This window comes from Collinsella sp. CLA-SR-H006 (genome assembly GCF_040097075.1).
GTDB lineage: Bacteria > Actinomycetota > Coriobacteriia > Coriobacteriales > Coriobacteriaceae > Collinsella.
In genome coordinates, this window is sequence record NZ_JBBNPD010000004.1 from 1 (window position 1) to 115343 (window position 115343).

General features: G+C 61.0%; 93 protein-coding genes, 4 tRNA genes, 1 other RNA gene, 1 pseudogene and 1 riboswitch (1 of these 100 running past the window's edge). Of the genes and pseudogenes, 19 read left to right on the forward strand and 80 right to left on the reverse strand.

Annotation, left to right across the window (positions count from 1 at the left end; genetic code table 11):
* Positions 1 to 218: 218 nt before the first annotated feature.
* The 3 genes from AAA069_RS03470 to AAA069_RS03480 all read right to left on the reverse strand — a co-directional run bounded on the left by AAA069_RS03470 (position 219) and on the right by AAA069_RS03480 (position 3558).
* The gene (locus tag AAA069_RS03470; RefSeq protein WP_349127575.1) at positions 219 to 809 is read right to left on the reverse strand and encodes a hypothetical protein; all 591 of its coding nucleotides are present in this window, start codon (positions 807 to 809) and stop codon (positions 219 to 221) included.
* 326 nt (positions 810 to 1135) lie between these two features.
* Positions 1136 to 2899, reverse strand: coding sequence for a threonine--tRNA ligase (gene thrS / locus AAA069_RS03475; protein ID WP_349127576.1), 1764 nt, complete (start codon positions 2897 to 2899; stop codon positions 1136 to 1138).
* A 227-nt stretch (positions 2900 to 3126) separates the two neighbouring features.
* Positions 3127 to 3558: a zinc ribbon domain-containing protein gene (locus AAA069_RS03480; RefSeq protein ID WP_055251579.1), complete on the reverse strand. Its 432-nt coding sequence runs from the start codon at positions 3556 to 3558 to the stop codon at positions 3127 to 3129.
* A 326-nt stretch (positions 3559 to 3884) separates the two neighbouring features.
* Here AAA069_RS03480 and AAA069_RS03485 point away from each other — a divergent pair, with 326 nt between their 5' ends.
* The 4 genes from AAA069_RS03485 (at position 3885) to AAA069_RS03500 (ending at position 8680) form a co-directional block, all read left to right on the forward strand.
* Positions 3885 to 5339 (forward strand): NAD(P)/FAD-dependent oxidoreductase, encoded by a 1455-nt coding sequence (locus AAA069_RS03485; protein ID WP_349127577.1) that lies wholly within the window; start codon positions 3885 to 3887, stop codon positions 5337 to 5339.
* Between the two features lies 1 nt (position 5340).
* Positions 5341 to 6708, forward strand: coding sequence for an FAD-dependent oxidoreductase (locus AAA069_RS03490; RefSeq protein WP_349127578.1), 1368 nt, complete (start codon positions 5341 to 5343; stop codon positions 6706 to 6708).
* Between the two features lie 3 nt (positions 6709 to 6711).
* Complete coding sequence (locus AAA069_RS03495) at positions 6712 to 7110, forward strand: DUF1667 domain-containing protein (protein WP_349127579.1); 399 nt, start codon at positions 6712 to 6714, stop codon at positions 7108 to 7110.
* Between the two features lie 481 nt (positions 7111 to 7591).
* The gene (locus tag AAA069_RS03500) at positions 7592 to 8680 is read left to right on the forward strand and encodes an aminopeptidase P family protein (RefSeq protein WP_349127580.1); all 1089 of its coding nucleotides are present in this window, start codon (positions 7592 to 7594) and stop codon (positions 8678 to 8680) included.
* A gap of 222 nt (positions 8681 to 8902) precedes the next feature.
* Here AAA069_RS03500 and AAA069_RS03505 read toward each other — a convergent pair whose 3' ends face one another.
* The 30 genes from AAA069_RS03505 to AAA069_RS03650 form a co-directional block, all read right to left on the reverse strand.
* The gene (locus AAA069_RS03505; protein ID WP_349127581.1) at positions 8903 to 15355 is read right to left on the reverse strand and encodes an Ig-like domain-containing protein; all 6453 of its coding nucleotides are present in this window, start codon (positions 15353 to 15355) and stop codon (positions 8903 to 8905) included.
* 499 nt (positions 15356 to 15854) lie between these two features.
* A complete protein-coding gene (locus tag AAA069_RS03510) occupies positions 15855 to 17198 on the reverse strand; it encodes a Mur ligase family protein (RefSeq protein WP_349127582.1) in 1344 nt (447 codons plus the stop codon).
* Between the two features lie 273 nt (positions 17199 to 17471).
* Positions 17472 to 20168, reverse strand: a complete 2697-nt coding sequence (locus AAA069_RS03515) for a valine--tRNA ligase (protein ID WP_349127583.1) — start codon at positions 20166 to 20168, stop codon at positions 17472 to 17474.
* 337 nt (positions 20169 to 20505) lie between these two features.
* Entirely contained in the window at positions 20506 to 21912 is a 1407-nt protein-coding gene (gene clpX / locus AAA069_RS03520) for an ATP-dependent Clp protease ATP-binding subunit ClpX (protein ID WP_349127584.1), read from the reverse strand.
* 1 nt (position 21913) lies between these two features.
* Entirely contained in the window at positions 21914 to 22534 is a 621-nt protein-coding gene (locus tag AAA069_RS03525; protein WP_055309566.1) for an ATP-dependent Clp protease proteolytic subunit, read from the reverse strand.
* A 163-nt stretch (positions 22535 to 22697) separates the two neighbouring features.
* Positions 22698 to 23999, reverse strand: a complete 1302-nt coding sequence (gene tig / locus AAA069_RS03530) for a trigger factor (RefSeq protein ID WP_349127585.1) — start codon at positions 23997 to 23999, stop codon at positions 22698 to 22700.
* Positions 24000 to 24086: 87 nt separating this feature from the next.
* Positions 24087 to 24170: transfer RNA gene (locus tag AAA069_RS03535), tRNA-Leu, on the reverse strand.
* Between the two features lie 141 nt (positions 24171 to 24311).
* On the reverse strand, positions 24312 to 27143 hold the full coding sequence (locus AAA069_RS03540) for a molybdopterin cofactor-binding domain-containing protein (protein WP_349127586.1): 2832 nt from the start codon (positions 27141 to 27143) through the stop codon (positions 24312 to 24314).
* Entirely contained in the window at positions 27143 to 28045 is a 903-nt protein-coding gene (locus AAA069_RS03545) for an FAD binding domain-containing protein (RefSeq protein WP_349127587.1), read from the reverse strand. The genes AAA069_RS03540 and AAA069_RS03545 overlap by 1 nt, the downstream gene beginning before the upstream one ends.
* Positions 28046 to 28287: 242 nt before the next feature.
* Positions 28288 to 29643: an NADP-specific glutamate dehydrogenase gene (gdhA, locus tag AAA069_RS03550; RefSeq protein WP_349127588.1), complete on the reverse strand. Its 1356-nt coding sequence runs from the start codon at positions 29641 to 29643 to the stop codon at positions 28288 to 28290.
* 251 nt (positions 29644 to 29894) lie between these two features.
* The gene (locus AAA069_RS03555; RefSeq protein WP_152067696.1) at positions 29895 to 30290 is read right to left on the reverse strand and encodes a DUF3343 domain-containing protein; all 396 of its coding nucleotides are present in this window, start codon (positions 30288 to 30290) and stop codon (positions 29895 to 29897) included.
* A gap of 15 nt (positions 30291 to 30305) precedes the next feature.
* Positions 30306 to 30938, reverse strand: coding sequence for a molybdenum cofactor guanylyltransferase (locus AAA069_RS03560; RefSeq protein ID WP_349127589.1), 633 nt, complete (start codon positions 30936 to 30938; stop codon positions 30306 to 30308).
* Between the two features lie 155 nt (positions 30939 to 31093).
* Positions 31094 to 31190, reverse strand: a tRNA-Sec gene (locus tag AAA069_RS03565).
* Positions 31191 to 31226: 36 nt separating this feature from the next.
* Positions 31227 to 33194, reverse strand: coding sequence for a selenocysteine-specific translation elongation factor (gene selB / locus AAA069_RS03570; protein ID WP_349127590.1), 1968 nt, complete (start codon positions 33192 to 33194; stop codon positions 31227 to 31229).
* Positions 33191 to 34648 carry an L-seryl-tRNA(Sec) selenium transferase gene (gene selA, locus AAA069_RS03575; protein WP_349127591.1) on the reverse strand — a complete coding sequence of 486 codons (1458 nt, stop codon included), beginning with the start codon at positions 34646 to 34648 and terminating at the stop codon, positions 33191 to 33193. The genes selB and selA overlap by 4 nt, the downstream gene beginning before the upstream one ends.
* 76 nt (positions 34649 to 34724) lie before the next feature.
* A complete protein-coding gene (locus AAA069_RS03580; RefSeq protein WP_349127592.1) occupies positions 34725 to 36842 on the reverse strand; it encodes a molybdopterin-dependent oxidoreductase in 2118 nt (705 codons plus the stop codon).
* A gap of 121 nt (positions 36843 to 36963) precedes the next feature.
* Complete coding sequence (locus AAA069_RS03585; protein ID WP_349127593.1) at positions 36964 to 37803, reverse strand: formate/nitrite transporter family protein; 840 nt, start codon at positions 37801 to 37803, stop codon at positions 36964 to 36966.
* A gap of 39 nt (positions 37804 to 37842) precedes the next feature.
* On the reverse strand, positions 37843 to 38346 hold the full coding sequence (hycI, locus tag AAA069_RS03590; protein WP_349127594.1) for a hydrogenase maturation peptidase HycI: 504 nt from the start codon (positions 38344 to 38346) through the stop codon (positions 37843 to 37845).
* A complete protein-coding gene (locus AAA069_RS03595; protein WP_349127595.1) occupies positions 38346 to 38927 on the reverse strand; it encodes a formate hydrogenlyase maturation HycH family protein in 582 nt (193 codons plus the stop codon). The genes hycI and AAA069_RS03595 overlap by 1 nt, the downstream gene beginning before the upstream one ends.
* Complete coding sequence (locus AAA069_RS03600; RefSeq protein ID WP_006234107.1) at positions 38928 to 39710, reverse strand: NADH-quinone oxidoreductase subunit B family protein; 783 nt, start codon at positions 39708 to 39710, stop codon at positions 38928 to 38930.
* Between the two features lie 2 nt (positions 39711 to 39712).
* Positions 39713 to 40429 carry a formate hydrogenlyase complex iron-sulfur subunit gene (locus tag AAA069_RS03605; RefSeq protein WP_124786290.1) on the reverse strand — a complete coding sequence of 239 codons (717 nt, stop codon included), beginning with the start codon at positions 40427 to 40429 and terminating at the stop codon, positions 39713 to 39715.
* Position 40430: 1 nt separating this feature from the next.
* On the reverse strand, positions 40431 to 42203 hold the full coding sequence (locus tag AAA069_RS03610; protein ID WP_349127596.1) for a hydrogenase large subunit: 1773 nt from the start codon (positions 42201 to 42203) through the stop codon (positions 40431 to 40433).
* A gap of 3 nt (positions 42204 to 42206) precedes the next feature.
* Complete coding sequence (locus AAA069_RS03615) at positions 42207 to 43766, reverse strand: hydrogenase 4 subunit F (RefSeq protein WP_349127597.1); 1560 nt, start codon at positions 43764 to 43766, stop codon at positions 42207 to 42209.
* Between the two features lie 3 nt (positions 43767 to 43769).
* On the reverse strand, positions 43770 to 44423 hold the full coding sequence (gene hyfE / locus AAA069_RS03620) for a hydrogenase 4 membrane subunit (protein WP_118237867.1): 654 nt from the start codon (positions 44421 to 44423) through the stop codon (positions 43770 to 43772).
* 13 nt (positions 44424 to 44436) lie between these two features.
* On the reverse strand, positions 44437 to 45894 hold the full coding sequence (locus AAA069_RS03625) for a hydrogenase 4 subunit D (protein ID WP_118259000.1): 1458 nt from the start codon (positions 45892 to 45894) through the stop codon (positions 44437 to 44439).
* Positions 45895 to 45909: 15 nt separating this feature from the next.
* A complete protein-coding gene (locus tag AAA069_RS03630) occupies positions 45910 to 46836 on the reverse strand; it encodes an NADH-quinone oxidoreductase subunit H (protein WP_118237871.1) in 927 nt (308 codons plus the stop codon).
* 12 nt (positions 46837 to 46848) lie between these two features.
* Positions 46849 to 48867: a hydrogenase 4 subunit B gene (gene hyfB / locus AAA069_RS03635; RefSeq protein WP_215673407.1), complete on the reverse strand. Its 2019-nt coding sequence runs from the start codon at positions 48865 to 48867 to the stop codon at positions 46849 to 46851.
* Positions 48860 to 49477 carry a 4Fe-4S dicluster domain-containing protein gene (locus AAA069_RS03640; RefSeq protein WP_349127598.1) on the reverse strand — a complete coding sequence of 206 codons (618 nt, stop codon included), beginning with the start codon at positions 49475 to 49477 and terminating at the stop codon, positions 48860 to 48862. Before AAA069_RS03640 ends, hyfB begins: the two co-directional genes overlap by 8 nt.
* Positions 49478 to 49555: 78 nt before the next feature.
* On the reverse strand, positions 49556 to 51778 hold the full coding sequence (fdhF, locus tag AAA069_RS03645) for a formate dehydrogenase subunit alpha (RefSeq protein WP_349127599.1): 2223 nt from the start codon (positions 51776 to 51778) through the stop codon (positions 49556 to 49558).
* A gap of 74 nt (positions 51779 to 51852) precedes the next feature.
* The gene (locus tag AAA069_RS03650; protein ID WP_252204471.1) at positions 51853 to 52371 is read right to left on the reverse strand and encodes a 4Fe-4S dicluster domain-containing protein; all 519 of its coding nucleotides are present in this window, start codon (positions 52369 to 52371) and stop codon (positions 51853 to 51855) included.
* A gap of 429 nt (positions 52372 to 52800) precedes the next feature.
* Here AAA069_RS03650 and AAA069_RS03655 point away from each other — a divergent pair, with 429 nt between their 5' ends.
* Both AAA069_RS03655 and AAA069_RS03660 read left to right on the forward strand, forming a co-directional pair.
* Entirely contained in the window at positions 52801 to 53124 is a 324-nt protein-coding gene (locus tag AAA069_RS03655; RefSeq protein ID WP_117765829.1) for a type II toxin-antitoxin system RelB/DinJ family antitoxin, read from the forward strand.
* A complete protein-coding gene (locus AAA069_RS03660) occupies positions 53117 to 53599 on the forward strand; it encodes a hypothetical protein (protein WP_349127600.1) in 483 nt (160 codons plus the stop codon). The genes AAA069_RS03655 and AAA069_RS03660 overlap by 8 nt, the downstream gene beginning before the upstream one ends.
* Before the next feature lie 116 nt (positions 53600 to 53715).
* Here AAA069_RS03660 and AAA069_RS03665 read toward each other — a convergent pair whose 3' ends face one another.
* The 22 genes from AAA069_RS03665 to glp form a co-directional block, all read right to left on the reverse strand.
* Positions 53716 to 54714, reverse strand: a complete 999-nt coding sequence (locus tag AAA069_RS03665; protein ID WP_349127601.1) for a hypothetical protein — start codon at positions 54712 to 54714, stop codon at positions 53716 to 53718.
* A 534-nt stretch (positions 54715 to 55248) separates the two neighbouring features.
* Positions 55249 to 55322 (reverse strand) — tRNA-Gly (locus AAA069_RS03670).
* 6 nt (positions 55323 to 55328) lie between these two features.
* Positions 55329 to 55405 (reverse strand) — tRNA-Pro (locus tag AAA069_RS03675).
* 91 nt (positions 55406 to 55496) lie between these two features.
* Positions 55497 to 56855 carry a branched-chain amino acid transport system II carrier protein gene (brnQ, locus tag AAA069_RS03680; RefSeq protein WP_349127602.1) on the reverse strand — a complete coding sequence of 453 codons (1359 nt, stop codon included), beginning with the start codon at positions 56853 to 56855 and terminating at the stop codon, positions 55497 to 55499.
* Between the two features lie 77 nt (positions 56856 to 56932).
* Positions 56933 to 58072, reverse strand: a complete 1140-nt coding sequence (locus tag AAA069_RS03685) for an aminotransferase class V-fold PLP-dependent enzyme (RefSeq protein WP_349127603.1) — start codon at positions 58070 to 58072, stop codon at positions 56933 to 56935.
* Entirely contained in the window at positions 58069 to 58320 is a 252-nt protein-coding gene (locus tag AAA069_RS03690; RefSeq protein ID WP_349127604.1) for a DUF3343 domain-containing protein, read from the reverse strand. Before AAA069_RS03690 ends, AAA069_RS03685 begins: the two co-directional genes overlap by 4 nt.
* 19 nt (positions 58321 to 58339) lie before the next feature.
* Positions 58340 to 58966 (reverse strand): sulfurtransferase-like selenium metabolism protein YedF, encoded by a 627-nt coding sequence (yedF, locus tag AAA069_RS03695; RefSeq protein WP_055286145.1) that lies wholly within the window; start codon positions 58964 to 58966, stop codon positions 58340 to 58342.
* Between the two features lie 61 nt (positions 58967 to 59027).
* Positions 59028 to 60077, reverse strand: a complete 1050-nt coding sequence (gene selD / locus AAA069_RS03700) for a selenide, water dikinase SelD (RefSeq protein WP_349127605.1) — start codon at positions 60075 to 60077, stop codon at positions 59028 to 59030.
* The gene (locus AAA069_RS03705; RefSeq protein ID WP_349127606.1) at positions 60070 to 61287 is read right to left on the reverse strand and encodes a glycosyltransferase family 4 protein; all 1218 of its coding nucleotides are present in this window, start codon (positions 61285 to 61287) and stop codon (positions 60070 to 60072) included. The genes selD and AAA069_RS03705 overlap by 8 nt, the downstream gene beginning before the upstream one ends.
* 14 nt (positions 61288 to 61301) lie before the next feature.
* Positions 61302 to 62066, reverse strand: coding sequence for an acyl-CoA dehydratase activase (locus AAA069_RS03710; protein ID WP_349127607.1), 765 nt, complete (start codon positions 62064 to 62066; stop codon positions 61302 to 61304).
* A 50-nt stretch (positions 62067 to 62116) separates the two neighbouring features.
* Positions 62117 to 63280: a double-cubane-cluster-containing anaerobic reductase gene (locus AAA069_RS03715; RefSeq protein ID WP_349127608.1), complete on the reverse strand. Its 1164-nt coding sequence runs from the start codon at positions 63278 to 63280 to the stop codon at positions 62117 to 62119.
* Positions 63281 to 63356: 76 nt separating this feature from the next.
* Positions 63357 to 64142, reverse strand: coding sequence for an ABC transporter ATP-binding protein (locus AAA069_RS03720; protein WP_349114456.1), 786 nt, complete (start codon positions 64140 to 64142; stop codon positions 63357 to 63359).
* The gene (locus AAA069_RS03725) at positions 64132 to 65127 is read right to left on the reverse strand and encodes an ABC transporter ATP-binding protein (protein WP_349127609.1); all 996 of its coding nucleotides are present in this window, start codon (positions 65125 to 65127) and stop codon (positions 64132 to 64134) included. The genes AAA069_RS03720 and AAA069_RS03725 overlap by 11 nt, the downstream gene beginning before the upstream one ends.
* A 3-nt stretch (positions 65128 to 65130) precedes the next feature.
* A complete protein-coding gene (locus AAA069_RS03730) occupies positions 65131 to 65961 on the reverse strand; it encodes an ABC transporter permease (RefSeq protein ID WP_349127610.1) in 831 nt (276 codons plus the stop codon).
* A complete protein-coding gene (locus AAA069_RS03735; RefSeq protein ID WP_349127611.1) occupies positions 65958 to 66911 on the reverse strand; it encodes an ABC transporter permease in 954 nt (317 codons plus the stop codon). Before AAA069_RS03735 ends, AAA069_RS03730 begins: the two co-directional genes overlap by 4 nt.
* Before the next feature lie 88 nt (positions 66912 to 66999).
* Positions 67000 to 68610, reverse strand: a complete 1611-nt coding sequence (locus AAA069_RS03740; RefSeq protein WP_349127612.1) for an ABC transporter substrate-binding protein — start codon at positions 68608 to 68610, stop codon at positions 67000 to 67002.
* Positions 68611 to 68794: 184 nt separating this feature from the next.
* On the reverse strand, positions 68795 to 70078 hold the full coding sequence (locus tag AAA069_RS03745) for a double-cubane-cluster-containing anaerobic reductase (RefSeq protein WP_349127613.1): 1284 nt from the start codon (positions 70076 to 70078) through the stop codon (positions 68795 to 68797).
* 468 nt (positions 70079 to 70546) lie between these two features.
* Entirely contained in the window at positions 70547 to 71617 is a 1071-nt protein-coding gene (locus tag AAA069_RS03750) for an ATP-binding cassette domain-containing protein (protein ID WP_349127614.1), read from the reverse strand.
* Positions 71618 to 71620: 3 nt separating this feature from the next.
* The gene (gene modB, locus AAA069_RS03755; protein WP_349127615.1) at positions 71621 to 73063 is read right to left on the reverse strand and encodes a molybdate ABC transporter permease subunit; all 1443 of its coding nucleotides are present in this window, start codon (positions 73061 to 73063) and stop codon (positions 71621 to 71623) included.
* Between the two features lie 68 nt (positions 73064 to 73131).
* A complete protein-coding gene (gene modA / locus AAA069_RS03760; RefSeq protein ID WP_349127616.1) occupies positions 73132 to 74007 on the reverse strand; it encodes a molybdate ABC transporter substrate-binding protein in 876 nt (291 codons plus the stop codon).
* 203 nt (positions 74008 to 74210) lie between these two features.
* Entirely contained in the window at positions 74211 to 74690 is a 480-nt protein-coding gene (locus tag AAA069_RS03765) for a MogA/MoaB family molybdenum cofactor biosynthesis protein (protein WP_118080408.1), read from the reverse strand.
* A gap of 10 nt (positions 74691 to 74700) precedes the next feature.
* Positions 74701 to 75963, reverse strand: coding sequence for a gephyrin-like molybdotransferase Glp (gene glp, locus AAA069_RS03770; RefSeq protein ID WP_349127617.1), 1263 nt, complete (start codon positions 75961 to 75963; stop codon positions 74701 to 74703).
* 210 nt (positions 75964 to 76173) lie between these two features.
* Between glp and AAA069_RS03775 the strand changes: the two genes are divergently transcribed.
* A complete protein-coding gene (locus AAA069_RS03775; RefSeq protein ID WP_349127618.1) occupies positions 76174 to 77595 on the forward strand; it encodes a chloride channel protein in 1422 nt (473 codons plus the stop codon).
* A gap of 87 nt (positions 77596 to 77682) precedes the next feature.
* Entirely contained in the window at positions 77683 to 78645 is a 963-nt protein-coding gene (locus tag AAA069_RS03780) for a diacylglycerol kinase family protein (protein WP_349127619.1), read from the forward strand.
* An 86-nt stretch (positions 78646 to 78731) separates the two neighbouring features.
* Here the strand turns inward: AAA069_RS03780 and AAA069_RS03785 are convergent.
* From AAA069_RS03785 to AAA069_RS03800, 4 genes and pseudogenes are all read right to left on the reverse strand, one after another.
* A pseudogene (locus AAA069_RS03785) lies at positions 78732 to 79043 on the reverse strand (peptide chain release factor-like protein); the annotation flags it as partial.
* 152 nt (positions 79044 to 79195) lie between these two features.
* A complete protein-coding gene (locus tag AAA069_RS03790) occupies positions 79196 to 79774 on the reverse strand; it encodes a xanthine phosphoribosyltransferase (protein WP_006234139.1) in 579 nt (192 codons plus the stop codon).
* A 157-nt stretch (positions 79775 to 79931) separates the two neighbouring features.
* A complete protein-coding gene (locus AAA069_RS03795) occupies positions 79932 to 81236 on the reverse strand; it encodes an MFS transporter (RefSeq protein ID WP_349127620.1) in 1305 nt (434 codons plus the stop codon).
* 142 nt (positions 81237 to 81378) lie between these two features.
* Entirely contained in the window at positions 81379 to 82662 is a 1284-nt protein-coding gene (locus AAA069_RS03800; RefSeq protein ID WP_349127621.1) for an O-acetylhomoserine aminocarboxypropyltransferase/cysteine synthase family protein, read from the reverse strand.
* A gap of 231 nt (positions 82663 to 82893) precedes the next feature.
* Between AAA069_RS03800 and AAA069_RS03805 the strand changes: the two genes are divergently transcribed.
* A complete protein-coding gene (locus AAA069_RS03805; protein WP_349127622.1) occupies positions 82894 to 83340 on the forward strand; it encodes a C-GCAxxG-C-C family protein in 447 nt (148 codons plus the stop codon).
* Between the two features lie 68 nt (positions 83341 to 83408).
* Here the strand turns inward: AAA069_RS03805 and AAA069_RS03810 are convergent, their stop codons facing one another.
* The 3 genes from AAA069_RS03810 to rpsA all read right to left on the reverse strand — a co-directional run bounded on the left by AAA069_RS03810 (position 83409) and on the right by rpsA (position 86270).
* The gene (locus tag AAA069_RS03810) at positions 83409 to 84047 is read right to left on the reverse strand and encodes a YigZ family protein (RefSeq protein ID WP_349127623.1); all 639 of its coding nucleotides are present in this window, start codon (positions 84045 to 84047) and stop codon (positions 83409 to 83411) included.
* Between the two features lie 354 nt (positions 84048 to 84401).
* An RNA gene (rnpB, locus tag AAA069_RS03815) (RNase P RNA component class A) lies at positions 84402 to 84763 on the reverse strand.
* A gap of 340 nt (positions 84764 to 85103) precedes the next feature.
* Positions 85104 to 86270 (reverse strand): 30S ribosomal protein S1, encoded by a 1167-nt coding sequence (rpsA, locus tag AAA069_RS03820; RefSeq protein ID WP_022095232.1) that lies wholly within the window; start codon positions 86268 to 86270, stop codon positions 85104 to 85106.
* A 315-nt stretch (positions 86271 to 86585) separates the two neighbouring features.
* On the opposite strand from rpsA, the gene AAA069_RS03825 reads away from it, so the two are divergent.
* Positions 86586 to 87344, forward strand: coding sequence for an HAD family hydrolase (locus AAA069_RS03825; protein WP_349127624.1), 759 nt, complete (start codon positions 86586 to 86588; stop codon positions 87342 to 87344).
* 193 nt (positions 87345 to 87537) lie between these two features.
* Here AAA069_RS03825 and AAA069_RS03830 read toward each other — a convergent pair whose 3' ends face one another.
* Complete coding sequence (locus tag AAA069_RS03830; RefSeq protein WP_215693666.1) at positions 87538 to 88857, reverse strand: L-serine ammonia-lyase, iron-sulfur-dependent, subunit alpha; 1320 nt, start codon at positions 88855 to 88857, stop codon at positions 87538 to 87540.
* A gap of 272 nt (positions 88858 to 89129) precedes the next feature.
* Between AAA069_RS03830 and rpiB the strand changes: the two genes are divergently transcribed.
* Positions 89130 to 89597 carry a ribose 5-phosphate isomerase B gene (rpiB, locus tag AAA069_RS03835; RefSeq protein WP_006234151.1) on the forward strand — a complete coding sequence of 156 codons (468 nt, stop codon included), beginning with the start codon at positions 89130 to 89132 and terminating at the stop codon, positions 89595 to 89597.
* A 151-nt stretch (positions 89598 to 89748) separates the two neighbouring features.
* Here rpiB and ndk read toward each other — a convergent pair whose 3' ends face one another.
* From ndk to AAA069_RS03855, 4 genes are all read right to left on the reverse strand, one after another.
* Positions 89749 to 90153 carry a nucleoside-diphosphate kinase gene (gene ndk / locus AAA069_RS03840; RefSeq protein ID WP_006234152.1) on the reverse strand — a complete coding sequence of 135 codons (405 nt, stop codon included), beginning with the start codon at positions 90151 to 90153 and terminating at the stop codon, positions 89749 to 89751.
* A 385-nt stretch (positions 90154 to 90538) separates the two neighbouring features.
* Positions 90539 to 91969, reverse strand: a complete 1431-nt coding sequence (gene argH / locus AAA069_RS03845) for an argininosuccinate lyase (protein ID WP_349127625.1) — start codon at positions 91967 to 91969, stop codon at positions 90539 to 90541.
* 118 nt (positions 91970 to 92087) lie between these two features.
* Positions 92088 to 92258 (reverse strand): hypothetical protein, encoded by a 171-nt coding sequence (locus tag AAA069_RS03850; protein ID WP_158550218.1) that lies wholly within the window; start codon positions 92256 to 92258, stop codon positions 92088 to 92090.
* Between the two features lie 233 nt (positions 92259 to 92491).
* Entirely contained in the window at positions 92492 to 93718 is a 1227-nt protein-coding gene (locus AAA069_RS03855; protein ID WP_035138001.1) for an argininosuccinate synthase, read from the reverse strand.
* Positions 93719 to 94272: 554 nt separating this feature from the next.
* On the opposite strand from AAA069_RS03855, the gene AAA069_RS03860 reads away from it, so the two are divergent.
* On the forward strand, positions 94273 to 95100 hold the full coding sequence (locus AAA069_RS03860) for an HAD family hydrolase (RefSeq protein WP_055286110.1): 828 nt from the start codon (positions 94273 to 94275) through the stop codon (positions 95098 to 95100).
* A 343-nt stretch (positions 95101 to 95443) separates the two neighbouring features.
* Here AAA069_RS03860 and polA read toward each other — a convergent pair whose 3' ends face one another.
* Positions 95444 to 98194, reverse strand: coding sequence for a DNA polymerase I (polA, locus tag AAA069_RS03865; protein ID WP_349127626.1), 2751 nt, complete (start codon positions 98192 to 98194; stop codon positions 95444 to 95446).
* Between the two features lie 166 nt (positions 98195 to 98360).
* Here polA and AAA069_RS03870 point away from each other — a divergent pair, with 166 nt between their 5' ends.
* Positions 98361 to 99758 (forward strand): aminopeptidase, encoded by a 1398-nt coding sequence (locus AAA069_RS03870; RefSeq protein WP_349127627.1) that lies wholly within the window; start codon positions 98361 to 98363, stop codon positions 99756 to 99758.
* Between the two features lie 126 nt (positions 99759 to 99884).
* Positions 99885 to 100694: a YaaA family protein gene (locus tag AAA069_RS03875; RefSeq protein ID WP_349127628.1), complete on the forward strand. Its 810-nt coding sequence runs from the start codon at positions 99885 to 99887 to the stop codon at positions 100692 to 100694.
* A 23-nt stretch (positions 100695 to 100717) separates the two neighbouring features.
* Here AAA069_RS03875 and AAA069_RS03880 read toward each other — a convergent pair whose 3' ends face one another.
* A complete protein-coding gene (locus AAA069_RS03880; RefSeq protein WP_349127629.1) occupies positions 100718 to 101233 on the reverse strand; it encodes a hypothetical protein in 516 nt (171 codons plus the stop codon).
* A 62-nt stretch (positions 101234 to 101295) separates the two neighbouring features.
* Positions 101296 to 101412: riboswitch (TPP riboswitch) on the forward strand.
* On the opposite strand from AAA069_RS03880, the gene thiC reads away from it, so the two are divergent.
* Both thiC and thiD read left to right on the forward strand, forming a co-directional pair.
* On the forward strand, positions 101404 to 102738 hold the full coding sequence (gene thiC / locus AAA069_RS03885) for a phosphomethylpyrimidine synthase ThiC (RefSeq protein WP_349127630.1): 1335 nt from the start codon (positions 101404 to 101406) through the stop codon (positions 102736 to 102738). Its footprint overlaps the riboswitch before it by 9 nt.
* Positions 102739 to 102930: 192 nt before the next feature.
* Positions 102931 to 103761, forward strand: coding sequence for a bifunctional hydroxymethylpyrimidine kinase/phosphomethylpyrimidine kinase (thiD, locus tag AAA069_RS03890; protein ID WP_349127631.1), 831 nt, complete (start codon positions 102931 to 102933; stop codon positions 103759 to 103761).
* A 334-nt stretch (positions 103762 to 104095) separates the two neighbouring features.
* On the opposite strand, the gene AAA069_RS03895 is transcribed toward thiD, so the two are convergent.
* From AAA069_RS03895 to AAA069_RS03910, 4 genes are all read right to left on the reverse strand, one after another.
* Positions 104096 to 104755: an SGNH/GDSL hydrolase family protein gene (locus AAA069_RS03895; protein WP_055286098.1), complete on the reverse strand. Its 660-nt coding sequence runs from the start codon at positions 104753 to 104755 to the stop codon at positions 104096 to 104098.
* Between the two features lie 78 nt (positions 104756 to 104833).
* Positions 104834 to 105967 (reverse strand): TIGR02452 family protein, encoded by a 1134-nt coding sequence (locus AAA069_RS03900; RefSeq protein WP_349127632.1) that lies wholly within the window; start codon positions 105965 to 105967, stop codon positions 104834 to 104836.
* A gap of 138 nt (positions 105968 to 106105) precedes the next feature.
* Positions 106106 to 106801: a Bax inhibitor-1 family protein gene (locus AAA069_RS03905; protein WP_349127633.1), complete on the reverse strand. Its 696-nt coding sequence runs from the start codon at positions 106799 to 106801 to the stop codon at positions 106106 to 106108.
* Between the two features lie 78 nt (positions 106802 to 106879).
* Positions 106880 to 107218 (reverse strand): hypothetical protein, encoded by a 339-nt coding sequence (locus tag AAA069_RS03910; RefSeq protein ID WP_156327678.1) that lies wholly within the window; start codon positions 107216 to 107218, stop codon positions 106880 to 106882.
* 250 nt (positions 107219 to 107468) lie between these two features.
* On the opposite strand from AAA069_RS03910, the gene AAA069_RS03915 reads away from it, so the two are divergent.
* The 3 genes from AAA069_RS03915 (at position 107469) to AAA069_RS03925 (ending at position 110020) form a co-directional block, all read left to right on the forward strand.
* Positions 107469 to 108518: an inorganic phosphate transporter gene (locus AAA069_RS03915; protein ID WP_117655139.1), complete on the forward strand. Its 1050-nt coding sequence runs from the start codon at positions 107469 to 107471 to the stop codon at positions 108516 to 108518.
* 67 nt (positions 108519 to 108585) lie between these two features.
* Entirely contained in the window at positions 108586 to 109209 is a 624-nt protein-coding gene (locus AAA069_RS03920; RefSeq protein WP_055309822.1) for a DUF47 family protein, read from the forward strand.
* 280 nt (positions 109210 to 109489) lie between these two features.
* Entirely contained in the window at positions 109490 to 110020 is a 531-nt protein-coding gene (locus AAA069_RS03925) for a nitroreductase family protein (RefSeq protein WP_349100513.1), read from the forward strand.
* 167 nt (positions 110021 to 110187) lie between these two features.
* Here the strand turns inward: AAA069_RS03925 and AAA069_RS03930 are convergent, their stop codons facing one another.
* The 7 genes from AAA069_RS03930 to pstA form a co-directional block, all read right to left on the reverse strand.
* On the reverse strand, positions 110188 to 110862 hold the full coding sequence (locus tag AAA069_RS03930) for a DivIVA domain-containing protein (protein ID WP_006234242.1): 675 nt from the start codon (positions 110860 to 110862) through the stop codon (positions 110188 to 110190).
* Positions 110863 to 110923: 61 nt separating this feature from the next.
* A complete protein-coding gene (locus tag AAA069_RS03935; protein WP_040358293.1) occupies positions 110924 to 111211 on the reverse strand; it encodes a YggT family protein in 288 nt (95 codons plus the stop codon).
* 15 nt (positions 111212 to 111226) lie between these two features.
* Positions 111227 to 111949 carry a cell division protein SepF gene (locus AAA069_RS03940; protein WP_055251691.1) on the reverse strand — a complete coding sequence of 241 codons (723 nt, stop codon included), beginning with the start codon at positions 111947 to 111949 and terminating at the stop codon, positions 111227 to 111229.
* 60 nt (positions 111950 to 112009) lie between these two features.
* Entirely contained in the window at positions 112010 to 112747 is a 738-nt protein-coding gene (locus AAA069_RS03945; protein WP_148332193.1) for a YggS family pyridoxal phosphate-dependent enzyme, read from the reverse strand.
* 119 nt (positions 112748 to 112866) lie between these two features.
* A complete protein-coding gene (locus tag AAA069_RS03950) occupies positions 112867 to 113724 on the reverse strand; it encodes a PhoU domain-containing protein (RefSeq protein WP_148332195.1) in 858 nt (285 codons plus the stop codon).
* Positions 113725 to 113816: 92 nt separating this feature from the next.
* Entirely contained in the window at positions 113817 to 114620 is an 804-nt protein-coding gene (pstB, locus tag AAA069_RS03955) for a phosphate ABC transporter ATP-binding protein PstB (RefSeq protein ID WP_055309817.1), read from the reverse strand.
* Between the two features lie 12 nt (positions 114621 to 114632).
* Positions 114633 to 115343: the 3' portion of a phosphate ABC transporter permease PstA gene (gene pstA, locus AAA069_RS03960; RefSeq protein WP_349127634.1), read on the reverse strand. It continues 195 nt past the right edge of the window; 711 of the gene's 906 nt are visible here — the last part of the coding sequence; the start codon falls outside the window, past its right edge; the stop codon is at positions 114633 to 114635.

Consider the following 115343-nt stretch of genomic DNA (forward strand, 5'->3'; position numbering starts at 1 on the left):
AGGCGCGAGCGATCCCAGTCCATGATGGATTGCATGGCCTTGTAGCGACCGGCGTCCTCACGCCGGTCCATGGCCTGGGCAATCAGTGCCGCCCCCGCAGGCGCACAGCTCTTTGTTACTTCTTTAGCAGCCACAGTCAAAAATACATCCCCGTTCCCCAGGGATCCCCCAATCGGTAAATTCAAAAATGCGAACGAATTGCCAGTGCGACGTCTCCCTTACGTTTTGCTGGGAACGTCGAGCGGTAGCAGCTCCCTAAATGCGGAGTTACCTTCGCCCACGTCTACCAGGCACCAGCGTTTATGGCGGTCGATCTTTTTAACGCGGGCCTCTTGCCCCACCAAGGGACCCTGCTCTATGTGCAACACGCCGTCTTCTATGCGCGCTACGCTGTTGCGCACAACACCGTCGTCGTCCAACACGCTGCGGTACCAGTCCTGCGCATCGTCGGGCATGGGCATGTACGCCCGCTCCCTACTTCCGGCGATGCGACAGCCAAAGCTCAACTGGGCCAAGGCCCTATCGAGCGCGGCGGCATCGTGCGTGGCGACGAAAAAATATTCCTTGTACATGGGTTTGGTTTGGAGCGACCAGGCGCCGTCCCGCTTAAACCAGAACTCCTTTTGCATTACAAAAGCGTCCTGCATCAGCTCGTGCGGGATAATGCGGCGAACCTTTTCGCAGATCTCGCGCTCTTTTCCATGGGGGGTATGGACCAGATACCAGCGGACGCGGCCGTGCTGGCTGTTGGTGGTGGCGCCGTTAAATGCGCCCGGCAGCTGCTCTTGGCGCCGTGCCGTCTGTTCCATGTTTTCGCCCCCTCTTTTGGTTTTGCGATGCACGCAAATGCAGGGGCGTTTAGAACAGGCTTCTCGCTCGCAGCTAGGCGCAGTCGCAAAAGTACAGGTTTTTGTATCTTTCGACAGATGACATTATACGAGCAATTAATCAGCGTTTGCCCAGATTGCGCAAAATGTACTGCTAGTAGGTGCATCTCCATACCCCTCTATAAAAACCTGTACCTTTTTGTGCAACAAAAAAAGCCGCTCAACCAGCGGCTTTTCTTATTTCGGCATGAAAAAAGGCGACCGCCCTGTGTGGACGGTCGCCTTTGTTAATTGTTGTGAAGTTTGCCTTAGGCGCGGGTCTTGATCTCCTCGGTCACCTTGGCAACAAACTCATCAACGGTCATCTGAACGGTCTCGTTGGAGCGATCGCGGACGGAGATGTTGCCGGCCTCGACCTCCTTCTCGCCCAGGATGAGCATGTAGGGCACGCGGTCGATGCTGCGGGCCTCGCGAATCTTGTAGCCGATCTTCTCGTCGCGGTCGTCGCAGACCACGCGAATGCCGGCCTCCTCCAGCTTGGCGCACACCTCGTGGGCGTAGTCGCGGCTCTTCTCGGAGACCGGAAGCGCCTTGACCTGCACGGGGGCCAGCCAGGTGGGGAACTTACCCGCAAAGTGCTCAATCAGAATACCGATGAAGCGCTCGATGGAGCCAAAGCACACGCGATGCAGCATGATGGGGCGCTTCTTGGTGCCGTCGGCGTCCACGTACTCCAGATCAAAGTTGAGCGGCATCTGGAAGTCGAGCTGGACTGTGCCGCACTGCCAGGTACGGCCGAGCGAGTCCTCCAGGTGGAAGTCGATCTTGGGGCCGTAGAAGGCACCGTCGCCCTCGTTGACCTCGTAGTCCATGTGCAGCTGCTCCAGAGCGGTGCGCAGGCCCTCCTCGGCGCGCGCCCAGTCCTCGTCCGAACCCATGGAGTCCTCGGGGCGGGTGGAAAGCTCAACGTGGTACTTAAAGCCAAACTTTTGGTACACGGAGTCGATGAGGTTGACCACGCCCACGATCTCGTCGGTCAGCTGGTCGGGACGCACAAACAGGTGGGCGTCGTCCTGGTTAAAGCAGCGCACGCGAAACAGGCCGTGCAGGGCGCCGCGCAGCTCGTGGCGGTGCACCAGGCCAATCTCGCCGGCGCGGATGGGCAGCTCGCGGTAGGAGTGCGGCTTGGAGGCGTACACCAGCACGCCGCCGGGGCAGTTCATGGGCTTAATGCAGTACTCTTCGTCGTCGATGACGGTGGAGTACATGTTGTCCTTGTAGTGATCCCAGTGGCCCGAGGTCTTCCATAGCTGCTTGTTCATGATGAGCGGCGTGGAGATCTCCACGTAGCCGGCCTTGTGGTGGATCTCGCGCCAGTAGTCCAGCAGCGTGTTCTTAAGGATCATGCCGTTGGGCAGGAAGAACGGAAAGCCAGGGGCCTCGTCGCGCATCATAAAGAGGTCCATCTCGCGGCCGATCTTGCGGTGGTCGCGCTTCTTGGCCTCCTCCAGCATGTGCATGTGCTCGTCGAGCTCTTCCTTGGTGGCAAAGGCGACACCGTTGATGCGGGTGAGCATCTTGTTGTCCTTGTCGCCCTTCCAGTAGGCGCCCGAGACGCCGGTGAGCTTAAAGGCCTTGAGGGCCTTGGTGTAGCAGATGTGAGGACCGACACACATGTCGATGTAGTCGCCCTGCTGGTAGAAGGTGATGCGGGCGTCGTCGTCCAGGTCGCCGATGTGCTCGACCTTATACTTCTCGCCGCGCTCCTCCATAAGGGCGATGGCCTCGGCGCGGGGCTTCTCGTACACGGTGAACTTGAGGTTCTCCTTGACGATCTTCTTCATCTCGGCCTCGATCGCGGGGAAGTCGTCCTCGCTGATCTTGACGCCCTCGGGCAGGTCGACGTCGTAGTAGAAGCCGTTGTCGGTCGCGGGGCCGTAGGCAAAGTCGGCCTGGGGGTACAGGCGCTTGATGGCCTGCGCCATGATGTGCGCGGCGGAGTGGCGGATGACGTGCGTGACCTCGTCCTGCGGGAGCTCGGCCACCGAACCGTCATTGTAGAGTGCCTTCATGGGTATGTTTTCTCCTCTCGGATGCCTGATGCAAGTGCGTGCGATGCGCTCGGCGTTTTTGACTTGCATCATTATAGGCAGGTTGCCTTGGTATACAAGCGCCCGCCGCACCTTAATGGCACGGCGGGCGATTTTCTACGCATGCTTCATCGTGTGGGGCGGGTGGCGCGTGTGGCTTGCGCGGGACGCGGTGCCCGTGGCTTGCGGCCGGCCCGGCGATGGATGCGTTACTGGATGCGAGTTCGGCAGTAGGGGCAGACCTTCCAGTGCGCATCGAGCGGGCGATGGCAGCTGGGGCAGACGTTGCGAACCTGGGTATCGCACACCGGGCAGACGACGAAGTCCTTCTCGATGGGCGCGCCGCACTGCGGGCAGGTGCCGTACTGGGCAAGCTGGCGCTCGCGCAGGGCCATGTCCAACTCCTGCTCCTCGCGGTCGGACGCGTAGGAGTGCGGGCGAAGGACCAGGTAGGCAATGAGGCCCACAAACGGGATGAGGGCGATGATGCCCCATGCCACGTAGGCGCTGGCGCCGCGGCGGCGAGCGTCGATGAACACATAGACGACCGACAGCACATACAGGGCGATGATAAAGCCAACGAAGGCATAGACGACGCCCATAAGCTGCGGCGACATGAGCTCGGAGATGTACTTGGACATTGGGGTGTACCTTTCGGAATATTAACAGTCCGGTCAAGTTTACCACGGGGTTTGTTTATATGGGACCACGGCTAGGGGCGGGGCCGGCGCGGACACAAACATCTCAATCTGTAACAGTTAGGAGCGAAATCCGGGTCTAGATGTTACAGATCGAGACATAACTTCAACGTGGTAGCCGGCAGACGAGGTTGTCGACGTTGCCGGGTCTCCCCTCGTCTGCCGTTGGCGGGTGTTGCGGGGCTGTTCGCCGCATTGCCGCCGTAGCGGATGTGCGCACAGCGTAGGATAGTCTTATTGACATCCTGTCAACTTGTCTGGGAGGCACCGTGACAGAAACGTTTGATATCGCGATTGTGGGCGCGGGCATCACCGGATGCGCCATCGCGCGGCAGCTCGCGAGGTTTGACCTGTCCATTTGCGTGGTCGAGGCGGCCAACGATATCACGCTGGGCGCATCGAAGGCCAACGGAGGCCTAGTGCACGCCGGCTACGATCCGGCACCGGGCACAGTAAAGGCGCAGGTCAACGCCCGTGGCTGTGAGTTGTACGGTAGGTGGGCGCAGGAGCTGGGCTTTCTGTTCTGCCGCACCGGGTCGATGGTGTTGGGCTTTAACGACGAGGACTGTGCACAATTGGAAAAGCTGCGCAGCAACGGCCTTGCCAACGGTGTACCCGAGCTGTCGATCGTCGGACCCGACCGCATCCACGAACTTGAGCCGCGCGCCAGTGCCTCTGCAACGTGCGCGTTGTGGTGCCCCTCGACTGGGTTTGTCGACCCGTTTGAGGTTGCCATCGCCGCGCTGGAGAACGCCGTGGCCAATGGGGTGACGTTTATGCGGTCTGCGCCGGTGGAGGCGATTGAAGTCGCGGGCTCGGGCGACGACGTGCTCTTTACGCTGGCGACCCCCGCTGGCAACGTGCGCTGCCGCTACCTGATCAACGCCGCGGGCAACGGCGCCGCTGACATCTCGCATATGGCGGGCGCCGAGGAGTTCCAGATGGTCTGGCGCCAGGGCAACATCGTAGTGCTGGACAAGGAGCCGCGTGCGCTCATGTCGCTCTACCCCGTTCCCACGCCGGTATCCAAGGGAGTTATCGTCACGGGCACCGTACATGGCAACACCGTGATTACCGCGACGGCCGCCGTGCGCGAGCCCGGCGATACACAGACCTACGCGACCGATGTCAACGCGCTCCTGACCGGCGCGCGCAAACTGGTGCCCGATCTAGACACGCGCCGCGTGGTGCGCGCGTTTGCCGGCGGACGCCCGGTCATAAAGGGAACGAACGACTTCTTTATTGGACAGTCGGCCGTGGTACCGGGGCTGTTCCAAGCGGCAGGCATTCAGTCGCCAGGCGTGGCGAGCGCGCCGGCAATTGCCGAGCGCATGGAGCTTGTGATGCGTGAGGCGGGCGTGGAGCTGCACGAGCGGGCGGATTGGGATCCGATTCGCCACGCGCCGGACGACTTTGACCGCGCGCCGCTTGCGCGCAAGAAGGAGCTGATCGAGTCCGATCCCGCGTGGGGCCAGATTGTCTGCCGCTGCGAGACGGTGCCCGAGGCCGAGATCGTGGCCGCGATTCGACGCCGCCCGGGCGCGGTTTCGGTCGAGGGCGTCAAGCGCCGCTGTCGTGCCGGCATGGGTCGGTGCCAAAGCGGCTTTTGCCAGAGCCGCGTGGTTGCGATCCTTGCCAGCGAGCTGGGCTGCGACCCCAGCGAGGTGCTGTTGGAAGATGCCGGATCTTGGCTGGTTGAGGGACCGCTGAAGGGGGTGCGCTAGGATGGCGAAATTCAAATCGAGCGAGATTGATTGCAGCGTCGTCGAAGCCGTACAAACGCAAGCCTTCGACGTGGTCGTTATCGGCGGCGGACCTGCCGGCATGGCGGCCGCGCTGGCCGCGCATAAGGCAGGCGCACGTGTGGCCATCGTGGAGCGCGAGCAGCACCTGGGCGGCATCCTGCGCCAGTGCATCCACCCCGGCTTTGGACTGTCGCACTTTAAACAGGAGCTCACCGGTCCCGAGTATGCACAGCGCTTTATCGACCAGGTGCACGCAACCGGCATTGCGCTATTCCTGAACAGCATGGTGATTGGGATTGATTCAGGCGAGTGCGCGTCGGGTGCAGACGAGAGCGCAGAAGATGGCGTCACCCATACCGTCACGCTCATGAGCCGCGACGGCATGCTACAGCTCACCGGGCGCGCGGTCGTCCTTGCCATGGGTTGCCGTGAGCGCACGCGCAGCGAGATCAAGATCCCCGGCAGCCGTCCCGCTGGCGTGTTTACGGCCGGCCTGGCGCAGCGATACATCAATATCGAAAATCTCAAGCCCGGCTCGCGTGCCGTCATTTTGGGCTCGGGCGATATCGGGCTGATCATGGCACGTCGCTGCACGCTCGAGGGAATTTCGGTCGAGGGCGTGTATGAGCTCATGCCATACGCCAACGGCCTGCGCCGCAATGTGAAGAACTGCCTGAACGACTTTGACATTCCGCTGCATCTGTCCACCACCGTCACACGTGTGATCGGCCACGACCGCGTGGAAGCCGTCGAGGTAAGCCAAGTCGACGAGCGCCTGGCGCCCATTCCGGGGACCGAGTGCATCGTTCCGTGTGACACACTGCTGCTTTCGGTGGGCTTGATTCCTGAGAACGAGCTTTCGGTTGCCGCGGGCGTGGAGCTGGACCCGCGCACGCACGGCGCCGTGGTGGACCAGAGCCTGCAGACGGGCGTGCCGGGCATCTTTGCCTGCGGCAACGTGCTGCACGTGCACGACCTGGCCGACAACGTAACGACCGAGTCCGAGAGGGCTGGCGCAGCTGCAGCGGCGTACGCGATGGGGACCGGCGCGAGCGCCATTCCGGACTGCGAGCTCACCGTCTCCCCTGCCGGCATTGCGGGATACGCGCTGCCGGAACGTATTACGGCTGTGGCGCTCACCAAGCTCAACTTCCGCGTGCGCCGACCCGTCGACGCCGCCTGCGTGAGGATCTTGGCCGACGGCGAGGAACTGTTGGCCGGCAAGGTCCGAGCATTTAAGCCGAGCGTTATGGAAAGCTTCCCACTGCCGGCAAAGGTCATCAAACAAGCGCTCGACCTGGGTGCCAACGAGATTGTCCTATCCGTCGATCCCGTCGAGGAGGCATAGCTCATGAGCACGAAAGTGACCGAGACGTTGCAGTTCAACTGCACCACTTGCCCATCCGAATGCATCCTGACCGTAGAGGTAGAGCGCGACGCCAATGGCGCCGTGGTGGAAGTGCGCTCCGTAACCGGCAACAACTGCCCGCGCGGCGATAAGTTCGCGCATCAGGAGCTCACCTGCCCCATGCGCGTGCTCACGACGACCGTGGCCGTCTCCGGCGGCGACGAAGTCCTGCTCCCCGTGCGCACGGTCGAGGCAATCCCGCTAGAACTCCACGCCCAAGTCATGGCCCTCATCCGCGGCCTAATCGTCAAAGCCCCCATCCGCATGGGCGACGTCGTCCTCCCCGACCTCCTCAACATCAACATCAACCTAATCGCCAGCATGGACATCGACCCAGCCTAAGCAGCTCATTTAGAACGGGGCTTTTAGTTACGCTGCCATCCATCCCACCCCTCCTCAATTGCGGTGAAATAGTTCCTGATTTCCGCCAAAACCCCGGCATCTAGGAACTATTCCACCGCAACTATCCTTGGAATCGGTATTTAGCTTGTGCCTAGTTTAGTGTCAGTTCAAAACTATGCCGGATTACGGGGCTGATTCGGAGATCCCCATCCATACCGACAATTATCGATTTTTGATAAGCCGTCTACCTGCGGTTTTAATTTCGCGATTTTTCCCATGGTCAAGCAATACAGGTCCAGCCCCGTAATCCGCCATACTTTTGAAACCAGCCCATTTGGGACGGGCCTCTTTTAGCTACTTTTGCCCGAACGTTCGCTAGACCGGCCATGCCAAGGAGTGTCCCGAAGTGCCGGCATAAAAGGAACGTCCCTATGTGCCGGGCTTGGGATACCATGGTGGCAGCCTAGCGAAAGGATGTTTCATGGCACATGTCGATGACCGGCGCGTGGCGCGCGTGCTCGATGCGCTCGAGGCTCAGCACCCCGGCGCACAGCTGCTCGTAAACGACCCATGGTCGATCTATTACCTGACCGGCTTTTATGCCGATATGTTCGAGCGTTTTTGCGGTGTGCTGCTCGCGCGCAATGCCGAGCCGGTGATCCTGGTCAACGCGCTGCATCAGCTGCCCGAGTATGACAATGCCCGCGTCGCCTACCACACCGATACCGACGTCGTGGCCGACGCCATCGCGAGTGAGATCGACCCGACCAAACCGCTCGGCATCGACACCGTCATGCGCTCCGGCTTTTTGATGCCCCTCATGGAGCGCCACGCCGCCAGCGAGTTTTTCCTGGGCGACTTTGCCGTCACCGCCGCGCGCACCCACAAGGATGCCGCCGAGCAGGAGCTTATGCGCGTGTCCTCGGCCGCTAACGACGCCGTGATGGCCGAGGCGGTCAAACTCGTCCACGAGGGCGTAACGGAACGCGAAATTGCCGACCAGATGCTCGGCCTGTATCGCAAGCACGGCTGCGAGGGCTTTAGCTTTCCGCCAATCGTGAGCTTTGGCGCCAACGCCGGCGATCCGCACCACGAGCCCGACGACACCGTGCTCAAGCGCGGCGACGTGGTGCTGTTCGACATTGGCGGACGCCGCTGCAACTACTGTTCGGACATGACGCGCACGTTCTTTTGGGGCGAGCCGGACGAGGAGACCGCGCGTATCTACAATATCGTGCGCCGCGCCAACGAGGCTGCCGAGGCGCTCATCGCACCAGGCGTGCGTATGTGCGACCTGGACCGTGCCGCGCGCGATGTGATTGAAGACGAGGGCTATGGGCAGTACTTTACGCATCGCCTGGGTCACTCGATCGGCCTGCAGGACCATGAACCGGGCGACGTCTCGCTCGTTAACGAGCAGGTTGTCGAGCCGGGCATGACCTTCTCCATCGAGCCGGGCATCTACCTCCCCGGCCGCACCGGCGTCCGCATCGAGGACTTGGCCCTGGTCACCGAGTCCGGCGTCGAGATTCTCAACGCCTACCCCCACGATCCGGTCCGCTTAGGCTAACCTCATCCCCAAGTCCCCAAACTAAGTTGCGGTGAAATACGGACTGCTTAAGGCTTCTAGCCCATAAAATAGTCCCTATTTCACCGCAACTGCCAAGGGGACCAGGATAGTCAAAAAGCCCCGTCCCAAATTAGCTGCCCTGATGGCAAAACGAAAGGCCTCCCGATTCCCCAACGAGAACCTGGAGGCCTTCTTGTGACCTAAAGCGCTACGCTCTCGACGCTACTCTGCGCGATGACGCAGCTTTTCGATCGCTGCGGCGATAAGAGCCAGCAGGCCGGTTCCGCCAAGCGCCGCGACGGTCACGGCAGTATTGTCGCCCGTCTCGGCCAGGCTTCCCTTAGCGGCCTTCTTGCCATCCTTCTTGCCCGAAGAATCCTTGGCATCGGGCTTGGCACCGTTATCCTTGCCGCCTGTCGGTTCCTGTACAACAACAGGCTCAACGACTTCAACGGTCACCGAAGCAGTGAGCTGTTGAGGCGCCGGCGTCTCCACAGTGCCATCCTCGGCAAGCGTCGCAATCACCGCGGCGTCGCCGTCAACGGGCATCGTCGCGGTAATGACGACGGTTCCGTTCTTGAGGGCCTTGACCTTACCGTTCTCGACCGTAGCGGTCGTCGGGTCGGACGAGGTCCACGTCACGTTACCACGCAGCAGCGCGCCATCAGCCGCATTGCTCGCCGCGGCAGCAAGGTCAATTGCCTTGCCGCGCTCTACCTTGAGCACGGTTTCGGCAGTCGTGGCCTTGCCGTTTTGGTCAACGATAACGAGGCCCTTGGCCGCCGGGCGCGGCTTAACGCGCACCATGCAGCTGACCGTAAGCTCCGTGCCGCGAACCTTACCGCCCACGGTCACATCATCGGCACCCCAATCCAGTGTGGGGACATTCTCCCAATCGACGTCGTAGTCCTCCTGGCTGCCGTCCTTCATCATCACGGAGACCTTCTTGGGCAGCGCCTTCAGCACATCGGCGGCAGAGCTTGCCTCAAACACCTCAACGGGAGCGAACGTCGCAGGCCTCACGGGAATCTCGCTTGCTGGCGTCTCGACGACCAGCTTGCAGGTCGCCTTGAGCGTCGTGCCCTCAACGGAGCCCTCGAGCGTGTACTCGCCGACAGAGGGAAGCTGCTTGTCCAGGCCATCCGTATTCCATGTGACCACGGCCTCATCCGTGTGGCCATCGGAGTACGTCACGGCAACCTTCTTGGGTAGCTGCCCCGTCACGGTGTCGGCCTTGGCATCGCGCTCAACCGTAATCTGCGGCACATCGGCTACCTTATTGATCGTCGTCGTGGAGGTGACGACAACTTCGACAGGCAGGTTGCCGTTCACCGTCACGCCCTTGGCGACGACGCTGTTGCCGTACGCCGCAGCCGCGGCGGGAACCTCAGACCACGTAACCTCGGACTCCACCTTCGTCTTACCGTCTTTCATAAGGACCGTCGCCTTAACGCCCTTGAGCGCCTCGCGCACGGCGTCGGCAGACGAACCCTCGGGAACGCTAACGCCCGCGACAGGCTCAACGAACGCGGGAATCTCAGCATTGCTCTTCACGACCGTGACCGTGCACTTGGCCTTAACCGAAGTGCCCTCTACCTTGCCCTCAAGCGCAACATCGCCCAGCTTGCCCAAGGCATCTGCCGTAAGCGGGGTCTTATCCCACGTAACGGCGGCAGTCTTCGTCGAGCCGTCGGACATGTTGAGGGTCACCTGGGCAGGCAGCACGATGTCAGCAGCAGCCGTGTTGCGGGCAACCGAAAGCTTGACGCCAGCGATGCTCTCGACGACCGGCACCAGGTTGACCGTAGCGTTTACGTCATAATTGCCGACCTTAGTCTTGCCCGTAACGACAAAGCTTGTACCGTCATTCTTAATGGTGACGGCCTCCTTGGGAGCAGTCCAGTCGATCTTCGAATCGACCTCGGATCCGTCCTTCATGGCGACCTTCACGGTCTTGGGCAGCGCTGCCACAACGGCATCGGGCTTCGCCCCGTCGTCGAGCGTCACAGCGTCAACCGTACCAGCCAGGTGATCAGGAATCTCACGCAGCGGTTTGACGACCTTGATAGTGCACTCAACCTTTTGATCGGTACCGGCAACCGTACCCTTAACCGTAACTTCACCTTCCTTGGCAAAGTCCTTGTCGGAAAGGCCCTTGGTATCCCACGTTACATCGGCTTCGGAGTCGGTATCGTCAGAGTAGATTGCCGTGACCGTGTCGGGCAGCTTGGCCAAGGCATCAGCTGTCTTGGTATCGCGCTCGACCTCAATCTCGTCAACGGTATCAAAGCCCACGATATGCGCCGTCACCTTGACCTGAGCCTTAACGGTCATGCCGTTGTCCGTAAGGCCCGTGACCTCAAACTCAGTGCCGGCACGGCCCAGGCTGTCGACCTGAGACCACTTAACGGGCGTCTCTTTCTTGGTCTTGCCGTCCTTCATGACAACCGTCACCTTGGACGGCAGTTTATCCATAAGGTCGCTGACCTTGGCATTGTCCACAATCTCAATTACATCGATCGGCTCGACGTGGTCGGGCGTCTGGGCATCCTGATCCACCACGGTCACATTGCAGGTCACCTTGGCGCCGTTGAGCTTAACCGTGCCCGTAATCTCCACGGTGCCGGTTCGGTTGAGCAGCTCGGCCGTGACGTTAGAAAGATCCCACACGTCAATGTCGAGCAAATCGGTCGAGCCGTCGGAGTAAGTCGCCACAACCTGCTTGGGCATCTGGGCGTACAGATCCTGCTTGGACGTACCACTGGCAACGCTAAACGACTTGGCCTCGAGCTTGGTGATGGTTCGCGGCGCCTCGGAGACGTTGACGTACACGATAGCGTTGACGTTGTCGACATCCTTGAGCTTGCCGACGAGTTTATACGTACCCTTCTTGGCGAGCGGCTTGGAGAGGTCGATGCCGTCGGTGTCGGTCCACTTTTCGATCTCGATGCCGCCTAAACTGCCCCGAGTATCCCGCGCTGAGCCATCCGAGAAATATACGGACACGGCATCTGGCAGCTCCAGCATCGATCCGACCGTGGTGTTGACCACGACTGCCTCGGGCTGCAGTGCAACCTTCTTTGCCTTCTTATCGGCAACCGTCACCTTGGCAGTCACGTTGCCGTTCTCATCCACGCCGACCTTTTGGCCGTCATCGTCAAGCAGCGCCATAACGGCAGCGGCATCAAAGCCGACCACATGGCCCGTCGCATAGAACGTGCCAGGCCGCTCGTACTTCTCGGGCGCGATCGGATCCCAATCAATAGCCGCCGTCGAAACGGAGCCGTCGCTCATCTCGACCGCCATCTTGGACGGCATAGCAGGCGCAGTGCCCGCCTTGGTGGTCACTGCGGTCTCGCCGTTATCGATTGCCTTCTCAACGCCTTGGATAACGATCTTGGTCTGAACAGTGAGACCGGTGTTAGTGCCGTCACCGTATCCGTCGAGGCCGCTTGCAAACAGCGTGCCAGACACTGTCGTGACCTGACCCGGCTCTCCGGTATAAACCGAGGGACGAACGTAATCCCATTGAACCTGGGCATTATGAGTTTTGCCGTCACTCGTGGCAACCGAGACATTCCACGGCAGCTCGGGGAAAACACCGCTGGCCGTATTAATGCGCTCAGGAACGGCAACGGAGATGACGGAACAGACGTCAACAGTGATTGTCGCCTCGGCACCACCTTGGAGCTTGCCCTTCACCTTAAACGAACCGTCCTTGGCATAAGCGTCTTCGGCGACACGGTCCCATGTGACCTTTTCGCGCTGGGGCTCAGAAGACACATCGTTGTCGTATCGAACCTCAAGGTATTCCGGCAGCATCGGCTTGGTGCCGGGGACGGTCCATATGGTTCCGCCCTGAACCGAGGTTGCCTTACTCGCGATCTTAACGGTGGCAGTAATCGGAACGTCGACAGTCTGCATGCCGTACCCTGCATTAAAGCTAATTGTTGCAGTGCCGCGTACCACGCCGCCCTGGGTCCAATCGAAGCCCTTCGTGTTCCACTTGGTCTCGGCGTATTTGTGCGAATAGTCCGGATGTTCTGCCGCATCGGGGCTGATAAGTTCGACATAGCCGGGAAGCATGGCGGTGCCGTCGCTGCCCTTGAGCACTGTAATGGTTTGTGGCTGAGCCTCCCAATTTTTAGTCACGATGACGTGCACTTTCACGGGGATATTCGTTCCGGCGACCGTTCCGGTAATCGTGCAGTCCTTCTGGGGGCACCTATCGTAGGTATCCCAGTTGACGCCGAGACTGTCAAAAGTCGTTCCATCCTGCAATACGCCGGACACGTAGAAGTAGTCCAGATTGACTTCCTCACCGGGGTAAATAACGCGCCAGTCCTCGTACGACTGCCCAAGCGTCACGCCATTCTCGCTATAGTTATTGACGCCCTTGACCTCACTGCACACCGCGATCGCGTTGACCTTCGCCAGCGAGCCAGTGATAGTACCGGTAATTTCGTACTCGCCAGGCTTGCCGTCCAGCAGTTCTTGAGGAAACTCATCCCAGCTATAAGGCTGCCCCGACGAATACTGGGGATAGAACGAGCTGCCATCCGACAAATACAGCGTGGATGTGTAGCGCGGAGCCAGAAGTCCGGCGCCGGGAACATAAGCAATCTTGCCGATGTTGCTGTCCTCGAGATCGCAGACGTTGACCGTCGCCGTAGCCGGAATGTTAGAGCCGGTAAAATATCCGCTAACCGTAATCTGGCCAAGGTTCTTTAGGGCGTCCTGACTAATCGTCGACCACTGAACGGGGAAATTGCCTCGCGAGCCATTCCACATCGTGGCCTCGATTGAACCCGGCATATTAGGCTGGCAACCGATAAGCGTGCTTGTCGATGTCGAGGAAGGCATCTGCAGGGCGCGGACGGAGATGGTCGCCGTGACTCGGTTGCTGTCACCCAGCTCCACCTGAGTAGACGATGAAGATGAGGTATTGGTCCAATACGACAGCGAACCGGAAAGCTTAAACGACCCCTCACTTGCCACCTGCGTGTCCAAAATAGGGTCCCACGCAATGTTGCACTGCTTCTTTGTACCGTCGGTGAATGCAACCTCAACGCTGTAGGGAAGACCGCCGCCCGTTGTAGGACGTACGCCGACGGGCGTGTTAACGGGAGCAAGAGCGTCGATAGAGGCAACTTCTTTGACCTCGACCTGAGCAGTTACCTTTAGGCCATTAGCGGCTGAAGATTCGTTATATGTCACAAGCGTGCCCGTGACCGTATAGGTGCCTGCCTTTTGGAATTGAGACACGTCGGCGTTGTCCCAATTAACCTGATAACCTTGGGTGTATGTAGTGTTATTTGACTGCGTAAACGGGAAATAGACATACGTGCTAAAAGGAGAAATGTCGCCGACCACGCGCTCGAACCTCAGAGAATTAAGATCGAGTACGTCCTTAGGATCTTTGACGGTAACGGTGCAGGTAACCTCACGGTAATCAAAACCGTTTAGTTTACCTTTAACCGTAAACGAGCCCACCTTAGAGTAAAGCGACGCGTCGAAAGAATCCCAAGACACCGGGATCTGCTCGGTGGCCCCGCTATCAAAGACAACCGAAGCAGAATACGGCAGAGACGGGACCTCACCAGTTAGGGTCGTACACGTCAACTCGGTCTGGACGCTCTTAACAGAGCGGACTACGACCGTGCACTGTGCGAGCATAGAGGGATAGCTCTTCAAATGTCCCTCGACAACAAAGGTTCCTTCCTTTTGGTACTGATCAGCCGAGATCTCATTCCACTCAACAGGGCATGTATAAGATTGACCATTTGAATAATTGACCGAAATGCTGGACGGAAGCGCGGGAGCAATACCAGCTGCAGTCCATACCCATGAGCCATTACTGGTTGAACGGGGAACGTACACCTTAAGTACACCGCTCACTTCGTACGGCTCCGCGAGCGTGATCCAGTTGTTGTTCACGCTAACGCCGGTAATCTGTCCGGTAATGGGGACTTCGGATTCCTCCGTCGCCGTATCAAATGCCGTCTGCGACTTTTCGTCCCAATCAACATACGCCGAGGTCTCGGTGCCATCCGACAGCTTTACCTTAACGCTCGAAGATTGGATCTGGCCGTAGTAATCGGCACCGACATATTTTTCCAGAATCGGGTTGGCGTCGATCGACTCGACCGTAATGCCACTTTCGTTGCTCGTCTCTGTGACATCAGGGGCGTTTACTGCCGCCGGATCTACCACTGCCGGGTCCGCCGTAACAGCTTCGACAACCACGCGCTGCTTGACCGTCTGCGTGGTGCCGTCGACGGTACCCTCAAACTCATACGAGCCGGCAGGCAGCTGCGCCAAGGTTGCCGGAGCATCGGCGCCGTTCAGCTTCCAGATGACGTTTTCCTGCTTGGTGGTACCGCTCTCGTAGGTTGCCGTTACAGTTTGGGGCAGCGTGGCGTCGGATCCCTCGGCAACATGTAGCTCGTTCAGGCTGGCAAAAGAGGCGATCTTGTCTTCACTCTGGTCTTGCGAGGTTGCCTGACCGGTGTCCGCAGACGTGGCAGCCGCACCCGTCGCATCGCTTTGCTCGGCAACGACTTGGGTAGTATCACCCTGCATCATCTCGGCGAACGCCTGCGGCGGCACCGAGCCGACCGTCATCGTCAGAGCCAAACCCGCGGTAATGGCCGCGTTGACATGCCTTCTGTTCATGTTTCCTCCCGACACGCTCAACGGACCAAACAGCACTGGTCCGATTGGCAAGTTAAGTTGAGCGTATCCTTCGCCGATGGAGGTTTGCAATATGCTACAGGTTAAGCGGCATAAATGGCTTCGTAAACGGGAGAAATCAGGTGACGTATCTATGTGACAACGGGGCGGTCCCTTTGTCACATTGCGATTACGCCGCGCCACGAAAACGGCCCATCTACTACGTTTAACCCGCATGGGTCGACCATGCGGGTCTTTTTTGAAAACCAGTAAGCCGTCTACCTGCGGTTTTGATTTCACGATTTTCCGTGTGGTCGAGTGTAACCGGTCAAACGTAGTAAATAGGCCCATTTAGTGGCGAGCGAGTCAACTCGGGGCACAGGACAGCCAAAATAGCCCCATCCCAAATTGGCTGCTTTTGAGCTGCGGTGGAATACGGACTGTTTAAGACTTCTAACCCATAAAACAGTCCCTATTTCACCGCAACTGATGAGGGGATGGGTTAGCGGAGCAGGCCGGCTACTTCGCCGGCTAGGGTGATGGTGCCGGCGGCAACGAAGGACTCGCCCACGGCGTCAAAAGCCGCGAGAGCCTCGGGCACGCTAGGGTACACACCGGCAAGCTTGTTGGCGTCCACCAGGGCAGCAAGTTCCTCTGCCGGCAGGGCGCGATCGGAATCGGTCTGGGTTACGACCACACGCGGGAAGGCCGGAATCAGAACATCGACAATACCGGCCACATCCTTGTCGGCCAGTGCGGCGCACAGCAGCGTGGGGCGATTCTCGACGCACGGATCTATCTCGTCCAGCGCGCTCACAAAGTTCTCGCAGCTCTGAGGGTTATGGCAGGCATCGATCAGCTTGAGCGGATCGGTCCCCAGCACATCAAAACGACCCGGCGTGGGGCAGCCCATAAGCGATGCATCCAGCGCATCGTGGTCGAGCTCGCGGCCCAAATACCCCTCGCAAAGCATAATCGCGCACGCGGCATTCTGCGGCTGATAGGCCGGCTTGACCATGCTCGACGTATAGATTGCACGCGGCGTGGTGCAGCTAAACTCAACCGTGTCGCCCACATTCGCCGGCACCTTAGTCATGGCGTGGCTCACCACGAGCGGCACAATGCCGCACTCGCGACAACGGGCATCCATCACGCGCTGAACACTCGCCTCGTGCGTGCCCTCGCCCAGAACAACCAGGCGTCCGGGCTTAATGACCGCAGCCTTCTCCCCCGCAATGGCCTCGAGCGTATCGCCCAAAATACGTGTGTGATCGAGCCCAATGCCCGTAATGGCAACGGCGACGGGATCGGTCGCGCTTGTGGCATCCCAACGCCCGCCCATACCAACCTCGAGCACGGCAACATCCACGCGAGCCTCGGAAAACACAACAAGTGCAGCGGCCGTCAGCAGGTCAAACGGCGTGATGGAATAGGCACGCTCCCCCGCCGCCACACGGCGCGCATTCACGCGACGCCCCGCCTCGACAGCCGCCGAAACGCCACGGGCAAAGGCCTCGTCGCTCACAACGCGCCCGTCAACCTCCATGCGCTCGGGATAGCGCACCAGCTGCGGCGACGTATACAGCGCGGTCTTGAGCCCCTCGCCGCGAAGAATGGCAGCCGAAAAACGCGTAGTCGAAGTCTTGCCATTGGTGCCGGCAACCTGAATGCAATCAAAGTACTCGTCCGGACGCCCCAGCTCATCGAGCATATCGACAACTGTCTCGAGCAGAGGACCGGCATCCCCAGAAATCCGCCCCGTATCAGCAGCAAGCCCCACAGCCTCATCAAACGAAAGCAACTCAAACGAGAACGGCACCGAATACAACCCAGAACGCTTCGCCATAGCCAAAGTCCCCTCAACATAAAAAGAGGCCCGTAAGCAACAACGAGCCCCTCCCATTCAAAATATCAGCCAAACACCGCTTGCAGCAGAATCAAGGCCACAACCAAGTGGCCCTATCAGGCACCGGACACCCCCGTAATCGCTATGGGAGCGGTTTGGGGCTTTGCTCGATACAAGTTCCGCACGAGCCGAAGGCCACTTAATGTGGCCTTCGTGCGAGCAGGACTGTCCGCAGTAGCGAGCAAAGCCCCAAACCGCGTCCCCCAGTAACGCTTACGAGAAGTCAGCAACCTGAGCAGTCAGCGCCGCCAGGATCTCCTTGAGCTCAGCTGCACGGTCCCTCTTCTTCTGGACCACGGCAGGCGCGGCCTTGGCCACAAAGCCCTCGTTGGCGAGTGTCTTCTCGCAGCCGGCGAGCTCCTTCTGCGCCGCGGCAATCTCCTTCTCCAGGCGTGCCTTCTCGGCCGAAAGATCAACCTTGCCCTCGAGCACCACAAAGGCCTCGACGCCGCTGTCGACCACGGCAATACTCGCAGCCGGCTTCTCAACGTCGGTACCCATGACCAGCGAAGCGGTGTTGGCCAGCGGCTCAATGGTCGAGCGCAGGCTCTCGAGCTTCTCGATATCCTCGGCACCGGCGCGCACGACAACGTCAAGCTCGGCCTTGGGGCTCAAGCGATAACGCGAACGCGTGGCGCGGGCGGCGGAAACGACGGCGCGGCACAGCTCAAACGCGCGCTCGGCGTCCTCGTCAACATACTTGGCGTAGTCGGCGGGCTCGGGCCACTTGGCGATCATGAGCGCCTCGGCGCGGTCAACGTTGCCCTCGGCATCCAGGTCGAGCACGCTCGCCGGCATGTTGTCCCAAATCTCCTCTGTAACAAACGGCATAAGCGGGTGCATCAGGCGAATGGAAGTATCGAGCACAAAGATCAGGTTGCGCTGCGCCTGCAGACGGCCCTCGCCCTTCAGGCGGGCCTTGGTGACCTCGACGTACCAGTCGCAGACCTCGTTCCAGAAGAACTGCTGCACGCCGCGGGCCATGTCGCCAAAGGTGTAGTTCTCAATACCCTCGGTGACCATCTTGACGGCCTTTGCCAGGCGGCTGAACATCCAGGCGTCTGCCGGCGTCTCCACAACGGGCTCGCCGGGCGTGTAGCCCTCCATGTTCATAAGCAGGAAGCGGCTGGCGTTCCAGATCTTGGTCACAAACGACTTGGCCTGCTCGGTGCGCGGGCTGTCGATGAGCTTCTTGGTCTTCTTGTCGATGTTCGCGTCGAACTTGACGTCCTGGTTGTTGGTGCACAGCGTGAGCAGGTTGTAGCGCATGGCGTCGGCGCCGTACATGCCAATGAGATCCATGGGGTCAACGCCGTTGCCCTTGGACTTGGACATGCGGCTGCCGTCCTTGGCAAGAATCGTCGGGTAGATGACGACGTCCTTAAACGGCACCTCGTCCAGGAAGTACAGCGAGCTCATGACCATGCGGGCGACCCACAGCGCGATGATGTCGCGCGCGGTGACCAGCGCCGTCGTGGGGTGATGACCCTCGAGCAGCTCGGGCTTTTGCGGCCAACCCTGCGTGGCGAAGGTCCACAGCTGCGAGCTGAACCAGGTGTCCAGCACGTTCTCGTCCTGATGCACGTGGTGGCCGCCGCACTTGGGGCACACGTCGGTGTCCTCGGTAAGGGCGTCCTCCCAGCCGCAGTCCTCGCAGTAGAACACGGGGATGCGGTGGCCCCACCACAGCTGGCGCGAGATGCACCAGTCCTTAAGGTTCTCCATCCAGGTGGTGTAGGTCTGCGTCCAGCGCGCGGGGTGGAAGGTGACCTTGCCGGAGTTGACGGCGTCGAGCGCCGGCCCCTTGAGCTTGTCGACGGCCACAAACCACTGCTCAGAAAGCCACGGCTCAAGCGCGGCGTCGCAACGGTAGCAGTGCATGACGGAGTGATCGAGGTCCTCGACGTGATCGAGCAGGTCGTGCTCCTCGAACCACTTGATGACGGCCTCGCGGCACTCGTCGCGGTTCATGCCGGTGAACTCGCCGTAGCCCTCGACGACCACCGCGTGCTCGTCGAAGATGTTGATCTGCGGCAGGTCGTGGGCCTGACCCATGGCGTAATCATTGGGGTCGTGAGCAGGCGTGACCTTGACGAAGCCGGAGCCAAAATTGGCGTCGACATGCCAATCCTCAAAGATGGGGATCTCGCGGTCCACGATGGGGAGCTTGACGGTCTTACCCACAAAAGCGGCCTTCTCGGGGTCCTTCGGGGAGACGGCGACGCCCGTGTCGCCGAGCATGGTCTCGGGGCGCGTGGTGGCAACGACGATGTAATCCTGGCCGTTGACCGGCTCGGTCAACGGGTAGCGCAGGTGCCACAGGTGGCCCTTCTCGTCCTTATATTCGGCCTCGTCGTCCGAGATGGCGGTGGTGCAGTTGGGGCACCAGTTGACGATGCGCTTGCCGCGGTAGATCAGACCGTCGTGGTACCAGTCGCAAAAGACCTTGCGTACGGCCTGCGCGTAGTCCTCGTCCATGGTAAAGCGCTCGTTATCAAAGTCGACGGAGCAGCCCATACGCTTGATCTGCTCGACGATGATGCCGCCGTACTCGTGGGTCCAGTCCCAGCAGGCGTCGACAAACTTGTCGCGGCCAATCTCCAGGCGGCTGATGCCCTCGCTCTTGAGCTTCTTGTCGACCTTGGTCTGCGTAGCGATACCGGCATGGTCGGTGCCGAGCACCCAGCGCGTGGACTTACCGCGCATGCGAGCCATACGAATGATGGCGTCCTGGATGGAGTCGTCGGTAGCGTGGCCCATGTGGAGCTTGCCAGTCACGTTGGGAGGCGGAATGGTGACGGTGCAGTCGCCCACGCCCTCACGGCGCTTGTAATAGCCGCCGTCGAGCCACTTCTGCAGGATCGCCGGCTCGTTGGTCGACGGATCGTAGTTCTTGGGCATTTCTTCCATATATCTCTCCCTTGCCCGTCGGCGTGTCCACCTGCTTGGTTTTCGCTCGGTCAGGTCCTGACTCGCACGAAGAGCACATTAAGTGCTCTTCGGCTCGTGCGGAATCTACGAAAACCAAGCAGGCGGACACGCCTTAGGTATCGATTACTTCAGTCTGAAGGTACTAACTTGACAATCTCACAGAATAGCACAGGCATACCTGCCGAAAAGGGACAGGTTTATTTTGGTAGGTTTTATCAGGGGAAACGACATTTGCCCATATAAAACCGACCAAAATAAACCTGTCCCTAAATGGCAGGCCCCGCGGTGGTTGCCGCGGGGCCTGGATTCAAGCTATTTACCCGTAGATGCGCTGGGGCTGTTCTTCGCCCTTTACGGAGGCTTCGGTCACGATGACCTTGACGACACCCTCCTCGCTGGGGAGGTCGAACATCGTCTGCTGCAGCACGTCCTCGCAGATGGAGCGCAGGCCTCGGGCGCCGGTCTTGCGGGCGAGCGCCATGCGGGCGATCTCGTGCAGAGCCGCGTCCTCAAACTCAAGTTCAACGTCCTCGAGTTGGAACATCTTGCGGTACTGGCGCACCACGGCGTTCTTGGGCTCGGTCAGAATCGACACCAGGTCGTCCTCGTCGAGCGCCTGCGTCTGGGTGACGACGGGCGTACGGCCCACGAACTCGGGGATCATGCCAAAGGCGTTGAGGTCCTGCGGGAGCACCTGACGCAGCAGGTCGTTCTCGTCGACCGAGGTGGGGCCGGCGATCTCGGAGTTAAAGCCCACGCCCTTGTTGCCCACGCGATCGGCGATGATCTTGTCCAGACCCACAAAGGCACCGCCGCAGATGAACAGGATGTTGGTCGTGTCAATCTGCAGCAGCTCCTGCTGGGGATGTTTGCGGCCGCCGGTGGGCGGAACGCTTGCCACCGTTCCCTCAAGGATCTTAAGCAGTGCCTGCTGAACGCCCTCGCCCGAGACATCGCGGGTAATGGAAAGGTTCTCGGCCTTGCGGGCGATCTTGTCGATCTCGTCCACGTAGATAATGCCAACCTGAGCGCGCTCAATGTCGCCATCGGCAGCATTGATAAGCTTGAGCAGGATGTTCTCCACGTCCTCACCCACGTAACCTGCCTCGGTAAGCGCGGTGGCGTCGGCGATGGCAAACGGCACCTCGAGGATGCGCGCAAGCGTCTGGGCGAGCAGGGTCTTGCCGGTACCGGTGGGACCGAGCAGCAAAATGTTGGACTTAGCGAGCTCTACCTCGTCCATATCGTCGTCGAACTGCGAGCCCATGCCGTCGTCAAAGGCAGACACCGCGGCGCCGCCCTCAATCACGCGGCGATAGTGGTTGTACACGGCCACCGACATGGCGCGCTTGGCGTCCTCCTGACCCATAACATAGGCCGAAAGCTCGTCATAGATCTCGTGCGGCGTCGGCACGTGCGTGATGACCTGGCGGTCGTCCTCGAGCTCAAAGCCCTCGGTCTCGGGGTCCACGGCGGGCTGGGATGTAGCCTGACCATGGTCGTTGAGGAAGCCCGGCAGCTTGCCGTTGCGGGCAGCGTCCATAAAGTCCGAAGCCAGCGACTCCTCCAGAATCTCGGAACAGGCGGCGACGCACTCGTCACAGATAAAGATGTTGGTCGGGCCCTTTACGAGACGGCGTACCTGCCCCTGCTCTTTTCCGCAGAAGGAGCAGCGGATGGGGTTGCCGTTCTCGTCGAAGTTGTCCTGCATGTTACCTGCCATCCTAGGCGTCCTTCGCGGCGAGATCGCGCGAGGTGACGATACGGTCGATCAGACCGTAGTCGAGGGCCTCGGAAGCGGTCAGGTAGTTGTCGCGCTCGGTATCGGCCTGGACCTTCTCGATGGGCTGGCCCGAGGCATCGGACAGGATCTGGTTGAGCTCGCGACGGGTCTTCTTGATCTCCTCGGCAACGATCTCAATCTCGGTCTGCTGACCCTGGGCACCGCCGCTGGGCTGGTGAATCATGACCTTAGAGTGCGGCAGGCAGAAGCGCTTGCCCTTGGCGCCGGCCGAAAGCAGCACGGCGGCCATAGACGCGGCCATACCGACGCAAATCGTCGAGACCTGCGGCTTGATGAAGTTCATGGTGTCCAGAATCGCCAGGCCGGAGTAGACCTCGCCGCCGGGCGAATTGATGTAGAGCGAGATATCCTTCTCGGCATCCTGGCTCTCAAGATGCAGCAGCTGGGCAACGACCAGGTTGGCACTGACGGAGTTGATCTCCTCGCCCAAGAAGATGATGCGGTCGTTGAGCAGGCGCGAATAGATATCGTAGCTGCGCTCGCCGCGCGGCGTCTGCTCGATAACGTATGGCACGAGGGCGGAATCGAACTTGGCGATCATACGCATCTCCATTTCTCTCTTGCGGACCAAATTGGTTCTAGATAAACGTACGGTGCCCGCATGCTATGCATTGGCTGGCACCGTACGAAGCAACCGGATAACCGGTGTATAACTTTACCCCATCACGGGCGCACCCATGCGCTCGCGGGCAAGGTGGCGAGAATTACTCGGCGTCCTTGGCGGTCTCGTCGACCTCGGTCACCTTGGCGTTCTCGACCAGGTGGTCGACGGCCTTGGAGCGACGGATGGACTCGCGGACGGCAGGCATGCGGCCATCGGCGATGAACTCGGCCTTGGAAGCCTCGACGTCCTTGACGCCGGCCTTCTCGAACTCGGCGTTGATGTCGTCCTCGGTAACCTCAATCTTGAGCTCACGGGCGAGGGCGTCCAGAGCCAGGGACTCACGGGCAACGTCGTTGGCCTGCTTGTGCAGGTCGCCGATGAACTGCTCCATGGTCAGACCGGAAGCGGGCAGCCAGGTGTCCAGCGTCATGCCACGAGCAGCGAGATTGGACAGGAAGTTCTGGCCGAGCTCCTCAAAGACGGACTGCTCGTAGTCGGCGTCCATCTCGTCGAGCTGCAGACGCTCGGCGAGAGCGGAGACGCAACGGTTCTCCTTCTCGGCCGGGAGGCGGGAAGCCTTGTCCTGCTCGATCTCGACCTTGATGGCGTCGCGCATAGCGTCGATGCTGTCGAAGCCAAAGTCGGACTTGACGAGCTCGTCGGTGAGCTCGGGGGTGTTGCGGACCTTGATGCCCTTGACGGTGACCTCGACGGTGTGGGTCTCGGCCTCCTCGCCCTCCTCGACCTCGTCGGTCCAGGTGACGGTCTTGACGTCGTCAACGTTAGCGCCGATCAGGGCCTCGTTGAACTCCTTGGGGTTGCTGTCGCTACCGGCGATGAGCATACGGCCCTCGGCGGCAAAGTTGTCGGCGTTCTCGACGGCCTTGAGGTCGACAGTGACGTAATCCTCGGCCTCGACGGCGCGACCCTCGACGTCCTCGAAGGTGGCACGGTAGTTGAGGAGCATCTCGACCTGGTTGTTGATCTCGGACTCGGTGACCTCCGCAGGGGGCATCTCGATCTCGACAGCGTCGAAGGAGGAGAGCTCAGCGGCGGGACGCAGGGAGAACTCGACGGTGTAGGTGTAGTCCTCGTGATCCTTGGCGAGGTCGAGCTCCTTGTAGTCACCGTTCTTGGTGGGGACGATGTCCAGCTCGTTGAGGACGGCGGGCTCGTTGGCGGCGATCAGGTCGTTGGTGGCCTGAGCGAGGGTAGCCTCGGCGCCAAGAGCGGAGTCGATGACCGGACGGGGGGCCTTGCCGGCACGGAAGCCCGGGAAGCGGTACTTCTTGGCGGTGTCCTTGTAGGCCTTCTTGATCGCGGCGTCGACGTCGGCGGCCGGGATGGTGACCGTAGCGGTGAGCTTGGCGTCCTTGACGTCAGAAGCGGTGATGTTCAACACGTTCCTCCTCATACTGCCCAGCTTATCTGAGGTGCTGGTACCTTTATGCAACAAGCGTCGCGAGGGCATAAGCCGACGCGGGTGCGTTGGTGCGGGCGAAAGGACTCGAACCTTCACGGGAATCCCACCAGAACCTAAATCTGGCGCGTCTACCAATTCCGCCACGCCCGCATGAGCGCACAGACTAGGAATGATAGCAGATACGAACGACAAGCGCACGCACACGTTTTACAGGCTCACGACCTCACCACGAGTGCAAAAGGCGGGGCGAGTTGCCCCGCCCCCGCCAATTACGACTTGTTCGCTGACCCGCTACTCCCCCAGCAGGGCCTTCTCGGGCGTGATGGGCAGCGAGCGAACCTGATGTCCGGTGGCGTGTGCCACGGCCGAGGCCACGGCGGCGAGCGGCGTGTTGATGACGACCTCGCCGATCGACTTGGCGCCAAACGGACCCGTCGGCTCGTAGCTCGGCTCAAAGGCCACGCGAATGCTGCCGATATCCAGACGTGTGGGCAGCTTGTAGCTCATAAAGTTGCCGGTACGCAGGCGGCCGCGGTCATCGTGCTCGACGATCTCGTAGAGCGCGTGACCGATGCCCTGGGCAATGCCGCCCTCGGCCTGGACGCGCGCGAGTGCCTCGTTGATCACGGTGCCGCAGTCCACGGCCGCCGCGTAGTCCACCACGGTCACCTTGCCGGTGGCCTTGTCGACCTCAACCTCGGCAATGCCGGCCATAAACGGCGGGGGCGAAACGGGCAGGCAGGCAGAGGCATGCGAGGTGAGCGCGTCGCCGCCCGCGATGTTCTTGACGCACAGGTTGGCAAAGTCGCGCAGCGTGAGGTAGCGGTTCTGCTCGCGCGCGGCACGCTCGTCGGACAGACGCACGTACTGGCCATCAAATACCACATCGGCGGTGTCCACGTCCCACATCTGGGCTGCCTTGGCGCAAATCTTCTCACGCAGCTCGGTCGCGGCGTTCTTGGCGGCAAGGCCCGTGACGTACGTACCCGAGCTCGCGTACGAGCCGGCGTCGAACGGCGACACATCGGTGTCCACGCCGCGCACCACGATCAGCGAGCTCTCCACGCCCAGCTCCTCGGCGGCAATCTGCGCCAGGATCGTATCGACGCCCATGCCGTTATCGGTGGCGCCGGTGCCAATGGTAATGAAGCCATCCTCTTCCAGGCGCATGTCGATGCCGGCGATGTCCACGTTGGAGATGCCCGAGCCCTGCATGGTGAGCGCGCAGCCCAGGGCGCGCACGCGGTCGCCCAGGTCGACGGCCAGCGGCTTGTCGCGCCAGCCGATCATGTCCATCGCGCGCAGCAGGCAGCGGTCGAGCGCGCAGGCGTTGAGCTTCTCGTTGTAGTACTGCGGCATGATCTCGCCCTCGCGCACGATGTTCTTAAGGCGCAGGTCGGCGGGGTCCATGTGCAGCATGTCGGCGAGCTCGTTGACAGCGCTCTCCACGGCAAACTGGCCCTGGGTGGCACCGTAACCGCGATACGCGCCGCCGCGGTTGGTATTGGTGTAGACGGCGTCCCAGCTAAAGCGGCTCGCCTTCACGTGGTTGTAGATGGGCAGGCTCTTGTGGCCCGAGAGGCCGATCGTCGTGGTGGCGTGCTCGCCGTACGCGCCGGCGTTGGACAGCGTGTGCAGGTCGATGGCCGTGATGGTGCCGTCGTTCATGGCGCCCAGCTTAACGGTCATCTGCATCTGGTGGCGCGAGTTGCCCGCAGTGATGGTCTCCTCGCGGGTGTAGCAGCAATAGCTCGGACGGCCGGTCTGCTGGGTGACGAACGCCACGAAGATCTCGCAGCAGCCCGTCTGCTTGGAGCCAAAGCCGCCACCGATGCGCGGCTTAATGACCTGCACCTGCGACTGCGGAATATCGAGCGACTGCGCGACCATGCGGCGCACGTGGAAGGGCACCTGCGTGGAGGTGGTCACCGAGATGCGCCCAAACGCGTCGGTCGTCGCGAAGGCTCGGAAGGTCTCCATGGGCGCGGTCTGCGTGGCCTGGCTGGTGTAGGTGCGCTCAAAGACGATGTCGCTCTGGGCGAACGCCTCGTCAAGGTTGCCAAAATCGCTCGTGCCACTGCACACCAGGTTGCGGGGCACGTCGCCGCCCTGCGGGAACATAAAGGTCACGTCGCCCTCGGGGTGAACCACGATGTCGTTATCAAGCGCCTTGGTAAAGTCGAGCAGCGGCTCAAGCACCTCATAGTCGACCTTAATGAGTTTGAGCGCTTTGTCGGCGGCCTCCTCGGTCTCGGCAGCGACGATCGCCACCTCCTCGTTTTGGTAACGGACGAGGTTCTCGAGAATCAGGCGGTCATAGGGACTCGGCTGCGGATAGCTCTGACCGGCGATGGTAAAGCGGCGCTGGGGCACGTCCTCATAGGTGTAGACGCCCACGACGCCGGGCACCTTCAGGGCGCGCGACGTATCGATGGAGCGAATCTTGGCGCGGGCATAGGGGCTGCGCTTGAGTTTGACGATGAGCGCACCGGCGGGCACCATATCGCCGGTGTAGACGGGACGACCCTCGAGCAGGGCCTTCGAGTCCTTCTTGGGCTGTTTGTGGGTAATCTGCTTGTAGGAGACGCCATCGCAGCTGGTGTTATTGACCGGCAGCTCGGGCATCTCAAAGCCCACCTGCACGCCAGACTCGTTGAGGAAGCGAACGATGGCGCGCAGCTGGCTCTCGTAGCCGCTGCAGCGGCAGAGGTTGCCGGCGAGCTGGCGCGAGAGCTCCTCGCGCGTGGCGACGAGGCTCGGGTCCTCCTTGGCGGCGCGGGCGAGCGCCAGCACGTTCATGATGAGGCCGGGGGCGCAAAAACCGCACTGCTCGGCGCCTTCGGCTGCCATTGCGCGGGCGAGCGCCTCGGACTCGGCCTTGAGGCCCTCGAGCGTGGTGATGGTATGGCCCTCAACACGGGCGGCGGGAACCGAGCAGCTCAGTACCGGGTCGCCGTCGAGCCACACCGTGCACAGACCGCAGTTGGTGGTCTCACAGGCACAGCGTACCGACGCGCAGCCCTGCTCGCGCAGCAGCGCAAAGAGCATGGTGTCGGGGGCAATCTGAACCTTGACCTTGCGGCCGTTGAGCGTAAAGGAAAGATCGATGAGTTTGGCAGCCATTAGCGCACCTCGCTAGAATCGACGCCGGGCACGCGGCGGCAGGAATACTCGTCCGTGGCAAACTTAGGAATCTGCACGCCCTCGAGCTCGCGGGCAAGCGCGGCCGAAAGCTCGATGCCGGCGGCGCGGCGCACGGCCTGAATCGCAAGCGGGGCCGAGATGCGGCGGCGGTAGTCGGCCGAGCCCCACAGGTTGGTACCGTAGCTCAGGGCACGCACGGATGCGGCCAGAGCACGCAGCTCGTCCTCGGAAGGCTGCTCGCCGGAAAGGCCACACGCCTCGCCCTGCAGCAGGGTCGCGCGCAGCGGGCGGGCGCCCACGGTGACGTGCCAGGTGTTGTCCCACCAGGCGGCGGTGACGTTTAAGGAGGGGAAGTCGGTCGCGGCCTTGCGCACGGCCTCGTAGCTCGCACGGTAATCGTGCTTGACGACCACGATGTGCTCGATCACGTCGCGCGCGTAACCCATGTCGACGAACTCGGCGAGCGGCACGCGACCGGCGCCCGTCAGCTCAACATAGGAATCGAGCGCCAGGAAAGCCGAGAGCACGTCCGAGAAGCCAAAGCGGCCGTAGATGCTGCCGCCCACCGTGGCGGTATTGCGCAGCTGCACGCCCACGATATCGTGGACGGCGAACTCAAAGACATGGTTGACAAGCGCGTTGAGCTCGGCATGGCGCTCGAGCTGGCGCAGGGTGCACATGGCGCCGATGCGAAACTCGGTCTCGGTCTCCTCGATCTGATCGAGTCCGCAGGCCGAAAGGTCAATCGCCGTCGCCACGCGACGCGAACCCAGGCGCATCCAGATGCCGCCGCCCACAATCTTGTTGTTGCGGTTCTTCTGTAAGAGCTCATAGGCTTCGGCCGCGTTTCCAACACGGACGTAGGTACCGAACTTGAGCACGTTCTCCCCCATCTCTTCACTTGTCCAGTACTTTTAAGTGTACCAAACGAGGGGCCGCACACTGTTTTAGGACAAAATCCACCCACCCATCCATAACTTGCGGTGATATACGGACTGACTAGCCGTTCTGGAACGCAAAACAGTCCGTATATCACCGCAAGTTATGAGGAGTCCTCCGGGATAGAAAAGGCTCCCAGCCGGAATGGCTGGGAGCCTCATCACATGCTATGTCGAGCGAAGATTTAGCAGACGCCCTGGGCGAGCATAGCGTCGGCGACCTTCAGGAAGCCGGCGATGTTGGCGCCCATAACGAAGTTGCCCTCCTGGCCATACTCCTTGGCGGTGTCGTCCACGTTATGGAACATGCCGCGCATGAGCTGCTCGAGCTTGCCGTCGACCTCCTCGAAGGTCCAGGACAGGTGCTCGGCGTTCTGGCTCATCTCCAGGCCGGACACGAGCACGCCACCGGCGTTGGCAGCCTTACCAGGCATAAAGGCGACGCCGTTCTCCTGGAAGTAGGTCGTGGCCTCGATGGTCGTGGGCATGTTCGCGCCCTCACCGACCACCTTGCAGCCGTTGGCGACGAGCGCCTGGGCGTCCTCGAGCAGCAGCGTGTTCTCGCGAGCGCAGGGCAGCGCGATGTCGCAGGGCAGCTGCCACACGCCGCGGCCGTCGCCCTCGTGCCACGTGGCATTGGGCTTCTCGTCGACGTACATAGCGAGCGTAACGCCCTTGTCGTGGCCGGAGCGCTTCTTGTTGTAGACATGCTCGAGCACGGTGTAGTCGATGCCGTCGGGATCCTCGACCCAGCCATGGGTGTCGGAGCAGGCCAGCACCTTACCGCCGAGCTGAGAGACCTTCTGGACCGCGTAGATGGCGACGTTACCGGAGCCGTGAACGACGACGTTCTTGCCCTCGAAGGAGTCGCCGCGGCTCTTGAGGTACTCGTCCACAAAGTAGGCCAGGCCGTAGCCGGTAGCCTCGGTACGGGCGAGCGAACCACCAAAGGAGAGGCCCTTGCCGGTGAGGACGCCGCTCCACTCGTTGGTCAGGCGCTTGTACTGACCGAACAGGTAGGCAACCTCGCGGCCGCCAACGCCCAGGTCACCGGCGGGAACGTCGGTGTTGGGGCCAATGTGGCGATAGAGCTCGGTCATGAAGGACTGGCAGAAGTGCATGATCTCGTTGTTGGACTTGCCCTTGGGGTCAAAGTCGGAACCGCCCTTGCCGCCGCCCATGGGAAGGGTGGTCAGGCTGTTCTTGAGGATCTGCTCCAGGCCCAGGAACTTGAGCATGCCCAGGGTGACCGTCGGGTTAAAGCGCAGGCCGCCCTTGTAGGGTCCAATGGCAGAGTTGAACTCGACGCGGTAGCCGCGGTTGACCTGGACCTTGCCCTGGTCGTCGACCCAGGGGACACGGAACATGACGATGCGCTCGGGCTCGACGAGGCGCTCAAGCAGGGCGGCCTCCTCGTACTCGGGATGGGCGTCGAGCGCCGGCTGGATGGTGCCGAGGATCTCGGTCGCGGCCTGGATGAACTCAGGCTGCTCGGGATAGCGGGCCTTGAGCTCGTCGAGAACTTTCTGCGTGTAGCTCATGCTTCCTCCAATTGATGGAAAAGAAAAGTGTCGTTCGAGGCGCCCCATGCGCCGCGAGCTTTATCGAGTATGGATAATATCGCACTGTTGCAGCAAAGTTTCGCATAAGCCGACAAGCAGATGTTTCGTTTTGATTACGATGCAGGTAGAAGCGTTTTTGAGCACCCAACGCGCAAATCGCGTGTTTCGAAGCTGTTTCGTCCACATGTTCCAAACCACCACATTGGGCACCTTTGTGGTGGTGTTGGTGGTTAGAGGACGAGCTGATGGTAGTCGGCGGGGGTTATGCGGCCTTCGGTGGCAGCGCGGAAGGCGGCAAGCGCATCGCCCGAGAACGGCATGGCCCAGCACAGGCCGCAACCCGCGGTAATGGAGCCCGGCAATGGCATGATGCGCCCGGGCACGCCGGCATCCAGGCACAGCTGCTCGCATTCCATCACATCGAAGGTGCTGTCAAACGACACGATGATCTTGCGCTCATGTTCGAGGGCATCACCGGATGGGCCTTCGAGGTGTGCCTCACGATACGCCGCGGCGGCCGCTTCCTCTTCCGCAGTATGCCCACAGCCACCGCAGCCGCAGGTACAGGGCTCGGAACCATCGCAAGTGCAAGGCTCTCCCGTGTCGGGACAAATATCGTGAGACATGGCAACTCCAATCGTCTAGGCAAGCAACTCGGCCGCCGCAAACTCCTCGGGCGTATTGACGTTCTCGAAGCAGAGCGTCGAGCCTGCGGCCTTAACGATCTGCGGTTCATCCATATAACCAGCCTGAACGCGATTGATCAGGCAGCGAATGCGCTGGCGGTCGCAGGCGAGCAGCTCTTGGGAAACTGACGCACACGCGTCACGGCGCCAGACGGCGCAAAGCGGCTCAATCCCCCGCTCCTCGCGCGGCACGCACACGTCGAGCGCCTCGGCCTCAACACGATCGGCAAGCGCGCCAATGAGTTCCGGCGAGACAAACGGCATATCGCAGGCGACGATCGCTACGAGCGGCAATCGGGCCGCGGCCAACGAGCTCGCGATGCCTCGCATGGCGCCCGCCGACCCTTCAAGGTCCGCCACCACACGCGGCACCAAGCCGCCAAACGCGCACTCCTCAAGGTAGGCAAGCTCGCTGGGACGCGAAGTCGTCACGACTAACTCGCCGGCAACTGGCGCCAGCCGACCCAGCACGCGCTCGATGAGCGGCTCGCCGCAAAACGCCATGCGCGCCTTATCGCAGCCCATGCGCGAGGACAGCCCGCCCGCCTGGACGACACAAGAAAGATCGGCCCGTCTTACGGTAGTCATACGGCAAAACACCTCCATCGGCACGTTCAAAACCCAACGCACGGGATCAGTTACCGTAGACGGCATGACAGGCGACACGGCTGACCCGTACAAAAACAAAACAGCGCCTTTGCGGCACGCAGCAAGACCGCGAGCACAAAAGCGCTGGTAGCGTATGGCGGGAACGTATGTGAATCGAACACATCCAAGACGTTTTGCACGCCTCGCAACGGTTTTGAGGACCGCGGAGCCCACCGGAGCCCATCCGTTCCCAAGTGCGGCGGTATTTTACCAAACCGAGCAGCCAATCTAGCGCAGGGAGCGCAGGCCGCCGGCGTCCTTGTCGAGCACCGTAAAGCGCACGGCATCCAGGTGCTCCAAGATGCTGATGGCACGTTTGCGCGACACACCCAGGGCCTCGCGCAGCACGCTCGTGGTGGCAGCGCCGCCGGCAGTCTCGATAGCGGCGGCGACGAGCTCGCGCGCATGGGCCTCGGCGGCAGCGGACAGGGCAACGTCGCGCTCGACCTTCACGATCGAGCGGTTGAGCGAAAGCTCGCGCAGGGCACGCGTCATGGTGTCGCGATCGAGCTGCAACTGCTCGCCAACCTCGGGCAGCGTCGGCGCATCGAGGCCGGCCCCATCAAGCAGCGCCACGATACGCCCACACGCCTCATGCACCACGCGTGCGGCAGCGGCGGCTGAGTGCGGATCAAATACCTCGGCGCCCTCGGCGGCGCACACGCCACGCGAGCAGCCCTCGGCAATCAGAGCCGCGGCAACGCCTTCATCAGCGGCAGGCCACGCAGCATGGGTAACGGCGCCGGGCGTAAAACCCGTCTCCTTGGGAGACGCCGCATGCATGGCCGACAGGGTCGCCGCCAGTGCATCCATCGCGGCATCGAGCGCGGAAGAATCTGCATACAGCGAGCCACCCGAGCCAGCAAGCGCGCAAGCAGTGCCCTGCGCCACCAGCCCGCGCAGCGCCGCCTCAGCCTCACCGGCAACAAGATCGAGCGCCGCGGTAACATCGGCAGCCGCAACCGGCAGCGCTTGCAGCGCCAGCCACGCATCCACAGCGCCCTCAATATCTCCGGCCTCGAGCGCCGCATACAGCGCACGCTCCCCTTCGGCAAGCTCGCGAGAGCGGCGGCAGCGAGAAAGCAGCACGCGCCCGCCGCCAATAAGCATCACGGGCGAATAGGACAGCACCACGACATGATCCCCGGCACGTAGCGGCAGCGAGTTTTCCAAGCGCACCTGAACATTACGGGTCTCGCCCACCGCCATGGGGGCCTCGCCCTCCATGAACATGATGCGACCGACAACCTCGGCCGTACCCGCCATCACGTGCACACGCGCACCCGACTCGAGCACACGCGGCTTGGCTCCCTCGCGACCCAAATACGCAAGCGTCATCATAAAGCGCATCGTCTGGCCAAAGCGGCCCGCCACGCCGAGCATCTCACCGCGATCGAGCGCGGCGACGCCATCGCCCACCAAGTTGAGCGCCACACGCTGACCGGGCAACGCCCGCGGCGTATCGCCATGCACCTGAATCCCGCGCACGCGACAGACCGTACGCGACGGCAGCGCGACGAGCTCATCCCCCACCGCGACGGGCGCATCGTGCAACGTTCCCGTCACCACGGTACCGGCGCCCTTGATCGTAAAGCAGCGGTCGATGGGCAGACGCGGTGCGGCATCGGTGAGCTCGGCACGGGCACGGCAGGCATCCCAGGAAGCGGCAACCTGCTCGTCGAGCACAGCAAGCAGGTCATCGATCCCCGCGCCGGTCTTGGACGACACCGGCACCATCGGCGCGCCCGCAAACACGGTATCCGAAAGAAAATCATCCACGTCGAGCTCGGCCAGCTCAATCATTTCGCTATCGGCCAGGTCGCACATCGTCAGCGCGACCACCATGTGTGTGACGCCCAGCAGCTCCAGCACATGCACGTGCTCGCGGGTCTGCGGCATCACGCCCTCGACGGCCGAAACCACCAGCACGGCCACGTCGATACCCGTGGCGCCCTGCACCATGGCGCGCAAGTAATGCGCATGGCCCGGCACGTCGACCAGGCCAACGATCTTGCCACTCGGCAGCGCCAGCTCGCCAAAGCCAAGCTCAACGGTCATGCCGCGACGGCGCTCAACCTCCAGACGGTCGGGGTTTTTGCCCGTCAGTGCCTCGATGAGCGCCGACTTACCGTGGTCGACATGGCCCGCCGTGCCAACGATAACGGGACACTCCACCAGCACTTGAACCTCACTCATCGTGCAACCGCCTTCTCAACGCACGCGACGAGCGTCGATGCCGCCGTCTCGACATCGCGGTCGCCCACGAGTGTGCGCACATCAAACAAAATGCGGTCGTGCGAGGCGCGCGTGACGACCGGCGTATCGAAGTCTTGGACGAGAGAGCGCTTGAGCGCGTCGAGGGACAGGCGCCCGTCGACCGGGCAGACGGCCACGCACATCGTGGGCAGCTCGACGGTAGGCAGCGAGCCGCCGCCGGGAGTCGACGACTCCTCGACGATCTCCACCTGCACGGCGCACGGGCAGCCAGCCTTATCGAGCCCGGCGACCATACGATCGCGCAGCTTGCGGGCACGACGCTCCAGATGAGCCTGCGGAAGCGTGAGCATGTTGAGCACCGGCACCTCACGATGGGCCACATCGGCGCCGTCCATATAAATGCGCAGTGTAGCCTCGAGCGCCGCCAGCGCGAGCTTGCCCGGGCGCAGGGCACGCATAAGCGGATGCGACCCACAGGCCTGGACCAGATTGCGACGGCCCATGATAATGCCCGCCTGTGCTGCACCGAGCAGTTTATCGCCCGAGCACGACACCAGATCGAGCCCTGCCGAAACCGAAGCCGGCGTGGTTTCTTCGCCGCCGCGCACCAAGATGTCGTCGGGCAACAGCGCGCCCGACCCCTGGTCCTCGTAGAACAGCAGGCCATGCTTGTGGGCCAGAGCAGCAAGCTCCCGAGAGCCTACCTCCTCGTGAAAGCCCTCGATGCGATAGTTGGAAGGATGGACCTTGAGGATCATGGCCGTATCGGGTGTGATGGCTTGCTCATAATCTGCCAGGTGCGTGCGGTTGGTGGCGCCGACCTCGACGAGTTTGGCGCCCGAAGCCGCCATGACATCGGGGATGCGGAAGCTGCCGCCAATCTCGACAAGCTCGCCGCGGCTGACGATGACCTCTTTACCCGCGGCATGGGTGGCAAGCACCAGCAGCACCGCGGCGGCATTGTTGTTGACCACGAGCGCGTCCTCGGCACCGGTGAGTGAGCGGATCAGCTGCGCGGCGTGCTCCTTGCGCGACCCGCGCGAACAGGTGTCGACGCTGTACTCGAGCGTGCTATACCCGCGCGCGACCTCGGCCACGGCTTTGGCAGCTGATTCCGCGAGCGGGGCGCGACCCAAGTTGGTATGGATAACCACACCCGTGGCGTTGACGGCGGGACGCAGGCTCGGCAGCGCGGAGCGATGCGCACGCCACTCGATGGCCGAGGCCAGCTCGCGCTTGGAACGCGGGGCGGCGCCGGCACGAATCGCGGCGCGTTCCTCATCGAGCTCGGCCGTGACGGCGGCATGCACCACCGCGTCGCAGGTCTCCCCCGCCGCCTTCACAACCGGCCACTCTGCGAGCAGCTCGTTGACGGAAGGAATGGCGCGAAGGCGGGCGCGTACCTCATCGGACATGTTCTGGCTATCGCTCATGTGCGACCTTTCAAAACCAAAGGTGAATCAATCGTTCGAACGTCAAACTATCAGCCAATTCGATCGGCTGAGTCAATCAATCGCTATTATCCTCGCGTGCCGCGATCTTTTCCACGCGAACGGCGTTTTCCTGGGTGAGCGCAGCGCCCGTCAACGGGTCCCAACGCAACGGCGTATGGTCGAGCGGGCCCACGCCCAAGGCTTGAGCGCCACCGGCATCGGCGCCAAACGAACGCCCACCGGGGGCGGCCGACGTAAAGATGCACGCCGGATGCAGATACGGCGTCGTCTCCACTCGCACGCGGTCGCGGCCCATATCGCTCACGAGTTCGACGATCTCGCCGTCGACGATGCCCATGCGCGCAGCAACATCGGCATTCATCTGCACGGCATCCAGGTCCGATCCGGCCTCGGCGGCACCTTGGGCCGCAAGCCTTCGCGAGGTATGCGACTCAAAGGGCCGGTTACCGCTAATGAGGCGAAACATCCCCGGGCTGGGCTCCACCATGGGAGCGATCCAGTTGGGTACACAACCCAGGCCGGCTCGTTCCCATACGTCGCTTGCCAGCGCAATTTTGCCGCCATCCAGGGGAATCGCCGGCTCACCCGTGCGCGACGGCAGCGGCACGCCCGTATCGGCCCAACCGCGCTCCTTAAGCGCAGCGAGGTCAATTCCAAACGGCGCCACCTGGGCAGCCGCCAGATCGTCAGACGTAAACTGGAAGTACTCGCCCACGCCACACGCCTGCGCCAGACCGGCAAAAATCTCCCGACCGGGACGTGTGTCGTCATGCTGCACGGGCAGCACGGCGTTGCGGTAGAACACGCGCGCATCGTTGGCGCCCACGACCGTGCCCACGCCGCGGTCGGCCTCAAGATACGTCACATCGGGCAGCACGAAGTCAGAAGCGCGCGCTGTCTCAGACCAGCGAATATCAATCGTCACGAGCAAGTCGAGCTGCTGCAAAATACCCAACCAAGCCTGCGCATTGCCATAGCCCGCACCGGGGTTACTGGCATAGACGATGAGTCCGCGCAAATCGCCGGCGAGAATCGACTGACCGATGGTCGTGCACAGGCCGCGCACCGGATCGACCAGTGGATAGCGCTCGGACCCCAGCTTGGGCCCGCGCGGCACCGGCGGCGTCGCAAAGTGAGCGGGATCGAGGTCGCCCAGTGAAAGCGGTGTGGGCGGATTGAGCGCGCCACCCGCATGTCCAATACAGCCCAGCAGCACATCGACCAAGCAGATAGCGCGTGCGGTCTGGGTGCTATTGGCATACGCGATGCCGATGCCACCATGAAAGCCCGCATCCACCACAGCGGCAGGCGCGGCGGCAGCGAGATCGCGCGCCGTGGCGACAATCTCTGCGGCCGGCACGTCGCACATTGACTCGGCCCACTCGGGCGTCCAAGCACGGGCCGCCTGCGCCAGCTCGTCAAAGCCCGTGGTATAGCGGGTCACGAACTCGTGATCGTACAGGTCCTCGGCAATCAACACGTGAACAATACCCAACAGCAGCGCCAAGTCGCAGCCCGGACGCACGCGCAGCCAGCGATCGGCAACAGCAGCCGAACCGCTGCGCCGGGGGTCGACAACGATAATCTTCGCCCCACGGCGACGGGCATCGTTGAGCGCATCAACGGCCCCCATCGTCGACGAATCGACGATGGAACGCCCCAGGTACATGATGCAATCGGTATGCGCCAGGTCGGAGGCGGGACTATAGCCCAGGCTGTGCTCCCAACCGGTAAGTCGGCTTACCTCGCAGGCACCGTCAGCTCCGTACACATTGGGCGAACCCAACGCATGCATAAAACGATACGCCCAGTAACGGTCGAACGAGGGCACGCCGAGCGTCATGCCCAGCGCTCGCGGACCATGCCCGTCAACAATCCCCAAAAGGCGCTCGGCAATCTGCGCGAACGCCTCGTCCCACGAAATCACATCGAACCCCGAGCCATCCTGGCGGCGTCGCATGGGGTGCACGATGCGGTCACGCTCGTCAAACGGCATTGCCAGGCGATGCCGTCCGCGGGCGCAGAGGGCACGCGCCGCGCACGGATGCCCCGGCACCGGCAGCTCGGCCACCACGCGACCGCCCTCAACGCGTGCCGCAAAGGCGCAATCGGCATAGCATCCCCCGCATGTGGTCACCACGGCGCGACCGTCGCGCTTCACAGCAGATGCCATCTCGATTACCCCTTTCATCAGCCAAACACAACAGGCCAAAAGCACGGCAACGAGCCCAGACCCAAAAAGCCTCCCGCACGGCAACGCCCCGCGGGAGGCCCAACATCAAACAGACGGTACCTTACGCCTCGGACTTCTTAGCGTAGATAAACCAGTAGCCGAGCGCGATCAGAACCGCGCCGCCCACGATGTTGCCCAGCGTGGCGGCGGACAAGTTAAACGCAATGCCCGCAGCGTTGAGGGCATCGGCGCCGGCAACGTCGGCACCATAGCCGCACGCGTGCATCACGGCGCCCATGGGCAAAAAGTACATGTTGGCAACGCAGTGCTCAAAACCGCATGCCACAAAGGCGGCGATGGGCAGCAGAATGCCCACAACCTTATCGACCACGGTCTTGCCGGCGGTACCGATCCACACGGCCAGGCACACAAAGATGTTGCACAGGATGCCGCGGAAGAAGATCGTCACCCAGTCGACCGTCACCTTGCCGGCGGCGACGCTCACCATGGAATTGGCGACCGCCTCGCCGTTGAGCTTGTAAATGCCGGCCATGTACACCAAAAAGACGATGAACAGGGCACCGACAAAGTTACCGACCCATACGACGGCCCAGGCCTTGAGCATCTGGACCAGGGTGATCTTTTTACTCTTGAGCGCGCAGACCATAAGCGAATTACCGGTAAACAGCTCGGCGCCGCACACCAGCACGAGCACCAGGCCCAGGCAAAAGCACAGGCCGCCCACGACGCGCTGGGCGCCCCAGCCCAGCGTGCTATCGCTCAAGAACACGGTAAAGAACAGGCCGCCGAAGGCAATGAACGCACCAGCGAACATCGCCAAAACAAAGGCCTTTGCGACCGGCAGGTTGGCCTTGGTCACGCCGGCGCCCTCGGTCTTGGCCTCGATCGCGGCGGGCGCCAGGCAATCGGGAGCGGGGTACTCCGCCTTGGAATCTGCCATGTCAATCACTTCTTTCCTAATCAGCAGGGACAAGCGCTCCTATTGCTCTTGTCCCAAGCGGACAAAGTGGGAAAAGTCGTTGGCGACCACGGCGTCGTACACGGCGTCGACGGCGTCAAAGACCTCCGGGGACATAGGGTTGTAAAACTCCGTATCGCCCGGCTGAATCCCTATGAAGACGATATCTTCGCACGATTGCTCGATTTCCTCGATCAGAATCGACAAAGGGAGCGAATGCGTGGTGAACATCGACTTGCGGGCCACATCGCGCTTATCGAGCAGGCGGATGGCGCCGACGGGCAGCGCCATGTCGGCGGCATCGACCAAGACCAGACGCGGCGGACGCTCGCGCTTGACCTCGATAATGTCGTCCTCGGGCGTTTGGCCTCCGTCGATGGTGTACCAACCGGCGATGGGTGCGTCTTCCATCTTTTTGGAGAGCACGGGGCCGGCGGCATCGTCGGCACGCAGCACGCTTCCCGCCGTGAGCACGATGCCCGCAAACGGGGCGCCATTCACGCGGCCATCCACAACGCGACCCATTACTGCAACCTTCCCGTCAGATACACGCCCGACACATCGCGCACGCGCTCAACCAGATCGCGGAACTTCATCATAAACGCGACCTGCTGGGCATGCAGGCCAAAGTCGTCGTCGAACACCGAGATGCCGGCCTTGGCCGAGCCGCGAAAACCGCGCTCGTCGAGCAGCGTGTCGCAGGCCTCGAGCAGCGACGGCACCGCCGCCTTGTCAAGCTGGCACTCGCCAAAGGAGCGGATGGCCTCGAACTTGGTCTTGGCCTCCCCCTCCGGCAGTGCATCGACGAGCGAATAGAAGACATCCACCGGCACCGACAGGCGCGGCTCAAAGCAATCGAGCACGCCGGTGTGGTGGCCCACGGCGAGCGTGTAGTACAGCACGTCGCAGGCCTCCTGGGGAACGTCTTCCTCGGTCTCCACAAACTTACGCGTGAGCTCATAGAAGACCACCTGGTCGGGCGCATGGCCCAGGCAGGGGTCGGCGACGCCCTCGGCGGCCTCGTCGCTTGCGCGCGAGGCATCGCCAAAAGAACCGCCGAGCATGCCGGGGCCCGCAAAGTAACCAGAGCGGTCCGTGAGCTCCATCTAGCGACCTCCGGCTAGCACCAGATCCTGCAACGCCGAGTAGACCTCAACGCGGCGCGGATCGTCCTGCTTGTCGATGAGCAGTGCCATGGCACCGCGGATATCGCCCTTGGGCGCACCCTCGAGCGTGTCCATAAACTCGTTGGCCAGGTCGCGGCCGTAACGGTAGCCGCTCATGGCGCGAGCCTCGCGCTCGATGGCAACGCGCAGCTTGTACGGCACGCCGGGGTGCAGGATATCGGCCTGCTCGCCGGCGGCCTCCACCGTGGTCTCGGCATGGAGCTTTTGGTCCAGCAGACCGAGCGCCATGGCAAAGCCGTAGACGGTCTGCGCGGGGCTGGGCGGGCAGCCGGGGATGTAGACATCGACCGGCAGAATCTTATCCGTGCCGCCCCAGACGCAGTAGTTGTCGTAGAAGATGCCGCCGGTGCAGCCGCACGCGCCATAGGACACCACGATCTTGGGATCGGGTGCGGCCTCAAAGGCGCGCAGGGCCGGCATGCGCATGGCGCGCGTCACGGCACCGGTGTATAGCAGTACGTCGGCGTGACGGGGCGAGGGCACGACCTTGATGCCAAAGCGCTCGACGTCGAAGACGGGCGTGATGGAACCGAAGATCTCGATCTCGCAGCCGTTGCAGCCGCCGCAGTCGACGCGGTAGACGTACACCGAGCGCTTGATCTTCTTAAGAAGGGTCGCCTTGGCCTTCTCGATGCTCTCGTCGAGCTCGATCTTGGTCGGGCGGTACTGAAGCCGCTCGGGCAAAAGCGTGGGTTCGGCCATGGTTACTCCTCCTTCGTATCAAAATCCATGATGATGCCCTCGACCGGCGCCGGACCGGCGGGAATCTCGGGCGCATCGGGGTTGAGCTCGCGGTCGATATACTCCGGGTTCACGCCGTGGCCGCCCAGATACTCCATGCCGGGGCCCTGGGGCTCACCGGACGCAAGTGTCTCGTTGGCTGCCATGCCGGCGGCGTTGCCGGTCTTTACGGCCGAGGCGGCGCGCAGGGCGTCGAGCTCGCGCTTGCACTCCTGGCACATACCGACGGTACGGGCGGCCTGCTCGGCCTCCATGCCGCCGGCCTTTTGCAGCAGGCGCTTGGCGTAGTCGATCTCCTTGTGCGGGGCAAACGGCTTGCCGCAACGCGAGCAGTGCTCGAGCGTGTAGACGCTCTTGCTGGTGAGGTCGTCCTTGCTCATGACGGCTAGCTCAAACTCCTCGGTGAGCTTGATGGCCTCCATGGGGCAGGCTTCCTCACAGCGGCCGCAAAAGATGCAGCGGCCGTAGTCGATCGACCAGGTAATGGTATCGGCCGCAAGGTCGGTGTCCATGCGAATGGCATCGGCCGGACAAGCCACGCCGCAGGCACCGCAGGCGATGCAGAGCTCCGCGTTGTGCTCGGGCTTGCCGCGCATGTCCTTGTTGGTGGGAAACGGCGCAAACGGGTACTTGACCGTCGCGTCGCCGGCCTTGGCATTAACCTTCCAAAGCTTCAGCATATTAGAGCGCCTCCTCATCGAGCGGAGCAGCCATGGTGCCCTCGCCCGCAAGCGGCGACTTGTCGCGCCAGACGTTCTCGAACTGCTCCTTGTCGAGCACGTGGTCGCGCTTGGCGGCGACATCGGTCACCGTCACGCGGTCGGTGCAGGAGTAGCACGGGTCGAGCGAACCGACGATCAGCGCCGCGTCGCCCACGGTGTTGCCGCGGAACATGTAGCGCAGGACCGGCCAGTTGCTGTACGTGGCGGCCTTGGCGCGCCAGCGGTAGCACTTCTGGTTGTTGCCGAGCATGGCCCAGTGCACGTCCTCGCCGCGCGGAGCCTCGGTGGCGCCGATGGCGTACTTGTGCGGGGTGTACTCCCAATCCGTGGTGAGGATGGGGCCCGACGGACAGTTCTCGAGCATGGTCTCGATCATGTCGATCGAATCGTAGACCTCCTGGATGCGAACGGCGGTACGACCGAAGGCATCGCAGGTGTCGGCCGTAGCGGCGTGCATCTTTTGGACGTCCGGATCGGCGTAGCCGTCGAAGGGATGGTCAAAGCGCACGTCGCGGGCATAGCCCGAGCCACGCATGAGCGGGCCGACCGGAGAGAAGTCGCGCGCGATCTTGCGGTCCAAGATACCGATACCGCTCGTACGCTCAATAAAGTTGGGCGTCGAGAGCAAGACGTCGACGAGTTCCTGAACCTCGGAGCGCAGCTGGTGGATGGTCGTGAGCGTGGAAAGCTTCTGCTCGGCCAAAATGTCGCGACGCACGCCGCCGATCACGTTGAGACCGTAGGTCTTGCGGTGACCGGAGAGCTTCTCGGCCAGGTCCATAGACTTCTCGCGGACGCGGAAGAACTGCTGGAAGCCGGAGTCGAAGCCGGTGTAGTGAGACGCCAGGCCAATGTTGAGCAGATGCGAGTGCAGGCGCTCGACCTCGAGCATGATGGCGCGGATGTACTGGGCGCGCGGCGGAACATGAATGCCCTGGGCGCGCTCGACGGCCTCGGCATAGGCCACCGAGTGGGCGCAGCCGCAGATGCCGCAGATACGGTCGGCGAGGAACGTCACGGCGTCATAGTTCAGGCGCGTCTCGGCGACCTTCTCCATGCCGCGGTGCACGTAGAACAGACGGTAGTCAGCATCGACGATCGTCTCGCCCTCGACGAACAGGCGGAAGTGGCCAGGCTCGTCGGAGGTAATGTGCAGCGGGCCCATGGGGACGAGCGTGGTCTCCTTGCCCTTGGTGTCGGCCAAGAACTCGTAGTTTTCCATGTCGCTCGCGGGAGCGGGACGGAAGCGGTAGTCCATGGAGTCCTTGCGCAGCGGATACAGGCCGCTGGGCCAATCGTCGGGCAGCACCAGGCGGCGACGGTCGGGCAGGCCTTCGGGAATCAGGCCGAACATGTCGCGCAGCTCGCGCTCGCCCCACACGCAGGCAGGGACGAACGGCGTCACGGACGGGAACGTCATCTTGGCGGGATCGACCTCGATGCGCACGGTCACCCAGCCGGGGTCCTCCCCCTCCATGGAGATGACGTAGTACACGGCGTAGCGACCGCACAGGCTGCGCTCATCGTTGCCGATGATCACGGGAATCCAGCCGTAGCGCTCGTAATACAGGTAGTGGACGGCCTCGGGCAGCTTGTCCTGCTTGACGGTAATCGTCAGCTGGTCCTCGCACTGCCACTCGACCTTCTCGATGCAGCCCGGAACGGCGCGGCGCAGGGCCTCGACATGGCTCTCGCAGCGACGGGCATACACCTTGTTCTCAGTTTCAATCATTCGTTACTCCACCTCGCTCTGAGCGGTCTCGGTACCGAACACAGCGCGGTACATCGGCGTCGCGTGAAGCTCCTCGGTGCTCTGCTCGAGCACGATGCCGGTCGCGGTCTCCACACCGTGCACGAGAGGCAGCGGGGTGGCGATGCCAAACCACAAGATCATGACAGCCAGGATGATTTCGGGGATAAGCATGAGCGCCGGGGCCTCATACTTGCCCATGCCCTGGGGTGCATGGCCGAATACCGACTTGAGTGCGATGCGGGTGAGCGCGGAGATGGCCACGGTAAGACCGAGGGCGACCACGACGACCAGCCACATGGGACCGGCGGTAACACCGGCGACAAAAGTCAGGAACTCGGAGATAAACATACCGAAGGGCGGGAAGGCACCAAGGCCGAGCAGCGCCAGGACGGCGAGCGCGGCGGTTGCGGGGGCAACCTCGACGACACCCTGGATCTTGGCCAGGCTACGCGTGCCAAAGGCGTGCTGGATGTTGCCGGACACGCAGAAGGCAAGCGTCTTGGTAAAGCCGTGGAACACGCAGTGCAGCAGGGCCGCGGCGATACCCAGCGGGCCACCGATACCCAGGCACAGGGCGATAACGCCCACGTTCTCCACAGACGAGTACGCAAAGCGGCGCTTGAGGTCGTCCTGGCGAAACATCGAGAGTGCCGCCACCAAAATGGACAGCGTGCCGACGATCAGCAGCAAAAGTTGCGGATACTCGGCGCCCACGGCCTGGATGGTAAAGCCGTAGAAGCGCATGATCACAAGCATGGCGCACTTAAGCAGCACACCCGAAAGCAGGGCCGAGACGGGGCTCGGGGCCTGGGAGTGGGCATCGGGCAGCCAAGTGTGCATGGGGAACAGGCCGGCCTTGGTGCCAAAGCCGATCACGATAAACGCAAAGGCGAGGCGCATGAGCGTCGGGTCGAACTGGTCGGCATACGGCAGCACGCACGACAGGAATGCGGCCTCGTGGGCGTTGGGAATCACGTCGGCGGCGTTGGCGTAGATCAGCAGCGTACCGAACAGGCCAAAGGCCACGCCGGCGGTGCAGACCATCGCATACTTCCAAGAAGCCTCGAGGGCCGTCTTGTTCTTGTAGATACCCACGAGGAACACGGTGGAAAGCGTGGTTGCCTCCACGGCGGCCCACGTGAGGATCATGTTGTTGGACAGGCACGCGAGCAGCATGGTAAACACAAACAGGCTAAACAGCGCAAAATACTGCTTGGCGCGCTCGGCGGGCATGGAGCCCTCCTCGATATCGGCCTTTACATAGGGCAGCGAGAACAGCCCCGTAAGAAAACCGATAAAGCCGATGAGCAGCACAAAGATGGCGCCCAGCGAATCGAGGTGGAACCACAGGCCAAAAGCGCTCGCGGTGTCGCCGCTCATAAGGACGTCACCGGCCGTCACAATCGACAGCACCAGGACGGCTGCGACGGAGACCAGGTTGAGACCGGCAAACACGTTATAGGACGTGTTCTTGGGCAAAAACGCCATGACGAGCGAGAACACCAAAGGAGTCGCGAGCAGAGCGAGAATCAACGTTTCCATGGACTACCCCCTCAGCTCGGACAGGTCGCGCGCATCGAGCGAGTGGGAGTCGTCCCAAATGCGACGCACGACGATGGACATGATGATGACGGCAAAGATGGCGTCGGTGGCGATACCGATCTCGATGATCTCGGGAGCGGTGGGGGCCAAGAGCGCGAGCGTCACATGGCTGCCGTTTTCCATAAGGCAGTATCCAAAGATCTGCTTCATGATGTTGCGCTGCGAAATGATGCAGGTGAGGCCCACAAAGAAGTGAGCGAAGCTAATAGCGAGCGCAGGCGTTGCGACCTCGGCCGTGGGCAGGCTGATCTGCGTCACAACGGCAAAGCAGATCGCGACCTCGACGGCGATGATGCAAATGGCCCACGCGGGCTTAAGGCCGGCCTTGAGCGATGCGTCGCTCGGCTCGCCCATCTTCTTGTATGCGCGGTTGAGGATATAAGGGACCAGGACGACCTTGGTGATAAAGGCAGATCCAGCCCACATAAGCAGCTCCTGCGCACCGGTGGTGACACCGAGCGTGGCGAGCAGGCCCACGAGCACCAGCGACTGCACCGCATACCAGTGGATGGAATGTTTGATGTTCTTGGAGACAACCACCATGGTGGACGTGACGATCAGAAGGCCGCCAAGGATGTTGACGATCGAATAACCCATGTCGTTCTACCTCCTAACCGATCCAGCTGGCCGAAAGCGGGCCGCTGACGATGACCATGATGATGAGCACGATGAACACGAACGCCATCGCGCGGGGAAGCGGGGCTCCCGCAGCGACCTCTTCGCTCGGCTCGCCGGGCAGGCAATAGCCCATCCACTTGAGGAACCAGGCGAAGGTGGCGACGGTCTCGGCGACCATGATGCACACGAGCACCAGGATCGCGACGTTGCCGGCACCCACAGAGAAGCCACCGGCGATGATCTGGAACTTCGAGAAGAACGTGTTCATGGGCGGCACGCCGGCAATGGCGAGTGCCGCGACACCAAAGCCCACGCCCGAGATCGGGTACTTTTTTACGATGCCGCGAAGCTTGGGCAGCATACGCGTGCCGAGCGTAAAGGAGAACGAACCGGCGATCAGGAAGAACAGGGTCTTGGCGAAGGCGTGGTTAAAGATGTGGCACACGGCACCATCAAAGGCCAGCTGGCTACCAAAGACCGAAAGGCCCAGACCAAAGAACACATAGGAGAGCTGGGCGATCGTGGAGAAAGCCAGCAGGCGCTTCATGTCCTTTTGCGGCAGGTACATAAGGAAACCAAAGAGCATGGTGACCATGGCGTCGATAATGGCGACCCAGCCCACGATCTCGGGAATCTCGCCGGCAGAGACGAGTGCACGCGCGAACACGCACACGCCGACCTTAACCATCGAGGCACCATGCAGGTAGGCCGAAACAGGCGTCGGCGCCTCCATGGCCGAAGGCAGCCACATGTACATGGGAACCTGTGCGGACTTGGCCCAGGCCGCAAACAGCACGAGCAAAAGGACGATGGCCTTGAGCTTGGCGTCGAGGCCTGCAATCGCGGTAATGGCGAAGGTGCCGGTGTGGGCAAACACGATGGCGGCGCCCAGATACAGGCCGAGCGCACCGATATGCGTGATAATCAGGGCCTTCATGCCGGCCTTTTTGGCCGTAGGCGTCATGTAGTAGCTAATGAGGCCCCAAGAGCACGCACCCGTGATCTCAAAGAACACGAGCTGGCCCAAAAGGGTCGAGCTGTACACAAGACCGGCCATGGCACCGATAAAGGTCGCGAGGTACGCGTAGAAGCGACGACGCGGCGCGTCGGGATGCTCACGGTTATTCTCGCTCATATAGGGAATCGAATAGATCACGACAAGCAGGCCGATACCCACAAAGGCGGGCGCGAGCAGCGTGCTCATGCGATCGAAGGTGAATCCCATGACGAGGGTCTGCCCAAACGAGATCAGGGGGACCTGCGTGTCGGGCATGCCGGCGCCAGCGAAATTCGCGGCGAGGGCAATGGTGCAGGCCGTCGAGACGGCGGCACCCAAAACGCTGAACCACTTGGCGTACGGACGGGGGAACAGGGCGACGAGCACCGAGGCCACCATCGGGGCCGCGATAGCGACCAAGCCGAGAAGGGACAGACTGACTGCAAATGACATTGTTTCTCCCTTCTCCTACACGCCGACGACCACGAAGACAAACGCCAGAACGGCGATGCCCACGACGGCCCAGGTCTGATTGCCAAGCACCTTAAAACGCGAGCGCGAGCAGGAGTTCTCGATCACGCCGCACACGACAAAGTCGATCAGGCACTTCACTAGGAAGATGACGGCGCCCAGAACGGCGGCAGCGCCCACGGTCGCGGGCTCGCCCCAGGGGACGAAGATCGCGCAGAACCAGGCGACGACCAGGACCTGCTTCATGGACATGGCGAGCTTGGCCATCGCAAGCGACGGGCCGGAAAGCTCGGCGAGCGGGCCTTCCTGAAGCTCCTGCTCGGCCTCGGCCTGATCAAACGGCAGCTTGCCGAGTTCCATGTAGCAGGCGATCGCAAAGGCGATGCCAGCGAGGATCACGGCGACCGGCGCGTCGACGGCGCCCGTCATGATGTGCTGACCCATGGTGGCGATGTCGGTGGAACCGCACACCAAGGCGGCGGCAAACAGCGCCAGCAGCATGGACGGCTCGATGAGCACGCTCATGAGCAGCTCGCGAACGCCGCCGATACCGGCGTAGGCGTTGGACGAATCCACACCGCAGAGGGCGAAGAAGAAGCGGGCGAGCGCCAGGCTGTACATGATGGTGATGGCGTCACCAAAGACCGGGATGGGACTTTGCGCCGTAAAGAGCGGCAGGCCCATCGCGAGCATAAAGGCGACGGCGAAGAACAGCGGCGGCATAATGCGCAGCGCAAAGCTCGCGTCCTCGCTCTGGGACTCGGGGCGCGCAAAGAGCTTGGCCAGGTCGCGATAGTCCTGCATGATGCTGGGGCCGCGACGGTTGTGCATCTTGGCGCGGATCACGCGGCCGAGACCGGAGAAGAACGGCGCGACGGCCATGACGACCACGCCCTGCAGAACGGCAAGTACGATGTTGTTCATGCTCTCCCCTCCTTAACCCATTTGCACGGCGAGCACGAGGAACACCACGAGTGCCGCGACGATGTAGCAGATATAGATGCTGTAGTTGCCACCCTCGAGCTTAGTCGCGAGGTCGGCGAGCTTCTCGACACCCTTATGCGGGGCATCGACGAGAACCTTGTCGGGTACGGGCTCCACAGCCTCGGCCACACCGGTGAGCTTCTGGAAGAAGTGCGCGATGGACCAGCAGACGGCCGTGCAGCGGTCGCGCAGCGTGTAGAGCGGCTGCATAAACCAGGACACCTCGGAGGCAAAGGTCGTGGCCACGACGGGCATATGCTCGTTGGGAGCATAGCCGCATGCCCACGGCTGGGACTTCTGCACCTTGCCGACGGTCTTGAGCTTGCGATAACCGCAGGCAAGACCGACGAGCACCACGAGCGCAATAGCGATCGCGGGCGTGGAGGTGGCAGCGCCGGAGTACTGGTTCATGAGCTCCATGCCCTCGGCGGCAAACACGCCGCCGTACGGATGCAGCACGGACGCGGCGACATCGACCAGCACGGGCGCGATCACGGGAGCGCCAATGCCCAACACGACGCAGATGGCCGCGAGCAGGCCCTGCGCGAACACCATGGGGGCGGGAACCTCCTTGGCATTGGCCGCAGCCTCGGAACGGGGCGCGGAGGCAAAGGAGACGCCATAGGCCTTGACGAAGCACGTGACAGCCAGCGCGCCGGTAATGGCAAGCGCGACGGCAGCGAACACGGCCACGATCATGACGGCCTTGTCGCCCTGCATGGCGGCGTTAAACAGCGACTGGTAGGTAAACCACTCGGACACAAAGCCGTTGAAGGGCGGGATGGCCGAGATGGCAAGTGCGCCGACGAGGAAGCAGATGGCCGTTGCCGGCATACGACGGAACAGGCCGCCCATCTTCTCCATATTGCGCGTACCCGTGGAGTACAGCAGCGCACCGGCGCCCAAGAACAGCTCGCCCTTAAACATCGCGTGGTTAAACGTGTGGTAGAGGGCGGCCATCAGAGCCAGGACGGCGATGCCGACCGAGTTGAGCGCCATGGCGGCCATGGAGGCGCCGACGCCGAGCAGAATGATGCCGATGTTCTCGACGGAGTGATAGGCCAGCAGGCGCTTGATGTCATGCTCCTGCAGGGCGAAAGCCACGCCGAGAACCGACGAGATCGCACCGAAGACCATGACCATAAGGCCCCACCAGACCTGAACGCCCGAGGCGGAGAGCAGGTCGAGACCAACCTTGAGAATGCCGAAGATACCGATCTTGATCATGCCGCCGGACATGAGGGCCGACACGTTGGACGGCGCCTCGGGATGTGCCTTGGGCAGCCAGCCGTGCAGCGGGATGATACCGGCCTTGGCACCAAAGCCAAAGAAGGCGAGCACAAAGCACACGGATGCGACCGCGGGGCTAAACTGCGTGGCGCGGAAATCCGCAAAGGCAAACGAGCCACCGGCGAAGTTGGTCATGGTGAGGAAGCTCGCCATGATGAGCACAAAGCCCACATGCGCGATCACAAAGTAGAGCCAACCGCCATGGATGGAGTTCTCGTTCTCCTCGATCACGACCAGGAAGTACGAGGTCAGCGACATGAGCTCAAAGGCGACCAGGAACCAAAACACGTTGTCGGCGGTGATGACGAGCATCATGGACGCCACGAAGGTGTTAAAGAAGAAACCGGCGCGGCCCTTTTTGCCCGGGTACTCATCAAAGTAGTTGAGACCGTAGATCGAACCGGCAAACGCGAGCACCGAGATGAGCGCCACGAACAGGCCGGACAGCTGATTGAGCAGCAGCTGGAAATGGGCAAACGGGAAGAACACGATGGTGTCGACCGACGTGACATCGCCCAGCACGGCCTGGATACCGGCCACAAACGAAAGCACCGCGGCGACGGCGCCGATAAGGCAGCCGGCGGTCTTGGCGGCGTTATCGGCCTTGATCAGCAGAACCGAGGCGAGCGCACCGATGCACGAGACGGCAAGCGATGCGATAAACAGCGTCATGCTATCCATTGTTTACGCTCCCTTCTGCTTTCTCGGAGAGGCCCTGGGCCACAGCGTTAACGTCGACGACGGGACCGTTTTCGATCGAGCGCAGGCGCTTGGCCTCGTCGAGCTCGCGATCGGCCGCGCCGCCCATGACGGTCAGCGCCTTGGTGGGGCACGCCGCCACACAATGCGGACCGTCCGGATCGAAGGCGCACAGGTCGCACTTAACAGCGCAGGTGTACTGGCCGGGAGCCCACGTAAGCAGGCTGCTCAGGGACTTAGGATACGAAGGCGTCGGGTCGCACATGCCTGCGACACCGGCGATAGACGTGCCATCGGGATGGATGGCTCCGAAGGGGCACGCGATGGCGCACAGCCTGCACCCGATGCACTCCTGCTCCTTGACGTGGATGCGATCGCCATCGTGCTCGATGGCATTCACCGGGCAGACCTCGGCGCAGGGGGCACCCTCGCAATGGTGGCAGGCAAGGGCGGCCGAAATACCGCCGGTCTTCACGAGCGCCAGGCGCGGCGTATCCTGAAGACCCTGCATCCGGTGGGCGTCGGCACAGGCGGACTGGCATGTTCCGCAGCCGATGCACCTCTCCGGGTTGATGTCGATGAAGCGGTTCATCCCCACTTCCTTTCAAAATAACGGGCCGGGCTCCCGAACGTACGGGACGCCCGGCCCAAAAAGCCAACGAGAACGGGACTACACGATTTGATTCACGTGCGTCTCGTCGTCGAACTTGGCGGCGCCAGGCTCAACGTCCTGGGGAGCGGCGGCGTCCACCAGAGCCTGCTTGAGCTCGGTGTACTGACGCTCGACCTCGCCCTCGGCCCAGACCTGGTCGGCGATAGCGTCGACCTGGCAGGCGGAGAACTTGTCCTCGGGCGTATGCGAGACCGGGTCGACCTTGTGCATGGTCAGCTCGTTGCACTTGCCGATCCACCACTGGTAGGTCATATAGACCGTGCCCTTGTTGATGCGGTCGCTCACGTCGGCGCGGCTGTATACCTGGCCGCGGCGGCTGTGAATCGAGACGATGTCGCCATTCTTGATGCCGCGTGCCTGGGCGTCCGCGGGATTCATGCGGACAAAGCCGGGCTCGTCGGCAAGCAGTGCCAGCGTCTTGCAGTTGCCGGTCATCGAGCGGCAGCTGTAGTGGCCGACCTCGCGGACGGTGCACAGGATGAGCGGGTACTCATCGTCGGGAAGCTCGGAGGGCGCCTCCCAGTCGTGTGCCATCAGGTTGGCGCGGCCGTCCTTGGTGGTGAACTTGCCACCAGCGAACATGTCGGGCGTACCGTGGTCGTTCACATCGGTGCTCTTGACGGGCCACTGGGCGTAACCGCCCTCGGGAGCCATCTTCTCGTAGGTCGCGCCCACAAAGTTGGGGCACAGGCTAATGCACTCGTTCCAGATCTGCTCGGTGTTGTCGTAGTGCATGGGGTAGCCCATGCGCGTAGACAGGTCCGCGAAGATCTCCCAGTCGTGACGGCACTCGCCCTTGGGCGGAACGGCCGCGTCAAAGTGCTGGAAGCTACGGTCGGATGCGGTAAAGACACCCTCGTGCTCGCCCCAAGAGGTAGCGGGCAGGATGACGTCGGCGAGCATGGTCGTCTGCGTCATAAAGATGTCCTGGCAGATGAACAGATCCAGCTCGGAGAGCGTCTTGCGCATGCCGGCCGAATCGGGCTCGGTCTGCACCGGGTCCTCGCCGTAGTTGTAGAAGCAGTGCACCTTACCCTCGTCGACCAGGTGGCCCAGGTCGGTGAGCTTGTAGCCCTCCTCGAGCGGGAGCTTTTCCTCGGGCACGCCCCAAGCCTTGGCAAACTTGGCACGCACAACCGGGTCGGTGACCTTCTGGTAGCCAGGGTACAGGTTGGGCAGCATGCCCATATCGCAGGAGCCCTGGACGTTGTTCTGACCGCGCACGGGCGCGAGGCCGGAGTTGGGTTTGCCGATCTGGCCGGCAACGCAGGCGATGGAGGCGATGGTGTGCACCGTCTTCAGGTTCTGCTTCTGCTGGCATACGCCCATGCCCCAGCCAATGATGGCAGAGGGCTTCGCCGTGGCGTACATCTCGGCAGCTTGGTGGATCAACGCGGGCTCGACACCCGTGATGTCCTGTACGGATTCGGGAGTGTAGTTCTTGATGGTCTCCCACCACTCGTCAAAGCCGTTCGTGTGCTCGGCGACGAATTCCTTGTCGTAGAGGCCATCGTTGACCAAGCAGTTGGCAAAGGCGTTGAGGAACGCAACGTTGCAACCGTTCTTGATCGGAAGGTAGAGATCGGCGATACGCGCGGTTTCGATATGGCGCGGGTCGGCGACGATGATCTTGCAACCCTTTTCTTTGGCTCGCACGATACGCCTTGCGACGATGGGGTGCGAATCGGCAGGGTTATAGCCGAAAAGGAAAATGCAGCCCGCATCCTCCATACCGGGGATGGAGCATGACATGCAACCTGAACCAACCGTGTCCATCAGACCGAGGACAGTAGGGCCGTGTCAAGTACGGGCGCAGTTGTCCACGCTGTGGGTGCCGATGCACGCACGCGTAAACTTCTGCATGACGTAGTTCGCCTCATTGCCGCCGCCTCGCGAAGAGCCGGTGGTCATGACAGCGTTAGGACCATATTCGTCAATTATGGCCTGCATCTTAGATGCGGTGAAATCCAGTGCCTCGTCCCAGCTTACGCGCTCAAGATCCGCGCCCTTAGTGCGGCGGATCATCGGGTGCAGTACGCGAGGAGTCAAGATCTTGGTGTCGTTGATGAAGTCGTAGCCGCTCATGCCCTTAAGGCACAGCTCGCTCTGGTTGGTGATGCCGTTGAGCGGTTCGGTACCCACGACCTGGCCGTTTTGGACCAAGAGGTTAAACTGGCAACCGGCGCCGCAGTACGGGCAGATCACTTTATGCTTCTCCATGACACCCTCCTTCCTTTCTCTGCTACCGAATACTCGGTACTTATTTGACAATCATTGGGCTTGTCGCCCGACGCTTACGCCTCGTTTTCGATGGTGGCGCGGGCACGCTCGGCAGTCAGTTCTGCCAGGCGCTCCTCGTCTACCAGGGTGAGGCCCTTGGTCGGGCACGCCTCGGCACACGCCGGACCGCCGGGACGGTCCACGCACAGGTCGCACTTGAGCACGAAGCTCTTAGTCTGCGAACCCACGCGCACGTCGCCCATCAAGACGGGGACCTGCGTGGTCGCCACGCTCACGGCGCCAAAGGGGCAGGCCATGACGCAGCTCTTGCAGCCGATGCAGTTGTCCTCGTTGACGCCGATGCGATGGTTCTTTGGATCAAAGAACAAGGCGCCCGTGGGGCAGGCCTTGGCGCACGGGGCACCCTCGCAGTGATGGCAAGCCACCGGTGCGGAGATCTCGTACGTACGCGTCACGCGCAGGCGCGGCGCGGCGATGTTGCCGGGAATGTCGTGCGCCTCGATGCACGCCGCCATACAGGTTTGACACCCAATGCAGCGCGAGGAATCGGCTACGACTCGTTTATTGCCCATGTTGTTCACTCCCTCCTGAATCCCATGCCGGAGAGAACCTGTCGACGTTGCTCCGGACCGCCCGTGGTCCGGCATCGGCGTATCGAGTGTATGCGGCGAAACAGGCACTTCGATAGAATTCCTCCAACGATATACAGGTTAAATATACGCAGTTGCAGGGGGCAAACTTGAGCATAGGCCCTGCAATACGGGTGTATTGCAGGGGTTTTGGCAGGTTGGAATTATTCTCTAGAAGCTATAAAGGTGAGTGTATTACATGCGTACATCTAGGGGAGATTTCACGCTCGTTTATAAAGGATGTAGTACGTTTGTAATGTCGTTTACACTCAATTACTCTAGTGCAATAAAGAAGTGGTTGTAAGATTGGCTATTATTAGCCGAAGTTGTATTTGACTATTCAAATTGCACGCTCATTAAGGGAGGCCAGTGATGTCATCGACTCAAAAAAGAGCCATCCTGCAGGTGCGCATTCGCGAGGAAGACAAGCAGCATGCCGAGCGTCTCTACGACGCCATGGGCACATCGCTCGCCGAGGCCGTCCGCCTATTTGTCGCGCAGAGCATTTTGATGCGCAAGCTCCCCTTTCAGCCGGTCGCCGTGCGCTCCAAGGACGGCACGGCCGCCTATGGATCGCTCAAAGCATATGGGGACCCCAATCGCCGCTCCGAGGAGCGCAATGCCTGGATTGAGTACCTTGCTACAGAAAGCGACGATTCGATTTTGGGTCCCGAGGAAGTAGATATCCATGAGTAGCACCATCATCGACGAGACCGTCATCCTACGCTACCTGCTTGACGACGACGAGGTTCTCTCGCCGCGTGCCGCCAAGGTCATCGCCACGCGCACCGCTCGTGTCTACCCCGAAATCATTACGCGCGTTGTGGTCACGCTGCGCGACGTCTATAAGGTTCCCCGCGTTGAGATTGCTGCGGCCATGAAAAGGCTGCTCGATGACGTCATGGTCGACGAGCCCACCGTTGTCGCCCTTGCCGTCAAACTCTTTGGCAAGACCCATATGGACTTTACCGATTGCCTCCTTGCAGCCCGAACCGCCATCTACAACGATGATGTCGTGAGCTTTGGCAAGCCCATCATCCAAGGCATGATCGATTACCGCCGTAAACGCCAAACCGCCGCCGACACTCGCGATGGCCGCGCAACCCACGGAGCCCGCAGCCGCAGCACCGACGCCACCATCGACAAACTCCGCCACCGCCCCCGTAGCTAACCCCATCCCCTTCTAAGTTGCGGTGAAATACGGACTGTTTTATGCCTTTAAAGGCCTCAACAGTCCGTATTTCACCGCAACTTATTGTTGGGCGGCGGAGTCGGTAGTCTCTGCTATCAGGAATCCGCAAAAGGCTTTGTAGTTGGGATACCGTAGCCGCACATCATAGCGCCAAACTCTTCGACATCATATGTGTCCGATAGCTTGAAATGAATGACGTTATGACCCATGGCACGCAAGTTCGCATCGCGCAATAAGGCGGCTCGATAGGTTTTTGCCGCAGCATGTTCCAAATCTTTTTGAGTTTCGCCCTCAAACTTACCCAAACCATGAAGCTCTGCCAACATCCATGACCCATCTGGCATCTGCCAGCCATAATCTGCTAGATAATAGCCAGCGTTTCCCGGTCGCGTTATCTCAACTTGAAGCTCGGGCGCGGCAATCCCAGCGAGAATCATCGCTGCTCTCGCCTCAGACTCGCCGCCATTGTCTGACCTGCCGTCCATATACTCAAAAACGTCAAAAGCACGCGCGATGCCATGCAACCCTCGGCAATTTGCCTGCGCATATGCTCGCAGTTCTTCGCGTTCGACATCGTACTCACGGGCCAAGCCATCGACATAGCCCAGCGCATAGCGAAAGGCGCTCGATCGCGCGATATCAACAACCGTTCGACACGGATCCGTCAGTGTAAACAGACCTAGCCGCCACACTTCGCCCGCCCGCCAGCGCTTGTATTCAACGAACTCATACGTATCACGCCTTGTAGACCGTGGCAGCAGTACTTGCACTTTATCCAGAAGCGTATACGCCGAGCCGATGCCGTAGAGCAGCGCTGCCGTCGATCCGCAAAAAACAGCATCCGGTTCAACGACCGCAATAGCGGATGCCAGCTGAAAGATGCGATCTTCAACCCCAAGATTATTCCAATAGACCGGATCCGCATACACATGGTTGTAAAGACGAAGCATGAGCTCTTCCTGCATAAGCTCGCGCGCACGGCGTTCATCCCAAGGATCAATTGTTATAAGCAGCTGTCCATCTTGATGAATTCCAACGGCCGAAAATAGCATTCTTGCATATGACTGCGGAAAATGTTTGCCTTTATCGAGCATGGCCAACCCCATAACCATCACGGCGGAGAGAATACCATTACGCTATCGCATGCTTCCGTCCGCAGGCCTTGCCAAAAGCTGACCAAAAGCTTGACGTCGCAGGTCAGAGCTTCAAAAAATAATTCCACTCTCGGTAGACGGTCGCTACGACCCTCCCAACGGCATCAAAATCCAACCTTACAAATAGTTGCGGTGAAATACGGACTACATGGGCCATAAAAGCCGGAAAACAGTCCGTATTTCACCGCAACTTAGGAGGGGATGTGGGGTCCCCGGCATGTATATGAAAACGGCTCTGGCACCAAATGGAGCCAGAGCCGTTCGTCTATCTTATGGAGCGGGCGACGGGAAGTCCAAGGGTTTGCTTCGCAAACCCTTGTTTCGCTGCGGGCCATTGGCCCTTGCGTGCTGCGCTGGAAAATGCTCACGCATTTTCTCAGCTTCGCACCCTGCCGGGTTCGATTCCCGTCGCCCGGCACGCTTATGAAAACGGCTCTGGCACCAAATGGAGCCAAAGCCGTTAAAACTATCCTATGGAGCGGGCGACGGGAATCGAACCCGCGTCATCAGCTTGGAAGGCTGGGGTTCTACCATTGAACTACGCCCGCAAGATATGGTCGGGACGACAGGATTTGAACCTGCGACATCCTGCTCCCAAAGCAGGCGCGCTACCAAACTGCGCCACGTCCCGAAGGTGTTGAGCAGCTAAGGTCTAAACCTTGCGTGTCCCAAAGCGAAGGAAATTATAGGGGAGACTCCCCGCCTGTGCAAGCGCAGAAACCCTAGCTCCTCGAATGTGCGACAAACTGGCTATGAACCAGACCGATCACAAACGCCACCACGGCAACCGGCGCCCACGCGGCACCGATATCCGCCAGCGGCAGCGCATCGAACGGCAGCCACGTGCCCCCAAAGAACGCATCGCGGACCGAGGTGATCACGCTCTGCACGGCAACCACGCCGCCGACCCATACCCACACCTGCGGATGAGCGTCGCAAAAGCCGTGCACCAGGCCCATCAGTACCAGCACGATGGCAACGGGATACAAGGCGTTGAGCATGGGCACCGAGAACATAAGAATCACGTCGAGGCCCACATTGGAGAGCACGCACGAAAACGCTGCGAACACAAAGGCGAGAATCGCAAAGGGACGGCGCATGGCCTCCTCGGAGGCCTCCGCTCCCCCTTCGACCACATACGTCTCGCAGAAGTAACGCGAGCAGCAGCTGATGAGGCCGATGCACACGTTCATGCAGGCGAGAAAGAAAATCGCAAATACCACAACCGTGCCGGCAAGGCCAAAGTGCATGGAGGCCGAGCGAGCAAGGATTGCAGCGCCGTTGGTGGCGTCGGGCATCACGGTGCCGAGCTGCATACCGGCAAGGGCCAAGCCGCAATAGATGATGGCCATGAGCACGCCGGCGATCACACCGGAACGCGAAATCTCGAAGGCCACGCGTTTGTCATCGGTAACACCCAACTCGTGGATGGTCTCGGCGATGATGATGCCGAAGGCGAGCGACGCAAGCAGGTCCATGGTCTGGTAGCCGGTCAAGAAGCCTTGAACCGCAGCGCCGGCATCATAGGGAGCTTGCGGGGCAGCAGCCGGTCCCAGCGGCGAGATCACGGCAGCACCCACGACCAGCACGATGAGCGCGATGAGCGCGGGGCCCGTAATGCGACCGAGTACGCGTGTGATGACCCCCGGGCGCAGCGTAAGCACAAACGCGACGACAAAGAAGCCGACGGCAAACACCAGGCGAGCCGTGCCGAGCGAGACGCCCTCGGGCAGCAGCGGCACTAGCATCTCGAACGCCGTAGAGCTTGTGCGCGGAATGGCCAGGCACGGACCGATGGCCAGGTAGACCGCCGCAACGAAGAATTCACCAAACTTAGGATGCACGCGCCCGGCCAGCTCGCGGGCCGTGCCGGCGAGCGCGACGGCGATAAATCCCATGACGGGCAGACCGATGGCGGCAATCAGAAAGCCGAGCATGGCGACCGGCGTGGCAGAACCTGCCTGCAGCGCCAGCAGCGGCGGAATAATGAGGTTGCCGGCGCCAAAGAGCATCGAGAACAGGGCGATGCCGACGGTGACGACATGGTCGGAGCGCAGACCGCGCGGGGCGGATGAGGCCATAGACACACCTTTCGGGTCGAAACAAAAACGGGACGGGCAAAAACACCCGTCCCGCAAGTATAAACGGTCTAGCAGCTTTAGCAGGCTAAATCGCACAGAGCATCGATAGCCGTGTCGACTTCTTCGGTAGTGTTGAAATACCCAAACGAGAAGCGGACGACACCCTGGCGCTCGGTACCTAGCGCGCGGTGCATGAGCGGAGCGCAATGGGCGCCGGGGCGCGTCGCAATCCCCCACCCTTGCATGAGCGCGTCCGAGATCTCGGCAGAGTCGATATCGCCTACGTTGAGTGAAACGATCGCCGAGTGCACGGGCTGGTCAAACGCACCGTAGAGCGCAATGCTGGGGATTTCGCGCACGCCAGCGAGAAAGCGATCGGCCAGGGCGCGTTCGTGAGTCGCAATCGCTTCAACTCCACCCTGAGCCTCAATAAAATCAAGGCCTGCAGAAAGTCCCGCGATGCCGTGACCGTTGAGCGTGCCCGCCTCAAGGCGCGTGGGCCACCCAAGCGGCTGCAGCGCATCGAAGCTGTGCACGCCCGTGCCGCCCATGGCCCACGGAGCCACGTCAATGCCCTCCGACACGGCCAGGCCGCCGGTACCCTGCGGACCCATGAGCCCCTTGTGGCCGGTAAAGCACACGACGTCGAGCCCCATAGCATCCATGTCAATCTTCGCCGTACCGGCAGACTGCGAGGCGTCAACGATCACCAGCGCACCGGCCGCATGGGCCATAGCCGCCACGCGCGCAATGTCGACCGCGTTACCGGTCACATTGGAGGCGTGCGTCACCACCACGGCACGCGTGCCCGGCGTGACCAACCGCTCGAGCTCGTCGTAGTCGAGCACGCCGTTCGTGTCGCAGCCGGCATGCTCAACCGTCACGCCCTGCTCCGTCGCCAAGCGATTGAGCGGACGTAGCACCGAGTTGTGCTCGAGCACCGTCGTGACCACGCGGTCGCCGGGGCGCACCACCCCGTTGATGGCGGTGTTGAGCGCCGCCGTGGAGTTGGGCGTAAAGCAAACATGGTCCGCCCTCGGGCAACCCAAAAGGCGCGCGAGCTTGGCACGGCAAGCGTGAATCGTACGAGCGGCATCGAGCGCACCCGACGTGGCACCGCGTCCGGCATTGCCGAGCGAGCACATCGCCTGCGTCACGGCATCGATGACCGTCTGCGGCTTGAGCATGGTCGTCGCCGCGTTATCCAGATAGATCATCGCACGACCTCCCACATATCAATCACCGTAAAGCCCTCGGTGGGAACGCCCGCCGCGGTAAGCTCGCTGCGCAGCAGCTCCTCATCGGCAGGCAACGCCTTCCACGCCAGACCGCAGCCGGCAGCGACCTCCCCGGGCACGGGAATCGTTCGCCCGGGAAGGCCGCGCTCGACGCACAGGGACTCGCAACCCATGGCGGCCGCCGTGGTGGGAAACGTGATGACAAGCGCCGGGCGCTTCTCCCTCATGGCAACTCCAACCAATACGCTACGGGCGCACGACGCGCACGGCCTGCTCCATCTTCTCCACGATCACGTACATGTTGGTGACCTCGCCCACCGCAAGCTGGTCTTTAATGCCATAGTGGTCCAGGCAGGTACCGCAGGTGAGAATCTCGACACCCTGCTCGGCCAGGCCCTTCAGGTCGTCGAGCACCGGCGAGCCCTCTACGGTGAGCTTGGCACCGCCGTTGTAGAACAGCATAGTCGCGGGCAGCTCCTCCTGCTGCGTCACGGCAAAGATGAAGGCCTTCATGAGCTTGTGGCCCAGCTCGTCGTCGCCGCGGCCCATGCAGTCGGTGTAGACGGAAATGACGAGCTTGCCCTTGCCGGCGCTGGCATCACAGAAGGCAGCGCCATCCTGCTCGGGATCGGCCACGGCAACGGCGCCAGAAGTCGCCACGGTCACGTGCCACTCGGCGTCAGAAACCTTCTCGACCGAGGCCGTGCAGCCCTTCTCCTGCGCCATCTTGGAGATGTTCTTGACGGCGGTCTCGTTGTCGACCGAGGTCACCACGGCACCCTCGCCATCAAGCTGCTTCAGGGCTTTGAGCGTCTTGACGACGGGCAGCGGGCAGGCATCGCCCATGGCATTGACTTCAATCTTGGTAGACATAGCAAATTCCTTTCGAAAGAGCCGTTCTAGAGAACGGCAAACAGTTACATAAACGTGCGGACTAGCGAACAACGCGGACGGCAGGACCGCCCGGCTCCGCCTCGCACACGCGCCCGACAACGGCCGCGATGCGCCCCTCGGCATGCAGGCGACGCGCAAGCCCATCCACATCGGCAGCAGGCGCCGCGATGAGCAAACCACCCGAGGTCTGCGGATCGTACAGCGCGTCAAGCATGCCCGGCTCAAGGTCCTCGTCGGCAGCCACGCGCGGGCCAAAGAAGTCCTGGTTGCGGTAGGAGCCCGCGGGGATAATGCCCAGACGCGCCATGTCGAGCACTTGATCAAAGAGCGGCACCGCCCCCGACGCAAGCTCAATCTGCACGCCCGAGCCCTTGGCCATCTCGCACGCATGCCCGATAAGGCCAAAGCCCGTAATGTCGGTGCAGCCGTGAAGTTCGAGCCCCTCGGCCAGACGAATCGGCGCCTCGTTGAGGGTGCGCATCGAGTCAAACATGGCTGCGGCCTCGTCCTGCTCGATGAGCTCGCCCTTAATGGCCGTGGTGATGATGCCCGAGCCGATCGCCTTGGTCAGCAGCAAGACATCGCCCACGCGAGCACCGCTGTTGGCGAGCATGCGGTCGAGCGCGACAAACCCGCTCACGGACAGGCCGTACTTGGGCTCGTCGTCGTTGATGGTGTGGCCGCCCGCGATGGTGCAGCCGGCCTCGACGCACTTGTCGGCGCCGCCCGCCAAAATCTGCCCGGCAACCTCAATGCCCAGGCAACTGGGTATGCAGAGCAAGTTCATGGCATGGCTCGGCCGCCCGCCCATGGCGTAGATGTCCGACAGCGAGTTGGCAGCGGCGATCTGGCCAAACAGGAACGGGTCATCGACCATCGGTGGGAAGAAGTCGATGGACTGCACGAGCCCCAGGTTCTCCCCTACGCGGAAGACGCTCGCATCGTCGGAGGTATCGAACCCCACGAGCAAGTTGTCGTTATGCACATTGGGTAAATCGCCCAGGACCTGGGCGAGGGCTCCGGGAGCCAACTTAGCGGCTCAACCGCTCGCGGCCGTCATGGACGTGAGCCTCATGGTGTCCTTAGCCATACGAACCCCCTTCCAACAAATCAACGACTTTAAGTATACGCCCCAGGCACGCTTCCCAAGAGACCGCCGACGGCTCGAACGTCGAAGGCGGAGCCGCAAGCGCCTGCGCGATAGCATCTGCCAGTGCGCGCTCAAACAACGGAAGGTCGGCCGCCACGGGCGTGTCGACATCCGTCATACGCGGCGACGCCACCCACGTCACGGGAGCACCGGGAAGCATCGCCTCCATCCAGGGACGAACGCCGGGCAAATCGGTCGCCACAACTTTGCAGCCGCACGCGAGGGCCTCGATCGTCACGAGCGGAAGGCCTTCGTAAAACGAAGGCAGCACAAAGACGTCGGAACTGCGGTAGGCACGCACGAGTTCATCGCTATCCAGGCGGCCCGCCAGCGTCACCGGCACATCCGAGGCCGCGGCCAAGCGCTCGATACGCACGTACTCGGCATCGTCCCCGCGGCCGCCCACAAGTACCAAGCCAGATGGGCGGACGCCATCGTCAATCGGCAATGACATGGCTCGAACCAGCGACTCGACGCCCTTTTTAAAGCAAATCTTGCCCACGTACACAAGCGATCCCGGCTGCCTCGCCACGCTTGCGTCGCGGCAGAAGACGCGATGGTCGTAGCCCGTCCCAATCACGTGGATGCGATCGGCATCGACGCCGCACACCAGGCCAATCTGCTCAGCCTGCTCAGCATGGAGCGCAAAGACGGCATCGAGCCGACGAACCGCACTTACGATGCGATCGCGCTCGAGCGCATGCGAACGCAGCTGCCGCAGGTCGGTCGAATGGCACACGGCAACAACCGGCACGCCCCGGACGCACTCGCGCGCCAATGCGGTCACCAGATACAGGTGATGGCAGAGCACCAGATCGGGCCGAAACTCAGCCACCGCCCGATCGATTGCAGCAGCAAATGCCCGCTCAAACGCCTTGAGCATCGAAGGCGTCAGGTCACGATAGCGTGTGGAGGGATAGGGCATGACATCGGACATACCGCAGATGGGAAACGGCAGCTCGGGCGACTCGAACGGTACGGCAAACACGGCAGCACGCCGGTCCAGCTCGCCTTGGGTATCACCCGGTGCCGCGCCGCAAAGCACGGCGGCGCGATGACCCGTCTCGATCTGTTCGCGCACGAGCGCGGCAAGGTAGGTGCCGCTACCGGTGCTATCTGGTTTTTGTGCCGAGATATTGAGGATGCGCATGTCGCGGTACACCCCTAGGCCAAGGCGGCGGCGCGGACAGCCGCGCCGATCGCTCCGGCAAAGCGAGCCTGGGGCGAGGTGGTCACCGGCGACCCCAGTAGCTCGCCCAACCGCTCCACCACGAAGGCGTTCTCGCACAGGCCACCGGTCAGGTAGTACGGGGCACCCGCGGCCTGCCCAGCCATGGTCGCCACGCGCGAGACCACGCTGTCGATCACGCCACGCGCAATGTTCTCGCGCGGCTCACCGCGACCGATCAGGCTGATAACCTCGCTTTCGGCAAACACCGTGCACATGCTGCTGATCTTGGTGGGCTCGCCGGAACGCGCCAGGTCGGCCATCTGCTGCTGGGAAATGCCCAGGCGATCGGCCATAATCTCCAAAAAGCGCCCCGTGCCGGCAGCGCACTTGTCGTTCATGGCAAACTTGGCCACGCGGCCGCCTTTAAGCTGAATGACCTTGGTATCCTGGCCGCCCACGTCAATCACCGTGCCGTGATCGCCAAACAGGCGCACGGCACCGGTGCCGTGGCAGGTAATCTCGGTCACGACCTTGTGCGCATAGGGCACGGCGACACGACCGTAGCCGGTCGCGACCACGCGCACGTCGTCGGCAGCCACGTCATAGCCGGCCGCGGCAAGCTCGCCGCGCAGACGCTCCGCCGCATCGACCGACGAATACCCCGTCGGCATGACGCAGGTCCACGCAATGGCGCCGTCCGTCTCCACCACTGCAGCCTTCGCGGCCGTCGAGCCTATGTCGATACCAATGCCAACCACGACATCCTCCTTCTATGCGGCAAAGCAGCTATCCCTTTGCCGCATTTGTCCTACAGGGTTTCGATGAAGGCAGCGATGCGCGTCTCGATCTGGCCCATGTCGCCGCTGCTGTAGTCGGTCTCGATCTTCATATACGGAATACCCGCACCCTCGACGGCCTCCTGCATGCGCGCGCTCTCCACGTTAAAGGTGTGGCACGCCTGCAGCACGCTCTCTACCACGCCATCGACGTGGTACTTCTCGCACATGGCCAGCGTATTTTCCATACGACCGTCGTTGGGCGTCATGACCGAACAGTTGATGTCCAGGTAGCGGTCGGCGATGGCGCGCAGAATGTCGGGTGCGTCCGGGTCGATCATCATGGCCGCCGTGCGCTCGCCCGAGCAGTCGTCCATGCACACGACCACGCCGCCGTTGGACTCGATGGTGCGACCGATCTTGTTGATTACGCCGCCCACCGGGCAGCCGGTGATCAGAATGCGCTTGGCATCCGCCGCAACCGGACGCTCGCCCGCGTCGTAGGCCTCGCGCAGCTTGGCGACCTTTTGCTCCAGCTGCTGCGTATAGGCCTCGATATCAAAGCTGAACGTACCGGCAAACATGGTGCTCATCAGGTCGACGCCGCTCATGGCCGCCGGCTGGTTGGCCTGCAGTGCAAACATCTCGAGCTGGGCCGCACGCAAGCGGTTGCGACGACGGACGGCAGCGCGCAGGTCGTCGTCGGTAATCGTGATGCCGTAGAAGCCCTCAAGCTCTTCCTTGAGCAGGCGGCACTCCTCGTACCAGCCTTCACGCTCGTAGGCGCGATCGCGACCCTGCGGAAGATGCAAAATGTGCGTGCGCTTGAGCTCGTTGAGTAGCTCGTACATCTTCTTCTTGCCGTCGCAGGTGGTCTCGCCGATGATCATGTCGCTAAAGTACGTAAACGGGCACTTTTGAGAATAGGCAAAACCGTATGTCGACTTGATGAGCGGGCACAGGTTTGCCGGCAGCACCTTCTCGGCCTCGGGAATCACCTCGTCGGATGTACCGCACAAGGCCACACTTGCAGCGCCCGCGGCATCGATAATCTCGAGCGGCGTATAGCTGCACAAAAAGCCGACCAGGCGATTACCCGCCTGTTTATAATCCTTGACGCGAATAAACGCCGCCTTGCGTTGCTCGTTGAACTCCTCAAACGTGCGCGGCAACGGCTGTTCCTCGATATCGGTCATAGTAGTTCCCCTCTCTTGCACCGATATACCGACAATTAAACAACAAACCCACGCCATACCCAAAAGGAAGCATCCTCTAGGGAATGGCGTCGATAAGCTCCTGCGTATACGGATCGCTCGGGTGCGCGATCACGTCCTCGGCCGCGCCTTCCTCGACAAGACGACCGTGGTAGAGCACGCCAATCCGGTCGGACATATGCCGAACCACACGCATATCATGCGTGATAAACAGCAGCGCTACACCCGTCGTGCGCTGCAGGTCGCGAAGCAAGTTGAGCACTTGGGCCTGAACGGACACGTCAAGCGCCGAGACCGGCTCGTCGCATACCACAAGGCGCGGCTCGCAAATAAGCGCCCGTGCCAGATTGAGTCGCTGACGCTGTCCCCCCGAAAGGTCATGCGGATAGCGGTCATAATGCTCTGCCAGAAGACCGACCGAGGTCAGGGCCGAGAGCGCGCGCCCATGGCGCTCATCCGCATCGCGCACGCCGGCGATAATCAGCGGCTCCTCCAAAATGCGGCCGACACGGTTGCGCGGGTCAAAAGCCGTAGAGCTATCCTGGAATACCAGCTGGATCTCGCGGCGAAACGGCTTGCGTTCGCGCTCCGACATCGTGGCGAGGTCGTGCCCGCGATAGACAATCGAGCCGGAATCCGCACGCTCGAGACCACAGATCAAGCGTCCAGTCGTCGACTTGCCCGATCCGGATTCGCCAACCAGGCCATAGACCTCGCCCGGCGCGATCTCAAACGACAGATCGTCCACGGCGGTAAAGGCCTGACGCTTAAAACCTGAGCCCGGCATGGGATACGCTTTAGTCAGATGTGAGACCCTAAGCAGGGCTTCGCTATCAACAGCCATGGCACTCCCCTTTCTCGACAAGCCAGCATTTAGACCGGTCGCACGCATTCACGGCAAACAGCGGAGGCTCCTGCGCGCGGCAACGCTCGTCCGCCCGGGCGCAACGAGGCGCAAAGCGGCATCCACAGGGTATTGCCGTAAGCGGCGGCACTGTGCCCGGAATATCCGCCAGCGTGTCAACTCGCTCGCCTTCGAGCGGCGGAATGCTCGCGATGAGCCCCTGGGCATACGGGTGGCTCGGGCGCTCCATAAGGCCGCAGGCGTCGATCTCTTCTACGATTTGGCCCAGATACATGACGTGCACGCGCGAGCAGATGCTCGTGACGACACCCAAATCATGGCTGATAAAAAGCACCGCCATGCCCTCGGAACTGTTGAGGTCGCGCAGAAGATCCAAAATCTGTTTTTGAGTCGTCGTGTCGAGCGCCGTGGTGGGCTCATCGGCAATCAGCAGTCGCGGATGACCGGCAAGCGCCATGGCAATCATCACGCGCTGGCGCATACCGCCGCTAAAATCGCTCGGATACATGTCGAAGCGGGCCGCGGCATCTCGAATTCCCACACGCTCCAACAGCGATAGAGCCTCGTTGCGGGCTTCGCGTCGGCTCACCTTACGGTGGGCCCGCACGGCCTCGACGACTTGGGCCCCGACCGTCATGACGGGATTAAGCGAGCTCAAAGGGTCCTGGAAAATCATGGCGATGTCGCAGCCGCGCACCTTGCGCATCGTCTTGAGCGGACGCGCCAGCAGATCCTCGCCATCAAACACAATCTGGCCCTCATAGGCCATCTTCTGTTCATGCTCCAATAGGCGCATGACACTCTGGGCAAACACCGACTTACCGCAGCCGGACTCGCCGACAACACCAACGATCTCGCCGGCATCGATATGTAGGTTGAGTTTGTTGACGGCTTCCAGCGCGTTGCCATCGCGGCCCACAAACGAGATGCAGAGGTCGCGCACGTCCAAAAGATGTTCGCTCATGGACTAGTCCTCCTTGGTCTTGGGGTCGAGGGCGTCGCGCAGGCCGTCGCCGGCAAGGTTCAGCGTAAGCACGCTCGCGATGATGGCCGCTGCTGGGAAGAAGATCATCCACCAGGCTTTGCGCATCACGTTCTTGCCCGCCTGCAGGATGTTTCCCCAGCTGGCGTCGGGTGCCTTGATACCCAGGCCCAGAAACGAGAGCGCGGCCTCCGAGAGCACGGCCTCGGCAAAGACGAAGGTCGCCTGCACCAGGAAGGGCGCCATAACGTTGGGCACGATATGCAGCCACACGATGCGCGCGGTCGAGGCGCCCTGCACGCGCAGGGCCTCCACAAAGGGCTCCTCCTTGACCACCATCGCGCGCGAGCGCACGATGCGCGCCATGCTGGGCGTATAGACGATGGAGAGCGCAATGATGACGTTCCAGACCGAGGCGCCCATCATGGCCATGAGTGCGATAGCCAAAAGCACACCCGGAATGGACATAAGGCCGTCGCAGATGCGCATGAGAATATGATCGAGCCTTTCGTTGTAGCATGCATAGGCGCCGATCACCAAGCCGAGCGCACTCGTCGCGAGCGTGACGGCAATGCCAACGCCAAGCGACACGCGCGCGCCCACGATGACGCGGGCAAGCAGGTCGCGGCCAAAGTCATCGCAGCCAAAGGGATGCGCGGGCAAAGGTGCCGAAAGTCGCAACGCCATCTCCTGCGCATTGGGATTAACCGTCCACACCAGCGGACCGACGAGCGCGATCAGCGCAATCGCCAGGAAAATGCAGCCACCGACCACAAACCCCTTGTTGGCAAGAGCCTTCTTAAAGTTTGCCATCATGCATCGCCCCATTTGCGAGCGCGCGGGTCAAAAGCGCCGTAGGCAAGGTCGACGGCCAGATTGATCACCGAATTCAACAAGGCAATGACCAGCAGCACGCCCTGAATCACCGGATAGTCTCGACGCTCGATAGAGCTCGTGACCAGCTGGCCCAAACCGGGGATGTTAAAAATGGCCTCAGTCACCACGGCACCCGTAATCAGGGCGCCAAAAGAACAGCCGACCGAGGTGAGAATCGGCAGTGCTGCGTTGCGCAGGGCATGGGCCAGCACCACGCGAACCTCGGAGACGCCCTTGGCACGCGCCGTCTTGACGCAGTCGAGCTGCATGGCCTCGATCACGCTCGCACGCGTCATGCGCATGAGCAGCGCGGCCTGAACGCATCCAAGCGATATGGCCGGCAACGCAAGATAGCGTAAATGGCTGAACCAGCCCTTCGATAGCGGCGCATAGCCGGCCACCGGGAACACACGCAACGTGACGGCAAACAGCCACATAAGCATGAGCGCCATCAAAAAGCCGGGTATCGCCACGCCCAAAAGAGCAACGATACGCAAGACCGCGTCGGTGCGCGACCCATGTTTGAGGGCAGCTACGACGCCGCAGGGCAGTGCAATCAACAGCGCGATGAGCTGTGCCAGAAGCGCGAGCGATAGCGTGGGGCCAAAGTGCTCGGCGATCGCCTGCGTGACGGGCTGGCGCATAAAATACGAATCGCCCAGGTCGCCGGTAAGCACGCCGCCCATCCACTCAACGTAGCGCTGCGGCAGCGGCTCGTTGAGTCCCAGGCTATCGTTGACGCGCTCGATCTGGTCGGCCGTAGCCTCCATGCCGAGCATCGAAGAGGCCGGGTCACCCGGTGTGAGATAGATAATCAAAAACACGACGACCGAGATGATGAGCATCACCGGAACCATCGCGCCTATACGTTTGAGCGTGTACTTCAACATGCGAGGCGTCTATTTCCCCTCTGAACGTGGACAGGGCGTGGCGGCCACAGGGGACCAGACCCCTCCAGCCGCCACGTCATCTATTGCATTACTCCGGACGCTTGGCGTTCCAGATGATGGCGCCGTCGAGCACCTCGACGTCCTCGACGTCTGCCTGGGTGCCCGTGATGGAAGCGTAGTGGCAAAGCGGCTCGATGACGGCGATCTCATAGAGGCGCTCCTGAGCCTCGGCCCACTTCTTGGCCGCGGCGTCGGTGTCCTTGGCGGTGCGGGTCTCGGCCACGAGCTTGAGCGCCTTCTCGTCGGACAGGCCATAGAAGGCCTTGGAGACCGAGAGGGACTGGGCCGGGATGGGCTTGTAGTTGGTGGAGGCCACAAAGAGGTCCCACTGCTCGGGCTTGCCGGAGCGGATGTCCATAAAGGTCGCGAACTCGTAGCTGTCGACCTCGGCGGTGAAGCCGGCCTTCTCGAGCTGCTCCTGCAGCGCGACGGTGGCGTTGTACATATCCTTGTAGTCGGGGGTGGTCAGCAGCTTGACCGTCTCACCGGCATAGGAGGTCTTGGCCAGGGCCTTCTTGGCGGCCTTGGCGTCGGCCTGGTTAAAGTACTTCTTGCCCGCGTCGGTCGCCCACTGAGTGTTCTCGGGGTTGCCAAGGTTGGGATCGATATTGAAGAGCTCCTTCTCGCCATAGGCGGCAAGAGCGGCCGCCTCGCAGTCGATAGCCATGAGGGCGCACTTGCGGATCTCCTCGTCGGCGAAGATGCCCTCGTTCATGTTGAGGAAGGCGGTCAGAACGCCGGCGTTATGGGTGTAGAGCTTGACGTCGTCGTTGCCGTCGAAGTCGTGGTAGTTCTCGGTGGGAATCTCGCCAGCGATATCGTACTCGCCGGTCTCAAACCCGCTCACGCGCGTGGAGGCCTCGGTCACGAACTGATAGTAGATGTCCTTGGTGGGCGCGGAGACCTTGCCGGTGTAGCCCGAAGCCTTGCCGTCGGCGGCGACATAGTCCTCGTAGCGGGTGAGATGGACGTACTGGTCCTGCTTCCACTCCACAAACTTGTAGGCACCGGTACCCACGTACTCGGTCACGCCGGTATCGCCCGCGGCCTCGATGACCTCGGAGGGGAAGATGCCCGGATACTGGGAGTGGCTGCTCAGGATAATCAGAAAGTCGGTGGCGGGCTCGGTCAGCGTGCAGGTGACCTCGTGGTCGCCCGAGGCGGCGAAGGTGGCGCCGGGCAGCAGGCTCGTGGCGCGGTCGTTGACGGTGAGCCAGTGATTCATCGAGGCCACGACGTCCTCGGAGCCAAACTCCTTGCCGTTGTGGAAGGTGACGCCCTCGCGCAGCTTGATGGTGTAGGTCAGGCCGTCGTCGGAGACCTCATAGCCCTTGGCCAGCACGGGCTGGGGCTCGTAGTCGCTATCGAGGCCAAAGAGCGGCTCGACGACGTTGCAGATGATGTCCATGGTCACAAGCGACGACGTGGTGTGCGGATCGAGACCGTCCGGGCTCGCCGGGAGCGCGATCTGCAGCTCGTCGCGATACTCCACATCCTGGCCGGAGGCAGCGGCGCTACCGCTCTCGGCGCCCGAACCGCCGCAGCCGGTGAGGCCGAGGCCCGCCATGACGCACAGGGCAGCGGAGCCGGTCAGAAAACCGCGACGGGAAACGCCCGCCTTGAAAAGGTCGTTATTCATTGAGTTCCTTTCGTGTCTGAACAAACGGACAGAATCTGCCGGGACGGCGAAAATCCCCGCCCCGGCAGTTATGCGAAGCCGATCGGCGCCCTGCGGTGCATCCGGACACCGACCAGCATGGCAGCAGAGAAATCCCTATCGCGTGGATAGGAACACCCGGCGGCACGGCTTAACGCAGGTGCGGCTAAATCGTCTCGAGGAAGGCCTCGATGCGGGTCTGGAGCTGACCGGCGTCCTCACCGGCGTAGTCGGTCGTGATGTGCATAAACGGAATGCCTGCCTCCTCGGCGGCCTTCTCCACGGCGAAGGACTCCATCTCGTAGAGCGTGCAGAACTGCAGGGCCACGTCGACGATGCCATCGGCATGCAGGTCCTTGGCCATCTGGACAATGTCCTTCATACGCTGGTCGTTGGGCGTAAAGACGGCGCAGTTGATCTTGAAGTAGCGCTCGGCGATGGCGTCGAGCATCTCGTCGACCGTCTCGCCGGACTCGTCGACCAGGTCCTTGTAGTAGCGCGAGCCCGTGCAGGACTCCTCGCCGACCACAACGCCGCCGGCCTTCTCGATGAGGTTGAACAGCTTCCAGTTGGGCACGGCCATGGGCGTGCCGGTGTACAGGATGCGCTTGGTCCCCTTGGGCGCCACGCCCTCGCCGGCCTCGACACGCTGCTCGCACTCAGACGCCATATCGTTGATGGCTCCGGTCAGACGCGGCGTGTCGTCCATAAAGGCGGCCTGAACGGTCAGTAGGCTGTCGAGACCGCTAATAGGTGCAGGGTCGGCAGCGCGCGTGGCAGCGAGGCGCTGCAGGGCACGTCGCTTCTCATTGACGGCGTGGATGGCGGCCTTCAGACGCTCGGGCGTAATCTTGACGCCGCACTCTTCCTCGATCTTGGCGGCGAGTTTCTTGACCTCGGCCTTCCAGGTCACGAGCGTCGACTCGTCGTGCACGTTGGGAATATCCATGACGTACATGTTCTTTTGCGTTGCAAAGAACTCGTAGGCCTTCTTCTTGCCATCGCAGGTGTTCTCGCCTACCACCAGGTCACTCGACTCAATGTAGGGGCAGACCTCGCCCAGCTTAAAGCCGGCAAAGCTCTTGATAAGCGGACAGGTGTTGCGCGGCAGGTGCTCCTCGACCTTATCGGCTGCCCAATCGGCACCAGAGCACAGACCCACGGGGATACCGTCGCAGGCAAGTACGATCTCCTCGGGCACGTACACGCAGAACGAACCCACGATCTTGGTGGCCTCGCCAGCCTCCTTCTTGTCGAGCATCTCCTTAATGCGGCCGCTATGGATGTTGGTGGCCACAAAGTCCAGGTAGGACGTGGACTTGGGGCGATTGTTCTGCGTCAGGAACATATCGCCGTACATCTGGCCCACGGCGCCCAGCAGCATGTCGTGGTCGGCAAGATTCATGCCGAGGCTCTCCCACATCGGATGGAAATCAAATTCTTCAGCCATGACGGTTCCCCTCTCGAACCAAAAATGGATAACAGCGGTATCGATGCACGACGGACGGCGATTGCCCGGCCGTGCTCAAACCCGGAATTTTAGGGAACCTGCTTTGCGGTCGATTATTTAGTTGTGCGTCGTCTCTCCCGGAGCCGTGAACATACCTGCTCATATGCGACTCCGAGCCATATACAGGGCGCGCGCGGCAACGCGGCGAATATATGTCATCTGCGGCATGTGCGCACCCTCCTTTACCAGTTGAGGTCAACTATATCAACGGTCGCCGACCATGCGAACACCGTTGACATTCGTACGACAGCGTCGTGTGCCATCGCTTAATAAATAATTATCTTAATTGATGTGTGCCATTGCTTAATAAATAATTATCTTAATTGATAAGAGTTTGTCATTCCTCATTCGGCGAACGGCAAAAACAAAGCCGCCGAGGCTTATATGCCCCGACGGCATTACCCGGCGCTATCGACAAACCAAATGGATCCTGCTGGCATCAAAATGCATGCGAAGCGTCTCGCCTGCTTGCGGCAGCTCGTCAACAGGCATGCCCACTTTGTTGACCTTCCACTGCAGGCGCGTCGGCGCATCGGCACGCGGCACATCCAACAGCACCAGGCGCTCAAAGCGCGAATCGCTCACTCGGGCCACGTGCAAATCATAGCTGTTGCGACCCCGCTCCGCGCGATTGTCAACATGGAAGTAGCTTGCGCGAATGCCCAGGCACGCCACGTCGTCGGGCACCTCACGACCCACGTTAAAGGTCATGCCCCAATCGAGGGCCTCAACTTCTTCGTCGCCGATCTTGCGCGCCCGGCTTGTGTTCTTGCAGCCCGTCAGGCGCAGTGCCGCCAGCGTCTGCGGACGGCGGACCACGTCCTCGACAGAGCCGATCTCCTCAACATGCCCGTCGTGCATCACGCAGATGCGCTCGCACAGACGGCACGCCTCGTCGATATCGTGACTCACGTAGAGCACGGTGCGGTTACAGACGTCGAACAGGTCGAGCATGTTCTGCTCGAGTGCGCTCTTAAGATAGGAATCGAGCGCGCTCATGGGCTCGTCGAACATAAAGATGACCGGATGCGCCGCCACCATACGGGCAAGCGCCACGCGTTGCTGCTGCCCGCCCGAAAGGCGCGCGGGGTAGCGGTCGGCAAAATCGGCTAGACCGAAAATGCTCAGATAGCGCTCGGCGAGCTTTTTGCGTGCGGCGGCGTCGCCCGCATCCTTTACACCGGCGCATACGTTATCGGCCACCGTCATGTTAGGAAACAGCTGATAGTTTTGGAACAGCAGGGCGCATTTGCGCGCCTGTGGCGACAGGTTGATGCCCGCCGCCGAGTCAAAAAAGGTCACGCCGTTGACGACGATCTTGCCCTCGTCGGGCGTCTCCACACCGGCAATGCAGCGAAGTGTGCAGCTCTTGCCGCAACCCGAGGCACCGAGCAACGCCACGCGCTCCTCGCCGGCCTCAAGCTGCATGTCGAGCATAAACCCGGGATAGTGCTTTTTTATATCCAGAACGAGCGACATGGCCTATCGACCTCCCTTTGCGACCGTGTCATCGCGCATGAGCTCGGCCAGCGCCTCGCGATCGATACGCAAGGCATCGCCGCCCGCCGGGTCGAGCGAATCGCCCTGTCCGGCAAGATCTTTGATCCGCTTGCGCTCCGCACGGGAAAGGCCCCGCTCGCGATACTTTTGCGAATGCGCCGTGTACATGTTGATGAATAGGATGACCAGGAAACTGAACGCAATCACAACGGCGACCCAAAAGAGGGCCACCGAGGTGTTGCCGCCCATCCACTCAAAGTAAATCGCAATGGGAATGGTCTGCGTAATGCCGGCATAGTTGCCCGCAAAGAACAGGGTGCAGCCAAACTCGCCCATCGCGCGGGCAAAGGCGAGCACCGTGCCGGCGGCAATCGAGGGCCAGCCAAGCGGCATCATAAGCTTGGTGAAGATGCGACGCTCGGACCAGCCCAGGGTTCGCGCCGCATCGAGCATCTGCGTGTCAAGGCTCTCAAAGGCACCGAGCGCCGTGCGGTAGACCAGGGGAAACGACACCACCACGGCAGATATCACCGCCGCGGGCCAGGTAAAGACGATCGAGACGCCGCGAGCAATAAGCCACCGACCGACCCCGGTCGAGCGGCCAAACAGCATGAGGAGCAGAAAGCCGCAGACCGTGGGCGGCAGCACCATAGGGATGGTAAAGACCGAGTCGAGCAGGCCCTTGATGCGACTCGAGGTACCCATAGTCTTCCACGCGGCGAACAGGCCCAGCGCAAAGGAGATCAGCAGGGCAAGGCCGCTCGTTTTTATGGACACCCAAAACGGGCGATAGTCGATGTCGCACAAAAAGGAGGTCAGAGAGGTCCAGGGCCCCTGCTCATCCCGCAATACGACAGACGATGCTTCTACCATTTGAGCGCTATCAAGCCAACGCGCGCCGCCCTTGGCATCACCCGAGGCTGATGCAATCACCACATAGCGGTCCCCATCCGCACCGCGCTCGTCAAAGCCATAGGTATACCCGCCGGAATCAAACGTTGTTTCCGCCGTGACATACCAAGGAAGATCCACGTCCCCCAGCTGCGCACCTCCCATGCAGTTTGCGCTGTCGAGCTTACAGACGAGGGCCTTGAGACCCGATACGCACTCGTTGTCCTGCGGATCCAATCCATACTTCTCGACCGCCTTGGGCGATATCCACACCACAACGCGATCGGCAGCAGGCGCCACCACAAGGTCCACGTCCTCGTCAACGGGAAACCGGTAGCCCTCAGGCTGGCCCTCCATGGCACGAGCGGTCCCCTTGGCCAGCCGCTCAAAACCCTCGATCCCATAGGAAAGCCCATGAGCGGTCGCAGCAACCTGGGCCCCGTCCTCAGCGTCCCCAGCAAACGCAAATCCCGGCACCCAGCAAAGCGCGAAGGTCAAAGCACAGGCGACAAGCATGCGGAATCTATTAAGCACGAAAAGCTCCAAGCGAATACAAGAACGGAGTGAAACACAAAACGATGGAATTATCGCGCCAAGCCGCACTACGCGGAAAGCCCAAAGCCGTACTTGGCCCAAATCTTCTGAGCCTTCTTGTTGGTCAGACAGAAGTCGATGAACGCCTTGGCTTCGTCGGCGTGCTCGGAGCTCTCCGCAACGGCACCCGGATACACGATGGGCTTGTGCGAGTCCTCGGGACACACGAAGGCCTCCTCGATGCCGTCGTAGCGGAAGATATCGGAGCTGTAGACAAATCCAGCCACGCAGTCGCCCGTGGACACATAGGCGGCGGCGGTACCAACTTTGTCGGCCAGGGCCACCTTGTCGGCGATCTCGGGCGCATACTCGCCGTCGTCGCCCTCGATGCCGGTGTAGAGGCCCACGGAAGCCAGCGCCTGGTTGGCGTACTTGCCGGCGGGGACGGTCTTGGCGTCGCCGATGGCGATCTTGGCGTCCAGGTTCGCGACGTCGGCGATGGCCTCGATCTTGGTGTCGGAGCCCTCGGCGCGAATAATCACGAGGTCGTTGACGAACATGTCCTCACGCGTGTCGGCGTCGACGAGCTCGGCGGTCTCAGCGTCATCCATGGTACCCTTGGAAGCGGTGATGAGCACGTCGACCGTGGCGCCGGCCTTCATCTGCTCAACGAGGTCGCCGGAGGCCTTAAACTGCGTATCGGCAAAGGTGGTGCCGGTCTGGTCGGTGTAGAGCTCCTGGACCTCGGGAAGGGCCTTCTCGAGGGAGTTGGCGGCAAAGACCTGCAGCTCGACGGTTTCCTTCTTGGAAGAGGCCTTGGCGGAGCCGGCATCGGATCCGGCCGGCTCGGACGTCTTGCTGCCCGAGCAACCGGCAAGACCAAGGCCGGCAGCGGCGACAGCAGAAAGTGAGACGAATCCGCGGCGAGAAACCAAATCGAACATATTCAACCCTTTCGGACCTTGTGCCCGGGTACCCCACCGCGGGCTTTAATCTGCAACCAGATTATACTTCTGCGCGAATAATGTTAGTGAGAAATTATTCTCGCCAGAGAATATAGTTTCGAGTTAGCGTGCACCTCGGCGTCGCTTCGGCGGAAAACAAAGGCGGAGCAGCCGTTTAGGTCGCCCCGCCGCAGGTAAACCGCTTAGTTGGTATGTCCGCCGCCCGCTGTCATCTGAGCTGCGTGCTCCAGCTGATCTGCTATGGCCTCCCAGCTTTCGCGGGCGGCCTTCGTAGAACCGGGAAAGTTTACGACAAGTGTATGACCTCGTTGCATGCAAATAGCGCGCGAGAGCATGGCGCGGCGCGTCTTGGTCATGGAGTACGCACGGATCGCCTCGGCAATACCCGGCACATCGCGGTCGCAGACGGCACGCGTCGCCTCGGGCGTCACATCGCGCATCGAAAGCCCCGTGCCGCCGCAGGTGAGCACGACATTGGCGTGACACTCATCGGCGGCCTCCACGATGGCATCACCAATCTCGCTGACGTCGTCGCGCACGACCACATGTGAGGCGACCGTCCAGCCCTGTGCCTCGATAAGCTCCTCGAGTGCGGCCCCAGCCTCGTCCTGGGCAAGGTCGCGCGTATCCGAGCACGTCACGATCGAAATCTTCAACTCCATAGCGATCCTCCTATAGCACCGTTCCCTCAGGCAGGTCGACACGCACGACATCCACGACGTCGCCCGCCGCAAGGTCGCACGGTCCTTCGTCAATACGCAACAGGCAATTGGCCCGCTGCATCGTGCCGAGCAGCGCCGAATTCTGCGTCTTGGCCTCGGTCACCAACAGCTCACCGGTCTCGGGGTCGCGCAAAACCGTGGCGCGATCGAAGAAGCGGCGATGCTGTCGCTTTTTCACGCCATGTGTGAGCGTCGCCTGCTGCACGGGACGCACGCCCTCGGCAAAGCCGCGCATCTTGCGGATCGCCGGACGGGCAAGCATCTCAAAGCCTACATACGCCGCGGCCGGATTGCCTGAAAGCCCTAGGTAGGGCTTACCCCCGAGCAAGCCAAACGTGATGGCCTTGCCCGGACGCATCGAGATGCGGTCAAACAGCACCTCGCCCTCGCGCCGGACGAGCGCCGTCACATAGTCGTAATCGCCCGCCGAGGCGCCACCGCTCGTAATGACAAAATCGCACTCTCGCGTGGCGCGATGTACCAGCTCGGCAATCGCCTGCTCATCATCGGGCGCGATGCCGTAGAACACGGGCTCGGCGCCGGCATCGAGTGCCTCGGCCATCAGCGCCGAGGAGTTGGAATCGCGAATCTGACCACGCGCCGGTACCTTACTCGGTGCGACCAGTTCCGTGCCCAGCGAGATGATGCCCACACGCGGGGCAGCGTGCACCTTCACGCTTGCATACCCGGCGCTTGCCAGCAGGCCGGCGCCGGCCGGAGCCACAACCTCGCCAGCGCGCATCACGACGTCGCCGGCATGGGCTTCCTCAGCAGCCGAGCGAACGTTCTCCCCCACCTTGGCCGGCGCCGAGAAGCTCACGTGCGAGCCCTCGTTGCCGTCACCGTCAAGTACCTCGACAATCTCGTATTTCACCACGGCATCCGCGCCCTCGGGCACCGGCGCGCCCGTCATAATGCGGACCGCATCGCCCACGCCGACCACGCCCTCAAAGACATGGCCCGCGGCCTCGTGTCCGATAACGTCGAGCGTCACCGGCGCCTCGCCAGATGCCTGCGCCAAGTCCGCCGAGCGCACGGCATATCCGTCCATAGCGCTGTTGGCAAACGGCGAGATGTCGATATCGGCCACCGCGTCCTCGGCCAAGGGAAAACCAGCCGCCTGCCACACGGGAATCTCGACGAGATCGGACGGAGCAACGTGCGACAAAACAATCGACTGCGCGTCCTCCAGCGGAATGAGTTTCTCTGCCATATGCACCTCTTAATGCCACGGCGCACAACAGGGGCGCCGATTCTTTATGCTTGTCTCAGTATAATCCCCCGATGCACGGCCGCGACTCGGTCTGTACCCGCAAATACATCTGTCGGCTGCAGGCCGCGAAACAGAATGGAAACCAACCCACCGGCTCGTCGCGTTTACCGCGTTTTATAATGCTTGCGTTACAACCTAAAAGAGGAACGTATGGCTTTTACCGACAAACCCGAAAGCGCAAACGAGGCGCAGGATCATTCCCAGCCGCTCGACGACGGCGGCTTTTTCTCCCTGAACGACGTCATCATGGCCGGCAGGCATCAACTCACCCGTTCCGAGCAGCTCTTGGCAGCCGACACGCGCCGCAACGCCCGCAACCTGTTTGCAAGCGCCAAACTGCTCGCGCTCGTCGTCATCGTCTCGCTCGCCATGGGTGTTGCCGCTTGGGCGTTTTTGGCCTCGCTGAATATCGCGACCGATTATCGCGAGCACCATGTGTGGATTTACGCGTTGCTTCCCGTTGTGGGCGTTGCCACCGCATGGGTGTACAAAAACCACGGCCTTGCCGCCAAACGAGGTAACAACCTGGTCATCGACTCCGCCCTGGGCACACGCCTTATCCATATGCGCATGGCCGTTCTCACCTTCGTCTGCTCCACGCTCACGCACCTAACGGGCGGGTCGGCCGGTCGCGAGGGAGCCGCGGTGCAGATTGGCGGCACCATCGCCAGCAACATCTCGAGCCTCGCCCACCTCAAAAAGCATGACCACCACGACCTCATGCTCGCCGGCATCTCATCGGCCTTTGGCGCCGTATTCGGTTCGCCCCTTGCCGGCGCGTTCTTTGGCATGGAGATGTGCTTTATCGGCAAGATCGACTACACCGCAGGTATCTACTGCCTGGTCGCCTCGTTTACCGGCTACTTTACGTCGCTTGCCTTGGGAACCGAGTACGAGGCGAATGTTATCGCCGGCGTTCCCAACATGACACCACGGACGGTTGTCATCGTAGTCATCAGCGCCATTATCTTCGGTCTGACGGCACGCCTCTTTGCCTGGTCGGTTCGAACCGTCAAAAGCCTGTACGGTCGCTTTATCACCAACTACCTTGCTCGCGCACTTATAGGCGCACTCGTGGTTTTGGCCGCCTATGCCCTCCTCGATGCCTGGGACTACGCCGGCCTTTCCACGTGGCTTTCCGGCGCCGGATTTGCAGGCAACACCACCCTGGCGGACGCAGCCATCAAGTTGGTCGTCACAGCGCTTACCCTGGGCGCGGGCTTCCAAGGCGGCGAGGTCACGCCCCTGTTTGGCATCGGTGCGGCGCTCGGCGGCTGGATCGGTTGCCTCGTCGGAATCGACCCCAGCTTTCTGGCGGCGCTGGGCATGCTCGGCGTGTTCTGCGCCGGCCTCAACGTGCCCATCACCACCTGCATGATGGCCATCGACCTGTTCCACGGCACGGCCGCCGGGTTCTTTGTCATCGTGGCCTTTATCAGCTACCTAACCGGCGGACACCGTGGCGTGTACCCCGCCCAGCGCATCATCTCACCCAAGCGCCGTTCGCTTATTGTTGATGAGGGCGGTACGGTGGCGGATGCTATCGAGCGCCACAACGACCTGATAGAGTAGACGTTAGTATTCGCCGTGCAGCCACAATCGGGGGCAATTCGACCCGAGCGCGACCGCACCGTCACGTCATACGCCGGGAGTCGCCCCATGCACGCAACTGATTTTGGTCGCACGCTCATCATCGCCAATCCTGCCGCCCAGTCGGGCGCCGCGCATGAGGTTGCCGAACGCCTGCAGCGCTTTTTGGATATGACCGCACGCACATCCCAGTTTGACCTGGTGCTGACCGAGCGAATGGGACACGCCAAGGAGCTCGCCGCCCAGACAACGGGCTACCGCACCGTTATCGCCCTTGGCGGCGACGGCGTGATTCACGAAGTCGTCAACGGGCTTATGACGCAGGATGAGGCGGTCCGTCCCGCTCTTGCCATCCTACCCGTGGGCTCCGGCAACGATTTTGCCCAGACGCTCGGCATCGACGATTTCTCCGGCAAGGATTTTGGCGCGCTGCTCACCTGCGAGCTGCAGCGTCAGGACATCGGGCGCATTCGCTCGTGGAGCCCTGCGAGCGGCAGCGGCGAGGCTACCGTTGAGTACTACGACCAGACGCTTTCGGTCGGCATCGATGCCGCCATCGGCCTTGGCACCACCGAGCTGCGCAAAAAGACCAGCTTGACGGGCGCGCCGCTCTACACTCTCTCGGGACTTGAGCAGTTTGGCCTACGCTATCGCAACTACCCCATGACAGTCAGCTTTGACGGGGCGCCCGCCGAGCGCGTGAGAGCGATCATCATGGCGATTCAGCTGGGTCCTACCTATGGCTCGGGCTATCGCGTCTGTCCCGACGCTGACCCGTGCGACGGCATACTCGACGTCTGCTACGCCTGCGGCCCCGTTCCGCGCGCGGTCGCGCTTCCCATGTTCCTTTCGGCCAAAGATGGCCACCATACCAAGCTGCCACCGGTTCGCATGCGCCGTTGTCGCCATGCCGAGCTTACCTTTGAAGAGCCCGACTACCCCATCCAGGCCGACGGCGAGTCCATCGTCGCCTCGCGCGTCGAGGTCGACATCCTTCCCGCCGTCCTCGAGGTCTGGCACCCAACCCGCTAGCCACCCCTAAGTTGCGGTGAAATAGGGACTGTTTATGCAGCTAAAGCCGCAAAACAATCCCTATTTCACCGCAACTTATGAGGAAGCTATTCGTCGCTGCCCGGCTTGCGACGGTTGGCCTTTTTAATGGCGTTGAAGTGCTTGTCATTGAGCCTGCGCTGGCGAGAGCGCTGAGGCACCTTGGTCTTGACGCGTCGGCGCGGCGGACGGCCACGACGCTCAAGCTCTGCCCTCAGCTTACGCAGACAGCTCGCACGATTCTGAAACTGGCTACGGCTCTCGCGCGCCGTCACGACAATTCCCGTGGGCCCATGCTTCATGCGCACCGCCGAGTCCGTCGTGTTCACGCCCTGCCCACCCGGGCCCGTCGCGCGAAACACCTGCACCTCGCAATCGCGCGCCAACTCCTCGACCGACATCTCGGCATAGTGCGCATACTCACGCCATCCCATCTTGTTCTCATCCATATCAACACCTCCCCTCATACAAAAAATGTGACAAAGGGAAAGTCCCTTTGTCACATCGCATACCAATCGCTTGTGCTGTGCGCTTAGGCGAAGGTGATCTCGCCGGTCTCGCAGTCCATATCGGCGATACGGGCCAGGCTCTCGACGCGGAAGCCGCGCTCGCGAAGCTTATCGCCACCGCCCTGGAAGCCCTTCTCAACGGCGATGCCAATGCCGGCAACCTCGGCACCCGCAGCCTCGCAGATCTTGATAAGACCCTCGAGCGCGCACCCGTTGGCCAAGAAGTCGTCGATGATCAGGACCTTGTCGCCCTCGGACAGGAAGCGCTTGCCAACGATGACCGGGTACTCCTTCTGCTTGGTAAAGGAGTAAATGGTCGTGGCATACTGCTCGCCGTCAAGGTTGATGGACTGGGCCTTCTTGGCAAAGACCACCGGCACGCCGCCAAAATGCTGGGCTGCAATGCAAGCCATGCCAATGCCCGAAGCCTCGATCGTCAGGATCTTGTTGATCTCGACACCCTCGAACAGACGGGCCCACTCGGCGCCCATGTGGTCGAACAGCTCAACGTCGCATTGGTGGTTGAGGAAGGCATCAACCTTAAGGACGTTACCGGCCTTTACGATGCCGTCATGGCGAATACGATCCTCAAGCTCCTGCATGGCGCAACCCCTTCTCACGGCAACGATACCGCGCGATTAATAAACGTTGTTCGATAGTCTACCACGGACCGACCCCCGCCCGCCCCACAAGCCGCATCGCACCATAAACCAGTCTTTTTGGGACGGCGCGAATCGTGGCAGACAGCCTCCCAACATGCTAATGGCGGGCACGCATCCTCACCAAACGTACCATGGCGAGTGCAAAACCCACAGCGGCCACAGCCATAAGCATGTAGAACACCGAGCGAAAGCCAAACAGGAACACATCCGGACGGCCTGCAACAAAACTGGTCACGGCCTCGCCCATCGCCACGCTCATCTGCCCATACAGGATATTCGACGCCACCGTAATGCCGAGTGCCATGCCAGCATAGCGCGCCAGGCTACCCAGGCTGCCCGCAAAGCCGAGCGCTTCGCGCGGAGCCGAGCCCATATACAACGAGTTGTTGGGGCTCTGGAAAATCGACGTACCGCACGACATAAACGCGACGCAGCACACGATCACAGGGATGGAAGAGTGCTCGTCGAGCGTGCTTACCGCAAATAGACCGCATACGTACACGCCCAGGCCGACCGCCGTGGGGCCCTCGCAGCCAACACGGTCCGAAACCGTACCCGAAAGCGGGCCGATAAAGGCATTCACCATCGGCAGCGCCAAAAAGAGCAGTCCGGAAATGTCAGAACCAAAGCCGTGGGCGTCCTGAAAATAGAACGGCAGGATAAACTCGGATGCACCAATACCAACGAACACGATGAGCATGCAAGCAAGGTTGATGGTGAAGGCCGAATTTGCAAAGCAGCAACGAGCGGCATCGGCAAGGGACATGGGACGGTCGCCGGCCTCCGGCTTAACATGCGGCAGCGTGTAGAGCCCCACGATAAACGAGATTACGCCAATAGGCAGGTTGATGAGGAAGATACTCTCCCAGGGAAAGCTTGCCACCAGCATGCCGCCGAGCACGGGGCCACACATCATGCCGAGGGCCACAAAGGTCGCGAGAATACCCATGGCACGGCCTCGTTCGCGCGCCGGAAACGACTCGGTGATGATACCCATGTTGTTAGCCATGGCCGCCGCGCAACCGACGCCCTGAACAATGCGTGCCAGGATAAGAACCTCGAGCGAGGCCGAAAGGCCGCACAGCAGCGAACCGACCGAAAAGACGATGACGCCCAGCTGGAACACATTCACCTTGCCGCGCACGTCGCCCAGACGGCCAAACGGCAACATAGCCACGCATGTCGCAAGCAGGTACACCGAGCTCACCAGTTGAATGCGATCGAGGCCCACGCCCAGCTCCTTTTGCATCACTGGGAGCGCCACGGTCACGACGGTCGAATCCAGACACACCATAAACGTCATGATGAGCACGGTAAACAGAATCGCCCATTTATTCTTGCCATGGGTGTCGCCCTCTAGAGCAATGTGCTCGCGGCGCAGCTGCTCTGCAGTTTTCTCCATATCCATCCTTTCGAGTGGCCTAACGCAAAAAACGGGGCCCCGATCGCCTGCAAACAGCCGCGATTGGGGTCCCGCCTACGGAATCGGAACGAAAGGTCGCCGAAGCTTTCTGCCAGCATCGGCGCCTTATGCGAACGCTAGCCTAGCACTGCTCGAGCGCCTGCTCAAGGTCGGCAATCAAATCGGCCGTGTCCTCGAGACCGCACGACAGGCGCACCATGTCGGCGGAGATGCCACAGGCGATGAGCTCCTCATCGTTCATCTGGCGGTGCGTAGCGTTAGCGGGATGCAGGCAGCAGGTGCGGGCGTCGGCCACATGCGTGGCGATCTGGGCGAGCTTGAGGCTCTTCATAAAGGTCTCGGCCGCCGCGCGACCACCATTAAAGCCAAAGCTCACAACGCCGCAGGTACCGTTTGGCATGTACTTCTGAGCGAGGTCATAGTACTTGTCGCCCTCCAGGCCCGGATAGCTCACGAAGCGCACCTTGGGATGGCTCTGCAGGAACTTGGCAACGGCCAGGCCGTTCTCGCAATGATGCGGCATGCGCACATGCAGGCTCTCGAGCGAGCTGTTCAAGAAGAACGCCGCCTGCGGGTTCTGCATGGGGCCAAGATCGCGCATGAGCTGCGCGGTGGCCTTGGTAATGAAGGCGCCCTCGCGACCGAACTTCTCGGCATAGGTCACGCCATGGTAGCTCTCGTCAGGCGTGGTGAGACCCGGGAACTTGTCCGCATGGGCCATCCAGTCAAACTGGCCGTGGTCGACGATCACGCCGCCCAGGTAGGCAGCATGTCCATCCATGTACTTGGTGGTGGAGTGCGTAACGATGTCAGCGCCCCACTCAAAGGGACGGCACATCACGGGCGTCGGGAAGGTGTTGTCGACCATCAGCGGCACGCCGTGGTCATGCGCGGCCTTGGCAAAGCGCTCAATATCGAGCACGGCAAGGGCGGGATTGGCGATTGTCTCGCCAAAGACGAGCTTGGTATTGGGCTGGAAGGCTGCCTCGAGCTCCTCGTCGGTGCAGTCGGGGGCAACGAAGGTACAGGTCAAACCCATGCGCTCCATAGTATGGGCGAGCAGGTTGTAGGTACCGCCGTAGATAGCAGAGCTCGCGACCACATGATCGCCGGCACCGGCCACGTTAAAGATCGCGAGGAAATTCGCAGCCATGCCCGAGCTCGTGAGCATCGCAGCGGTGCCGCCCTCCATCTCGCAGATCTTGGCGGCAACGAGATCGCACGTGGGGTTCTGCAGACGGCTGTAGAAGTAGCCCGACTCCTCCAGGTCAAACAGCTTGCCCATGTGCTCGGACGTGTCGTACTTCCACGTGGTGGACTGGTAGATGGGCACCTGGCGCGGCTCGGCATCTCCCGGGTGATAGCCGCCCTGAACACATGTGGTACCGATGGTCTGCTCGCTCATATCTAGCTCCCTTGCCTGGGTTTTAGTTTTATTCGGTTCACGATACCGCTACCCTGCACCCCTCTCAACCCATCCCCAAGGTAGGTTATGGGACAAATTGATCAAGGGTATTTATCTCAAGCCTTGGGCATTTGCTCGATAGATAAAAATGAGGCATACATGAAGCTCTCGATGATTACATGCCCCGTCACGGGTACCATAGGCGGGTACACCGTGACCAAGGAGACAACGATGAAGCAAATCGATACGGCCCAGCTCGACACCGCCGCCTGCCAGGCTCAGGCTGCCGAATACCACGCCCGCGGCTTTAACTGCGCACAGGCCGTTGCCTGCACGCTCGCACCTGCCGTCGGGCTCGACCCCCAGACCGCCTTTACCCTCACCGAGGGCTTTGGCGCCGGCATGGGTGGCATGACCGAGACCTGCGGCGCCATCTCGGGCGCTGTTGCCATCATGGGCTTTGTAATGAGCGACGGCATGGAGAACCCCAAGACCAAAGGCCAGACCTACAAGCTGTCGCGCGAGATTGCCAAGCGATTTGGCGAGAAGAACACGACGACCGTCTGCGGCACGCTCAAGGGCATCGGATCGGATAAAGGTCCGCTCCGCAGCTGCCCCGGCTGCATCGACGATGCCGTCGAGATCGCCTGCGATGTGCTAAAGCAGCTCGCCGAGTAAACGGCAGCAACAGTAAAACGACGGCCGACGCGCTTAGGATCCATCCAAAAGCACGCCGGCCGTCGCCGTTAGAACTCGGCAAATTTGGGAGCGCCGACCTCAATCTCCTCGCGCCCCGCCATAAGCTCGCGCATCTTAGCGCAAAACGGCTCCTGCTCCCCCGCCTTAAACACCAAGTGAAGTGTCACGGCATCCGCGTAATCGGTATCCGAAACCTTGGCACCCGAATCCTGCGCCAAACGAAGCACTTGCTCGTACTGCGGATAGGCCACATGCACGTCAACAGGCACGACACTCGTCATCTCGACGATCTGCCCGGCCTCCTGAGCCGCGGCCACCGCCGCCTGCGTCGCCGCGGTATAGGCGCGCACCAAGCCACCAGGTCCCAACAGCGTGCCACCAAAATAGCGCGTCACCACGCAGCAAACATTTTTGAGCTCTGCGCCGCGCAACACCTCGAGCGTCGGCATACCGCTCGTGCGGCTCGGCTCACCATCATCGCTCTGGCGCTCGCGTCCATCGACTAAAATCCACGCGGGAACATTGTGTCGAGCGTCGTAATGATGCTTGCGAACCATCTCGATAAAGGCATTCGCCTCATCCTCGGACTCAATATGGACCAGCTGGGCAATAAACCGGCTCTTGCGGTCAACGAACTCGCCCGTAGCCTCAATATTCGATTGCAGAGTAAAATAGCTGTCCAACAAAGCCCCTCAACAGAATAAAGCGCAGCAACAAACAGCCACAATAATACGGCAAAGGCCGTACCGATAACCCCGGTAAATAGAACGGCGACACCGATGATCAGGCAAAAACAGCGAGATGCCAAGAACGGAACCGCCGATGATTCCGTCAACGAAAGCGAGAACCCGTCAGCGCGAGCAAGGTGCCTTGAAAGACAAGATTGCAACAGAAATGAGGCTGCCGATGACCAGGCAAAAACAGCGAGACGGCGTCAGCTGAGTCGATTTGGCCCGAAAGAGGAGGGAGCACGCCTTATGGCGGCGACCGACGAATGAGCGCCAAATCGGCCAGCTGACGCCGTCGCAGCGTCAACATAGTTGCTGAGTGGGCCTATAAGCCGGGTTCTGTCGTGAACGGTCATTTATCTTGTCTGCACGTTACCATGCAGCTCCACGCACGCTACCCGAACGCGGACCGGGCCGGCCCATAGCGTTCCTATTCGCGCTTGCTCCGGATGGGGCTTGCCAAGCCGCCGTGTTGCCACGACGCTGGTGGTCTCTTACACCACCGTTTCAGCTTTTCCCTTTACGCCTTGCGGCGCAGGTGGGAGTCTTCTTTTCTGCGGCGCTTTCCGTCGGATCACTCCGCCCGGCCGTTAGCCGGCATCCCGCCCTCTGGAGCCCGGACTTTCCTCACGCGTACTGCAAGCAGCACATCGCGCGACCGTCTGGCCCACTCAGCAGTGCAAGAGTGTAACACACCATTGCCGCAGGCAATGGCACAACGCAAACGCTCGACACGATAAACCAAGAACCGCCATGCGTTACAATGGTCCTGTCGATGGGCAACGTCGTCAGTCGAGACGCGACCGCGCTCCGCACCCCTCCGTCTACTCGGTGTGTTCCCGCCTCCTCCCCGAGGCGGGATGTCGGCATTTTTCATGCACCGACAACCCAATAGCAAACAGACAACCCGGGCAGCATTGCGCACGGATAGCATCGCGCACCTCAGCAGCAAATGCAAAAAGGGACCCGTCCATTGCGGACGGATCCCTTAAAACAAGTGATCGTCAAACCGATTTACTCGGCGTCGGTCTCCTCGTCCTTCTTCTCGGAAGGAAGCGGGGTAACCTCGATCTCGACGCCCAGAGTCTCAGCAGCAGACTTCATGGACAGGGAGATGCGACGACGGTCGAGGTCGATCTCCATGACCTTGACCTGAACCTTGTCGCCCACGTGGGTGACCTGAGAAGGCTGGTCGACGTGCTTGTTGGCCATCTCGGAGATGTGCACCAGGCCCTCGATGCCCTCGCCCAGGTCGACGAAAGCGCCGAACGGGACAAGCTTGGTCACAGTGCCCTCGACGATAGCGCCGACGGGGTACTTCTTGACCAGTGCGCGCCACGGATCCTCGGTGGTCTGCTTGAGACCCAGGGAGATGCGCTCGCGGTTGAGATCGACGTCGAGAACCTCGACCTCGACCTCCTGGCCGACCTTGACAACCTCGGAAGGATGGTTGACGTGGTTCCAGGAGAGCTCGGAGATGTGGATGAGGCCGTCGATGCCGCCGAGGTCGACGAAGGCGCCGAAGTCGACGATGGAGGAAACGGTGCCCTGGAGACGCATGCCAGACTTGAGCTTGGACAGGATCTCGGAGCGCTCGGCCTTACGGGACTCCTCGAGCACGACGCGACGGGAGAGGACGACGTTGTTGCGGTTGCGGTCCATCTCGATAACGCGGGCCTCGATGCGGGTGCCCATGTAGGAGGTGAGGTCCTTGACGCGACGGAGGTCGACGAGGGAAGCGGGCAGGAAGCCACGCAGGCCGATGTCGAGGATCAGGCCGCCCTTGACAACCTCGATAACCTCGCCCTCGACGTTCTCGCCGGAGTTGAACTTCTCCTCGATGCGGTTCCAAGCACGCTCGTACTCGGCACGCTTCTTGGACAGGACCAGACGACCGTCCTTGTCCTCCTTCTGGAGAACCAGAGCCTCGATGGGATCACCGAGTGCAACGATGTCTGCAGGGTTAGCGTCCTTGCGGATGGACAGCTCGCGGACCGGGATAACGCCCTCGGACTTGAATCCGATGTCAACGAGCACCTCGTCATGCTCGATCTTAACGACAGTGCCGTTAACGAGATCGCCCTCATCAAAGTCGGTAATCGTACCGTCGATGAGGTTGTTCATCTCCTCCTCATTGACATCGTCAAGAGAGAAAATGGACGAGTTCTGAATCTCACTCAAAGGTGGACCCCTTTCGAACTACGGGGCCCCGATTGCTAGGACCTACAGAAGGGTGCGACAAGCACACAACGTTTAGGAACACTCGGGAGCCGACAGATACTAATGTGACGCTTATGCAATCACGTTCGTATAGGTTACGGGGAAATGAGTTCGATTTCAAGCGTGAACTGCGATTTTTTACTCGTGTGGAGACTTTTTCGTAATCTTATGAACACACGTCTCCGCAACGTGACGATAACCAGCCAGGCATTCGGCTTTGGGGTAAAGTATCCGGAGCCAACGATTCTAGATCGATTTTTCGAGAAAGGTGCCCGCGTGCTCAAAGCAGTCGTTTTCGATATGGACGAGACGCTTCTCAGCATCAACCTCAACGCGTTCATCCTTCGCTATTTTAAGGATGTCTCTTCGATGCTCGCGGATATCGGGCGCCGCAGCCGCGGTGGCACGATGGCACGCCTCGGCACCATCCTGGTCGACCTCAACGCCAACCGCCGAAGCGGCACGGACAACCGCACCAATCTTGAGTTTTACCAAGAAGAGGTCGAGCGCCGATGCGGGATCTGCCTCTCCGATCCCCTCATCTACGAGGCGTTTACCTACTATGACCGCGAAGTTCTTCCGTACAAGAACGACGATGTCATTAACGCCCACGCCATGCCGGGCGCACACGCCGCGCTCCAGGCCGTACAGGACGCAGGGCTGCGCTGCGCGCTCTTTACCAACCCCAGCTTTCCCCAGGGCGCCATCGAGTGCCGCATGGGTTGGGGCGACCTGGCCGACGCTCCCTTTGAGCTCGTCACGCACATGGGAAACACCACCCGCTGCAAGCCCGATGCCACCTACTATCTAGAGCAGCTTCAGGTGATGGGGCTCGAGCCGCACGAGGTCCTTATGGTTGGCAACGATCCCAAACGCGACTTCCCGTCCCCCGATTGCGGCATCCAAACCGCCTTTGTGGGCCAGGGCAAGCCCAGCCGAGCCACCTGGCGCGGAACCATGGAAGACTTCGCCCGCGACTTCAACGCCGTAATCGAAGCCTTCTACGAACACCAAATAGCCAACGAACTGTCATAGGACCCCTCACTCGCTCCAAACAAAACAACGCCGCAGGTTGAGCATAAGCCAGCGAAAACGCCCCTAAGCGAGCAATGTGCCTTGAAAGAGGAGGGCATAGGCCTTCTGGCCATGCCCGACGATTGAAAGGTAGATTGCCGCTTAGGGGCGTTTGCAGCGTCGACCGGTTACGCGGTTTGGTAAAACCGCGTAACTAACAAACCTGGGTTTTACCGATCATGATGTTGAGGATCTCGATGTCGGTGTCCTTCATGCCCACGCGGCCCACGTAGCCCATGCTGGCAATCGTCTGCTCGACGGTATCCTGAATGAGACCCTCGCCGGCGCGGAAGCCGCGGCCCTGCATGGCCATATCGTGGCCCAGAATCGCAGCATCAACGGCAGCGGAAATCTTAGCCGCGCAACTCGCCTTGGCGCCATCGCACACGATGCCGCCCACGTTACCGAGCGTATTCGAGACCGTCGCGCCAATCTGCTCGCGCGTGCCACCGCACAGCCAGGTAATCGCAGCGCCGGCGCCGCACGCGGCGCAAATAGCACCGCAAAACGCCGAGAGCGCACCAATATAGCTCTTGATATGCACGGCGATAAGATCGGACAGCATCACGGCGCGCACCAGGCGCTCGTGGTCGCAACGCAGGTACTCGGCATACTCCATGACGGGCAATGCGCAGGTAATGCCCTGATTGCCCGAGCCGCACACAATGGCGACCGGCAGCGCGCAGCCGTTCATGCGGGCGTCGGACCCGGCGGCCGCACGGGCACGGGCACGGCAGGCGACGTCATCGGCACGAGCACCCAGCAGCGTACGACCCACCTCGGCGCCCCAAGCGTGCGCAAGGCCCTCGGCACTGATTGCGCCATTCAGCTCAATCTGACGCTCAACGGCAGCGCGGGCGTCCTCAATGTCACCGTCCTCGATAAAGTCGATGATGGACTCAATGCTCATAGGGGCATCGGCCTTATCCGCCGCACGCTCGGCCACCACGCGCTCGGCGCAGGCGGCACACTCTCCCGCCGACTTGCCGCATACCGGAATACCATCGAGCGTATGGCACGTGACATTGGTGTGGTGATCGGTGATCTCGACGACCGCGGTATGGCCCCCGGCCGTCGCAGTCACCTTGATGTAGAGGTTGGGCACACCTTCGACAAGCGACACATCGCAGTAGCCGGCGTCGGCGAGGAGCTCGGCCACGCGAGCGCGGTCTTCATCGTTAACGCTCTCGAGCACCTCGAGCGCGCTCTTAGCGTCGCCGCCCACGGCACCCAGCACGGCCGCGGCCTCAATACCGTGCATACCGCCCGAGTTGGGCACGGTCACGCTCTTGACGTTCTTGATGATGTTGCCCGAGCAGGCAACATCCATATGATCGGGCTCGCAACCGAGCGTCTGGCTCGCCAGTGCCGCTGCATAGGCAACGGCAATGGGCTCGGTACAGCCGAGCGCGCAGACAAGCTCGCGGTTCAAAACATCGCAAAACGCGGCATCGCGAAGGGAATCGGCAGGCATAGGTATCTCCTACTTGTATAACGGGCTGGGCTCTCAAGAATAATTAGCTCTTTTATTTGATAACAATGCATCAAAAACCGCAACCCAGGTTCCGGTAGACGGCATTCAGGCGCAAACTGACGGCATTCATTCATGAGAAACCGGTCTTGTCGCATGCTAAAGCGTTTGACCAAAAAACGCTCGAGCGTTTACGCAAAAGTCGCGCTATCATGCAGTCGAACGCGGTAAACACCTTTAGCATTTGCACCGCACAGACAAGAGAGGAACCATCCATGAAGATCGGTATCGGTAACGACCACGCCGCCGTCGAGCTCAAGAACATCATTTCCGAGCACCTGAAGGAGCGCGGCTGCGAGGTCGTGAACTTTGGCACCGACACCTCCGAGAGCTTTGACTACCCCATCGCCGGCTACAAGGTGGGTAAGGCCGTTGCCAACGGCGACGTCGACCTGGGCATCCTCATCTGTGGAACCGGTGTCGGGATTAGCCTGGCTGCCAACAAGGTCGAGGGCGTACGCGCCGTCGTGTGCTCCGAACCCTTCAGCGCCAAGCTCTCGCGCATGCACAACAACACCAACGTGCTCGCCTTTGGTGCTCGCGTCGTGGGCTCCGAGCTCGCCAAGATGATTGTCGACGAGTGGCTCGACGCCGAGTTTGAGGGCGGTCGTCACGAGCGTCGCGTTAACCTCCTCAACGAGATCGACCACACGCGCGGCCTCAAGGTCGTCGACGAGGCCTAAACCACTCAGTGCCACAAGCTAACAGCAGGGGCCCGCTCGGAACTCATGACCGAGCGGGCCCCTTCATAGATTTTGGAATAAAAGGGCGCCGCGGATGGAGTTCCGCGGCGCCCAAGCCACACGCTAACAGCTTTAAGGAGTCAAAGCTGGTTTAGCCAAAGAAGCGCTTGATCTCAATCTCGGCGTTCTCCAGGCAGTCGGAGCCGTGGATCACGTTGGCGTTGACATCGACGGCAAAGTCGCCGCGGATGGTACCAGGAGCAGCGTCAAGCGGATTAGTAGCGCCCATGAGGGTGCGCATCTTAGCAACAGCGGAGAGACCGGAAACGACCATCTTGACGACCGGACCGCTCGTCATAAAGTCGCAGAGACCGCCAAAGAAGGGCTTGTCGGCCAGATGGGCGTAGTGCTCCTCGACGGTAGCGCGCTCGAGCGTGGTCATCTCCATGCGCTCGATGACAAGGCCGCTGCGCTCGATGCGAGCAACAATCTCGCCGATCTTGCGGTCGCGCACGGCGTCGGGCTTAATCATGATGAAGGTCTTCTCGATAGCCATAAGGTAGCCTTTCAAGTAGGTTCGCGCGTGCCCAAGTCCCATTCCGGCACCCGCCTGGACTGCATCGTAACAGAGTTTTAGCTGCAGTTAAACAAAAAGCTGTTTATTGAAACGTTGCAATTTATTGAAGCGTTCCATATGTGTCACTTCTGTTTCGAAGCTCGATTAGAGTACCATCCTGCTGCCCATCAACCGCATCGAGCAGAGCAGACGGTCGGTTGCCGCCCGCGAACGTACCCCCTTCACAACCTGCCCAAAGGTCCTACAGAACTTCTCGACAAGCCCCTCCCCCATAGCAACAAAATACGGACGCCCACATCAGCAGACGCCCGTAAAGCAAAAAATGATTCCTCAATAAATGGCAAAAACGGCTTCGGCCAAACCCTTACTTTACCCCGTGGCCCATCTCGACGACCTTGGTCAGCGATCCAAACACGCCCTCGTCGGCCACGAGCTGTGCCTCGGCGCGCTCAAGCTGCACGGCAACGGCGGCAGGGGCGGTACCGCCCTCGGTCGTACGCGCGGCGACAATTGAGGGGATGTCGAGCGCCTCGGTAATGTCGTGCTCAAAGAGCGGGCTTGCCTCCTGGAACACCTCAAACGGCAGGTCCTCAAGATTGCAGCCACGCTTCTCACACATCAGGACCAGATGGCCCACCACGGCATGTGCCTCGCGGAACGGCAGACCACGCTTAGCCAGGTAATCGGCAACATCGGTAGCGGCAAGGTGCCCCACGCCACACTCGCGCGCCATGGCATCCTCGTTGACGGTCCAGGTCGAAATCATACCGGCCATAACGGACAGGCACTGCATGAGCGTATGGGCGGTATCGAGCGCACCCTCCTTGTCCTCCTGCAAGTCCTTGTTATAGGCGAGCGGCAAGCCCTTCATGGTCACGAGCAGCTGCACCAGGTTGCCATAGACTCGGCCGCTCTTGCCGCGGATAAGCTCGGCAAAGTCGGGGTTCTTCTTCTGAGGCATGATAGACGAGCCGGTGGAGTACGAGTCGGAAAGCGTGATAAAGCCAAATTCGGAGCTCGACCACAGCACGATCTCCTCGGAAAGACGCGACAGGTGCATGGCCATGACGGAGCCGGCGTAATGCAGATCGAGCAGGAAATCGCGGTCGGAAACCGCATCGAGCGAGTTGGGAATCACGCCCGCAAAGCCAAGCTCGGCAGCCGTCATCTGACGATCGAGCGGATAGCTCGTACCGGCAAGCGCGGCAGCGCCCAGCGGGCAGTTGTCGGCGGCATCAAAGGCGGCCTTCAGGCGCGTAAAGTCGCGCGCGAACATCCAGGAATACGCCAGCAGATGATGCGACAGCAGCACGGGCTGAGCGTGCTGCATGTGCGTGTAGCCCGGCAGAATCACCTTGTCGTACTTCTTGGCCGCATCCACCAGCACATGGCGCAGCTCAAGATTGGCCTCCATGAGCTCCTTGGCCAGCGCCTTGACGCCCAGGCGTGTGTCGGTCGCCACCTGGTCGTTGCGCGAACGCCCGGTATGCAAGCGCTTACCGGCCTCGCCGATGCGACGCGTCAGCTCGCTCTCGATGGACATATGAATGTCTTCGTCGTTGATGTCGAAGGTGAAGTTGCCGGCATCGATATCCTGTTCGATTCCGGTCAGGCCCTCGGCAATCGCCTGCTCGTCCTCGGCACTGATGATGCCCTGAGCCGCCAGCATTTTGGCATGCGCCTTAGAGCCGGCGATATCCTGCTTATAGAGATGTTTGTCGACCGGCAGCGACGCACCAAACTCCTGCGTGACCTCGGCCACGCCTGCCTCAAAACGACCGCCCCAAAGAGCCATGGAACCGTCCCCTTTCTCCAAATACCAAAACAAGCGCCCAAAGCAATGCGCCATATCGCTAAAGCGATTTTTCAACCGCTAGTTTTACACATTCCCCACCGTGTGCGGAGCCATGTAGCTAATTTGCAAAGAAGTGACGCGCCATGCACTTGGCGCCCAACGTCTCCCTCCGGATGTTGCCCTGCGAACCATCGATCCAGGCCTTCAGGCTCATAGGGACGTCCTCGACCCTTGCAGCATCGAACTCGGGCGCGAGGGCAAGTAAAGCATGCGCGATAGCATTGAACATAATGGATACTCCTCATATATATAGGCGCAGAGCCGCCAAATTGATAGAAGGAGCCCCGCCGGACAACCCCGGCGGGGCTCGGACTCAGCCGCAGACGCGGCATCATATATGCGGGCGGAACGTAGGGGCCACCGATGTTAAGAAGTGTCAGCAAGCATAACGAAAGGTAGGGACCCCGTGCGCCCGTTATGTATCACGCGGATGGGCCGAGCGGATACCAAGGGAAGGAGGCGCTAGGCCTGGGCGGCAGCAGAGCTGGGGCCCTGGACCTTTGCCCACGTCTTGAGCGACAGCGTATCGATCTCGATAAAGCCGGCGCTGGCCTTCTCGTCAAACGTGGTGTCGCGGTCGTAGGTAGCCAGACCGTAGTCGTAGAGGCTGAAGGGGCTCTTGCGGCCGACGACATGGCAGTTGCCCTTAAAGAACTTCAGACGGACGGTGCCGGTCACGAACTTCTGGGTGTCGGCCATAAAGGCGTCGAGTGCGTTCTTGAGCGGGCTGTACCACTGGCCGTTGTACACGGCGGTAGCCCAATCCTGCTCGAGCTTGATCTTGGTCTTGAGCAGGTCGCCCTCGACGCAGATGTCCTCAAGCGCCTTGTGGGCGGTGATGAGCGTCAGGGCTCCGGGAACCTCATAGCACTCGCGGCTCTTGAGGCCCACCAGACGATCCTCAACCAGGTCGAGACGGCCAAAGCCGTTGTCGCCGGAGATCTTGTTGAGGGCGATGACGATCTCGGAGAGCTTCATCTTCTTGCCGTCGACGGCGACAGGCTTGCCGGCCTCAAACTCAATCTCGGTGTAGGTCGGGGTGTCCGGCGTGTCCTCGGGGTTCTTGGTCATAACCCAAGCGTCATCGAGCGGCTCATTCCAAGGGTCCTCCAAGTGACCGCACTCGATGGCGCGACCCCACAGGTTGTCGTCGATGGAATAGGGGTTATCGTTGGCACCCTCGGGAACCGGCACGTTGTGGGCGTGGGCATAGGCGACCTCGTCGGGACGGCACTTCAGGTCCCACTCGCGAACCGGGGCGATAACCTTAAGCTCGGGGTCGAGGGCCTTGACGGCAGCCTCAAAACGGACCTGGTCGTTACCCTTGCCGGTGCAGCCGTGGGCGACGTAGGTCGCGCCAAACTCGTGAGCGACCTCGACAAGCTTCTTGGCGAGCAGCGGGCGGGAAAGAGCGGAGAGCAGCGGGTACTTGTTCTCGTACATGGAGTTTGCGGCGATGGCCTTAGTCAGGAACTCATCGGAGAACTCGTCGCGCAGGTCGAGCACCTGGCAATCGAGAACGCCCAGGTCGAGCGCCTTCTGCTTCTTGGCATCCAGTCCGGTCTCTTCCTGGCCCACATTGCCGCAGACACAAACGACATCGAGATTCTTCTCGTCCTGGAGCCACTTGACACATACGGATGTATCAAGACCACCGGAATATGCGAGAACGACTTTTTCCTTGCTCATGGCTGTTTCCTTTCGCCCTTGGTAGCTAGTTAGAACATCGGTCAGTTGCAAGTCACCTTGAGGTCAAAAACCGTGCAATATCAGGTTATTCAGCAGAATGCATCACAGGCATGCCCTAGAAACATGCGGCTATGTCGTGCTTAAACCCAACGACCTCAAAATGACTCTGTTGAGGCATTGCGCCCCATGCGGACAGAGACGATTGTTATCGTCGTCGGGAAATTGCGCGCTGGCGTCGGATGGCATTGTCTGCAGTGGTGATAATCTTTACGAACTGCATCTGCCTCTCCTTTCACGTATCGCCGGGCGCAATTCAAATATCGCAAACGGTACCTTTTCCTCGGTAAACGGCTCTTTTGCCGTCTCCGTTTTCGATGTTCGCTATATTACGATAAAGTGCACGCTGCGCAAGCGACAAATTCAAATTTCTGAAAAGTTTTTTCATTAGTTTGTGAATTGCAGTGCAAATACGCACCATTCCTGCGAAAATACGCTCGACTACTAGTTGATGGTTATAACGTCTGAAACAATCTCGAAACGAAAGGCGCATTTTTATGCAAACTTACGAATCGGACGCCAACATCGGCAACATTAAGATTCTCGCCGTCGATATGGACAAGACGCTGCTGACCGACGAGCGTGTGCTGCCCCAGGGTCTTGATGAGCGCCTGGACAAGCTCGCCGACGCCGGCATCGTATTCTGCCCCGCCAGCGGACGTCCCGCCCCCAAGCTCGAGGAGATGTTCGAGGGTATCAAGAACCGCCTCGCCTTTTGTCCCGACAACGGAGCGTGCGTGATCTATCGCGGCAGCTATATCTATAAGAGCAATATTGACGTGGAGCTGTATCAGCAGGTCTTGAGCCGTGCCTCGGAGGATCCTCGCGCTGTCCCCGTCCTGTGCTGCTTCGACGAGTTCTACGTGCTTGCCCGCGACCATCAATACCACGACGAGATCAGCGTCTACTACAACACAATCAACTACGTCGACAGCTTTGAGGGCATTGATTTCGAGTCCAACAAGATTTCGGTCTTCTTCCCCGGCTACGACGCCGAGCCCGCTTTCCGCGAGACCTATAGCCCCGAGTTCTCGGACAAGCTCTACGTCACCAACGCCGGGCGCGAGTGGATCGACTTTATGAACCTGGGCGTCGACAAGGGCGCCGGCGTCGCTCACCTGTGCGAGCACCTGGGCATCGATATTGCCGATGCTGCCGCCGTGGGCGACACCTACAACGACATCCCCATGCTCGAGCGCGTCGGTCACAGCTTTATCGTGGACAATGCCGAAGAGCACATGAACGCGCATGCCAAGTGGCGCATTCCGAGCAACAACGACGGGGGCGTACTGACGCTCATCGACGCCATCTTGGCGGCTCGGTAGCCGTCCCATCGGGCCTGGCCGGGCGGCACGGGATAACTTTTCGCTCGGTCAGGTCCTGCGCAAGACGAAAGCCACATTAAGTGGCTTTCTTTGCGTGCGGAATCTACGAAAAGTTAACCCGTGCCGCCCGGCCAGGCCCTAGGTTTACTTTCCTGCCGCCAAGATGGCGTCTTGAGTGTCTAGATACTTAGCTGAAATGATTTGAGCAGAGGGGAGCTCCTTGTTGGAAGGGGCTCCCCTCTGTTTTGGTTACTGTGGGACAAATTAATCAGTAGTGTTTGTCCCAAATCTTAAATATGTGGGGGCTTGCATCTTGGGCGAGCTTGCCTTACGAAGTGCTTTCCTATTTGGCGTCGGCCCAGGTTATGCCGGTGCTGGCTTCGGCGATCAACGGTACGCGGAGGTCTACTACGTGTTCCATGACGTCGCGGACCATGGTGGTTAGGCGCTCGACTTCGTCGACGGGGCACTCAAAGTCCAGTTCGTCGTGCACCTGTAAGATCATGTGGGCAGCAAAGCCTTCTTCTTCCAGACGGCGGCTTACGCGGGCCATGGCGATCTTGATGATGTCGGCCGCGGTGCCCTGCATGGGGTGGTTCATGGCCGTGCGCTCGCCGAAGCCGCGGAGTTGCGGATTTTTGGCCTTGAGCTCCGGAATATGACGACGGCGGCCGTACATGGTCTCGGCGTAGCCCGTCTGCTTGGCGCGCGCCACCACGTTGTCGAGGAACGTACGCACGCCCGGGTAGGCCTCGTAGTAGCGGTCGATCATGTCGCGCGCCTCGGCCATCGAGATATGCAGCGACTGCGACAGGCCGTAGGCCTGCTGACCGTACACGATGCCAAAGTTCACGGCCTTGGCGCGACTGCGCAGGTCGGGCGTTACCTCGGACACCGACACACCGAACACGCGCGCCGCCGTCTCGGCATGGAAGTCCTCGCCCTCGTTAAAGGCGCGCACCAAGTGCTCGTCACCTGAGAGATGCGCCAGCAGACGCAGCTCGATTTGCGAGTAGTCCACCGCCAAAAAGACGCTTCCCTCGCCTGCCGAAAACGCCGTCTTGACGGTACGGCCCAGCTCAGAGCGCGTCGGGATGTTCTGCAGGTTCGGGTCGCTCGAGGACAGACGCCCCGTTGCCGTGATGGTCTGGTTGTACGTAGTGTGTACGCGGCCGTCGCCTCGGCGTAGCGGGCCCAGCGTGTCCAGATAGGTGGACTTGATCTTAGACTTCTCACGCCAGTCCAAGATCAGACGCACGATTTCGTGGTCACGCGCAAGGTCGCTCAGTACCTTGGCGTTGGTCGAATAATAGCCGCGCTTAGTCTTCTTGAGGCCCTTGGTCGGAAGCCCCATCACATCAAAGAGCACATGCGACAGCTGCATAGGACTGCCAATATTAAAGGTCTCGTCACCCGCCAGGTCGCGAATACTGCGCTCAACCTCGGTAATCTGGGTCGCCAGACCCTCGGACAGACTGTGCAGACGGTCGGGGTCCACGAGCATGCCCGCGCGCTCCATCTTGGCAAGTACCGGAACGAGCGGCATCTCGATGCCATCGAACACGTTGGCGGCATTCTCACGGGCCATGCACTCGCGCAACGGCGCCACGAGCGCCAGCGTCAGAGCCGCAGTACGGGCGGCAGGCGCCGGAGCGTCCTCACCAGCACCCTCTGCGCCGCGCGCCGCAGGCAGCGCCATCTGCAGATACGTATCGGCCAGATATGCCTCGTCAAACTCGGAGCGGTCGGAATCCAACAGGTAAGCGGCGACCACGGTGTCGAAGATGCACGTGGAATCGACTGCTAGCGGATCCATGAGCTCGGGCTCAGAAGAATCGATGGGCGAAAGCTCGTGCAGCAGCGCCTTCGTATCCGGGCTCGCCACGCGGCCCTCCATAAACAGGCGCGCAAGCACGCCGGCGATCACACCGTGAGCGAAGTTGAAGCCATCGAATACGGCAGTGGAGGCGCCGTCGCCCTCCTCGAGCGCGAACAGGCCCTTGGACGTCGCCAACCACAGCGTGCGCGTCAGTCCAAAGAGCGCGCCCTCTTCCTTGTCGTCGTCCACCACGGCGGCGACCCACTCGCCGGCATCAATCGCGCGGGAGACCTCAGCCGCAACGGCACCGAGCGCGTCGGCATCGCCGGCGGCCGCGCGAACCATAGCAGGTATCTCAAACACACTAGAGGCAGCAGCAGCCCCGCCCTCGCCGCCGATCAGCGCCAAGAAACGGTTCTGCATGGCGGTGATACCAAGCGTACCCAGCGCCGCGGACACTTCGTCGGCAGAAAACGCCGGGAAGGATGTTTCGTCAAAGTCGAGCTCGACGGGCGCATCGGTGCGAATGGTTGCGACCTTGCGGCTCAGCAGCGCATCGTCGATGTGCGCACGCAGGTTCTCGCCCATCTTGCCCTTGACCTCGTCGGCATGCGCGATGACCTCGTCCAAGCTGCCGTACTGTGCGATGAGCGCGCTCGCCTTTTTAGGGCCGATGCCCGGCACGCCGGGAATGTTGTCCGACGTATCGCCCTTCAGACCGTAAAAATCGGGCACGAGCGCCGGCGTAATGCCGTGATACAGGTCGTCTACGCTCTCGGGCGTCATGATTGCCACGTCGGACAGACCCTTGCGAGTCGAGACCACGTTGACGTGCTCGGTCACGAGCTGATACATATCGCGGTCGCCGGTCACCAGCAGCATGTCGCAGCCGGCCTCCTCACCCAGGCGCGCCATGGTACCCAGGATATCGTCGCCTTCCCAGCCCTCGGACTGCAGAATCGGCACGTTGAGCGCGGTGAGCAGCTCCTTGATCATCGGAAACTGCGCATGCAGATCGGGGTCCATGGGCGGGCGTTGCGCCTTATACTGCGGCAGCATCTCCATGCGCACGCGCGGTTTGCCCTTGTCAAACGCCACGACCACACCGTCGGGGTTAAAGGCATCGATCATCTTGAGAAACATGTTCAGAAAGCCGAAGATCGCGTTGGTGGGGCGCCCGTCCGGCGCATTCATGGTGGGCGGCACGGCGTGGAAGGCGCGGTGCATGAGCGAGTTGCCGTCGATAACGGCAAAGGTGCGGCGCTTGTCAGACATATTGAATACCTCGCTTTGGGCTGGGCACGGTTTGCTCACACCAGTTTACACGCTCCCCGCCCCGCGGCCACCGCACATCAGGCTTCCCTGCCGCCGCGGGCCCGCGCGTGATACGATGGCTCACGGTACATCAACCAGCACGATCGATCCGAAAGGAGCCTGCGTCATGGAGCGTCCCTGCGCATGGAAAAAGTACACGCCACAGCAAGTCGAGGAACTCGAGGGGCTTTGCCGCGGCTATAAGCAGTTTTTGAGCGAGAATAAGACCGAGCGCCTGTGCGTCAAGACCGGCATCAAGATGGCCGAGGAGGCGGGCTACGTCGACTTGGAGACCGTGATTGCCGAGGGCCGCACGCTCAAGGCCGGCGACAAGGTGTACGCCGCCAACCACGGCAAAGACCTCATGCTCGTCAACCTGGGCACCGCCCCGCTCGAGCAGGGCTTTAACATCCTGGGTGCTCACGTGGACTCGCCGCGCCTGGACCTTAAGCAGAATCCCGCCTTCGAGGCCGGCGACATGGCCTACCTCGACACGCACTACTACGGCGGCGTCAAGAGCTACCACTGGGTGGCCTCCCCGCTTGCACTCGTGGGCGTCATCTGCAAAAAGGACGGCACCACCGTCGACATCAACATCGGCGACAAGGCAGACGATCCGGTCTTTACCATCTCCGACCTGCTGATCCACCTCTCGAGCGAGCAGATGTCCAAGCCCGCCAAGGACGCCGTCGACGCCGAGATCCTCGACGTGATCGTGGGCGGCCGTCCCGTCAAGTTTGACGAGGACGACAAGGACGCTCCCAAGGAGCCCGTCAAGCAGATGTTCCTGGACATCCTCAAAGAGCAGTACGGCGTCGAGGAGGAGGACTTCCTCTCCGCCGAGATCGAGGTCGTGCCCGCCGGTCCCGCCCGCGACATGGGCCTCGACCGCTCCATGATTTTGGGCTATGGCCACGACGACCGCGTCTGCGCCTACCCCTCCATGCTTGCCCAGATCAATGTGGCCAATGTCGAGCGCACGAGCATCACACTCATCGTCGACAAGGAGGAGATCGGCTCCGTGGGTGCCACCGGCATGACGAGCCTCTTCTTCGAGAACACCGTCGCCGAGATCATGACACTCGCCGGCGAGGATAGCCCGCTGGCCCTGCGCCGCGCGCTCGCCCGCAGCCGTATGCTCTCCTCTGACGTGTCCGCCGGCTTCGACCCGGGCTACGCCGGCAAGTTCGAGACCAAAAACGCCGCCTTCATGGGTCGCGGCCTGTGCTTTAACAAGTACACGGGCAGCCGCGGCAAGGGCGGTTCCAACGACGCCGATGCCGAGTACGTGGCCCTCGTCCGCGACATCATGGACGAGGCCGGCGTGGACTTCCAGACCTGTGAGCTCGGTCGCGTCAACGCGGGCGGCGGCGGCACCATCGCCTACATCATGGCCAAGTACGGTATGAACGTCATCGACTCCGGCGTTGCCGTCCTGTCCATGCACGCCCTGTGGGAGGTCGCCAACAAGGCCGATATCTACGAGGCCTATCGCGGCTACAAGGCCTTCCTCGAGCGCGCCTAACCAACCCTCGTAAGGCGCACCAAACCAGCCCTTTATAACTTGCGGTGGAATACGGACTAACCTGGCCTTCAACCGGCCCGCGCAGACCGCATTCCACCGCAACTTCTTTTTGGCAGAGGAGAGTTCATGCTCCAGGTCATCGTTTCACCCGCCAAGCAAATGCGCGCGGCACAAGATGCTTTTGAAGTTCAGGGGATTCCGCCCTTTGCGTGCGAGACTGCCCAGCTGCACCATGCGCTCTTGGACATCGAACGAACCGAAGGCGACAGCGGCCTACAAGCTCTGTGGAACGTCAGCGACAAGCTACTGGCCCCTTGTCTCGACATTTTGCATGAGTTCGAGCCCATCTTGGGAAACGGCGATCTTGCCGATTCCGGTATCGCCCGTCACCTCTCCCCTGCCGTCATGTCCTATCACGGCATTCAGTACCAGAGCATGGCGCCCGAGGTGATGGATTCCGCGCAGCTCATATGGCTGCAAGACCATCTATGGATCCTCTCCGGCCTCTACGGGTGCGTTCGCCCCTTTCATGCCGTCGAACCGTATCGGTTGGAGATGGGCGCGAAGCTCGCCGTTGACGATGCCCGAGACCTCTACGCGTTTTGGAGCGACAAGCTCGCGCGGGCTATCGCCCCAGCAGGCTCAAACACCACGATCGTCAACCTCGCCAGCGTAGAGTATGCCAAAGCCGTTCTGCCCCACCTCACGGGCGACGCCACGGCCGTCACATGCCTCTTTGGCGAGGGTATCCGCAACGGCAAGCCCATCCAGCGCTCGACCGCCAGCAAAAAGGCGCGCGGCTCCATGGTGCGGTGGATGGCAGAAAACAAGCTCGAGGATGCAAGCGAACTTACCACATTCAACATCGGCTATCGGCACATCCCCGAGCTTTCAGACAAAAACACCCTGGTTTTCATGAACGCGCAGGCACAATAGGCCCGTCGTTTCCAAACACCCCATTACTCCGCCAAGCCATCGGCCTTTGCAATCTCGCTCGTCGAGCCATCTTGGTAGGTAATCTTAACGTGCTCTACGTCGGATACCGTAACGCCCGACGGAGGTTCCAGACGCCACTCCGTCAGAGCGATATCCATGGTCGTGGGCACATCGCCCTGATCTTTGAGCTTCACCATGAGTGTTTTGAGTGCCTCATCAAACGTCACGCGTTCGATTTCTTCACCCGGAATAGACCCGCCGCTCAACTGCAGCTGCACAAACTCGTCGCGCGGATACCAGTAGTCGCCCGGTGCGGCCACCGTGTTACCGCCAGCGACCTTCACCGTCATGATCGGCAGGGCATCGTCGGCCTCAAACTCCCAGGCAGCGCCGCCGCGACCGCCAAACGTCCAAATACAAAAGGCAATCACCAGCACGGCAAGCACCGCAAAGCCAATCGCGACCAACCCATGGTGCGCACGGCCCTCCTCGGCCGATATGTCCCATTGCGTCTCTCGATATAGATGCTTGTCTTCCATGTACGCCTCCCCACAGGCACGCTCGTTGGCCCAATCGTACCCATTCAGGCTATACTTGAGCCCATGACATAACGGGGAGCTTGCAGGACAAGACGGCAGGCTGAGATTGGGCGCGCCCGCCCTGACCCGCAAACCTGATATGGGTAATGCCAACGAAGGGAGCCGTGCCAATGAGCACACAGACCGAGCACAAGCTCGTCACGCAAATCGACTTCGCCCGTGCCGGGCAGATCACGCCGCAGATGAAGGAAGTCGCCGAGCGCGAGCATCGCGACCCCGAATACATCCGCGAGCGCGTGGCCGACGGCCGCATCGCCATTCCCGCCAATATTGTGCACATCAAAAAGGGCATGCGCGCCTTTGGCGTCGGTGAGGGCCTGTCCACCAAGGTCAACGTGAACTTGGGCATCTCGGGCGACAAGGCCGATGCCGCCGAGGAATGGAAGAAGGTCAAGATCGCCGAGGACTTTGGCGCCGACGCCATCATGGACCTCTCCAACTCGGGCAAGACGCGCCAGTTCCGCCAGCAGCTCATCGACGAGACGCCGCTCATGGTAGGCACCGTCCCCATGTACGACGCCATCGGCTACATGGAAAAGCCGCTGGTCAAGCTCACCAAGGACGACCTGTTCGAAGTCGTGCGCGCGCATGCCGAGGACGGCGTGGACTTTATGACCATTCACTGCGGCATCAACAAGTCAGTCACCAAGACCTTTAAGGAGACCGGCCGCCTGATGAACATCGTGAGCCGCGGCGGCTCACTGCTGTTTGGCTGGATGGAGGTCACCGGTAACGAGAACCCGTTCTATGAGTTCTACGACGAGTTGCTCGAGATTTGCCACGAGTACGACGTGACGATTTCGCTCGGCGACTCCTGCCGCCCGGGCTGCCTCTACGACTCCAACGACGCCACCGAGACCGCCGAGATGATCGAGCTGGGCAAGCTGTGCAAGCGCGCTTGGGCCGCCGGCGTCCAGGTCATGGTCGAGGGCCCGGGTCACATGGCGCTCGACGAGATCGCTGCCAACATGAAACTGCAGAAGCGCCTGTGCCACAATGCTCCGTTCTATGTGCTCGGGCCACTGGTGACCGATATCGGCGTTGGTTACGACCACATCACCGCTGCCATCGGCGGCGCCATCTCCGCCAGCTCCGGTGCCGACTTCCTGTGCTACGTGACACCGGCAGAGCACCTATGTCTGCCCAACGCCCAGGATGTGCTCGACGGCCTCATGGCTACCAAGATCGCCGCACACGCCGCCGACATCGCCAAAAAGGTGCCCCACGCCCGCGACATGGACGATAAGATGGGCCAGGCACGCCGCAAGCTCGACTGGGACGCCATGTGGAAGTGCGCGCTCGACCCGGTTACGGGCAAGAAGCGCTACGAGGAGTCCCCCGCCGCCACCGAGGGCACTTGCACCATGTGTGGCAAGATGTGCGCCGTCCGCACCGTCAACAAGATCTTCGAGGGCACCACGATTGACCTCGGCATGGAGGACTAACCTTATCGCCGCGATTCGCCGCGATCGCCTATAGGCTCACCGCAGCACCTGCCAATTGTTAACTTGTGAACATTTGCCTGCATTTGCGTAAAAATTGCATCTCGCGCCCGGGTTCGGCATATCGCCGGCCTGGGCATCTTTATAATGCGGGGTAATAGACCCATTTGATTCCGACCGAACAAGGGAGCGAACATGGATCGCAGTAAGGTACCTGCCGTTCTATCCATCGCAGGATCCGATTCCAGCGGTGGCGCCGGCATTCAGGCCGACATCAAGACCATCACGGCGCACCGCCTGTATGCCGAGACGGCCATCACCGCCATCACCGCACAGAACACCCTGGGCGTCACCGCCGTGCAGAACATCTCCCCGGATATTGTCGCGGCGCAGATCGATGCCGTTTTTGACGATATCCGCCCCAACGCCGTCAAGATTGGCATGGTTTCCTCTGCCGAGATTATCGATGTTATCGCCGACCGCCTGAGCGCCTGGAACGCGACAAACGTGGTAGTCGACCCCGTCATGGTAGCCACCTCGGGCGCACGGCTGATTGCCGAAGATGCCGCCGAGGCGCTCACCCGCCGCCTGTTCCCGCTAGCGACGGTTATCACGCCCAATATTCCCGAGGCCATGGCCCTGCTCGACTACGAGGTCGACTCCGAGCGCACGCAGCAAAATGCTGCCATGCTCCTCACCCGCCGCTTTGGTTGCGCGTCTCTCGTTAAGGGCGGGCATTTTGTCAACGAGGCCAACGATGTGCTAGCAGAGCCCGCGCCGCTCGATGACGAAGGCAACCACCTGGGCGATCCGCTCACCACGTGGTTCCGCCACAAGCGCATCGAGACCGGCAACACGCATGGCACCGGTTGCACGCTCTCGTCCGCCATCGCCTGCGCGCTGGCCCAGGGCATGGATCTTGCCGACGCCGTCAACGCCGGCAAGGCCTACCTAACCGGCGCTCTCGCCGCCGGCTTTGACATGGGCAAAGGCTCCGGCCCCGTTAACCATATGTGGCAGTATTAAGACTCGCAGTTCAAAACCACCGCAAAGGGGACAGGCACCTTTGCGGTGGTTCCCACAAACATCTCGATCTGTAACAGTTAGAGTCCATTTTTCGGCCCACCTGTTACAAATCGAGACATCCAAATTCCATTGAGAAGATAATCTCGATGTGTAACATTAACTCGGCAAAATCGACCCTAGATGTTACAGATCGAGACAAACGACCGATATCGACCTAAAATAATCTCAATCTGTAACATCTAGCCCGTTTTCGGCCTTACAACTGTTACAGATCAAGACAAATCAACGAAACAAGCCACCGCAAGGAGAACTATTGTGGTGGTTTGGGGCCGTGCTACTCACCGAGCATCTCTTGGAGCTTGGCCGCCACGGCGTGACCCAGGCTCTCATGGCTTTCGGGCATCATATGCAGATAGTCGATATCGCCCGGCTCGGCAAACTCCGCTGCATTCAAAAAGTCGCAGCCAAACTGCTCGGCTACGTGCGCATAGTATTCAGCAAAATGCTCCGAGGCCTCGACGGAACGCTCGTCAAAATCGGTCATATATACATCGGCGATTTGCGGCTTGATCTTGATAGGTGCCATCAGCAGAATACGCGGGCAGGGTGCGGCATTGGTCCAGGGAAATGCACGCACCGCGCGAATCAGCGCCATGGTGCCACGGGCAATATCGGAGGCCGTCACACCAAAGACCGTCTTGCAATCGTTGGTTCCCAGCATAATAACGATCGCATCCAGCGGCTTATGGGCCTCGAGCAGCATCGGCAGTGCGCGGATGCCGTTAAGATTGGTGTTCAGATGGCACATGTCGTCGCGTACCGTCGTGCGGCCGTTGAGGCCTTCTTCAATTACATGCCAGCCCTCGCCTAAGTCACGTTGGGCCACGCCGCACCAGCGCACATCCTGCGCATAGCGCACCGCGGTGCCGTCGCGCATGCCCGCCGGATCGTAACCATAGGTGTTGCTGTCGCCAAAGCATAGAACGTTTTTCATCGTAAGCCCCTCGCTCAGTAAAAAACCGACGGAAGCAGCCTCTCCCGCCGGCTCGACCCATCTGTCAGCACGTACCGATTACAGGTACTTGCGCCAATCGTCCTCGTCCTCATCATCCTCGGTAGCAGCCTGGATCTGCTCGGCGGCGCGAGCTGCCGCAGCGCGAGCGGCAACCTGGGCATAGGACTCCTCGTTGCGCTCGGGGAAGTTTGCCAGCACGTGCTCGAACTTGGCAAAATCCTCATCCCAGCGCGTAGAAGGCACGGCAAAGAAGACTTGCTTGACCTTAAAGTCGCCCGACGCGAGCTCCTTGCGGAAGAGCTCGGCCACGGCCTCTGCGTCAAAGCCGTTGTTGTCGCAGCCCCAAGCGCCCAGCACGAGCTTCTCGCGACCTAGCTCGTCGCAGATGGCAAGCACAAAGCGAATGCGGTCGCGCAGGGCATCCAGCAGAGCATCGTCGCTCACGCGATACTCCTGGCGGGCGCGCTTAACGTTGGGCGCGGCGGCCACGATCACGTCGGCGTATGCATGCACGTGGTTGCGGTCGAAGCGCACCGCAGGCACCACCAGCGCACGGTTTCGGTAAAGCTCGCAGTTGATGTTGCGGCGACGGTTCTCGCCGTACCATTTGCGCTGCTTATCGAGAACGTTGTACAGATACGAATCGGCGCACAGCGTGGCCTCCTGGCCCAGATAACCCTGAATATAGCCACCGCCCGGATTGGTGAACGAGGCAAAGTCGAGCACGGCCATGTCGCAGAACTGCGCATAGCCTCGACCGTTATCCAGAATGGCCTGCGTGGCAGAGGCGTCGAGCACGGTGACCTCGGGCAGGACCGGAGCGGGCTCCTCGGCGGCAGGCGCGGACTCGGTCTCCGTGGCCTCCTCTGCGTGTGCAGGCTCGGCCGTAACCTCGGTCTCGGCGGACGCAACCTCAGCGGTCTCGGCCTCGGCGGCCTCAGACTCCTCGGCAACCTGTTCTTCGGTGGCCACAGCACTCTGAACCTTGGCCTTCATCGCCGAGACAAAGCCGGCAGGCATACCGTCAAACTCGCGAACACCGGCAAGCGAACGCTCGATATCCTTGGCGCACGCTTCGGACACAGTTGCCACGTGACGCTCGGCGGCCTTGGCACGGGCCTCGCGCTTGGGATTGGGCTGACCCGCTCGGTTGGACCTGCGGTTACGGTTCCTGTTGTCGACATCTGCCATAAGTGGTCACCTTTCTCGGTCTCTGCCGCTATCGGCTTTTCCCATCCATGATACCCCGCCGCGTACAAAAAAGACGGCCCCGAAGGACCGCCTTTCGCATCGATTTGCACGCACGGCAAGCACCGCCGCAATTCGCCACTAGTCGCGACGGCCGAGGATGTTCAGAATGCGCAGGAACACGTTGATAATATCCACGAACAGGTTAGAGGCCATAAGCACGGCGTTGGGCAGCGTAGGCGGCACCGTCGTGGCAACATAGGTGTCGTAGCCAATGAAGCCGGCGAACACCACAATCACGATCAGGTCGGTGATGGACTGCGAAACGCCCATGAACATCAGCACGATCTCAACCAGAATAGTAGCGAGCAGAATGCCAAAACCGATGCCATATACGCGCTGGAAAAACTTGGGGAACGTCACACCCAAGGCGCCAAAGACAAAGGTGATGGCGGCCGTGGCGATAAAGGCAGTGTTGATGGTGGGCAGGTCGTAGTTGGCAAGGCCAAACGACGCGGTCAGGCCAAAGGTGCTCGCAAAGATTACGTAGCCCACAAGGGACAGGCCCACGGACTGCTTGCTGGCGGCGGCCGACATCATGACCATGCCGACGATGGTCAAAATAAATGAGCCAAAGACCAGCGGCAAAGCGGCGCCGCTCATCATCATGCGCGCAAACGACATGGTGCTCGTAAAGTAAGCACCGACGCCCATGGCGCAAAAGCCCAAAAAGATCAGGGCAGACATGACAAGGTTGTACGCGCGCGGCGACATCTCCTTGGCACGGCTTGCACCGGTCTCGATGGGGCCGTTCTGATAGCCCTGGATATCGTTCATACTTCGTCCTTTCAAAAAGCGCACGACAGCGCCGTAGGTGACAAGATTCCTGCCATTGTACCCGAATGCCGCACGTCCTTACCTACGGCGCTCGCCCTCAAGCGTACGATCAAAGGCCCAGACCCACCAACGCATCACGTGTGCCTGCGAGCCGTCTGCCCGCTCGCGCGTCTGGTCCTCCAGATACAACTCGGTCGCGTGCCCGCCAAAACGCACCTTATATGTTGCCGTACGGATGCCGTAGACCATCAGGCCAAACCCGGTGGTCGAGATAATTTCGTCGATCGTAAAACAACGGCCGTCGACCCAGCAGACGGTGACCGGCACGACCTGTCCGCCCGCGAGGATGCGGGCCACGACGTCCACATACTGCTTGTGCACGCGCCGAGTTTTGCCGTCTGTCTGTCGATATTCCATGCCTCCTATTATCGAACGCATGTTTGTATGTTGTAAAGCGAACAGACTGTGGTTTTGGAGTGTCGTAGTAATCGCACGTGTCCGCATGGCGTGTTAGCAAAAAGAACACCCGCGGTCAACAGGGCTAATATTCAATTTTAGTGCCAAAAAGTCCACTTCTCCCATCAGAACTCGGTAAAGAGACCCGCAGAAGGTGATACGATTTATCATGTTTTTGTAACGTGTCTGCAAACTTCGAGAAAGCCCATATATGGACGTAACGTTCTCAACCTTCCTCGGCCAAATTGTGTCGAACCCAGTCCTTGCCGTCACCGTGATCCTCGCGTTGGGTGCCATCTTCGTCAATGGATGGACCGACGCGCCCAACGCCATCGCGACCTGCGTCACTACGCGTTGCATGCCCGCCCGCGCCGCCATTCTCATGAGCGCCGCATTCAACTTCCTCGGCGTGCTCATCATGACGCACTTTAACGCGAGCGTCGCCAACACCATCTCACATATCGTCGACTTTGGCGGAAACAGCACCATGGCGCTCGCCTGCCTATGCGCGGCGCTGTTCTCCATCGTCGTCTACGGCGCCACAGCGTCGCGTTTTGGCATCCCCACCTCGCAAAGCCACAGCCTTATCGCCGGCCTGACCGGTGCCGCCATCGCCCTCGGCGGTGCGAGCAGCGTCAACGTCCACGAGTGGATGAAGGTCATCTACGGCCTGGCGCTCTCCATCGGCCTGGGCTTTGTCATGGGCTGGGTCCTGTGCAAGCTCGTCTCGATTCTTTTCGCCGCCGCCAACAGGCGACGTGCCAATGTCTTCTTTAAATACGCTCAGATCGCGAGCGCTGCGGCCATGAGCTTTATGCACGGCGCGCAGGATGGACAGAAGTTCATCGGCGTGCTCTTTTTAGGCGTGGCCTTCGCCAACGGCCAGACGAGCGTCGGCGATGCAGGCATCCCCATCTGGATTATGCTGCTGTGCTCGGCCACTATGGGTATCGGCACCAGCGTGGGCGGCGAGCGCATCATCAAGTCCGTCGGCCAGAGCATGGTCAAGCTCGAAAAGTATCAGGGCTTCTCCGCCGACCTGGCGGGCGCCGCAAACCTGCTGCTTGCCACCCTTACCGGCATCCCCGTGTCCTCCACACACATCAAGACCTGCGCCATCATGGGCGTCGGTGCCGTCAAGCGCCTCTCAGCCATCAACTTCGGCGTCGTCAAAGACATGATGTTCACCTGGTTCTTCACCTTCCCCGCCTGCGGACTCATCAGCTTTGTCATGGCCAAGCTGTTCATGATGTTCCTCTAGTCAAACCGAACGTCCATCCGGACTGCATTACTTCGCCCACCCGTCTTCGCCTCGAAAGGACCCACCCATGGCAAAGAAACCCGATTCGTTCTACTTTGATAACTACGTTGCCTGCGCCGACCTCGCCGTTCAGGCAGCCGAGCTGCTCACCAAGATTTTTGAGAACTTTGACCCCGCGCAGATCCACGACATGCTCGATAAGATGCATGCGATTGAGCATGCGGCAGACAAGAAGCACCACGAGCTTGAGGACGCCTTGCTCACCGCCTTTATCACCCCGCTCGAGCGCGAGGATCTGGATCTGATGAGCTGCTCACTCGACACCGTGCTCGACCGCATCGAGGGCGTCGTGCAGCGCGTCTACTTCACCAACATCCAGAGCATCCATCCCGACGCCATCGTCATCGCTCACAAGGTGACTGACGCCTGCCGCGCCATGAAAGACCTGATGGTCGAGCTGCCCAACTACCGCAAGTCCAAGACCCTGCGCGAACTCGTCATCCAGATCAACACCATCGAGTCCGAAGCCGACGAGCTCTATATCAACGCCATGCGCAACCTGCACGTTAACGGCAAGGACCCGCTCGAGGTCATCGCCTGGCGTGACGTGTACGCCTTCCTGGAGTACTGCGCTGACTGCTGTGAGAATGTGGCCGATGTTGTGGATTCGATTGTCATGAAGAACAGTTAATTGGGGGTACGTGTCCCGGCGGCGAAGGGCCGGCCACGGTTTGCTTTCTCACTCCGGCTGCTTTGCAGAGTCGTTCGAAAGTAAACCGTGGCCGGCCCTTCGCCTTACGTACCACCATTGGGAACTTTGGCTGATACTTTGAAAGCGATGGGGCTTTTGTTGGCAGGGCCTTTGGGCCCGATCGGGAACTTTGGGACCGCCTTAAACGTTTGGCTGGATGGGGCTTTGGGTACCCTTTGTTTTGTTTTGGGTTGATACACTGAATTTGGAGGGCTTGGTTGTGAGTTATTTGGATCTGGCTCGGGGTCGGTATTCTTGTCGCGAGTTTGAGAATCGTTCTGTTGAGCAGGCTGTGGTGGATGCCATTGTTGAGGCTGGGCGGATTGCTCCTTCTGCTTGTAATAATCATCCAACCCGTGTGATGGTGTTGGATACGCCTGAGCTTCTGGAGAAGGCTGCTGCTTGTCAGCCTCGGTTTGCTCGTGATGGGTCTATCTTTGGCGCTCCGCTTATCTTCCTTATTTGCAGCGTTACCGATGATGCTTGGGTGCGCCCGTATGATCAGATGAATTCCAGCGAAATCGATACATCCATCGTTTGCGATCAGATGATGATGGAGGCCACCGAGCAGGGCCTGGGAACGTGCTGGGTATGCCATTTTAAGCCAGAGGTGGCACAGGAGCAGTTCAATCTGCCCAAGGGCGTTTATCCCTATCACATGCTTGTCTGTGGCTATCCTGCCGACCACATCGCCGACCCCGAGCATCGCGAGGCCCGTACCATTCCCCTCCCCAACTTCCTCCTCAAGTAGTTTTTTGGCACATGCCCTAAAACCTACCTTTTACCGCTCACCCATTCGCCGAGTTCTGCGCCACAATGTGCAGGGCTCGGTTTTTTATGTTGCGCGCCCCTGCACAGTCATAAAAAAGGACCCGCAAGCTGCGGGTCCTTTCTAGGCACTAAATTGTAGGCCGAATGTTAGTCCAGGTCGTCGGCAGCAAAGTTGTCGATCGGGGCGAAGGGATCGGCCACGGGGACAACCGGGTCAGCGACGGGCAGCGGCTCGGCGGGAACAGTCACTGCAGGAGAAGCGGCAGAACCGACCGGCGTGGAGGCCATCAGATCGGCCGGGAAGGAATTCTGGGCATCGTCCATGAAGTGCTGGATGAGCTTGAGATACTCTGCCTTGAACTCCTCACGGGAAGCCTTGAGACGATCGATCTCCTCGAGCTCGGCCTGCTTCTCGGTCAGAGCCTGGCGGATAACCTCGCGGGCCTTGGCGTCAGCCTCGTTGCGGATACGCTCAGCGTTCTCGTTGGCATCGTTGACGATGGTCTCAGCGGTCTGCTGGGCAGCGATCAGGGCAGCGGAAATCTGGCGCTCCTGAGCGGAGAAGTCAGGGGCGGGAGCAGCCACGGGGGCGGCAGGAACGGCCTGGGCGGTGGCATCCTGAGCTTGGGCAAGCTGAGCCTGCGCATCGGCAAGCTGCTGCTCGGTAGCAGTCAGACGACCCTTAAGGTCGACGATCTTAGCGAGCATAGCGTCAACCTCGGAAGACAGCGTCTCCAAGAAGACGTCGACCTCAGCAGGATCGTAGCCACGCTTGGCCTCAGAGAAAGTCTGAGCCTGGATGTCTGCAGGGGTAATAGCCATAACAAGTCTCCTTTTTCATCGCCTCGGCGCTACACGCCCGACGTAAGTTACTAAGTCAGTTCTACACGAGTATACCTATAAGAAGCTGCAGAACCAGCCTCTGCACCAACTGCAACGCAATAATCGCAACGACCGGCGAAAAATCGATACCGCCCATCGGCGGGATGAAACGACGGAACAGGTTGAGCCACGGACCGCACACGCTATCAAGCACCGCGGCAATATCCTGAAGCAAACCACCCTGCTTCATGGGAATCCACGTCATAAAGCAGTAGACGACAATGAGCGTGGAATAGAAGTTGAACAGCGTGTTGACCAGCTGGACGATAGTGTAGATGTTGATGGGAATCTCCTCGTCTTGTCTTTACTTAAGGTAGCCGTCGGCACGAAGCTTCTTGAGATCGGAATCTTTGACCTCGCAACCGGCGGGCAGCACCATGAACACGCGGTCGCCCACCTCCTTGACCGTGGCACCCAGACCGCAGGCAAAGCCGTAAGAGAAGTCCAAGACGCGCTTGGCAACTTCGGTGCGTACGCCCACAAAAATCAGTGCGACAGGCTGCTTGGTGCGAACGCGGCGCACCACGGTCTCCACGTCGTCATAGCTCTCGGGGCGCAGGACATAGGCCGGCAGCTGCGGTGTGGCGTTGATGATATTGCTCGCATAGGCCGAGGCATCGCTCGGTGCAGGCGCGGGCGCAGCGGCGGCACGGGCGCGGGTGTTCTCGGCGTAGCTCGACGGCGTGTCATAGGCACCAGGACGATAACCGCTCGCAACACTGTCCTGCGAGCGCGAAGGCGGATTATACGTCGTGGCATGGCGGGAGTCATCGCCGACCAGCTGACCGGAGCGCGTATACACGGCAACCGACTCAGCTTCACCGCGGCGCGTCTGACCAAGCAGGCCGTTGCTCGGCTCGTCTTGGGTGTAGAAGCCCTCGCCCGAAGCACCGCTGTAGCCGTTGCCCTGATAACTATCGTCATAGCCGTCATCGTAGCCGTAGTCGTCGTCCTGGCCATAACCCTGGTCGTAACCCTGCTGGCCGCCCAGGTGCATTTTATTTTTAATCTCGTCAAGGAAGCCCATGGTTGTGTCCTCTCGCGGTTTAGTGCAGGCGCCCCGATAATCAGTGCGCACTTCAGAGCCTTATTTTACTGCAAACTCCGGGCTAAATACTACCCTGCCCAGGCGAACGAGCGTAGAGCCCTCCTCAAGGGCAGACTCAAAGTCCTCGCTCATGCCGCAGGAAAGCTCAGGCAGGTTCAAATCGGGATGCGCCGCCTCCAGCTCATCCCTCAGCTCACGAAGCCCCGCAAAGGTGCGGCGTGCCACATCCTTATTCCCCCGGGGCGCCATAGTCATAAGCCCCTGCACGCAAATTCCCTCAAGTTCCGCAAGCTCACCCGCGGCGGCGCGAATCTCATCGGGCGAAAAGCCTCCCTTCGACTCTTCACCACTCACATTGACCTCGATGAGCACACGCTGGGGGCCGGCGAGCTCGCCTGCCTCAATCTTGCGGACAGCACGGCTCGAGATCGCCTGCGCCAGATGCAGCGAACCCACCGAGTGAATCAGCTCGGCTGAGCCCAGCACCGCATTGATCTTATTGGTCTGCAGGTTGCCGATCATATCGAAGCGCACCTCGGGCAGCTCCGGATGCTCCGCCAGACCCGTGAGCTTGCGAACCAGCTCCTGCGGGCGGTTCTCGGCAAAATGGCGATACCCCGCCTGGATGGCGGCAACGGTCTCATCGACACCAACGGTCTTGGACACGGCAATGAGGCGCGCGGCGTCGTGGGGACGGCCTGCGCGATCGAGCGCCGCATAAAAACGTTCCAGAATCTGCTCGCGGCGAGCGCGCATCAAGTCCAAATAGTTATCCATTGCTAATCGCCTCCGCTGACAGCCAAACAAGTAGTCCCATGCTAACGCAAGAGCGCGGCCCCGCATGTGCAAGGCCGCGCTCACTTAGGTATTTACAATCTTTCGACGAACGGGGTTACTTACTCCTCGTCGTCCTCGCCATCGTCCTCATCCTCAAGATGATCGAGCAGGTAGCGAAGACCCTCGCTGACCTCGTTAGCGGGCACCTTGGCAACGTAGCGAGCGTCGACGGCGGGCCTCATGATAACACCCTCGCCCGAAGGCACGCGCATGCTCTCGAGCTCATCCTCATCAGTGCGGGCGATATCGCCGGCATTCATGCGCTGACCAGTCAACAGGAAGGTCAGACGGCAGGCGGCATCGATGGAAATCGAGGCGATGCGATCGAGGTAGCGCGAAACCATGATGGCGCGGCGCAGGTCGTCATAGTTGCTGTCGTCGTCCATAAAATCGCCCGTGTCCATGCGGTTAAAGGTGCGGAAGAACTTCTCGTACGCCGCATGCACCGGCTCGTCCTCGACGGCCAGGCTGCAGATGATGGACATGTCGTTAGTGACGAGCGCAGAAAGCGAAGAGCCCAGCACCTGGTAGACGGCCTCAGCCTCGGCCTCGACCGTACCGACGAGCTCCTGGGGCAGCGAGATGTCGGCCTTGATCATATGACGCGTGGCGCGGCAGATCTGGCGAACCTTATCGGTCATGCGCTGCAGGTTAAAGTCGACGTAGATAATCGTCTGCAGCAAGCGGAAGTCGGAGGCGACCGGTGACTGCGTGGCGATCAGGTTGTAGCACACGGCCTCCAGGTTAGCGCAGCGCGCGTCAATCGAAAGCGTGCGCTTCTTGGTCTTGGTGGCGAGCTTGCGGTCGTCGGTCACATAGGCCTTAACGGCATCGTGGAGGGCCAGATCGACGGCCTCATAGATGCTCAGCATCTCGTGACGGGCCTCGACGAGCTGACGGGAAAACAGTTTGCGCATGGTTCACTCCAATCAGTTGGGTGCGGTCATGCCGCCCGCACAGTGAATATACACCGGACCAGGTCCGATCAGCTTGGGACTAGTCGCACCGATCAGCCAAAGCGGCCGGTGATATAGTCTTCCGTCCGCGAGTCCACCGGACTGGTGAAGATCGCGTCGGTTTGACCATACTCGATGAGCGTGGCGGGCTCGCCGGCAACTTCCTGCAAGAAGAATGCGGTGTAGTCGCTAATACGAGCTGCCTGCTGCATTGAATGCGTGACGATGATGATCGTCATCTCGGGCGCCAGCTCGGCCATCAGATCCTCGACCTTAGAGACGGACGTGGGGTCGATGGCGGAGCAGGGCTCGTCCATCAGGAGGACATCGGGTTGCACCGCGAGCACGCGCGCGATGCACAGACGCTGCTGCTGACCGCCCGAGAGTGCCAAACCATCCTTGTTGAGCTGATTGGATACCTCTTTCCAGAGGTTGGCGCGCTTGAGCGATTCTTCCACGATGTCATCGAGGTCACTTTTGCTAGTCACGCCCTGCAGACGAGGGCCAAAGGCGACATTCTCGTAGATGGATTTAGGAAACGGGTTGGGCTGCTGAAAGATCATGCCCACGCGACGACGGAGATCGACCGGGTCGACACCCTCGGCATAGATATCGTTGCCGTCGAGCGTCATGGTGCCCTCGATGCGCGTGCCCTCGATCAGGTCGTTCATGCGGTTGATGCAGCGCAAAAACGTCGATTTGCCGCAGCCCGAAGGGCCAATAAACGAGGTGATGGCGTTTTTGGCGATGTTGAGGTCGAGCCCCGTCAGCGCATGAAAGTCACCGTACCAAAAGTTGAAATCCTTGGCCGTAATGGCCGCTTGCTCCAGCGTGGGAGCGGACTGATAAACGGACATGGGACTCCTTAACTAGCGACGCTTGCGCGACAGGAAGCGCGCAAACAGGTTGAAGGCCAAAATGATCACCATCAGCAAGAGCGCGGTGCCGTAGGCTGCGTTCATGTTGATGCCGTCGTTGGCAAGCAGGTACAGGTGAACCGTCATGGGGCGGCCGGAATCGAGCGGCGAAATAGGTAGATTGATGGCCTGCCCCATGGTGTAGAGCACCACCGCGGTCTCGCCAATGGCACGGCCGATGGCGAGGACGATGCCCGTGGCAATACGGCCAAAGGCAGAAGGAAGCACGATCTTGGAGACAACCTGCCACTTGGTGGCGCCCAGGCCGTACGCGCCCCAACGGATATAGCGCGGAACGGCGCGAATGGCCTCTTCGGTGGTGCGCATGACGATGGGAAGCATCAAGAGCGCGAGTGCCAGGGCGGCAGAGACCATCGAAAGGCCCAAGCCCATGGCCTCGACAAACAAGGCGTAGCCAAACAGACCCATAACGATGGAGGGCACCGAGGCCAAAGCGTCAGCAGCGTAGCGAATGAGCTCGACGACCTTGCCCTGCTTGGCGTACTCGGCCAGATAGACGGCTGCCAGCACAGCGATCGGCGTGCAGATAAGCATGGCGAGCGCCGTCACATAGACGGTCGAGACGATCGTGGGCCAAATACCGCCCTCGGCGTTGACGCCCTGGGGCCAACCGAAGATAAAGTCGAGCGAGATGTGTGGCAG

What these genes read in the sequence shown, in the direction of transcription:
- AAA069_RS03470 (WP_349127575.1), bottom strand. Translation starts at nt 809, where the DNA reads ATGGAACAGACGGCACGGCGCCAAGAGCAGCTGCCGGGCGCATTTAAC.
- thrS (WP_349127576.1), bottom strand. Translation starts at nt 2,899, where the DNA reads ATGAAGGCACTCTACAATGACGGTTCGGTGGCCGAGCTCCCGCAGGAC.
- AAA069_RS03480 (WP_055251579.1), bottom strand. Translation starts at nt 3,558, where the DNA reads ATGTCCAAGTACATCTCCGAGCTCATGTCGCCGCAGCTTATGGGCGTC.
- AAA069_RS03490 (WP_349127578.1), top strand. Translation starts at nt 5,341, where the DNA reads ATGGCGAAATTCAAATCGAGCGAGATTGATTGCAGCGTCGTCGAAGCC.
- AAA069_RS03495 (WP_349127579.1), top strand. Translation starts at nt 6,712, where the DNA reads ATGAGCACGAAAGTGACCGAGACGTTGCAGTTCAACTGCACCACTTGC.
- AAA069_RS03500 (WP_349127580.1), top strand. Translation starts at nt 7,592, where the DNA reads ATGGCACATGTCGATGACCGGCGCGTGGCGCGCGTGCTCGATGCGCTC.
- AAA069_RS03505 (WP_349127581.1), bottom strand. Translation starts at nt 15,355, where the DNA reads ATGAACAGAAGGCATGTCAACGCGGCCATTACCGCGGGTTTGGCTCTG.
- AAA069_RS03510 (WP_349127582.1), bottom strand. Translation starts at nt 17,198, where the DNA reads ATGGCGAAGCGTTCTGGGTTGTATTCGGTGCCGTTCTCGTTTGAGTTG.
- AAA069_RS03515 (WP_349127583.1), bottom strand. Translation starts at nt 20,168, where the DNA reads ATGGAAGAAATGCCCAAGAACTACGATCCGTCGACCAACGAGCCGGCG.
- clpX (WP_349127584.1), bottom strand. Translation starts at nt 21,912, where the DNA reads ATGGCAGGTAACATGCAGGACAACTTCGACGAGAACGGCAACCCCATC.
- AAA069_RS03525 (WP_055309566.1), bottom strand. Translation starts at nt 22,534, where the DNA reads ATGATCGCCAAGTTCGATTCCGCCCTCGTGCCATACGTTATCGAGCAG.
- AAA069_RS03540 (WP_349127586.1), bottom strand. Translation starts at nt 27,143, where the DNA reads ATGGCTGCCAAACTCATCGATCTTTCCTTTACGCTCAACGGCCGCAAG.
- gdhA (WP_349127588.1), bottom strand. Translation starts at nt 29,643, where the DNA reads ATGAGCTACACGCAGAAAGTTCTCGACGAGCTCAAGGCCCGCTATCCC.
- AAA069_RS03555 (WP_152067696.1), bottom strand. Translation starts at nt 30,290, where the DNA reads ATGTCTCACGATATTTGTCCCGACACGGGAGAGCCTTGCACTTGCGAT.
- AAA069_RS03560 (WP_349127589.1), bottom strand. Translation starts at nt 30,938, where the DNA reads ATGACTACCGTAAGACGGGCCGATCTTTCTTGTGTCGTCCAGGCGGGC.
- selB (WP_349127590.1), bottom strand. Translation starts at nt 33,194, where the DNA reads ATGAGTGAGGTTCAAGTGCTGGTGGAGTGTCCCGTTATCGTTGGCACG.
- selA (WP_349127591.1), bottom strand. Translation starts at nt 34,648, where the DNA reads ATGAGCGATAGCCAGAACATGTCCGATGAGGTACGCGCCCGCCTTCGC.
- AAA069_RS03580 (WP_349127592.1), bottom strand. Translation starts at nt 36,842, where the DNA reads ATGGCATCTGCTGTGAAGCGCGACGGTCGCGCCGTGGTGACCACATGC.
- AAA069_RS03585 (WP_349127593.1), bottom strand. Translation starts at nt 37,803, where the DNA reads ATGGCAGATTCCAAGGCGGAGTACCCCGCTCCCGATTGCCTGGCGCCC.
- hycI (WP_349127594.1), bottom strand. Translation starts at nt 38,346, where the DNA reads ATGGGTCGCGTTGTGGATGGCCGCGTGAATGGCGCCCCGTTTGCGGGC.
- AAA069_RS03595 (WP_349127595.1), bottom strand. Translation starts at nt 38,927, where the DNA reads ATGGAGCTCACGGACCGCTCTGGTTACTTTGCGGGCCCCGGCATGCTC.
- AAA069_RS03600 (WP_006234107.1), bottom strand. Translation starts at nt 39,710, where the DNA reads ATGGCCGAACCCACGCTTTTGCCCGAGCGGCTTCAGTACCGCCCGACC.
- AAA069_RS03605 (WP_124786290.1), bottom strand. Translation starts at nt 40,429, where the DNA reads ATGCTGAAGCTTTGGAAGGTTAATGCCAAGGCCGGCGACGCGACGGTC.
- AAA069_RS03610 (WP_349127596.1), bottom strand. Translation starts at nt 42,203, where the DNA reads ATGATTGAAACTGAGAACAAGGTGTATGCCCGTCGCTGCGAGAGCCAT.
- AAA069_RS03615 (WP_349127597.1), bottom strand. Translation starts at nt 43,766, where the DNA reads ATGGAAACGTTGATTCTCGCTCTGCTCGCGACTCCTTTGGTGTTCTCG.
- hyfE (WP_118237867.1), bottom strand. Translation starts at nt 44,423, where the DNA reads ATGGGTTATTCGATCGTCAACATCCTTGGCGGCCTTCTGATCGTCACG.
- AAA069_RS03625 (WP_118259000.1), bottom strand. Translation starts at nt 45,894, where the DNA reads ATGTCATTTGCAGTCAGTCTGTCCCTTCTCGGCTTGGTCGCTATCGCG.
- AAA069_RS03630 (WP_118237871.1), bottom strand. Translation starts at nt 46,836, where the DNA reads ATGAACAACATCGTACTTGCCGTTCTGCAGGGCGTGGTCGTCATGGCC.
- hyfB (WP_215673407.1), bottom strand. Translation starts at nt 48,867, where the DNA reads ATGGATAGCATGACGCTGTTTATCGCATCGCTTGCCGTCTCGTGCATC.
- AAA069_RS03640 (WP_349127598.1), bottom strand. Translation starts at nt 49,477, where the DNA reads ATGAACCGCTTCATCGACATCAACCCGGAGAGGTGCATCGGCTGCGGA.
- AAA069_RS03650 (WP_252204471.1), bottom strand. Translation starts at nt 52,371, where the DNA reads ATGGGCAATAAACGAGTCGTAGCCGATTCCTCGCGCTGCATTGGGTGT.
- AAA069_RS03655 (WP_117765829.1), top strand. Translation starts at nt 52,801, where the DNA reads ATGTCATCGACTCAAAAAAGAGCCATCCTGCAGGTGCGCATTCGCGAG.
- AAA069_RS03660 (WP_349127600.1), top strand. Translation starts at nt 53,117, where the DNA reads ATGAGTAGCACCATCATCGACGAGACCGTCATCCTACGCTACCTGCTT.
- AAA069_RS03665 (WP_349127601.1), bottom strand. Translation starts at nt 54,714, where the DNA reads ATGCTCGATAAAGGCAAACATTTTCCGCAGTCATATGCAAGAATGCTA.
- brnQ (WP_349127602.1), bottom strand. Translation starts at nt 56,855, where the DNA reads ATGGCCTCATCCGCCCCGCGCGGTCTGCGCTCCGACCATGTCGTCACC.
- AAA069_RS03685 (WP_349127603.1), bottom strand. Translation starts at nt 58,072, where the DNA reads ATGATCTATCTGGATAACGCGGCGACGACCATGCTCAAGCCGCAGACG.
- AAA069_RS03690 (WP_349127604.1), bottom strand. Translation starts at nt 58,320, where the DNA reads ATGAGGGAGAAGCGCCCGGCGCTTGTCATCACGTTTCCCACCACGGCG.
- yedF (WP_055286145.1), bottom strand. Translation starts at nt 58,966, where the DNA reads ATGTCTACCAAGATTGAAGTCAATGCCATGGGCGATGCCTGCCCGCTG.
- AAA069_RS03705 (WP_349127606.1), bottom strand. Translation starts at nt 61,287, where the DNA reads ATGCGCATCCTCAATATCTCGGCACAAAAACCAGATAGCACCGGTAGC.
- AAA069_RS03715 (WP_349127608.1), bottom strand. Translation starts at nt 63,280, where the DNA reads ATGACCGATATCGAGGAACAGCCGTTGCCGCGCACGTTTGAGGAGTTC.
- AAA069_RS03720 (WP_349114456.1), bottom strand. Translation starts at nt 64,142, where the DNA reads ATGGCTGTTGATAGCGAAGCCCTGCTTAGGGTCTCACATCTGACTAAA.
- AAA069_RS03725 (WP_349127609.1), bottom strand. Translation starts at nt 65,127, where the DNA reads ATGAGCGAACATCTTTTGGACGTGCGCGACCTCTGCATCTCGTTTGTG.
- AAA069_RS03730 (WP_349127610.1), bottom strand. Translation starts at nt 65,961, where the DNA reads ATGATGGCAAACTTTAAGAAGGCTCTTGCCAACAAGGGGTTTGTGGTC.
- AAA069_RS03735 (WP_349127611.1), bottom strand. Translation starts at nt 66,911, where the DNA reads ATGTTGAAGTACACGCTCAAACGTATAGGCGCGATGGTTCCGGTGATG.
- AAA069_RS03740 (WP_349127612.1), bottom strand. Translation starts at nt 68,610, where the DNA reads ATGAATAACGACCTTTTCAAGGCGGGCGTTTCCCGTCGCGGTTTTCTG.
- AAA069_RS03745 (WP_349127613.1), bottom strand. Translation starts at nt 70,078, where the DNA reads ATGGCTGAAGAATTTGATTTCCATCCGATGTGGGAGAGCCTCGGCATG.
- AAA069_RS03750 (WP_349127614.1), bottom strand. Translation starts at nt 71,617, where the DNA reads ATGTCGCTCGTTCTGGATATAAAAAAGCACTATCCCGGGTTTATGCTC.
- modA (WP_349127616.1), bottom strand. Translation starts at nt 74,007, where the DNA reads ATGTTCGATTTGGTTTCTCGCCGCGGATTCGTCTCACTTTCTGCTGTC.
- AAA069_RS03765 (WP_118080408.1), bottom strand. Translation starts at nt 74,690, where the DNA reads ATGGAGTTGAAGATTTCGATCGTGACGTGCTCGGATACGCGCGACCTT.
- glp (WP_349127617.1), bottom strand. Translation starts at nt 75,963, where the DNA reads ATGGCAGAGAAACTCATTCCGCTGGAGGACGCGCAGTCGATTGTTTTG.
- AAA069_RS03775 (WP_349127618.1), top strand. Translation starts at nt 76,174, where the DNA reads ATGGCTTTTACCGACAAACCCGAAAGCGCAAACGAGGCGCAGGATCAT.
- AAA069_RS03780 (WP_349127619.1), top strand. Translation starts at nt 77,683, where the DNA reads ATGCACGCAACTGATTTTGGTCGCACGCTCATCATCGCCAATCCTGCC.
- AAA069_RS03790 (WP_006234139.1), bottom strand. Translation starts at nt 79,774, where the DNA reads ATGCAGGAGCTTGAGGATCGTATTCGCCATGACGGCATCGTAAAGGCC.
- AAA069_RS03795 (WP_349127620.1), bottom strand. Translation starts at nt 81,236, where the DNA reads ATGGAGAAAACTGCAGAGCAGCTGCGCCGCGAGCACATTGCTCTAGAG.
- AAA069_RS03800 (WP_349127621.1), bottom strand. Translation starts at nt 82,662, where the DNA reads ATGAGCGAGCAGACCATCGGTACCACATGTGTTCAGGGCGGCTATCAC.
- AAA069_RS03805 (WP_349127622.1), top strand. Translation starts at nt 82,894, where the DNA reads ATGAAGCAAATCGATACGGCCCAGCTCGACACCGCCGCCTGCCAGGCT.
- AAA069_RS03830 (WP_215693666.1), bottom strand. Translation starts at nt 88,857, where the DNA reads ATGCCTGCCGATTCCCTTCGCGATGCCGCGTTTTGCGATGTTTTGAAC.
- rpiB (WP_006234151.1), top strand. Translation starts at nt 89,130, where the DNA reads ATGAAGATCGGTATCGGTAACGACCACGCCGCCGTCGAGCTCAAGAAC.
- ndk (WP_006234152.1), bottom strand. Translation starts at nt 90,153, where the DNA reads ATGGCTATCGAGAAGACCTTCATCATGATTAAGCCCGACGCCGTGCGC.
- argH (WP_349127625.1), bottom strand. Translation starts at nt 91,969, where the DNA reads ATGGCTCTTTGGGGCGGTCGTTTTGAGGCAGGCGTGGCCGAGGTCACG.
- AAA069_RS03850 (WP_158550218.1), bottom strand. Translation starts at nt 92,258, where the DNA reads ATGTTCAATGCTATCGCGCATGCTTTACTTGCCCTCGCGCCCGAGTTC.
- AAA069_RS03855 (WP_035138001.1), bottom strand. Translation starts at nt 93,718, where the DNA reads ATGAGCAAGGAAAAAGTCGTTCTCGCATATTCCGGTGGTCTTGATACA.
- AAA069_RS03860 (WP_055286110.1), top strand. Translation starts at nt 94,273, where the DNA reads ATGCAAACTTACGAATCGGACGCCAACATCGGCAACATTAAGATTCTC.
- polA (WP_349127626.1), bottom strand. Translation starts at nt 98,194, where the DNA reads ATGTCTGACAAGCGCCGCACCTTTGCCGTTATCGACGGCAACTCGCTC.
- AAA069_RS03870 (WP_349127627.1), top strand. Translation starts at nt 98,361, where the DNA reads ATGGAGCGTCCCTGCGCATGGAAAAAGTACACGCCACAGCAAGTCGAG.
- AAA069_RS03875 (WP_349127628.1), top strand. Translation starts at nt 99,885, where the DNA reads ATGCTCCAGGTCATCGTTTCACCCGCCAAGCAAATGCGCGCGGCACAA.
- AAA069_RS03880 (WP_349127629.1), bottom strand. Translation starts at nt 101,233, where the DNA reads ATGGAAGACAAGCATCTATATCGAGAGACGCAATGGGACATATCGGCC.
- thiC (WP_349127630.1), top strand. Translation starts at nt 101,404, where the DNA reads ATGAGCACACAGACCGAGCACAAGCTCGTCACGCAAATCGACTTCGCC.
- thiD (WP_349127631.1), top strand. Translation starts at nt 102,931, where the DNA reads ATGGATCGCAGTAAGGTACCTGCCGTTCTATCCATCGCAGGATCCGAT.
- AAA069_RS03895 (WP_055286098.1), bottom strand. Translation starts at nt 104,755, where the DNA reads ATGAAAAACGTTCTATGCTTTGGCGACAGCAACACCTATGGTTACGAT.
- AAA069_RS03900 (WP_349127632.1), bottom strand. Translation starts at nt 105,967, where the DNA reads ATGGCAGATGTCGACAACAGGAACCGTAACCGCAGGTCCAACCGAGCG.
- AAA069_RS03905 (WP_349127633.1), bottom strand. Translation starts at nt 106,801, where the DNA reads ATGAACGATATCCAGGGCTATCAGAACGGCCCCATCGAGACCGGTGCA.
- AAA069_RS03910 (WP_156327678.1), bottom strand. Translation starts at nt 107,218, where the DNA reads ATGGAATATCGACAGACAGACGGCAAAACTCGGCGCGTGCACAAGCAG.
- AAA069_RS03915 (WP_117655139.1), top strand. Translation starts at nt 107,469, where the DNA reads ATGGACGTAACGTTCTCAACCTTCCTCGGCCAAATTGTGTCGAACCCA.
- AAA069_RS03920 (WP_055309822.1), top strand. Translation starts at nt 108,586, where the DNA reads ATGGCAAAGAAACCCGATTCGTTCTACTTTGATAACTACGTTGCCTGC.
- AAA069_RS03930 (WP_006234242.1), bottom strand. Translation starts at nt 110,862, where the DNA reads ATGGCTATTACCCCTGCAGACATCCAGGCTCAGACTTTCTCTGAGGCC.
- AAA069_RS03940 (WP_055251691.1), bottom strand. Translation starts at nt 111,949, where the DNA reads ATGGGCTTCCTTGACGAGATTAAAAATAAAATGCACCTGGGCGGCCAG.
- AAA069_RS03945 (WP_148332193.1), bottom strand. Translation starts at nt 112,747, where the DNA reads ATGGATAACTATTTGGACTTGATGCGCGCTCGCCGCGAGCAGATTCTG.
- AAA069_RS03950 (WP_148332195.1), bottom strand. Translation starts at nt 113,724, where the DNA reads ATGCGCAAACTGTTTTCCCGTCAGCTCGTCGAGGCCCGTCACGAGATG.
- pstB (WP_055309817.1), bottom strand. Translation starts at nt 114,620, where the DNA reads ATGTCCGTTTATCAGTCCGCTCCCACGCTGGAGCAAGCGGCCATTACG.